This is a genomic window from Streptomyces sp. NPDC048277, assembly GCF_040652235.1.
GTDB lineage: Bacteria > Actinomycetota > Actinomycetes > Streptomycetales > Streptomycetaceae > Streptomyces.
On the sequence record NZ_JBEZLQ010000017.1, the window covers coordinates 1 to 112,287 of the forward strand.

The window sequence follows — 112,287 nt, forward strand, 5'->3', positions numbered from 1 at the left end:
GCGCGACCGACCGGCTGCACACCTACGTCAACCGCGTGGACGAGGGGCACGCGGTGCTGGACGCCGTGCGCGCCGCCCGCGCGGTCGACGGGGCCTCCGTCACCGCCGCCTCCCGGGTGGGACTGTTCGGCTACAGCCAGGGCGGCGGAGCGACCGCCGCCGCGGCCGAACTCCAGGCGTCCTACGCCCCCGACGTCACCCTCTCCGGCACCTACGCGGGCGCGCCGCCCGCCGACCTGACCTCCGTCACCAAGGCCATCGACGGCAGCGAACTGGCCGGCGCGCTGGGCTGGTCGCTCAACGGCTTCCTCCAGTCCGACCCTTCGCTGAAACCCATCGCGGAGGCACATCTCAACGCCGCCGGAAAGGCCGCCCTCGCCGACCTGTCGACCATGTGCGTCGGGGACGCGCTCCTCGGCTACGGCTACTCCAAGAGCACCAAGTGGACGACCGACGGCCGGTCCATCAGCGACATCATCGCCGGCACGCCCGCGCTCCAGGCCTTCCTGGACAGCCAGCGCATCGGCACCCTCAAGCCGTCCGGACCGGTCCGCCTGGCAACAGGCGTCAGCGACAACCTCGTTCCGCACGCCCAGGCACGGCAGCTCGCCGTCGACTGGTGCGGCAAGGGAGGCGACGTCACCTACAAGCCCGTCATCCTGCCCAATGTCGGAAGCGCGCTCCTGAACCACTTCGCGCCGCTGCTCACCGACCAGGGCGACGCCATCGGCTGGCTGACCGACCGGCTCGCGGGCAAGGCGGCCACCTCCAACTGCTGGAGCATGCCCCTCCAGCCCTGACCGGGCCACGGGAAGGGGGGCTGCCGGAAGCGGTACCTCCGGCAGCCCCCTTCAGGCGCGGGAGGGCATCTGCGCAGAAGCGACACACAGACTGCACACTGCCTGGCCAAAGGCTCGCTACCGTTCTGGCCGTTCGATCCCACGTGCGAACGAGACCAGGCCACGGCTCATGAGGCCGCTGGCGCAGTCGAGTCAGGAAGACCGCGGATGGACTACTGCTCCTCGTGCCGTCGGCACCTCAACGGCGCCCTGGTGTGCCCCGGATGCGGCGCCTACGCCCCGGACATCGCGCCCCGCGCCGCCGCGCCTTCCGCGCCTTCCGGTACGGCGGCCGCCTGGCAGTCCCCGGTCGGCCACGCCTGGCACGACACCGAAGCGTCCGACGCGTACGCCGAAGAGGTCACCGAGGATCCGTACGACGGCCGCCCGGACGCCGCCCAGCCCGGGCCGCCCGGCCGGGCGGCCCGGCGGCGTCAGCGGGCCCGCTGGAAGAAGAACCAGCGCCGGGCCGTGGTGGCCACCGCGGTCGCCCTGGTCGGCGGCGGTCTGACCGTCGCCTCGCTGGACCGGCACTCCACGGACCGGACGCAGGCGGCCACGGCCCCGGACAACACGACCATGGGGGTCGCGGACGAGGAGGCCACCGTGCCCACCCCGTCGGCGTCGGCTCCGACCGGCCGACACCGGGCCCCGGACTCCACACCCTCAGCCGGCTCGGTCGCGGCGAACGCCCCGCGGGAGCAGACCGCCGGCACCCCCCGGGCCACACCGACGGCCCAGCGGATCACGGTCACCGCGCCACGGCCCACGGCGACGTCCGCCGCCCAGCCGCAGTCCGCCGGCACCACCGCGCAGTCGCAGCCGACGGCGAGCCCCACACCCACCGCCTCCGCCTCCACACCCGCATCGACGGCGACGGCGACGGCGAGCCCCGCACCGACCGCGACCTCGCCGTCGCAACTGTGCCTGCTCGTCATCTGCCTCGGCTGACCGCCCGGGCCGGTACCGGCCGGGAGGCTCTGCCGAGGCCGGTACCGGAGGGGCGGGGCTCTGCCGGGTTCAGGTGATCCCGAGCTCCGCAGAGTTTCTCGGGCAGGACCGTCGACTCCGTGGGGTCGTTCACATGGCATCTCTGTCGATGGTCCCGCGGATCTCCGCTGCCCGTGGGGAGCCGAGCGCCGTGTAGAGCTCCAGGGCCCTGCGCAGATGGCCGGCGGCCCGGTCCGGTTCCTCGCCCGCCCGCAGTACGGCGGCCGCTCCGACGTGGGCGCGGGCCTGCTCCTCCTGTTCCCCGATCTCGCGGGCCACCTCGAGCGCCTCCGCGTGCGCGTCGAGTGCCTCGGCGGCCCGGCCGAGCCCGTGCAGGGCCTCACCGAGGCCGTTGAGGGCGCCGGCCTCGCCGTACCGCTCGCCGGTCCGGCGGAACAGTTCCAGTGCCTCGCGCTGGTGTCCGGCCGCCTCCTCGTGCCGCCCGAGACCGCTGAGGGCGTTGCCCAGGTTGGACAGGGCATGCCCGGTTCCGGCGGCGTGCGCCAGCCGCCGGAACAGCGCCAGGGCTCGCTCGAAGTGGCCTGCCGCCGCCGCGTGGTCGCCCAGCCGTGCCACCAGGATGCCGAGGTTGCCGAGGGCGCTGGCCTCGCCGAAGGGGTGGTGTACGGCCCGGTACAACTCCAGGGCCCGCTCGTAGCGTTCGATCGACGCCTCGAACTCCTCCAGCAACTCCAGCACGATGCCCAGGTTGTTGAGGACGTCCGCCTCGCCGAGCGCGTCGCCGACCGAGCGGAAGAGGGCGACCGCCCGCTCGTGCTGTTCGGCGGCCTCCCGGTAGTTGCCGCGCAGTTCGAGCAGGACCCCCACGTTCGTCAGGTGCCGGGCCTCGCCCGCCGGGTAGCCGATACGGCCGCACAGCGCGAGGGCGGTGTCATGGAACCGCCGTGCGCTGTCGTAGTCCCCGAGCCGCCGGTGGACGGCACCGAGGCAGGCGAGAACGTCGGCCTCGCCACGGGCGTCCCCCACCGACCGCGCCGCGCGCAGCGCGTAGGTGTGGACGGTCAGGGCGTCCGTGTAGTGCCCCGAGCGCTCGTAGTGGCGGTGCAGCGTGGTGGCGATGCGCACGGTGTGCCCGGACGGGCCGGGCTCGTCGGTGCGCGAGCACAGCGCCACCAGCGTGGGCTGCGCGGCGGCGAGCCAGCTGCGGGCCTCCTCGGTGGTGCGCAACGGCGGCAGCCCGGCGCCGGGCCGCTCGACGGCGGGACGCAGATGGCGTTCGGCCGGGTAGAGGACGTCCATGGCCGCCGCCGACGCGGCCAGGCAGTGGTCGAGAAGCCGGGTGAGGGCGGCCGCGCGTCCGGCCGCCGGGTCGTGCCGGGCGGCCAGCTCCGCCGCGTACACCCGCAGCAGGTCGTGCATGCCGTACCGGCCGGCCCCGGTGCGGTTGAGCAGGTGCGCGCCGGCCAGTACGTCGAGCGCCCGCCGTACGGCGTCCACGGACTCGCCGGCCAGTGCGGCGGAGAAGTGGACGTCCGTGTCGGGTCCGGGGTGCAGGCCCAGGAGCCGGAAGAGCCGGGCCGGCAGCTCGGCCAGCCGGGCGTAGGACCAGGAGAAGACCGCGCGTACCGCGGCCCGGGGATCGTCGCCGGAGTCCAGCAGGTCCAACCGCCGCTGATGGTCGTGGAGTTCGGCCACCAGGCGGGCGAGCGGCTCGTCCGGCCGGGACAGCACCAGCTCCGCCGCGACGCGCAGGGCCAGCGGCAGCCGCGCGCACTGCTCCGCCAGATCGGCGGCGGCGGAGCGCTCCGCGTCGAGCCGCTCACCGACCAACGCCCGCAGCAGGTCCAGGGAGTCGGCGTGGGAGAGCGCGTCGAGCACCACGCGGTGCGCCCCGTGCACCGAGACCAGACCGCCCAGCGAGTCCCGGCTGGTGATCAGCACCCGGCAGTCCGGGCTGCCCGGCAGCAGCTGCCTGACCTGCACGGCGGACGCGGCGTTGTCCAGGACCACCAGCAGCCGCCGTCCGTCGAGAGCCGTCCGGTAGCGCGCCGCCCGGTCCTCCAGCCGCAGCGGGATCTCCTGCCGGGGAACCCCGAGAGCGGTGAGGAAGCCGGTCAGCGCCTGGCCCGCGGACACCGGCTTCTGCGGGTCGTAGCCCCTGAGGTCGACGTACAGCTGGCCGTCGGGGAAGGCGTCCCGCGAGCGGTGCGCCCAGTGCACCGCGAGTGCGGTCTTGCCGACGCCGGCGGTGCCGGAGACGGCGGACACGACCGCCGCGGTGGCCCCCTCCGTGCCGTGCGCGGGGAGCAGGGCCCGGGTCAGGTCGGCGAGTTGTTCGCCACGGCCGGTGAAGGGCCGTATGTCCATGGGGAGTTGTGCCGGGACGGGGGCGGCGGCAGGCAGCCGCGGCGCCGGTCGCTGCCGTAAGGCGGCTCCGCTCGACAACTCCTCGTACGCCGCTCGCAGTTCGGGACCCGGTGGTACGTCCAGCTCGTCGGCCAGGTGCTGTCGGATCCCGGTGTAGACGTGCAGCGCGTCGGCGGTCGAGCCGAGGGCCGCGTGCGAGCGCATCAGGAGTGCGGCGAGCTGCTCGGACAGGGGGTGGTCGGCCAGCAGGGACCGCAGCAGCTCGGGCACCTTCTCCGGGCCGCCCTGCCGCAGACAGGCCCGTGCCCAGACGAGGGCGGCCTCGATCCGCTCCTGGCTCCATGCGGTGCGCATCCGTTCGGCCCAGGCTCCGGGCAGGCCCGGCAGCGGAGCGCCCCGCCACAGCCGTAGCGCCTCTTCGAGGAGGGCGGTGCGCTCCGCGTCGGAGCACAGCGGCTCACGTCCGCGCGCGACGAGGGAGCGGAATCGTGCCAGGTCGACGGTGCCGTCGTCGGCCTCCAGCACATACCCGCCGGAGACCTTGCCCAGTCGGATCGACGCCTGCGCCGCTCCCCCGCCGCGCTCCTCGGCCGCGGCGTCGTCGAGGAGCCGGCGCAAGCGGCTGATGTGGGAGTAGACGACGGAGCGTGCGCCGTCCGGCGGTTCGCCGTCCCAGAGACGGTCGACCAGCGTCTCCACGGCGACGGGCCGGCCGGTGTCGGCCGCCAGCGCGGCGAGGACCGCCCGTCTGCGCGGCTGTCCCAGGTCCAACCCGGCTCCTGCGACACGCAGTTCCAGTGGACCGAGCAGAAGCAGCTTCAACAGCCCTCCGTCACAAGGTTTTCGCAAGACCGATCCTAGATCCTCACATCGATGGTCGTCAGGCGCACGGCGGGACCAACTTCCGTGTCCGTCGACGTCGTTGGAGAGGAGGCAGCCGGTGAAGGCGCACGCCTGGGCGGCACCGTCGACGACCCCGGTCCGCGAGCCCGGCCGCTGCCTCGCCGCGGGTGTGCGACGGGCGGGGCGCACGGGGGTCGCGCCGCCCGCGCACAGGCCTCCACGGGGGTGACCGGCCCCCGTGGAGGCGCACACCCGCGCATCCCACGGCCCGCTCGACGGTCCGGGAGCCGCGGTCAGAAGGCTCCCGTCCGAGAGAGCGGCACGCTCTCGGCCGTGACCGGGTCAGCCGGCCGAACGGCCGCCGAGTGACTGCAGTGCCGCGGTCACCGTCGCGCGCAGCGAACCGGCGTCGGCACCCGCGCGGGAGCGCAGGTTGACGCCGTAGGCGAGCAGGGCGAGCAGGTCGGCCGCCGTGGCCGGATCGGTGCCGGACGCCAGCCGGCCTTCGGCTCCGGCGACGACGAGCACCGCGTGCAGGGCCTCCCGCAGTTCCTCGTGGTGCTGGTCGAGGAAGGCGCGTACGTCGGGGTCGCCGTTCTCCGCGCCGGCCTGCGCGTTGGAGACCATGCAACCCCAGCGCGCGTACTCGCCGGAGCAGCGGACCCCGATCAGCGCGTCGAAGAACTCCGCGACGGCGGGCAGTCCCCGGCCGTCCTCGGCGAGCCCGCGGAACGCCGGCCGGGACCACTGCTCCCGGTAGCGGTGCAGCGCGGCGAGGTAGAGCTCCTGCTTGCCGCCGAAGGTGGCATACAGGCTGGAGCGGTTGAGACCGGTCGCGGTCACGATGTCCTGGATCCCGGTCGTGGCCACGCCCTGCCGCCAGAACAGCCGTACCACCGTGTCCAGGGCCGTGTCCGGATCGAAGTGCTTGATGTCCGGCATGCGTCACCCCATCAACTTGAAACAACAGTTCCAAGATACCTGGCGCCCGGCGGGGCCGGTCGCTATCTTGAAACGTTCGTTCCAAGTAGTTTGTCTCGCGGATGGGGAGAACGCCGATGACCGACCTCACCACCGAACTGCGCGCGCTCGGCGAAGCCCGGGACCGGCACATCCCTGCCGAGATGCGCCAGGTCATGGACCGGGCGGCCAGGGAGCTCGCCGACTCCGGGCAGGCCGGGCGCGCCCGCGGCGTCGGCGACCGGGCCCCGCGCTTCACCCTGCCCTCGGCGACCGGCGCCGCGCTGGCCCTGGACGACCTGCTCGCCGAGGGTCCCGTCGTCCTCACCTTCTACCGGGGCGCCTGGTGCCCGTACTGCAACCTCGCGCTGCGCGCCCTCCAGCAGCGGCACGTCGACATCACCGCACGCGGCGCCCGACTGGTCGCCGTCTCCCCGCAGATCCCCGACGAGTCCCTCACCCTCGCCGAGAAGCACGGCCTCGCCTTCGACGTCCTCAGCGACCTCGGCTCCGACACCGCCCAGCAGTACGGCCTCGCCTTCGACCTCCCCGACGACCTCGCGGCCGTCTACGACAAGCTCGGCTTCGACCTCCAGCGCGTCAACGACGGCCACCCGCGCACGCTTCCGCTGCCGGCCACCTATGTCATCGACCGCGACGGCGTGATCCGCTGGGCCTTCGTCGACACCGACTACACGGCCCGCGCCGAGCCCGCCGACGTCATCGCGGCCCTGGACGCCCTCGGCGGAATCCGCTAGCGCGCCCCGGCCGGCGGACCACGCCCCGAGAGGCTTCTTCCGGATACCCACGAACGCATCGGCCACCCGAGTGGACGCCGGGTGAGCGGCCGCGCCGACCGGTTATCTCTCACGAGCGAAGTCCGGAAACGCCCCGACCGCACCTCCTCCATAACCTTTCAAATCATCTTGACAGGTTAGATCCAGCATGCTCGACTGAACACATAACCACATAAGCTCAATGAAGGGGTTAGAGTCATGGCCTCCGCAGTCCACCACCGCACCACCACCGTCAACGGCCTGGACGTCTTCTACCGGGAGGCCGGTGACGCCAAGGCGCCCGTCGTGGTCCTCCTGCACGGCTTCCCGACCAGCTCGCACATGTTCCGCAATCTGATCCCCGCGCTCGCCGACCGCTATCGCGTGATCGCCCCCGACCACATCGGGTTCGGCCAGTCCGCCATGCCGGGCCTGGACGCGTTCCCGTACACCTTCGACGCCCTCACCGACGTCACCGCGGGCCTGCTCGACCAGTTGGGCGTCGACCGGTTCGCGATGTACGTACAGGACTACGGCGCCCCCATCGGCTGGCGCCTCGCCCTCCGCGCCCCGGACCGCATCACGGCGATCGTCACCCAGAACGGCAACGCCTACGAGGAGGGCTTCGTCAAGCCCTTCTGGGACGGCGTCTTCGCCTACACCGAGGCACCGGGGCCGGCCACCGAAGCCCCCATGCGCGGCGCCCTGACCCTCGAGGTCACCCGCTGGCAGTACCTCAACGGGGTCGCCGACCCCAGCCTGGTCAGCCCCGACAACTGGGTCCACGACCAAGCGCTGCTGGACCGCCCCGGCAACGACGAGATCCAGCTCAAGCTGTTCCGCGACTACCCCACCAACGTGGACCTCTACCCGCAGGTCCACCAGTACTTCCGCGACTCCCGGGTCCCGCTGCTCGCGGTCTGGGGAGCCAACGACGAGATCTTCGGCCCCGACGGCGCCCGGGCGTTCGCCCAGGACCTGCCCGACGCCGAGATCCACCTCGTCGAATCCGGGCACTTCGCCCTGGAGAGCCACCTGGACACCATCACCGGCCACATCCGCGACTTCCTCGCCCGCGTCCTCGCCTGACACACACCCGCCGCCGAGTTGAAGGGGGGCCGTCGCCGGGGTGCTGCGGGTCCGGCCACGTGACCTTCACGGCCGCAAGGTCGATACTGCGGTGAACGACAACTGCGACCCCACCGCCACCTCACCCGCCCGAACCCGGCGAACCGGCTCTGACCTGCAAAGACACAGGTCAATAGCTACTCTGCTAGTGTCAGTAGGAGGCACCCATGAAGATGCTCATCAACGTCCCGGAGACCGTGGTGTCGGATGCGCTGCGGGGCATCGCGGCCGCGCATCCCGATCTGACCGTGGACGTGGAGAACCGGGTGATCGTACGGCGGGACGCCCCCGTCGCAGGACAGGTCGCACTGGTCTCGGGTGGGGGTTCGGGGCACGAGCCGTTGCACGGCGGGTTCGTCGGTCACGGGATGCTGTCCGCCGCGTGTCCCGGTGAGGTGTTCACATCTCCCGTGCCCGACCAGATGGCCCGGGCCGCCGCGGCCGTGGACAGCGGTGCCGGGGTGCTGTTCATCGTGAAGAACTACACGGGTGACGTGCTCAACTTCGACATGGCCGCCGAACTCGCCGAGGACGAGGGCATCCAGGTCGGGAAGGTGCTCGTCAACGACGACGTCGCCGTCACCGACAGCCTCTACACCGCCGGCCGCCGCGGTACCGGCGCCACCCTGTTCGTGGAGAAGATCGCGGGCGCGGCGGCCGCCGAGGGGCAGCCGCTGGAGCGGGTGGAGGCCATCGGCCGCCAGGTGAACGAGAACTCCCGCAGCTTCGGCGTCGCGCTGAGCGCCTGTACGACCCCGGCCAAGGGCACCCCGACCTTCGATCTGCCGCCGGGCGAGCTGGAGTTGGGCATCGGCATCCACGGCGAGCCGGGCCGGGAACGGCGCGCCATGATGACCTCGGGCGAGATCGCCGACTTCGCGGTCAACGCCGTCCTGGAGGACATGCCGCCGCGCAACCCGGTGCTCGTCCTGGTCAACGGCATGGGCGCGACCCCGCTGCTCGAACTGTACGGCTTCAACGCCGAGGTCCAGCGCGTGCTCGCCGAGCGCGGTGTCACGGTGGCCCGCACCCTGGTCGGCAACTACGTCACCTCCCTGGACATGGCCGGCGCCTCGGTCACCCTCTGCCAGGTCGACGAGGAGCTGCTGCGACTGTGGGACGCGCCGGTGAGGACACCGGCCCTGCGCTGGGGGATGTGAGCGACACACACAGCACCGACCCGCGTCCGTACCGCAACGCAAGGAGATCCAGTGCTCGACGCCGACTTCTTCCGCCGCTGGATGGCGGCGACCGCCGCCTCCGTCGACCGCGAGGCGGAGCGGCTCACCGCCCTCGACTCCCCCATCGGGGACGCCGACCACGGCAGCAACCTCCAGCGCGGGTTCAAGGCGGTGGTGGCCGCGCTGGAGAAGGACGCGCCGGACACTCCGGGTGCCGTGCTGACGCTCGCCGGGCGCCGGCTGATCTCCACGGTCGGCGGCGCCTCCGGACCCTTGTACGGCTCGCTGCTGCGCAGCACCGGCAAGGCCCTCGGCGAGGAGGCGGCCGAGGTCAGTGAGGCGCAGTTCGCCGAGGCGCTGCGGGCGGGGGTGGACAAGGTGATGGCGCTCGGCGGGGCCGCGCCCGGGGACAAGACGATGATCGACGCCCTGGTGCCGGCCGTCGACGCGCTCGGCGAGGGTTTCGGCGCGGCGCGGGCCGCCGCCGAGCAGGGCGCCGAGGCGACGATCCCGCTGCAGGCCCGCAAGGGCCGGGCGAGCTATCTCGGGGAGCGCAGCATCGGTCACCAGGACCCCGGCGCCACCTCGTCGGCGCTGCTCATCGCGGGACTCGAGGAGGCGGCCGGTGAGTGACGACAAGCTGGTCGGGATCGTGCTGGTGTCGCACAGCGCGGAGGTCGCCGCGGCCGTCGCGGAGCTGGCCAAGGGGCTGGCGGGCGGCGCCACGGCGGTGCCGATCGCCCCGGCGGGCGGCACCGAGGGCGGCGGGCTGGGCACCAGCGCCGAGCTGATCGCCGCCGCGGCCGCGGCCGTGGACCGCGGCGCCGGGGTCGCCGTCCTCACCGACCTGGGCAGCGCGGTGCTCACCGTGAAGGCGCTGCTCGCCGAGGGCGACGAACTCCCGGACGGCACGCGCCTGGTGGACGCCCCGTTCGTCGAGGGCGCGGTGGCCGCGGTCGTCACGGCGGCCACCGGGGCCGACCTCGGCGCGGTGGAGGCGGCGGCCGCCGAGGCGTACACCTACCGCAAGGTCTGAGCACCCGTCAGGACAGCCCGCCCGCCACGATCGCGAGGGCCGAGCGCATGGTCGCCGCGAGCTCGGACTGCGCCGTGGCGGGGTCCGTGGTCGCGTCGGCGACACGCCAGGCGTAGTGCTCGGCGGCCGCGCGCAGCGCCGCGTTGACCATGGCCGCCTGGATGGCGGGCAGCAGATCGCCGGGCGGGAGCCCGGCGCGTTCGGCGAGGGCGCGGGCGAACGCCGGTTCGGCCTCGTCGTAGGACTGGAGCCATTCCGCGCGCAGGCCCGGTTCGTCGCGGGTCAGCCGGACCAGGGCGCCCATGGTGACGCGGTCCGGACTGTGCGCCAGGCGGCTGTCCGTCGGTACGGCGTCCCCGACCGCCTCCTCCAGGGCCTGGCCGGGGCGCCAGGCGCGCAGGCTGTCGGCGATGGCCTCGATGCCGGCCGCGAACAGCGGTCGTACACAGGCCTCCTTGCTCGGGAAGTAGCGCCACACCGTGCGCGCCGAGACGCCGACCGCCTGCCCGATCTGCTCCCCCGTGGTCGCGGCCACCCCCTGGGCGACGAACAGGTCCACTGCGGCCCGGGCGATCTCCAGTCTGATCTCGGCCTTGCGCTCCTCGGTCAGGGGCGGCCGTCCGGTGCGTCCCCCTGCGGTCATCTGTCCCTCCGGTGCCGGTGACTGCTGCACCGGGATTCTCGCCGAAGTCGCGGAAAATTCCCCCATCGAATTTATGTCACTCAAAGACATTAAGTCGTATGGTGTGCCGAGCAACGGGCGCCGAGCGCCCACGAACCACCTGATGGGAGCACCACATGGCCAGCGGACTCGACGGGCGCAGCGTCATCGTCACCGGCGCGGGATCGGGGATCGGGCGTGCCGCCGCCCTGGCCTTCGCGAGGGAGGGCGCCCGGGTCGTGGTCGCCGACCTGAACGCCGAGGGCGCGGGCGTGACGGTCAAGGAGATCGAGGAGGCGGGCGGTACGGCCGTGGCCGTCACCGGCGACCTCAGTGAGCAGTCCGTGGTGGACCAGGTGGTCGCGACCGCCGTCGAGCGGTTCGGCGGGGTGGACGTCCTGGCGAACAACGCCGGGATCATGGACCGCATGTCGGCGCTGGGCGAGGTGAGCGACGCGGAGTGGGAGCGGGTGATACGCGTCAACCTCACCGCGCCGTTCCTGCTCACCCGGGCGGTGCTGCCGCACATGCTGGCGGCGGGCCGGGGTGCGATCGTCAACACCGCCTCCGAGGCCGGTCTGCGCGGCAGCGCGGCGGGCGCGGCCTACACGGCCTCGAAGCACGGCGTCGTCGGGCTGACGAAGTCCCTGGCGGTGATGTACCGCAACCAGGGCATCCGGGCCAACGCGATCGCCCCCGGCGGCACCAGGACCGGGATCCAGATCGACCTGGAGGACGGTGCGCACGGTCCGGCCGCACTCGGCCCCTACTTCGGCAACGTGGGCCAGGTCTCCGAGCCCGAGCAGCAGGCGTCGGCGATCGTCTTCCTGGCCTCGGACGCGGCCGCCAACATCAACGGCGCGATCCTGCCCGTGGACAACGGCTGGTCAGCCGTCTGACCGGGGGCACAGACGGCCGGCCCGCCTCCCACGCTGAACACGTCGGCCGGACCGGCCGAACGGCCGCCGGCGGCCGAGCAGGGGACGCCCAAAGGGTGATCACCCGGTCCGGCCCCGAACAAGCCATCCACTTCCGACGGACGACCTGTTTCCCCGGGCTCACGGATGGAAAGGGTCACGACCGGAACGGACCGCGGCCAGCACGACCGCAGACGGCTCGGGTCGCGGACGGCACGGATCGCCGCCGTCTTCTGGCCGCCGCACGGCTAACCCGCGAGGCGGGTCCGTGCGGTCGGCCGCCGGGCCCCCGCTCCGGAGAACCCGCGTGGTCGGCGGTCGGCCCGTCCGGCGTCTCCGGCCGCCGGGATCGGTCAGTCGGTCTCGGTGAAGAGTGCCGCGAGTCGCTCGCCCTCCGCCTCCGCCTCCGCGTGGTCCTCGATGGGCTTGATCTCCGAGTCCTTGAAGACGATGTACGTGACACCGGAGGGGACCCCGCCGGTGCGCGGGTCGGGGTTCACGCCGAGGCCCTGGGCGGTGGCGTAGGAGGCCTCGCCGATGATGTCGCGCGGTCCCGTGTCGCCGACGACGGCGTACTGCACCCGGCCCTTGTAGATCACGGCGGCGACCGCACCGCCCCGGATGCCGGACGCGCGGTGGTCCCAGCGGCCGCTGGGCGCGGGTACGACGATGTAGGGCAGCGTCTCCGCGTCGAGGTGCCGGCCGTCGGACTGCTGGTAGGCGGTGGCGGCGGAGAAGGCCGGGTCGGCGGCGCGGTTGCAGTGGGCGGTGGGCCGGCCGTCGCAGTCGATGTCGAGGTCGGCCTTCCAGAAGACCGCCTGCTCGGTGCCGCACACGGGAACGGTGGCGGCGGTACCGGCGTCGGTGCGGTAGCGCCCCTTCGACACCTGGGTACAGTCGCGCACCCGGGCCAGCAGATCGGTGGCGGTGATCCGGTTCCGGTCGCCGGGAGCCGTGAGCGGGACCGCGGGGGCGGGCAGCGTGGTCGGGGCGAGCAGGGCGGCACAGGCCGCGGCCAGCGTCAGCGACTGGACACGCACGATGGGAGACCCTCTCCGTGGGAAACGTGGAGTCACCCAATGTGGTGCTGGTGCGGCGGCCGGGCCAGGAAGAGAGGGCCCTTCAGGGCCGTACGGAGCAACAATCTGACACTCCGTGAGATTCCGCCAGGGGGCCGGGGGGCTGAGCCGGTGTCGGCCCAGGCCGCCCCGGCCGCCCGCGTCGGCGCGGGATCAGCGACGACAGCGTTCCGCGCCACAGGCGTGAACTCCCCTGCTCTCTCGGGAAGTTCGGCCGCAGGACCTTCAGCATACGTAACTCTCCCCCGGCGTCTCCCATACGGCCCTCTTGATGTCCGCATCCCGGGCGGCCATATTGGTCCGGACCATTGCCGTGCTGCCGTCCCCGGGGAGGCGGAACCGTGCGCCGAGCCGTCGTCGTGGTCTGCGCCCTGCTGTGCGTGACGTCCTGCGGACGGGGCGGTGCCGCCGACGGCGACAGCGGCCGGCTGCCCGGCGCCCCGACCGGGGTCACCGCGGCGGCAGGGAGCGCCACCAGCGTGCACGTCATGTGGAACGCGCTGCCGGCCGGTTCCGGGGTCCGTGCCTACGAGGTGTATCGCGGCACCACGAAAGTCGATGAAGTGCCTGGGTCGCAGCACATGGTGGAGGTCACCAGGCTGAGGCCGTCCACGGTGTATGTGTTCACCGTGCGGGCGCGGGGCGGCGACGGCAGCCTCGGCCCGCGCAGCCGCGCGGTGCGGGCGGGGACTCCGGCACTGGTCACGGCGGACCGCTCGGCGCCCACCCGTCCGGCGCACCCGCGCGGCCGGGCCGTGGGCAGCCGTGCGGTCCAGCTGTCCTGGGGCGCGTCAGCGGACGACCGGGCGGTGTTGTCGTACGACATCTACCAGGGCGATGCGCAGATCCACAGTGTGGGCGGGAACCAGACCGCGACCGTGGTGACGGGGCTGCGGCCGGGCACGCGCTATGTGTTCACCGTCCGGGCCCGGGACGCGTCGGACAACCTCTCGCCGGCGAGCGCGGCCGTTCGTCTGACCACGCCGGGCAGTGGCGACGGCCGGGGCACCGCGCCGACCGGGTTCACCGCACAGAGCCACGAGGAGGCGGGCGCGTACTACCTCGATCTGGCCTGGGATCCGCCGCGCGTGGACGGGGTGGTCACCGAGTACCGGATCCAGCTGGACGGCGGTACGACCACCTCGTTGGTATGGGGCGGCACCCCACCAAAAGGCCGCTCGACGTACAGCTTCTATGTGGGGCGAGACCATGGCGTCGTACACCATGTGCGGCTGCGGGCGCGGTTGCCGGACGGGACCTGGGGCGGGTGGTCGGCGGAGCGGGCCGTGACCACCGGATCGTGACCCGCGCCCCGGCACGGGCCGGACGCGTCACCTGACCGGGTGCCCTCCGCATGCGGGGCGGGCCGGGGCCGCTTTCCCTGAACCTGAGGCAGCACGGGAGTCTCCCGATCCTCGGCGGCGCAAGGGACGTTCCGCCAACCGTGCCGCCGGAGGGCAGCCCATGCGCACTACACGACTCCTCGTCCGCTCCGGCCTGACCCTGGCGGCCGCCGCCGCGCTCCCGACCTGGCTCGCCGGCCCGTCCGGCGCGCTCTCGGGCATCTCGGTGAGCACCATCGGCACCACGGTCTCGGTGGTCACCAGCGCCTGCACCCAGGCCAACGGCAGCTGGGGCAACGCCTCCCTGCTCAACAGCAGTCAGACCGCCTTCGCCCAGGGTCGGCAGGTGGCCCTGTCCGGCACCACGATCAGCCAGTCGGCCGCCTGGTCGGGTGTGTCGCCGGGCACCTACACGGTGGTCGTCGTCTGCTCCAACGGCGGTACGGCCGGCACCCAGTCGGTGATCGTCTCCCCCGTCGGCGCGGCCCCCGCCGTCCCGACGACCTCCTCCACCACCAGGTCGGCCGCGCCCGCCCGGGGCGTGGCGGGCGGTCTGGGCGGTGCCGCCCGCGACTACGGACCGCTGACGCTGGGCATCGGCGCCGCGCTGGTCGGCACGGGTATCGTCGCCGCGGGCTGGTATCTGCGCAAGCGTTCGAAGCCGTACCGCCTCTAGGGCCTCAGGACCTCTCGGGGAGTTCCTCGAACTCCTCCAGGGCGTGGGTGAGCCACTGCGTCCAGAAGGTCTCCAGGTCGATGCCGGCCCGTAGCACCAGGTGCCGCAGCCGGTCCTCGGGGGTGTCCTTGCCCGGCGGGAAGTCGCGGCGCTGGATCTCCTCGTACTCGGCCAGCTGCCGCCGGTGCAGTTCCAGGTGGCGGAGCAGGTCGGCGCGGAGTCCGTCCGTGCCGACGACCGCCGCCGCGCGCAGCCGCAGCAGGAGCACGTCCCGCTGCGGCTTGGGGTCCTGGGGGGCGGCGGTCCAGCGGGCCAGTTCGGCGCGGCCCGCGGGCAGGACCTCGTAGCTCTTCTTCTGCCCGCGGGCCGGCTGTTCGGCCGGCAGGGTGCGGATGTGGCCCTCGGCCTCCAGTCTGCCCAGCTCGCGATAGATCTGCTGGTGCGTGGCCGACCAGAAGTACGCGATCGACTTGTCGAACCTGCGGGTCAGCTCGAGGCCCGACGACGGTCGCTCTAGCAGGGCGGTGAGGATCGCGTGCGGGAGTGACATGGGCTCATCCTAGGGACGGCCCCTACAGGGCGGCGGCCAGCTCGGTGCCCTGCTTGATGGCCCGCTTGGCGTCCAGTTCGGCGGCGACGTCGGCACCGCCGATGAGGTGCGCGCTGCAGCCGGCGGCGACCAGCTCGTCGTACAGGTCCCGGCGCGGTTCCTGCCCGGTGCACAGCACGACGGTGTCGACCTCCAGGACCGTGCTCTCGCCGTCGACGGTGACATGCAGTCCGGTGTCGTCGATCAGGTCGTAGCGCACGCCCGGGACCATGGTGACACCCCGGTGCTTCAGCTCGGTGCGGTGGATCCAGCCCGTGGTCTTGCCGAGGCCCGCGCCGACCTTGGCGGCCTTGCGCTGCAGCAGGTGGACGGTGCGCGGCGGGGCGGGGCGCTCGGGGGCGGTCAGGCCGCCGGGGCCCCGGTAGTCCATGTCGACGCCCCAGTGCCTGAAGTACGTCGTCGGGTCCTCGCTCGCCTTGTCGCCGCCGTCGGTCAGGAACTCGGCGACGTCGAAGCCGATGCCGCCGGCGCCGAGGATCGCGACGCGGTCGCCGACGGGGGCGCCGTCGCGCAGCACGTCGAGGTAGCCGAGGACCCGGGGGTGGTCGACGCCGGGAATGTCGGGGGTGCGCGGGGTGACGCCGGTGGCGACGACGACCTCGTCGTAGCCGGTCACGTCCTCGGGTTCGACGGTCGTGTTCAGGCGTACGTCCACGCCGTGGGCGTCGAGCCGGTTGCGGAAGTAGCGCAGGGTCTCGTCGAACTCCTGCTTGCCGGGGACCTTGCGGGCCACGTTCAGCTGGCCGCCGATCTCGCCCGCGGCGTCGAACAGGGTGACGTCGTGGCCGCGTTCGGCGGCGGAGACCGCGCAGGCGAGGCCGGCCGGGCCGGCGCCGACGACCGCGACGCGCTTCTTCCGCCGGGTCGGGGCGAGGACCAGCTCGGTCTCGTGGCAGGCGCGCGGGTTGACCAGGCAGGAGGTGATCTTCCCGCTGAAGGTGTGGTCGAGGCAGGCCTGGTTGCAGCCGATGCAGGTGTTGATGGCCTCGGGCGTACCGGCGGCGGCCTTGGCGACGAAGTCGGGGTCGGCGAGCATCGGGCGGGCCATGGAGACCATGTCCGCGCAGCCGTCGGCGAGCAGTTCCTCGGCGACTTCGGGGGTGTTGATGCGGTTGGTGGTCACCAGCGGGACGGACACCTCGCCCATCAGTTTCTTGGTGACCCAGGTGTAGGCGCCGCGCGGCACGGAGGTGGCGATGGTGGGGATGCGGGCCTCGTGCCAGCCGATGCCTGTGTTGATGATGGTCGCTCCGGCCGCCTCGACGGCCTTGGCGAGGGTGATCACCTCGTCGAGGGAGGAGCCGCCGGGCACCAGGTCCAGCATGGACAGCCGGTAGACGATGATGAAGTCGTCGCCGACGGCCTCGCGCACGCGCCGGACGATCTCGACGGGGAACCGCATCCGGTTCTCGTACGAGCCGCCCCAGCGGTCGGTGCGGTGGTTGGTCCCCGCGGCGATGAACTCGTTGACGAGGTAGCCCTCGGAGCCCATGATCTCGACGCCGTCGTAGCCGGCCTGCCGGGCGAGGCGGGCGGCGCGGGCGTAGTCGTCGATGGTCCGCTCGACGTCGTCGTCGGTCAGCTCGCGGGGCGGGAAGGGGCTGATCGGCGCCTGCAGCGGGCTGGGGGCGACCAGGTCCCGGTGGTAGGCGTAGCGGCCGAAGTGGAGGATCTGCATCGCGATCCGGCCGCCCTCGCGGTGGACGGCGTCGGTGACGGCGCGGTGCCGCCCGGCCTCCTCCTCGGTGGTGAGCTTGGCGCCGCCCTCGTACGGCCGTCCCTCGTCGTTGGGCGCGATGCCGCCGGTGACGATGAGGCCCACTCCCCCGCGGGCCCGGGCCGCGTAGAACTCGGCCATCCGCTCGAAGCCGCGCTCGGCCTCCTCCAGGCCCACGTGCATGGAGCCCATGAGCACGCGGTTGGGCAGCGTGGTGAAGCCCAGGTCGAGGGGTTTCAGCAGGTGCGGGTAACGGCTCATCGGGGCCTCCGTGCGCGGTGTCGTCACCGTAGTTGTAGAGGACCGCGCACGGTTTATGCAACTAGTTGCACAACAGCTCGACCTTCAACCGGTACGCTCACCGGCTCCCGAGCAGCACATGCAGCTCCCTCTCCTGGTCGCCCGAGGCGGACGACAGGTTCCGTACCGCGAACAGGGAGTCGAGGGTCGTACGGAGCCGGTCGATCGCCCAGTAGCCGCCCTGCGCGTCGGCCTCGACCGTGGCCGAGAGCCGGGGCGGCGGGGTGCACTCGTGGGCGTCGGTGACCTCGAACGTGCCGAGCCACACCATCGGGCGGGTCTCGTGGAGCTGTTGCGGCACGTCCTCGGCGGCCCGGTCGGACTCGAAGCACTGGCACAGCGCGTCGAACACGATCCGGGCGTCCTCCTTGCTGCATCCGCTGATCTCGAGGGAGACGGGTTCCTCGTGCAGTCGCTCACGGACCATCGTGATCGCTCCTCTCATGGCGATGGCGCGGTGTCACGGGTTCCCCCGCGAACCGCGCCATGCCAACAGAAAAGCACCGATTTCCGGGCGGTGCACCACCCGCGCGGCGGCTCAGCCGCGCGTGAACTTGTACGTCTTGCTGTCCGTGAGGACGCAGAACCCGGGCGACATCACGATGACGCGCAGGGTGCCGGTGCGCCGGTCGTAGTCGATGCCCTCGGCCTCGAAGGTGCCCGAGCAGGAGCTGCGCAGCGGGAGCTGGCGCAGCGCGGTGACATGACCGGTGACGTCGCTCGTGCCGGGCTGGGCGGACAGGTCGATCTGCAGGAGCGGCTTGGTGTAGCCGAAGAGGCTGCCGTCCGGGTCGTCCGAGGAGCACAGAAGCGTGGTCGCACCGGAGAAGTCGCAGCCCTGGACGTCGCGCACGGCATGGTCCAGGTTCACGACGGAGGCCAGCGGGAGGTTCGCGGAGGGCGAGGTGCTCCTGTTGGCGCCCGGCGTCGGGAAGACCAGGAAGCGGGTCATCGTGCCGTACTCGCCGGAGAGCATGTACTGGCTGTCGGGCGAGATCGCGTCCCAGGAGTTGTTGAGGGCCTCGCCGGAGGCGAGCGTGTGGACGTACTCCGACCAGGTGCCGTCGGGGGCCTGCACCCGGTACATCTTGGCGGTTCCGGAGTCCGCCTGGTACGGCTCGACGTAGTAGCCGTCGTAGGACTCGTCGGGGTCGCCGACGTGGTTCCAGCCGCGGCTGGAGACGCTGACGGGGATGGTGCCGATGCCGGTGTACCGGTTGGGGCTGTTGGCGGGGACCTCCACGGAGGTCAGGCCCTGGCTCTCGGTGAGCGCATCGGCATGGTCGGAACCGGTCTCGGTCCAGGTGTCGGCGGCGGCGGCCGGACCGGTCGACAGGGCGAAGGTCGCGGCGAGGGCGATCAGGGCGGTCAGGCCTGCGCGACAACGTTGCCGGGTGGACGCGGGCATCGAAGCCTACTCCTCGGTATCTGGGGGGTGGGACGCGCGTGCGGCGGCCAGTCTGTCGCGTACCTGACAGGCATGTACAGACCGGCAACGGGGACGGGAAGGTGAACTCACGCCCCGGCCGCCCCTGTGGTTGCTTCGCCGTACGGATGCCGTCGTGTTGAGAGAGGGTGGAAAAGTCGGCGGCGACGTCGGAGAGTCAGGTGTGAGCGCGGTAGAACAAGGGGAGTCGGCACGGGGGACGACGTGCCGTGCGAAGGTTCGAAGGCGGTGCGTGCGATGAGTCCAGCCGAGGCTTCGGTGGCCGAGGACGAGGGACCGGTGCGCGGACCCGTGCGGCCGGGCGGACTGCTCGACGTCCTGGGCATGGCCTCGGTCGTGCTGGACGCCAAGGGCCGCATCGTGCTGTGGAGCCCCCAGGCCGAGGAGCTGTTCGGCTACTCGGCCCGCGAGGCGCTGGGCCAGTACGCGGCCCGGCTGATGGTGCACGAGCGCCATGTCGAACTGGTCGGCAAGCTGTTCGCGGACGTGATGAGCACCGGCCAGAGCTGGGCCGGCGGCTTCCCGATCCGGCACAAGGACGGCACCACCCATGTGGTGGAGTTCCGCAACATGCGGCTCATGGACGACAACGGCGACGTGTTCGCGCTGGGCCTCGCCGCCGACCAGTCGACGGTGCGCCGGCTGGAGCAGGACGTGGCCCTGTCCGAGCGCATCGTGAAGCAGTCGCCGATCGGGCTGGCCGTCCTCGACACGCAGCTGCGGTTCGTGTCGGTCAACCCGGCGATGGAGCGTATGAACGGTGTCCCGGCCGCGGAGCATGTGGGGCGGACGATTCGCGAGGTGCTGCCCTCCCTGGACGCCGACGCCCTGGAGTCGGCCTACCTGCGGGTGCTGCGGACCGGCGAGCCGGTCATCGACGAGTCCGCAGTGGGCCGTACGCCGGCCGACCCGGACGAGGAGCACATCTGGTCGGTGTCGGTCTACCGGCTGGAGGACGCCCTCGACAACGTGCTGGGCGTGGCGGCCTCGGTGGTGGACATCACCGAGGCGTTCCGGGCCGGTGTCGAGGCCGAGAACGCGCGCCGCCGCCTGGCCGTGATCGCCGACGCCTCCGCCCGTATCGGCACCACCCTGGACCTGGACCGCACCGCCCGTGAGCTGGCCGACGTGGCCGTGCCGGAGCTGGCGGACGTGGCCTCCGTGGAGCTGCTGGACGCCGTGGTGGAGGGCCGGCGCAGCACGCTGGGCCCTGCCGAGCCGGCCGTGATCCGCGCCCTCGCGGTGCGCGCGGAACAGGCGGCGGACGCGGTCCGGGCCGCCGACGCGCCGGGCACGGTCGCCCGGTACGCGCCGGACCGGCTGATCACCGCGTGCGTACGTACCGGGGAGGCCGTCGTCGTCCCGCAGGTCGAGGACGAGGACATGCCGAGGATCGCGGCCTCCCCCGAGGCCGCCGTGCTGCTGGGCCGGGCCGGGGTGCACTCCTACCTGGCCGTGCCGCTGATCGCGCGCGGCGAGGTGCTGGGCGCCCTCGAACTCAAGCGCACCCGCAATCCGTCGCCCTTCGACGACGACGATCTGCTGCTGGCCCGGGAACTGGCGGCGCGGGCGGCCGTGCAGATCGACAACGCCCGCTGGTACCAGAACGCCCGCACCACCGCGCTGACCCTCCAGCGCAGTCTGCTGCCGACCCATCCCCGGGTGACCACGGGCCTGGAGGTCGCCTCCCGCTACCAGCCGGCGGGCGAGACCGTCGAGGTGGGCGGCGACTGGTTCGACGTGATCCCGCTGGAGGGCGGCAGGACGGCGCTGGTGGTGGGCGATGTGATGGGCAGCGGCATCAACGCGGCCGCGACCATGGGCCGGCTGCGCACCGCGACCACCACCCTGGCCTATCTGGGCCTGGATCCGGCGGTGCTGCTCGAACACCTGGACAAGACCACCTCGGGCCTCGACCACTCCATCGCGACCTGCGTGTACGCCGTGCACGACCCGCGTCTGCGCCAGTGCCGGATCGCCAACGCCGGCCATCTGCCCCCGGCCCGGGTCCGCCCCGGCCGGCCGCCGGAACTCCTCGACCTGCCCACCGGGGTGCCGCTGGGCGTCGGCGGAGTCCCGTTCGCCACGACCACCGTGGACTTCGAGCCGGGCGACGAGCTGGTGTTCTACACCGACGGTCTGGTCGAGACCCGCAGCCACTCCCTGGACGAGCGGCTGGACGCGCTGCTGGCCCTCCTGGACGACCCCGCCCGCCCGCTGGAGGAGGCCTGCGACCTGCTGCTGCGGGAACTGCACCACCCGGACAACCACGACGACGTGGCGCTGCTCATCGCGCGGGCGCAGGAACTGGCCTAGCGGAACGGATCGGCGGCCCGTTCGGCGCAGGTGCGTTCATCGGATTCACAGGGACTGATTACCAGGTTCTTATCGGCGGGCTCCCACAATTCACAGAGAGGCATGCACCGCGCGATGCCGTGTGCCGTTCGCCGATGGGAGCGAGCCGTGACGCACGAACCGGAGCAGGAACACCGCCGTGACGGCGACGGAACCGACCCGTCGATCCCGCCGATGCCCGACCGTCCCCCGCAGGCCGCCCCGGAGTGGGAGGTGCTGTCGGGGGTGGGACCCGACCGCGAGCCCGGCGCGCCGCTGCGCGACCGCTGGCGCCGTCAGTCGGTCCGTACCCGCGCGGTGACCGTGGCCTTCGTGGCCGGAGCACTCGCCCTCGGCGGGACGGCGGCGTTCGCCGCCGGTTCCGGCGGAAGCGGCCCCGCCGCCCCGGCCGCCTCCGGCGCGCCGTCGGCGCCCTCGGCACCGGGCGGGCGCAGCCCCGGGCACGGCTGGTTCGGCATGGGCGGCATGGGAGTGCACGGCGAGGCGACGGTCAAGGATCCGGACACCGGCAAGTACGTCGTACGGGTCTGGCAGCGGGGCACGGTCGAGAAGGTGGACGGCGACCAGGTCACGGTGAAGAGCGACGACGGTACGTCGTGGACGTGGACCGTGGGCTCGGACGTCAAGGTGCGCGGCGATGCCGGCTCGCTGAAGAAGGACGCGAAGGCGTTCCTGGTCGGCACACGCGGGAGCGACGACAAGCTGACGGCCTCCGGCGCGTTCTCGGGCGACTTCATGGGCATGGGCCGCGGCGGCGCCATGCACGACCGCGGCGGCCCGTGGCACCGCCCCGGCAACCCCTCCCCGGCCCCCAGCCCCTCGGGCAGCGGGGCGACGACCTAGTCGCGTACTCCGATCACGACGTTGGCGTACAGCTCCTCCGAGACCGCGAGCCGGGTGGTCAGTCCGGCGTGGCGGAAGGTGTCCACGGCGGCGGCGGCCTGACGCTCGCTGGTCTCGACGAGGACGCAGCCGCCCGGCGCCAGCCACCGGGGTGCCCCGGCGGCGACCCTGCGCAGTATGTCGAGCCCGTCGCCGCCGCCGTCGAGGGCGACCAGCGGCTCGTGGTCGCGGGCCTCGGCGGGCAGCAGTCCCACCTCGCCGCTGGGGACGTACGGCACGTTGGCCGCGAGGATCCCGACCCGGCCGCGCAGGTCGGCGGGCAGGGCGTCGAACAGGTCGCCGGTGTGGGCGTGGCCGCCGTAGGGAGCGATGTTGTGGCGGGCGCAGCCGACCGCGGCCGGGTCGATGTCGGCGGCGTGCAGCTCGACGTCCCCGAGGGCGGCGGCGAGGGCAGCGCCGACCGCGCCGGAGCCGCAGCACAGGTCGACGACGACGGACGCGCCGGGGGCCCGGTCCAGTGCCTGGTCGACCAGGAACTCGGTACGGCGGCGGGGCACGAACACGCCGGGTTCCACCAGCACCCGCAGGCCGTGGAACCCGGCCCAGCCGAGGACGTGTTCGAGGGGCTGTCCGGCGGCGCGCCGGTCGACCATCGTGGCCAGTTCGTCCGGGGTGCGGGCGGTGGCGAGGATCAACTCGGCCTCGTCCTCGGCGAAGACGCAGCCCGCGGCGCGCAACGCGGAGACGACGGCGGTGGTGGAGTCGGAGAGTGAAGGCATCGCCGAGAGCCTATCCGGAGGCCGGGCAGGCGGTCAGACGCCGACCGTCTCCTGGGCCTCCTCCTCGGCCTCCTCCTCGGCGTCCCGGGCCGGTTCGGCAGGTGACTCGGGTACGGCCACGGCCGCGGCCGGAACCGCCCCGCGCCGCTCGTACGCCGCCGCGATCGCGGTGACCGCGAGGCCGGCCAGCAGCCAGACCGCCAGGGTCCACACGTTCCGGTTCAGGCCGTCGCCGCCGAAGTACAGCAGACTGCGGGCGCCCTCGACGAGGCCGGCGCCGTTCCAGAAGGCGTGCAGGGCGCCGAAGAAGCCGTTCTGCAGCTCGGGGCGGAACAACCCGCCGGAGCTGGTGAAGTTGAGCATCACGAACAGCACCATCATGGTCAGCGTGGTCCACCGCTTGAGGAAGGTGTGCAGGCCCACGCCGATGAACAGGATGCCCGCGGAGTAGAGCCAGGCCATGCCCCAGACGCCGGCCAGGTCGTGGTGGGCGAGGTGGAACACCGGGCCGGCGAGCAGCGCGCCGATGCCGCCGACGACGGCGGAGACGCCGAGTGCCAGCAGGGCGCGGATCCGCATGGGAAGCGTGCCGCCGGCCGCGCCGAGGGCGGCGACGGAGGCGTAGGAGCCGATGCTGACCGCGATGAGAAGGAAGAACAGGCCCTGTCCTGTGGGGTCGTCGGCGACGGGCTCGGCCACGTCGGTGACCTTGAGCGGGACGCCCGCCTCGGCTGCGACCGGGATGAAGACCTTCTCCACGGCGGTGGCGCCCATGTCGGAGGCGGCGCTCGCGACGAGCAGTTCCGGTGTCCTGGCGCTCGGCACATACGCGCCGGTCACGGTACGGGCCCTGAGCAGGTGCACGGCCTCGGCGCGGGTCGGGACGGTACGGACGTCGAGCTTGTCACCGGCGGTGTCCTTGACGGTCTGCGCGAACACCTTCGCCTTCGGTCCGGCGCCGACCACGGCCACGGGCAGGTGGTTGGGCTCCGGGTGGACGAACGCTCCCATGTACGCGAGCCCCATGCCCAGGCACATCAGCAGCGGGGTGATCAGGTGCGTGAGCACATGGCGCAGTGCCGGTGACCTCATCGCGTACGACCTCCAGATCTTCCGATTCTCCCGAAATCATTCGAGCGAACTAGTTGGCTTATACAACTCACATTCAAGTTGTACTGTACAACTAGACCGTCGGAGGAGGTATTCCCGTGAGCGCGTTGCCGGTGCAGGTACCGCCGTTGAAGGTGTTCCCGTGACAGCCGCGGAGACGGCCGTCGAGACCATCCAGCGCGAGATGACGATCTTCGCGCGCCGGGCCCGGGCGTCGGCCGGGCGCATGCACCCCGAGCTGTCGTTGGTGTCGTACACGCTGCTCGGGCATCTGGAGGAGAGCGGTGGCTGCCGGGCGACCGACCTGGCCGCGCACTACGCGCTGGACAAGTCGACGGTCAGCCGGCAGGTGGCGGCGCTGGAGCGGGCGGGGCTGATCGAGCGGCGCCTGGACCCGGAGGACCACCGGGTCCAGGTGCTGCATCTGACGGAGGCCGGGCAGGAGATCCTCGCCCAGGTCACGCACAGCCGCCGGGCCGCCTTCCGGGAGCGGCTGGCGGACTGGCCGGAGGAGGACCTGGTCAGGTTCGCCGGGTACCTGGAGCGCTACAACGCCGGGACGTCGGCGGGCACCGGCGAGGACTGACCGAGCGGCTGCGGCACCCGGGCCGCGAGGAAGGCGGTACGGCGGCGCAGCCGGAATCCGAGGGACTCGTACAGCCGGATCGCGGTGGTGTTCTCGGCGCCGGTGTGCAGGAACGGGATCTCACCGCGTTCCCGGATGCCGTGCGCGACCGCGCGGATCAGCCGGGTCGCGAGGCCCTCGCCGCGGTACGCCGGGTCGGTGCAGACCGCGCTGATCTCGGTCCAGCCGGGCGGGTGCAGCCGCTCCCCCGCCATCGCGATCAGCCTGCCGTCGCGCCGGATGCCCAGATAGGTGCCGAGTTCGACGGTGCGGGGCAGGAACGGTCCGGGCCGGGTGCGTTCGACCAGGTCGAGCATCTCGGGCACGTCGGCGTGGCCGAGCCGGACCGCCTCCGGCTCCGGGACCGCCTCCATGCCCTCGTCCACCAGCTGCACGCCCGCGATGTTCATCGTCAGCTCCCAGCCGAACGGGAGCTCGCCGCGGAAGCCGGGCAGGCCGACCTCCGTGCCGGGCCCGGACAGCGCGGCGAGATCCGCCCAGTCGCCGGCGTCGGGCTCGCCGGGCAGGGCCAGCCACGGGGAGACGTCGACCGGGTAGCGCAGGATGCGGCCACGCCGTTCGGCGAAGTGGGCGTGGGGTCCGGTGAGCGAGGCGAGGGCGGGGTTGTCCAGGATGTGCGGGGCGTGCCCGGCACCCTCGGCGGGGCCCGGAAGGCTCATATCGCGACCTCGATCACGATCTTGCCGCGGGTGTGCCCGCCCTCGACCGCGCGCAGCGCCCGGTCGGCCTGGTCGAGCGGGAAGGTCCCCGAGACATGCGGGTCGAGTTCACCGCCCACGACGAGCTCGGCCACCTCGTCCAGGACCGCGGCGGTACGGGCCCGCGCGACCCGGGCGCCGCCCAGCGCGGCGACGGTCTCGGGCGAGGCGCCCGCGGTGATCAGCCCGGTGCGGTCGGCGAGCAGGGTGGCCGCCTCCGCAAGGGCCTCTCCGCCGACCAGGTCGTAGACCCCGTCCACGCCCTGGGGTACGGCCGCCCGTACCCGCTCGGCCAGGTCGGGACCGGAGGCCACGTGCACGGCGCCGAGCGACTCGACGAAGTCCTTCTTGGCCTCGCTCGCCACGCCCACGACCCGCAGCCCCCAGGCGCGGGCGATCTGCACGGCCGCCGCGCCGACCCCGCCGCCTGCGCCCACGACCAGCAGGGTCGCGCCCTCGGGCAGGTCGAGCTGGCGCACACCGTCGTAGCCGGTGGCCGCGGCGACCGGCAGGGTGGCGGCGTCGGTGAAGGAGAGCGCGGCGGGCTTGTGCGCGGTCACGGCCGCCGGCAGCAGGGCGTACTCGGCGAACGCGCCGCCGGGCGTGTTGCCGAAGACCTCGTCGCCGACGGCGAACCCGGTCACGCCCTCGCCGATCTCCTCGACGACACCGGCGGCCTCGCTGCCGAGGACGACCGGGAAGCGCGCCTCGCCCTCACCCGGGCGTCGGAAGCCGTTGCGCAGCTTCCAGTCCACCGGGTTCACCCCCGCCGCGCGCACCGCGATCAGCAGCTCACCGGGGCCGGGACTCGGCCGGTCCACGTCGGCGAAGGCCTCGGTGTCGGGCCCGCCGTGCCTGGTGTAGACGTACGCCTTGGGCATCGTGTTTCCTCGCTCTCTGGTGCTGTCACCGGTGTCCCGGCAGCGGCACTCAGCGCCAAGGACGAGCGCGCGGCCGCTATTCCCGGGCCCGCGGATCGTTCATACGGCTGCAATGATCGGGGCCCTGACCTGGTCCGGAGCACTCGGTGGGACGTCGTACGGTTGAACCATGAACGTCACCCGGGGCTTCACCGGCCGCCCCCGCACACCCAACGCCGGGCTGCCCCCGGGCCAGTACGACGCGGGCGACGACTGGCCGGTGCTCTCCGCCGAGGTGACCCCGGAGCTGGCGCCGGCCGACTGGTCGTTCCGGATCGACGGACTGGTGGCCGAGCCCCGCACCTGGGACTGGGACACGGCGCGGGCGCTGCCCGCGACGGCGTACGAGGGCGACATCCACTGTGTGACCAGCTGGTCGAAGTTCGGGGTGCGGTTCGGGGGCGTCTCACTGGACGCGTTCTTCGATGTGGTCCGCCCCCATGGGTCCGCCACACATGCCGTCGCCTACTCGCACACGGGTTACACCACGAACCTGCCGCTCGCGGACCTCACCGGCGGGCGGGCCTGGATCGCCTTCGAGTACGAGGGCGAGCCGCTGCCCGCCGAGCACGGCGGACCGGCCCGGCTGCTGGTGCCCCACCTGTACTTCTGGAAGAGCGCCAAGTGGATCGCGGGCATCACCCTCCTCGACCACGACGAGCCGGGTTTCTGGGAGCAGAACGGCTATCACGCGCGGGGCAACCCGTGGGAGGAGCAGAGGTACTCCGGTGACTGATTCGGCGACGGAGCCTTTCACTCCCCGCACCCGTTTCGCGGTGCCCGGGCGTATCGCGGTCAGCAACCGGGCGGCGGCGGTGTGGCAGTCGGCCACCCTCACCGCGATACGGCGCGAGACCCCGCACGCGGCGACCTTCCGGTTCGCGGTGCCGGCCTGGGCGGGGCATCTGCCGGGACAGCACCTGATGCTGCGGCTGACCGCCGGGGACGGCTATGTGGCCCAGCGCCACTACTCCCTCGCCTCGGCGCCGGACGACTCCGGGCACATCGAGCTGACGCTGGACCATGTGGAGGGCGGCGAGGTGTCCGGCTGGTTCCACACGGTGGCCAGGCCCGGTGACACCGTCGAGGTGCGCGGCCCGCTGAGCGGCTTCTTCGCCTGGCCGGGCGACCGGCCCGCGCTGCTGGTCGGCGCCGGTTCCGGGGTCGTACCGCTGATGTCGATGGTCCGGCACCACCGGGCCCGGGCGCTGGACGTGCCGCTGCGCCTGGTGGTGTCGGCACGCTCCCCCGAGGAGCTGATCTACGCGCGGGAGCTGGGCGCGGAGACCACGGCCGTGTTCACCCGGACCGCGCCGGAGGGTGTGCCGGTGGGACGTATGGCCGCCGCACATGTGGCCCCGCTCCTGGCCGAGCAGCCAGCCGGTGGGTGGGAGGCCTATGTGTGCGGCTCCAACGGGTTCGCGGAGCATGCCTCGCGGCTGCTGGTGGCGGCGGGCCAGCCGGTGGACCGGATCCGCATCGAGCGGTTCGGCTGAGCGACCGTCCCGGGGGGAACGTCCCGGGGAGTGACCTGCCCGGGGTGACCTGCCCGGGGGCGTGCGGTGCGGGTACCCCGGGGCGCCGGGGCCTGGTGTGCGGCGCGCGCCGGAACGTGTGCTTCGGCCGATGTGCCGTCCGCGGCCCCGGCAGGTGAGCCAGGTGCTCCGTACGGGGTACCACACCGATGTGGACGCTCGCGTGCAGGCGGGGCACGCTGGGAGCTGCGGACCGGCTGTCCGGCCCTTCGGCTCCCGTTGCGGCGAGGAGGTCGACATGCGTACCCGGATGCGTGGCTGGCGCTGGCGGCAGAACCCGCTGCGGCGCAGTTCGGACGTGGTCGAGGCGTGGACCGCACTGGTCGTCGCGGTCCTGCTGTGCGTGGGTGCGCCCCTGGTCGGGGCGATGGCGGGCCTGTGGGCCCACGACCAGGCGCGGGCGGTCGCGACGGTCGAGCGGGCCGAGCGGCACAGGATCCGGGCCGTGGTCGTCGGCGACACGCCGCAGCAGCTGCCGTCGGTGCAGGGCGGCGACCGGGAGCAGGCCTACCAGGCGGACGTCCGGTGGACCGAACCCGGCAAGGGGACGCGGACGGCCCTGGCCCGGGTGCCGGCGGGGACCCGGACCGGTGACGTGGTGGACGTGTGGTTCGACCGTCAGGGGCACGGTGTCGCCCCGCCGCCGAACGAGGTCGCCGTCTGGCAGCACGCGGTCACCGTGGGCCTGTGCGGGGCGAGCGGCGCGGCGGCCGTGGTCCTGCTCGGCCACGGCGTCGTGCGCCGGGTCGCGCTGCGCCACCGGCTCGCCGAGTGGGAGCAGGAGTGGGCACGCACCGGCCCGGACTGGACCCGAGGGCGCGCCTGACACCCCCTAGGTGTGCGCCGATGCCCGTGCGGGGTCGGTGAGGGTTCCGGCTCCGCCGTGCCGGTCGAAGACGGAGCCGGCCGCCCGCCGCCCGCCGCCCGCCGCCCGCCGCCCCGGCCGAGGTGACCCGACCACCCGCCGTGGCCACCCAGCCGTCCGGGATCTCCCGCCCGTCGTCCACGACGAGCGACCCGGCGTCCTTGACCAGCAGATCAACAGCAGCCGGCATGGGGTCACCGTAGAGGCCGGAGGCCGCACAGGCCTGGCGAGTCGTCGGACCACCCACGTACGGTGTGATCATCCGCACCTACCCTTCGCAAAGGCGGTCGTTGATGGCCCTGTTCGACCTTCCTCTCGACGAACTCCGTGAACACCGCAGTGCGTCGGTGGCGCCCGAGGACTTCGACGCCTTCTGGTCCAAGACGCTCCAGGAGGCCCGCGAGCACGATCTGGACGCCCGTTTCGAGCCGGTCGACACCGGGCTGTCCACGGTCGAGGTGTACGACGTGACGTTCGCCGGGTTCGGCGGCCACCCGGTCAAGGGCTGGCTGCGGCTGCCGGCCGGCGCCACCGGACCGCTGCCGCTGGTCGTGGAGTTCATCGGGTACGGCGGCGGGCGCGGGCTGCCGCACGAGAACCTGCTGTGGGCGTCGACCGGACGGGCGCACTTCGTGATGGACACCCGCGGCCAGGGCAGCGCCTGGGGCGGCGGGGGCGGCACCGCCGACCCGGTGGGCGGCGCGCCGGCGTATCCCGGGTTCATGACGCGGGGCATCGACACGCCCGAGAACTACTACTACCGCCGGGTGTACACGGACGCGGTCCGCGCGGTCGAGGCGGCGCGCTCGCACCCGCTGACGGACTCGGCGCGGACCGTGGCGCTCGGCGCCAGCCAGGGCGGCGGCATCACCATCGCGGTCGGCGGTCTGGTCCCTGACCTGGTCGCGGTCGCCCCGGACGTGCCGTTCCTGTGCGACTTCCCGCGTGCCACCGTCCTGACGGACCGCCACCCGTACCGTGAGATCGGCCTGTTCCTCAAGACGCACCGCGGCCGCTCGGCGGACGTCCAGCGCACCCTGTCCTACTTCGACGGCGTGCACTTCGCGGCGCGCGGCAGCGCCCCGGCGCTGTTCTCCGCGGCCCTGGAGGACCAGACCTGCCCGCCGTCCACGGTCTACGCGGCCTTCAACTCCTGGGCGCACGAGGACAAGGCGATCGAGGTGTACGACTTCAACGACCACGAGGGCGGCGGCCCGTACCACGAGGCGGCGAAGGTGCGCTGGCTGCGCGCGTACGCCTGAGGGGCCGGCGGACATGGACACGCGTGAGGCCGCCGAGCGGTTCGTCCGGGTCTGGGAGCGGGGCTGGGCCGCGCACGACGTGGACGCGCTGCTCGCCCTGTACGCCGAGGACTGTGTGCACCGTTCGATGCCGTTCCGCGCACCGCACCGGGGGCGGGACGAGCTGGCCGCGTATCTGCGCCGGTCGTTCGACGGGGAGCGGGTGACGGACGTGCGGTTCTCGGCCCCGCTGGTCGGCCCCGACGGGGTCGCGGTGGCCGAGTTCCGGGTGTTCTCGGAGGAGGAGGGTGCGGCGGCCACGCTGGCCGGGTGCGTGTTCGTGCGCTTCGACACGCGGGGCCTGGCGGTGGAGACCCGGGACTACTGGCACACCGTCGAGGGGCATCGGGAGCCGTCCGGGAACCTCTTCTTCCGCTGACCTTCCCTCCAGTCCGACCAGTCGGTACGTTCGGGGTGCCCGGGCCGCAGCGTCGCGGTCCGGGTTTCCGGCGTACGACGGAGGGCGCATGTCCGAGCACGAACCCCAGGTCCACGGCCACTGCGAACCGCGTTTCGCGGCGGTGCGGGAAGCCTTCGAGGAGAACTTCCGCGACCGGGAGGAGCTGGGTGCCGCCGTGGCGGTGACGGTCGGCGGCGAGACGGTGGTGGATCTGTGGGGCGGCTGGGCCGACCCGGCGCACAGCCGGCCGTGGGAGCGGGACACCGTGGTCAACGTCTGGTCGACCACCAAGGGTGCGGTGGCGCTGTGCGCGCACATCCTGGCCGACCGGGGGCTGCTCGACCTGGACGCGCCGGTCGCCGACTACTGGCCGGAGTTCGCCGCGGCCGGCAAGGAGCGGGTCCTGGTCCGTCATCTGCTCTCACACCGCGCCGGGCTGTCCGGTCTGCGTGAGCCGCACTCGCTCCAGGACCTGTACGACTGGGAGTCGACGACCGCGCGGCTGGCGGCGACGGAGCCCTGGTGGGAGCCGGGGACCCGGTCCGGGTACCACGCGCTGACCTTCGGCTTCCTGGTCGGCGAGGTCGTGCGGCGGGTGTCGGGGCTGATGCCGGGGGCGTTCCTGGAGCGGGAGGTGACCGGGCCGCTGGGGATCGACTTCACCGTGGGACTGCCGGAGAAGGAGTCCGGGCGGGCGGCGGAGCTGGAGCACCCCCGGGTCGTGTCGGACAGCGAACAGGCCGCGATCTTCAGCCAGTTGGCGCCCGCTGCGGTCGCCGCCCTGGCCAATCCGGGGGTGGGCGCGAGCGCGGCGAACACACCCGAGTGGCGGGCGGCCGAGATCCCGGCGGCCAACGGGCACGGTACGGCCCGCGCGGTCGCGGCGCTGTACGGCGTGTTCGCGGGCCGGGGCGAGTACGGCGGCCTGCGCCTGCTGTCGCCGGAGGCGGCCGAGCGGGTGCGCGAGGGGCAGGGCAGCTGCCGTGACCTGGTGCTCGGGGCGGGTTTCGAGCATGAGACCGAGGTTGCGCTGGGGCTGTGGCTGAGCGGGGCGAACGGCTCGTACGGGCCGAACCCACGGGCCTTCGGGCATGACGGATTCGGCGGTTCCTGCGGGCTGGCCGACCCGGAGGCGGGGGTGTCGCTGGGCTATGTGATGAACCGGATGGGGCCGCGGATCGCCGATGACCCCCGCAAGACGGCCCTGGTCGAGGCCCTCTACGCCGGTCTGTGAGGCCCGCCCGGTGCGGTGGACGCCCAGCAGCACACGCTGGTCCACGAGTTCACGGTCCCGGCCGCGGGCTGATCTTCCTGGCCGCGACCAGCCGGGCACGGGGGCTGCCGTCGCCGCGGTCGCCGAACTCGGGCAGCGGGTACAGGTCCGTCGCGAACCCGGCCCGTTCCAGTTCCCGCAGTACTTCGCCGAGCCGGAAGGCGCGGTAGTACATGACGAACGGCGGGCGCCACAGGGCGTTGCGCACCCGCATCACGGCGTCGAAGCCGAGCAGCATCCAGAATCCGGGGCTGGTGGGGCGCGGCGGGGCGAGGACCGGGAAGGCGAAGGTGCCGCCCGGCCGCAGGACCGAGTGGACCTGGTCGAAGAGGCCGGGCAGCTCGCGGGGCAGGAAGTGCCCGAACGCCCCGAAGCTGACGACCAGGTCGAAGGCGGGCCCGAACGGCAGGCTCCGGGCGTCGGCCTGCACCCAGTGGACGTCCGGCCCTTCGGGCGGGGGCAGCCGCCGGGCGACGTCGAGCATGCCGGCGCTGAAGTCGACGCCGGTGACGCCGTTCCGGCACACCTGGGCCAGCACGTCCAGACCGGCGCCGGTGCCGCAGCACAGGTCGAGGCCGTCCTCGAACGGGCCGAGCGGGGTGAGCGCCTTCGCGGCCGCCTCCAGGACCGAGTCCGGTGTCCGGAAGGGGGTGTGGTCGAACTTCGGGGCCAGCAGGTCGTAGCCGTGCTCGACCGAGGACAGGGCCTGGACGGCGAGTTCACGGAGGCTGGGGCCTTCGGGGCTGAACATCCGGCCAGCCTACGGGAGCGGCCGGCGCCGGACACGGCGGAGGCGCGGCCCGTGGAAGGGACCGCGCCTCCGGCCGGGTGTCACGCCACGGCGCCGGATGTCACGCCACGGTGAGCGTGAGGGCGCCCGTGTAGCTGGAGCCGGCGGTGAGGGCCGTCTCGGTGCCGTCCACGGTCAGCTTCACGGTCCTGCCGCGGGGCGCCTTGACCGACGCGTCGGCGGCGAGGGTGAGGCTGGTCAGGTACGACGTGCCGGTGACCGTCCAGGTCGAGCCGCTGTTCAGCTGGACGACCACGCCGTTGTTGACGGCGGCCTGCACGGTGTTGGTGACGATGCCGAGCTCGTAGAAGGTGGACGAGTCGATCGAGGACACCCGGTGCTTGGCCTTGGTCGCCGAGATGACGCCCTCGACGCTGGAGCCCTCGAAGGTGAGGACCATGTTCTTGCCGTTGCGCACGCCGTTGTAGAAGTCGCCCTTCAGCTTGATGGCGCTGAAGGTGGCGGCACCGTCGGTGGAGTGGACGGCGGTGACGTCGAAGGACGAGTTCTTCGTGGGGTCGGTGGTGGGCTCGGTGTAGACGCCGACGTTCATCATCTTGCCGTTGACCATGACCGGGCCCGGGTCGTCCAGCTCGATCATCTGCAGGATGATCCCGTCGCGCGGGTTGAGCCGGGCGCCCTTCGAGCCGTCGACCTTGATGGTGGTCTGCTGGCCCTTGTTGAGGAAGGTGGCCCGCTCGGAGTTGATGACCGTGCCGCCGTCGAGGGTGAGCTGGCCGGCGCCGAAGAACATGTAGCCGAAGTGGCCGGAGTTGACCACCGTGCTGCGCTCCGGGATGCTCCGCAGCTCGGCGTTGGACAGGCCGAGCGACAGCTCGGTGTTGAGCGCGGCGACGGCGTCGCGGGTGCTGTCGCCGTAGTGCACGACGGCGGCCGGGCCGGCGATGATCGTCGCGTAGGAACCGACGTCGAAGCGGGAGCCGAGCACGCGGACGGTGGCGTCGCCGATGGCGTAGGTGCCGTAGCCGTAGTCACCGGTGTTGCCGACGTGGCTGTTGATCGCGGTGAGCTTCAGGCCGCTGCCGCCCTCGACCGACAGGGCGCCCCAGGTCTCGGAGAACACGGTCGAGTTGAGGTAGGTGGCGATGCTGTTCTTGCCGATGAGGTTGGTGGCGCGGACGTTGCCGTCCAGGCCCAGCATCCACGGTACGGACTCCATGTACGGGGTCTCGACGGTGGCCTGGTAGTCGGAGGGCAGGACGCCGTTGCGAGCGCGCAGGAAGGAGTCCTTGACGAGGACGTTGGCGCCGTTGTTGGCGATGACGGTGGTGCGGACCACGCCCTTGTTGCTGACCCGGGCGCCGTCCACGACCAGGTTGGCCGAGGAGCCGTCGCCGACGATGGCGGCGCCGTAACCGGCGAAGTCCGAACGGCCGTTGCCGGTCAGCTTGATGGTGGGGTTCTGCAGGGTGTAGCTGCCGCTCTCGACGTAGACGCCGTTGAAGCACTCGCCGGTGGAGGTGATCGACACGTTGCGGGCGGCGGCGTCGGTGACCTTGCCGCCGCGGACGGCGGACAGCACGGACTTCGCGGAGTCGACGCCGTCGGAGCCGACGTACAGCGCCTGCCGGAACGGGAAGGTCAGCGTCTGGTAGGTGACGTCGTTGGACTCGGCGACCGTGAGGACGACGTCGCCCCGGTAGGTGCCGGCCTGGATGAGGGTCGCGGTGCCGCCGGTGGCGGTGAGCAGCTGGCCGGTCTCCACGCCGTCGACGGTCAGGCTGATGTCGTAGCCGTCGGGGGCGACGATCTTGCCGCCGGTGCCGATGGTGAGCTGGCCGACCTGGGTGGTGGCGGCCAGTTCGTACGTCTCCCCCGCGGCGACGGAGATCGTCTTGCCCGACGCCTTCGGCGCGGCGGTGGCGGTGCCGGAGGCGGCGACCGGAACGAGTACGGCCGCTGCTGTGGCGGAACCGGCGATCAGGAACGAACGTCGGGATGTCAGCGTCATTGCAGGCCTTTCCACGGGTGGAGTGCGCCGTCGCGCAGAGTTACTGGCCGCCGGCCCGAGCCAAGGCGGCGAAGGCACCTGAGGTGCTGAGGTGGGAGTGAAGCAGCCTTGGGAAATCGGGGACAGACTTCGCACACACGCATCCCGGAACCCGATGGCTTCGATCGTGACGCCTGGTTCATGGCGATCACACAGAGTCGCCACAGTCGTGGACCGCGGGCAGGCACGACGGCGAGGCGGACGGCCCGCATGCCGTCCACCTCGCCGTGTTCCCCTATGCGGTTGTGCTCGTCGTGGCCCCCGGGGTGCTCACGCCGGTGCGATCATCCCCGCCGACAGGTCGATGTCCGCCCCGCACAGTCCGGGCATCGCGACCATCGCCACCAGGGCCTGCGCGACCTCGTCCTCCTCCACCAGCCGTCCGAGTGCGGCCCGGGAGGCGAAGTCCCGTTCCGCCTCCTCGACGGTGCAGCCGGTGAGTTCGGCGGTGAGCCGGAAGTTGCGGTCCATCCGCGGACCGCGCACCGGGCCCGGGGAGAGGGAGTTGACGCTGACCCCGTGGGGGCCCACCTCGCCCGCCAGCGTCCGCGTGAGGCCGATCAGCGCCATCTTGGAGGCGGTGTACGGCGTGCGGTTGAGCAGCGGGCGCTTGCCGCTGACCGAGGCGACGTTGACGATGTCGCCCCGTCCGGCGGCGAGCATGGGCGGCAGGAACGCCCGGCACATGAGGTAGACGCCGCGGACGTTGGCGGCGAACACGTCGTCCCACTCGCCGGGTTCGATGTCGACGAGCGGCCGGACCGGCCCCGCGACACCGGCGTTGTTGACGAGCAGCGACACGTCCTCGTCGGCGAGTCCGTCGGCCAGGGCGCGCACGGAGCCGGGCTCCGAGACGTCGCACACGGCCGTGCGGGCCGCGCCGCCCTCCTTCGTCACGCGAGCCGCCGCTTCGGTCAGTGCCTGCTCGTTCCGCCCGACGAGGATCACCCGGGCCCCGGCGTCGGCGAGCGCCAGCGCGAAGGCCCGGCCCAGCGGGCCGCCCCCGCCGGTGACCAGCGCCGTACGGCCGTCCAGGCTCACGCCTCGTTCCAGGGCAGCTCGTCTCCGGCGGCCTTCGCGGCCCGTACGTCACCGGAGCGGGCGTGGCCCTCGAACAGTTCGACCCGCGAGGCACGCCCGCACAGCCGGCCGAGCAGGGCCTGCGACCCGGTGTCGGTGACCTCCTGGTAGGTGACGGTCTTGAGGTACTTCCCCACCCACAGGCCTCCGGTGTAGCGGGCGGCACCACGTGTGGGCAGCACATGGTTGGTGCCGATGACCTTGTCGCCGAAGGACACACAGGTGCCCTCGCCGAGGAACAGGGCGCCGTACTGGGTCATCTTCTCCAGGGCGAGGCGCGGTTCGGCCGTCAGCACCTCGACGTGCTCGAAGGCGAACGCGTCGGCGAGCTCGTACAGCTCGTCGATCGAGTCGACGACGTGCACCTGGCCGTGGTTGCGCCAGGCGGGCTCCGCGTAGTCGCGGGTGGGCATGCCGGGCAGGATGCGCTCGACCTCGGCGACGGTCTTCTCGGCGACCTCGCGGGAGGTGGTGATGAGGACGGCCGGGGAGTCCGGGCCGTGCTCGGCCTGGGAGAGCAGGTCGACCGCGCAGACGAACGGGTCCGCCTGGTCGTCGGCGAGGACCAGGATCTCGGTGGGTCCGGCGAACAGGTCGATGCCGATCTCGCCGAAGAGCTGGCGCTTGGCCTCGGCGACGTACGCGTTGCCGGGTCCGGCGATCAGGTTGACCGGCTCCATGGTGTCGGTGCCCACGGCCATCGCGGCGACCGCCTGGACGCCGCCGAGCAGCCAGATCTCGTCGGCGCCGGCGAGGTGCATGGCGGCGACGGTGGCGGCGGGGATCTCGCCGTGGATGGGCGGGGTGCAGGCGACGACCCGGGGCACCCCGGCCACCTTGGCGGTGACGATGGTCATGTGGGCGGAGGCGGTGAGCGGGTAGCGGCCGCCGGGGATGTAGGCGCCGGCCGCCTGCACCGGGATGTGCTTCTGGCCGAGCTTCACACCGGGCAGCGTCTCGACCTCGAACTCGCCCATGGAGGCCAGCTGGTGGCGGGCGAAGTTACGGACCTGCTCCTGCACGAACCTGATGTCGTCGATGACCTGCTGGGGCACCGAGGCGACGATCTTCTCGACCTCCTCCGCGCTCAGCCGGAAGGAGTCGGGGCTCCACTTGTCGAACTTCTCGGAGTACGCGCGGACGGCGGCGTCACCGCGTTCGCGGATGTCCGCGATGACGCCCGCCACCGTCTGGCGCACCTGGTCGAGGGAGGCGGCCACCTCGGACTTGGGCACGGCGTGCTTCAGGATCTCTGCCACAACTGCGGCCTTTCTGGGGAGTGTTCGGCTCGGAGGATCAGACGGGGGGCGCTTCGAAGAGCACGTCGGGGTCGTTGAACTGCTCCTTGGCGACCGACTCGCTCATCGGGTCCGCGGTGCCCCACTGGTCCTGGGTGATCGGGTCGTCGACGTCGTGCCGGCCGGGGTGCCACAGGTCCTCTTCGAGGACGGCGAGTTCGGTGGTGTACTCGACGGTGTTGCCGTGCGGGTCGTGGAAGTAGGAGAAGGTGTTGTCGCCCGCCAGGTGCCGGCCCGGGCCCCAGGTGAGCCGGGTCCCGGCGCGCAGCGCACGGCCGGTACCGCGCATGTACTCCTCCACACCGCGCATCTCGAACGAGGCGTGGTGCAGCGACACATGGGGCCCGCGCGCGATGGCGAAGGAGTGGTGCAGCGGGCTGCACCGCAGGAAGTACATGAGGTCACCCATGTGCGTGGAGTACAGGGTGTCGGTGAGCCGGAAGCCCAGGTGCTGGATGTAGAAGTCCCGCAGGCCCTCCGGGTCCTGGGAGTTGACCACACAGTGCGAGAGCCGTACCGGGATGGCCTCGCGTTCCTCGATCTTGCGGTGGGTGCGGGTCTCCACGTCCGCCGAGACCTCCACGACCCGGCCGTCCGGGTCGAAGAACCGCAGGCCGTAACCGCCGCCGGGGGTGTCCAGCGCGCGGGGCTCGTGGATGATCCGCACCCCGGCCCGGCCCAGCCGTACCGCCAGTTCGTCGACCGCCGCGGGCGAGACCGCGCCGAAGGCGACGAGGTCCATGCGCTTCCGCTCGTCCTTGCGGATGCGGACGATGTACTGCTCGGGGCTGCCCTCGGCCGCGAAGAACGCGACGCCGCTGTCGTCGGCCACCTCGGTCAGGCCCCAGGTGGTGCCGTAGAAGGCGCGCTGGGTGTCGAAGTCGGGTACGGCCAGGTCGACATGGCGCAGATGGGTGATGGGCTGGAAGCTCATGCGTGGCTCCTGACGGTGTTGCGCTGATGGCCGAGGCCGGTGATCTCGGCGTCGATCACGTCACCGGGCTTGAGGAAGACCCCCCAGTGCGCGCCGTTGCCGGCCGGTGAACCGGTGAGCAGCAGGTCGCCGGGGCGCAGGGTGGTGGTCGTGGAGGCGTAGGCGATCAGCCGGGGGATGTCGAAGATCATGTCCTTGGTGGACTCGTCCTGCCGGACCACCCCGTTGTGCCGCAGCGTGATCCGCAGGTCGCCCGGGTCGCCGACGAAGGCCGCCGGGACCAGGAAGGGGCCGGTCGGCAGGAAGGTGTCGGCGTTCTTGGCGGTGAACCAGTCGGTGCCGATGGCCTTCAGGTCGGGCCGGTACAGCCGGTCACGGGTCGTCAGGTCGTTGCTGATCGTGTAGGCGGCGACGTACGGCATCGCCTCCTCGGCCGGGATGTCCCTGCCCGGCCTGCCGATGACGAGGGCGAGTTCGAGTTCCCAGTCGTGCTGTTCGCCGAGTGCGGGCAGCACCACGTCGTCGTAGGGCCCGCACAGGGCGCGGGGTGAGCCGAGGAAGATGTACGGGACGCCGTTGCGGCTCCGCTCGTCCATCATCTTCTCGGCGTCGGCGCGTGCCTCCTCCGGTGTCGCGCCGTGCACGCTCTCCTTCTCGGCGGCGACCAGATCGACCACGTGCTTGCGGTAGTTGGCGCCGCTCTGCAGGATCTGGCCCGGCTCGATCGGCGTCAGGACCCTCAGGTCCGCGAGGTCGTGCCAGGTGCCGTCGGCCGAGGCGGCCAGCTCGTGCAGCCGGGGCAGCCAGGCGTCCCAGTCCTCGAAGAGCTCACGCACCGACTCGGCCCGGTCGGAGAGGTCGCGGACCCGCGTGCCGGCGACCAGGCCGGGGAAGGCGGCTGCGCCGCCGCGGAAGGTGCCGAGCGCGAAGGGTCCGGCATGGGCGGGGGAAGGTTCGGGCACGGGCGGCTCTCCTCGTACGGGTGGGGGCTCGCCCTCGACGCTAGGCATCGCACGCGGTCGGCGGAAATGGCCGTTCACGATGCCTGCCATCGCCTGCGGTTTCCCGCCCTGCCTGCGCATATGCGGTTTCGCCGCGCGGGCGGCTCCATCGCCGTCGGGGATGGATGACGTCCCCCTTCCCGATGACTCGATCCGTTGACCCTGTACCTGCCGCCGATCAGGCTCGATGCCACCCCGAACCCGAGGAGAACACCGTGGTAGTCGAGCACGCCGAGCTGACCGTCGAGGAAGGCCGGGAAGCGGAATTCGAAGAGGTCTTCGGCAAGGCCCGCGAGGTGCTCGCCGGGGCAGACGGGTTCCGCTGGGCCGAACTGCTGCGCTGCGACGAGCGGCCCCGGACGTTTCTCCTGCTGGTCGGCTGGGAGTCGGTCGAGGCGCACACGGTCGGGTTCCGGGAGTCGGAGCGGTTCGCCCGCTGGCGTGCCCTGGTCGGCCCGTTCTTCGCTGCCCCGCCGGCCGTCGAGCACTACCACGAGCTGGGCCCCCGCTTCACCGGCTGAAGGCTGCCGAGACCCCCACCGTCTTTCTCTTTCTACTTTCGCAAGGATCGCTCATGCCCGTTCAGAAGGTGCTCATCGTCGGCGGCGGCATCACCGGCAGTGTGCTGTCCCTCGCCCTCGCCCAGCGCGGTGTCGAGGTGGAGCTGGTCGAGATCTCGCCCCAGTGGTTCGGGGTGGGCCATGGCATCACCATCCAGGGCAACGCGCTCAAGGCGCTGCGTTCGGTCGGTGTGCTGGACCGGGTGCTGGCCCGGGCGGTGCCGTTCGACCACATGCGGCTGCGCCGGGCCGACGGCGGTCTGATCACCGAGCTCGAGACCCCGCACACCGGCGGCGAGGACCTGCCGTCGACGGCGGGCGCGCTCCGCTCGGACCTGCAGGACGCCCTGTGCGACGCGGTGTACGCGCACGGCGTCACCGTCCGCCTCGGCCTGAGCGTCGACCGTCTCGACCAGTCCCCCGGCCATGTGGACGTCACCTTCACCGACGGTGCCACCGGCCGCTACGACCTGGTGGTCGGCGCCGACGGCATCAACTCGGCGATGCGTGCCCTCATCGGCATCGAGGCCAGGCCCCGCCCGGTCGGCATGTCGATCTTCCGGGTGGTGGCGCGGCGTCCCGCCGAGATGGACTGCGCCGAGGTGTACTACGGCGGGCCGCGCTACAAGGCCGGCTACAGCCCGATCTCCGACGAGCAGTGCTACGCCTACCTCCTGGACGAGAACCTGGACGCCTCCCTGATCGGCCCGCGGGCCTCGCTCGACCTGATGCGTGAGCGTGGCGCCGGCTACGGCGGCACCTGGGGGAAGATACTCGCCGCACTGCCCGACGACACGGCGGTCGACTACCGCTGGATCGAGGCGGTGCTGGTCGACGAGGACTGGCACCGGGGCCGGACGATGGTGATCGGCGACGCGGCGCACGCCTGTCCGCCGCTGATCGCGCAGGGTGCCGCGATGTGCATGGAGGACGCGGTGCTGCTGGCCGAGCTGGTCACCGCCGACGAGCCGGTGGACAAGGCACTGGAACGGTTCATGTCCCGGCGGCTGCCGCGGGTGCGCATGGTGCTGGACAACTCCCTCCGGCTCGCCGAGTGGGAGATCCACCCGGACACGCCGGGCGCCGACCCGGCCCGGATCATGTCGGAGACGCTCTCCTCGCTGACGGTGGCCGCATGAGCACGCCCGTCGTCGACTTCCACGGTCATCTCGCGGTGCCGGAGGCCGACGCCCTGGTGGCCGGCACCGAGGGCTTCGCGGCGGAGCTGGCCGCCGAGCAGCGCGCCCACTCCCCCGAGTCGCTGGCCGCCAACCGGGCCCAGCTCCAGCGCCTGGCGGGGAAGCTCACCGACGTCGGGGCCCGGCTCGCCGACCTGGACGCGATGGGCGTCGACATCCAGGTGGTCGGCCCGATGCCCATGCACCACTACTGGGCGGGCCCCGGCCTCGCGGTGCAGCTGGCCCGTACCGTCAACGAGGCCGTGGCCGCGCACTGCGCCGCCGCGCCCGAGCGGCTCCACGGCCTGGGCACGGTGCCGCTCCAGCACCCCGACCTGGCGGTCGCCCTGCTGGACCGGGCGGTCACCGAGCAGGGTCTGTACGGCATCAGCGTCTCCACCACCGTCGAGGGCCGCGAGCTGGCCGACCCGGCGCACGACGAGGTCTGGCGCAAGGCCGAGGAACTGGGCGCGGTCGTCTTCGTCCATCCCTGGGGCTGTTCGCTCGGCGAGCGGCTCGCCTCCAACTACCTGGGCAACACGGTCGGCCAGCCCACCGAGACCACGGTCGCGCTGTCCCGTCTGATCTTCACCGGGGTCCTGGACCGCTTCCCCCGGCTGAAGCTGGTGGCCGCGCACGGCGGCGGCTATCTGCCGACGTACATCGGCCGCTCCGACCACGCCTGGGCGGTACGGCCGGACGCGCGCGGCTGCGCCGAGCCGCCCAGCTCCTATCTGCGGCGGATGTGGTTCGACGCCCTCGTCTACACCCCTCGCGCGCTGCGCCATCTGGTCGAGGAGGTGGGTGCGGACCGGGTGGTGCTGGGCACCGACCACCCCTTCGACATGGGCGTGACCGATCCGGTGGCCCGCCTGGACGCGGCCGGACTGGACCCGGCCGCCCGGGACGCGATCGCCGGGGGCAACGCTCTCGGACTGCTGCTGAAAGGACACGCGTGATGCCCCCGACACGTCTGGGTCCCGTCGAGGAAGAGCTCGCCAAGGCCCGCGCCGCCTACCGGAACTGGGGCCGCTGGGGCGCGGACGACGTGCTGGGCACGCTCAACTTCATCGACGACGCGATCCGCGCGCACGCGGCCAGTCTGGTCCGGCGCGGCCGCTCCTTCTCGCTGGCCCAGGAGTTCAACGAGTCCGGTCCGCAGCGCGGCTTCCGGGGCCGGATCAACCCGGTGCACTACATGAAGGACACCGGCTCCGACGCGGCCGCCGGCACCCAGGGTTTCCCGCACGGCTTCGGCGGCGCCGACGACCATGTCGTCATGCCGCTGCAGGCCTCCACGCAGTGGGACGGGCTGGGCCACATCTACGACAACAAGCAGGCGTGGAACGGCCGTCCGTGCACGATCGTCAGCGGCGACGGCGACTCGGTGACCGGCATCGAGCACATGCGGGACGCGTTCACCGGCCGTGGGGTGCTTCTCGACGTCGGCCGGGCCGTGGGGGACGCGCGGGGGGAACTCCCGGACGGCTTCGCGATCACGGAGGAGCATCTGCGCGCCACCGTCGAGGCGCAGGGTGCCACGTCGGGGGTGCGGCGGGGGGACATCGTCCTCGTCCGCACCGGTCAGCTGGGCCGGGTACGGCGGCTCGGCGAGTGGGGCGGGTACGCGGCCGGGCCCGCGCCCGGCCTGTCCTTCACCACCCTCGGCTGGCTGCACCGCACGGAGATGGCGGCCGTCGCCACCGACACCTGGGGCCTGGAGGTACGGCCCCACGAGTTCGCCGAGCCGGCCATGTCCCCGCTGCACCAGATCGCCATCCCCAACATGGGCCTGCCGCTGGGCGAGATGTGGGATCTGGAGGCCCTCGCGGAGGACTGCGCGGCCGACGGCGTCCACGAGTTCCTGCTGGTCGCCGCGCCCCTGCCGGTCACCGGCGCGGTCGGTGCCCCCGTCAACCCCATCGCCGTCAAGTGAGCTGTTAAGTGAGCCCCCACGTGAACACGAACCGTTTCTCCGGCACCCTCCACCTCCCCGGCGACGAGGACTTCGAGGAGGCCTGTCTCGGCCGGGTCTTCAACGCCCGCCGCCCGGCCGACCGCACCCCCGCCGCCGTGCTCAGGGCCGCCACCGAGCAGGACGTCGTCGAAGGCGTGCGGCTCGCCCTGGAGCGCGGCTGGCAGGTCGCCGTCCGCTCCGGCGGGCACAGCTGGGCCGCCTGGTCGGTGCGCCGGGACGCGCTGCTGATCGACCTCGGCGGCCTCCACGAGCTGTCGTACGACGAGACGACCGGGATCGTGACGGCGACGCCCGGCGTCAAGGGCGGCGACGAACTCAACCCGTATCTCGGCGGGTTCGGGCGCTTCTTCAACGGCGGGCACTGCCCCTCCGTCGGGATCGGCGGCTTCCTGCTGCAGGGCGGGCAGGGCTGGAACGCGCGCGGCTGGGGCTGGGCGGCCGAGAACATCGTGGCGATCGACGTCGTCACGGCGGACGGCGAGCTGGTCCGGGCCGACGAGACGCAGCACAGCGACCTGTTCTGGGCGGCGCGCGGTGCGGGCCCCGGCTTCTTCGGGGTGGTCACCCGCTTCCACCTGCGCACCCGCCCCCTCCCCCGGCACCTGGCGCACACCGTGCACGCCTATCCGCTCGACCTCTTCGACGAGGTCATGACCTGGCTGCACGAGACGCACCACACCGTCTCGGACCTGGTGGAGATCGTCGCGGTGACCCAGGCGCTCCCGGAACAGGACGAGCATGTCCTGCTGGTCACAGGCGTGTCCTTCACCGACACCCCCGAAGAGGCCGCCGAGGCACTCGCGCCGCTGCACGCCAACCCGTACGCCGACCGGGCCCTGTTCCGCGTCGAGGCGCAACCCACCACGCTCGCCGAACAGTTGGCGGGCCAGCGCACCGCCAACCCGGAGGGCCACCGCTACTTCGTCGACAACGCCTGGCTGACCGGCAGCGCCGAGGAGGTCGTCCCGGCGATCCGCAAGGCGTTCACCGAGCACCCCACCCGGCAGACCTTCACCATCTGGTTCTCGATGGCCCCGCTGCGCCGGCTCCCCGACATGGCCTTCTCGATGCAGTCGGAGATCTACAGCGCCACCTATGTCGTGCACGACGACGCCACACGGGACGCCGAGCTGCGCGCCTGGCTGGACGAGGCGATGGCGGCCATGCAGCCGGTGACCGCGGGCCAGTACCTGGGCGACTCCGACTTCACCGTACGGCAGTTGAGGTTCATGGGTGACGAGCAGTGGCGGCGGCTGAACGAGATCCGGGCCGTCCGCGATCCCAAGGGCGTCTTCGCCGGCCATCTGAGCGCCGGGACCGTCACCAACACCAACCACTGGGAGCAGTGAGGCATGCGTTTCGCGACATACGAGCACGAGGGCGAGGAGCGCGCCGGTGCGGTGCGGGACGGGGTGATCCACCCGCTGCCCGAAGGCGTGACCCTCCTGTCCCTCGTCGAGGACGGGGTGCTGTACGCGGCCGGCATCGAAGCCCTCAACTCACCGGGTGAGTTGACGGTGGATCAGGTACGGCTGCTGCCGCCGCTGAAGCCGCCGTCCATCCGGGACTTCGTCGGGTTCGAGGCGCACATCGAGGGCGTCTCGAAGTCGCTGGACGGCCTTGAGCATGTGCCCGAGGAGTGGTACCGGGCGCCGAACTTCTACTTCACCAACCCCCACGCCGCCTACGGCGCCCATGACGACGTGCCGGTCCCGGCGGGCTGCTCGGTGCTCGACTTCGAGCTGGAGGTCGGCGCGGTCATCGGCCGCAGCGGCCGTGACCTCACCCCCGAGCAGGCGAAGGACCACATCATCGGCTACCTGGTCTTCAACGACTGGTCGGCCCGCGATCTCCAGAAGCCGGAGAAGAACCTCGGGCTGGGCTTCTCCAAGGGGAAGGACTTCGCCAACACGCTCGGCCCGTATCTGGTCACCGCCGACGAGGTGGAGGACCGGCGGGATCCGGACGGCTTCCTGGACCTGGAGATGACGGTCACCCTGAACGGTGAGCTGATCGGCCGGGACACCCTCGCCAACGTCTCCTGGACCTTCGAGGAGATGATCGCCTACGCCAGCCGGGACGCCTGGGTGCGGCCCGGTGACATCCTCGGTTCGGGCACCTGCGGCTGGGGCGCGCTGGCGGAGCACTGGGGCCGTGTCGGGGAGCGCACGCCGCCTCCGCTGCGGCCCGGGGACGAGGTGACGCTGACCGTCGAGGGGATCGGCACGGTGTCCAACAAGATCGTGCCCGGGCGGGCGGACGCCTATCTTCCGCGGGCCCGCAAGAGGGGCCGCACGCCCCGGCCCTAACACGGGAGCCTGTGGGGGGCCTGTGGTGCGCGCACGCCCCCCACCTGCGTGTATCCCCAGACCGGATGCCTGGCATCACATCTTCCTGAGAGATGGGCGGACCCCCTTCCTCGACGGCCGTCCGCTGGTTAACCTCACGTTTCACCGAAGCTTCAAGGACGTGGCCGGCCGGAAGGGGACATCCGTGGGTCTCGGAGCGATCGATCTCAATCTTCTGGTGGCACTGGAAGCACTCCTGGAGGAGAAGAACGTCACTCACGCGGGCGTCCGGCTGTCCACCAGCCAGTCGGCGATGAGCGGCTCGCTGGCCCGGCTGCGCCGGCACTTCAACGACGAGCTGCTGATCCGGGTCGGCCGGGAGTACGAGCTGACGCCCCTGGCGGAGCGGCTGCTGCCGGTCGTCCAGGGCTCGCTGCAGAAGGCCGAGGAGGCGCTGTCGCTGACCCGGCACTTCGATCCGGGGCGCAGCCGCCAGCGGTTCTCGGTGGTGATGTCGGACTACGTGATGACGGTGTTCGTGGAGCCGCTGCTGCGGGTCATCGCCGCCGAGGCGCCGGGCATCCGGATCGACTTCCATCCGATCGTCGACGGGCAGCTGGAGACCGAGACGCATCTGCGCTGCCACGACCTGATGATCGTGCCGCTCGGCTACCAGCTCCCCGGGGTCAGCGAGGCCGTGATGCACGACCGGTTCGTATGCATCGTCGACCCGGACAACCCGCGTCTGGTGGACGGCCGCCTCACCCTGCGGGACCTGGCGGAGATGCCGCACGCGGCCTGCGCCATCGGCAAGAGCCACACCCCCGCCGAACGTCAGCTGGAGACCCTCGGGATCACCCCGAAGGTGCAGGTCAGCACGCCGGGCTTCAGTGTGCTGCCGTTCCTGGTGAGCGGCACGGACCTGGTGGCCATGGTCCCGGAGCGGCTGGGCCGGCGCTTCGAGAGTTTCGCGCGCTGTGCGGTCGTACCGGCGCCGTTCCCGGACGTGCCGTTGGTGGAGGCCATGTACTGGCACCACAACCGGCACGGCGACCCGGCGCACCGCTGGCTGCGGGACACCGTGCGCAGGGTCGGGACGGCGCTGGGCGAGGACACGCCGCTGGAGATCGCCGGGGCGGATGCCACCCATTCCCAGAGCGCGTTTCCGGAGCTGTCGGCGGCTTCCTAGCGTGGACGGGAGACATCCCGCACGCCCACCTGGGAGGAAACCGTGGAAGCCGTGAGCCGCACGCGTCTGGCGGGCCGTACCGTCGTCGTCACCGGAGCCGCACAGGGCCAGGGAGCCGCGGAGGCGGCCGCGGCCGCCCGGGAGGGCGCCACGGTGATCGCGACCGACGTGCTGGACGAGGCCGGCGAGAAGCTCGCCACGGCCCTGCGCGCCGACGGCCTCGACGTCCGGTACGTCCACCTGGACGTGACCTCGGCCGAGGACTGGGCGTCGCTGGCGGACTCCCTCGACGTCGTGCACGGCCTGGTGAACAACGCGGGCATCCCGATGCGGGCCCGGCTCGGCCAGGTCGAGCTCGCCGACTGGAACCGGGCCTTCGCCGTGAACACCACCGGCGCCCTCCTCGGCATCCAGGCGCTGGCCCCGCTGATGCCGGCCGGTTCCTCGATCGTGAACGTCGGCTCGGTCGCCGGGCTCACCGCGCACCACGCGGTCGCGTACACGACCAGCAAGTGGGCGCTGCGGGGGCTGTCCAAGGTGGCGGCCCTGGAGCTGGCCCCGCGCGGCATCCGGACGAACATCATCCACCCCGGGTACATCGAGACCCCGCTGATGGCCACCGCCAACCCGGTGTTCGTCGCCGCCCACCTCGCCATGACGCCCCAGGGCCGCCCGGGCACGGTCGACGAGGTGGCCCCGCTCGTCGTCTACCTCCTCTCCGACGAGGCCTCGTACGTCAACGGCGCGGAGATCACCGTCGACGGCGGCTACTCCTCGCACGGCCCGGTGAAGGCCATCACCAACGCCCTCGACCAGGACTGAGCGTCAGCCCTTGAGCTGCTCCAGCGTGGCCTTGGTGTCCGCCTTCAGCCAGCCCGTCACGTTGTCGAGGGTCGGCGGGTTGGTGTCGCTCTCGTACGTGGAGAGGTACGCGCTGTAGCTCATCGTGTACGTCATCCAGCCGTCCCGGACCGCGAGCGTGGCGTACCGCGAGCCGCTGGTCGTGGAGCCGTTGCTGGTGTCCTCGGTGACCAGGTAGGCCTCGTCGCCGATCCCGCTCACGGGGCTCACGTCGTAATCGGTGTGGCTGTCGCCGTAGTTCTTCCAGGTGGCCGTGAACTCCGGCCCCGGGTCGGTCTTCCTGTGCAGGTCGACCTGCATGGTGAGATAGGCGTCCGCGTAGCTGGACCCGGTCTTCTTGAGGCTGAGACTGCAGTAACTCTCGTCCAGGGCCGGGTCCTTGAGCGCGTTCTTGGTCGGGGCCGAGTCGTCCTCGGGGTACTCGTCCTTGAACGAGGAGTAGTCCGCGCCGGAGCAGAGGTTCGCGGGCGCCTGGTAGCCGCGCAGGTCCGCGCCGCTGCCGAACCCGCCGGTGAGGAAGATACCGGCCGCCCAGGCGGCGGAGGCGACCACCGCTCCCACGGCGGCCCACAGCACGGCCCGTCCGGCCGCACCGGCACCGGCGGGCCGCGGGGCGGCCACCGGCGGGTAGCCGTAAGCGGGTTGCGGGGCATAGGGGTTGGCCTGCTGCGGCTGGCCGGGCTGGTTGACGAGGGTGGGCTGCGCGTAGGGGTTCGGCGGGGCCGGCGACTGCGGGTTCGGATACGGGTAAGCGGTCGGCTGCGGCGGCACCGCAGGCGGCTGCTGCCCGGGTGCCGGTGACTGCGGGGCGGGCGGCACGGCCTGCTGCGGCTGCGGGGGCGGCGCGGCCTGCGGGGGCGGCGCAGCCTGCGGGGGCGGGGAGGCGGCGGCGTCCTGCGGGGTGGGCTCGGGTTGCTGCGGAGTGGAAGGGGGCTGCTGCGGTGGCGTGGACATGTCGTGAAGATAAGGCATAACAAGGCATCAAGTCCCGTCCCGCCAGGGACCGTTATCGATTGCGGATATTCGTGGCGAGCATGGCACTTGTCCGGACCCGTCGTGACTCGTCGCCACACCGGGCACATCGGTGGAGCCCGTGCCGGGTGTCCTCGTTCCTCGTGGGGCGGCACGGCAGAAGGCCGGGGCACAGGCCCCGGCCTTCTCAGTGCGCGTGGGATCAGGCGGACGCCACCGGCACCGGCGCCCCCACCGCCACGCGGGCGGTGTTCCTGCGGACCAGCAGCAGGGTGACCACCGCGCCAAGGAGCGAGGCGCAGCCGCAGATCACCACGCCCAGGGACATGCCGTGCGCGAGGGCGTCCTGCGCGGCGGCCCTGGCGCTGTCGCTGCCCGCGTTGACCACCGCGAGCGGACCGGCCGCCGCCTCCATGCCGGCGTCGGCGCCGCTCAGCTTGCCGACCAGCGCGGAGGACGCCGCGCTCATCGCGACCGTGCTGATCACGGCCGGGCCGAGGCCCTGGCCGAACTCGCGGACCAGGCTGGTCGCGCCGCTCGCCATACCGGTCATCTCGATCGGCACCGCGTTCACGGCGGCGGACGTCAGCGAGGAGACCACGCAGATGAAGCCGACGCCGAGCAGCAGCACCGGGCCGATGAAGGCCGCGAGGGAGGTGGTGGTGATCGGCAGCGCGGCGATCCAGAACTGGCCGGCCGCCATCGGCAGCAGGCCGCCCATCAGCAGCCAGCGCGGCTCGACCCGGGTAAGCATCCTGCTGAGGACCGGGGCGAGGAGCAGCGGGATCAGCTGGAGAATCACGAACGGCATTCCGGCGCGCAGCGCGCTGAGGTGCATCACCGCACCCAGCCGGATGGAGACGACGTAGGCCGTTCCGATGAAGCCGAACATGCCGGTCAGCGCGACCACGGCGGCCGCCGCGAACGACGGGATCCTCAGCAGGTCCAGGTTGAACATGGGGGACTCGGCGCGCTTCTCGGCGACCACGAAACCGACCAGGGCCACGGCGGCCAGGACCAGCGCGAAGACGATCGACGGGCTGCTCCAGCCGCGGTCGCCGCCCTCGATGATGCCCCACAGCAGGGCGGTGAGGCCGACGGCGACGGTGATCTGGCCGGGCCAGTCCAGGGCGCGGCCCTCGGGTGCCCTGGAGTCGGTGACCAGCGCCCAGCCGGCGATGCCGACCGCGATGCCGAGGACGACCGGCGGCACGAACGCCCAGCGGAAGTCGGCGACCGTGGCCAGGACGCCGGAGGACAGCGGGCCCACGGCGGAGGCGAGGGAAATGCTCAGCGCCCAGGTCGAGACCGCCTTGGCGCGGTCCTTCTGGTCGGGTGTCGCGGCGGCGATCACGGCGAGGGAGCTCGGGAACAGGGCGGCGGCGCCGACGCCGGCGAGGGCCTGGCCGGCCCAGAGCATGGTGATGTTCTGCGAGGTGGCGTTGAGGAGTTCACCGAGCGCCAGCACGAATCCGCCGAGGACCAGCAGCCGCTTGCGGCCGAACAGGTCGCCCACCACACCGAAATTGAGTTCCAGAATGGCGGTGGGGAGAATGAACGCGGAGGTGACCCAGGCGACCTGCGATCCGGAGGCCCCGAATGCGGTCTGGATTTCCCCGTTGATGGGCGAGGGAACGGTAATGCACAGCTGTGCGGCGGCAACTGCCAGACAACAGGCTATGAGCGTGCCCACGTCCAGCTTTTTCACTGCGTTGGTCATTCCGTACTCCGTATCACGGGTTGACAGTGGTGCCGCGTTCGGTCGGTTCGCCGCGTTCTATGAGTTCGATGAGATTTCCCTCGGGGTCCTTGACCCAGGCCATCCGCACGCCCGGTTCGGGGGACGGGCCGGGGGCGAGTACCTCGCTCGCTCCGTGGTCCATCAACACGGAGTACACGGGGTCGAGTTCGGGGGTGGTGACCGCGAAGTGCCCGTACCCCTCGGTGAGGACGGCGGTCATCGGGTCCGGTGCCCGGAGGCCGGGCGCGGACCCGGGCCTGGCGAGCAGCTCGATGCGCCAGCCGTGCGGGTGTTCCAGGACGACACCGGTCAGCCCGGGGCCGTCGAGATGGAACTCGAAGACGGTCGTCAGTCCGAAGACCGTCCGGTACCAGGTGAGTTGGGCGGGCAGGTCGCGTACGTTGACGCCCACGTGGTCGAGTCGTGCGTGCATCCGCGCTCAGCCCGCCATCGCGCTGTCGCCGCCGTCGACCATGAGGTTGGCGCCGTTGACGAAGGCCGCCTCGTCGGAGCAGAGGAAGGCCGCGGCACGCGCGATGTCCTCCGGCTGTCCGACCCTGCCGACCGGGATCCGGGCCTCCAGCTGGGCCTTGGGGCCGTTCGGGTCGTCGAGGAAGGGGGCGGTGGCGGAGGTGCGGGTCATGCCGGGGGCGATGGTGTTGACCCGGATGTGGTGCGGGGCGCCGGCCGCGCACAGGTGCTTGCTCATGGCGAGGACCCCGCCCTTGGCCGCGCCGTGCGGCACCATCGGCATGAACGGCGCGCCGCGCACGGCGGCGACGGAGGCCACGTTCAGGACGGCCCCGCCGCCGCGCGCGATCAGGTGCGGCCAGGCGGCCTGGGTGCAGAAGTAGGGGATGTCCAGCTCGTTCTTGATCGTGAAGTACCAGTCCTCGGCCGGCATCGTCTCGAACGGTCCGTTCCGGAGGGCGGAGGCGTTGTTGTAGAGGATGTCGATGCCGCCGAATTCCGCGATCCCGGCCTCGATCCACTCCCGTGCCCCGGCCTGGGTGGACAGGTCGACCGGTGCCAGCGAACGCATGACACCGCCGGCCTTCTCGACGAGTTCCACGGTTTCGGCGGCGTTCTTCTCGTCGATGTCACAGCCGAATACGGTGGCGCCCTCGGCGGCGAATACCTGTGCCGCGGCCCGGCCGATTCCTGCCCCCGTCCCACTGATGAAAGCGATTTTTCCGGCCAATCGACCCATGATTGCCAAGCCCCTTGTCCCATGCCGCCGAAGTGCGGTGCTGGCAGCGTAGGTAGCGACTTTACCCAGTACAAGAATTGCGCAGGTGAAGGGTCATCGGGGGTTCGTATGGCTGGTATGCGCCTCAGGCGCCGAGCCGCACCGGGAGGGCGCGGACGCTGTTGCCGACGAAGCCGGCGGGCCGGGAGAGGGCGTCCTCGGGCACGGCGAGGTCCAGGGCGGGGAACCGGTCGAAGAGCCGCTCCAGGGCCACCGTGGCCTCCAGCCGGGCCAGCGGGGCGCCCAGGCAGTAGTGGGCGCCGTGGCCGAGGGAGAGGTGGCGTACGGCGTCGGGGCGGGCGGGCCGGGTGACGTCGAACCGGTCGGCGTCGGGGCCGTGCGCGGCCGGATCACGGCCGGCGGCGGAGTAGCCGGCCAGGACCGGGGTGCCCGCGGGGATCACCGTGCCGTCGACGGTCAGGTCCCGCACGGGATACCGGAACGGGAAGTAGCTGACCGGCGCGTCCCAGCGCAAGGTCTCCTCGACCACGTCCGCCCAGCCCGCCTCACCTTCGAGGACGAGTGCGAGCTGGTCGCGGTGGCCGCACAGCGCGCGGACCGCGTTGGTAATCAGGTTGAGGGTGGTCTCGTGCCCGGCGATGATCATCAGCACCAGGGTGCCGATCAGCTCCTCCTGCCCGAGCCGGTCGCCGCCCTCGTCACGGGCGGCGATCAGGGCGCTGGTGAGATCGTCGCCGGGCCGCTCGGCCCGGGCCGCGGCGACGGCGGCGAGTACGGCGACCAGTTCCCGGTTGGCGGCGACGGCCTCGGCCGGCTCGATGCCGGTGGCCACGACCTGGCTGGACAGATGGTGCAGCCGGTGCCGGAACTCGGTGTCCACGCCCAGGAGTTCGCAGATCACCTCCATGGGCAGCGGCAGCGCGAAGTGTCGACGCAGATCGGCGACCCCGTCGCCCGCCGCCGCGGCCCGCTCCAGTCCGTCGAGCAGTGTGGCGGTCAACTCCTCTATCCAGGGTCGCAGTTCTGCCACCCGGCGGGGGGTGAAGGCCCGGCTGACCAGCCCGCGCAGCCGGCGGTGGTCGTCCCCGTCGGCGGTGGTCATGCCCCGCACGGTGGCGAAGGTCAGCAGCGGCCACCCCGCGGGGATGCGCCCCTCCCGCAGTTCGGTGAAGTGCCCCGCGTTCTTGGCGACTTCGGGATGCTGGAGGAACTCCCTGAGTGCCTCGTGCCCGAGGACGGCCATGCCCTCGACGTCCCCCGGCAGCACGACCGGGGCCACGGCACCGCGCGCCAGCAGCGCGGCGTTGCCGGCGTGCGGGCAGCCGCCGGCGGGGTTCAGGCGGTGGGGCACGGGCGGGGTCTCCACCGGGGGCTCCTGACGACCGAACGACGCGGACACGGCCGATCGTAGGCGCCCGCGGGCCCGGCGGACCGAGGGTCCGGAATACTCGCGGACCAAGGGTCCGGAATATCCGTGACCGGCGTCATGTTGACCGACACGGAACCCCGGGTATAGTGCGATCAGCACCTGTGGCAGCCCCTCTCGGGCGCCGAGTGCCGGTTCCCCTTCTTCCAGCCGCACCGCCCGTCGCTTGCCGACCGGCCCGCAGGCTTCTCAGCACCACCTCGTGACCTGGGCTTTCTCCGCCCGTCGAGCGTCGGCTCCCGAGGTGTCGTTCCCGCCGCACGGAGGCATGCGTGTACGCCCTCCCGCTCGCGGCCCACTCCCCCCTTCCCTCATGTCTTCCGTCCTCGAAAGGACCACCCCTCATGACCACCACACTCGAACCTCCCGTACAGCACCAGGCCCGGCCCGACGCCCGGCCCGTCACCGGTGTCCTCGACATCGACGCGGGCGGGAAGGGACAGCTGCGGGCCCCGAGCTGCCTGTCCTCCCCCGCCGACCCCCAGGTCTCCGCCGCGCTGATCCGCCGTCACGGCCTGCGCAAGGGCGACCTCGTCGAGGGCGTCCGGGGCAGCCAGCGCGCACTGACCGAGGTCACGCGCGTCAACGGCCGTACACCGGAAGAGCTCCGCGGCCGCCGTCACTTCCGGGACCTGACTCCGCTGTTCCCGTACGAGCGGATCCGCCTCGAACACCCCGCCTCCGGGCTCGCCGGGCGGGTCGCCGACCTGTTCGCGCCGGTCGGCAAGGGGCAGCGCGGGCTGATCGTGGCCCCGCCGAAGACCGGCAAGACCGTGCTGCTCCAGCAGCTCGCGGCCGCCGTCGCCGGCAACCACCCGGAGTGCCGTCTGATGGTGCTCCTGCTCGACGAGCGCCCCGAGGAAGTCACCGACATGCGGCGCTCGGTCCAGGGCGAGGTGTACGCCTCGACCTTCGACCGGCCCGCCAAGGAGCACATCGCCCTCGCCGATCTCGTCGTCGAGCGGGCCAAGCGGCTCGTCGAGGACGGCCAGGACGTCGTCATCCTCCTGGACTCCCTGACCCGGCTGTGCCGGGCCCACAACAACGCGGCCGCCTCCAACGGCCGTACCCTCAGCGGCGGTGTCGACGCCGGCGCGCTGCTCGGCCCCAAGCGGTTCTTCGGCGCCGCCCGCAAGGCCGAGGAGGGCGGCTCGCTCACCATCCTGGCCACCGTCCTGGTGGACACCGGCTCCCGGGCCGACGGCTACTTCTTCGAGGAGCTGAAGAGCACCGGCAACATGGAGCTGCGCCTGGACCGCGAACTGGCCTCCCGGCGGGTCTTCCCCGCCCTGGACATCGCCCCCTCCGGCACCCGCCGCGAGGAACTCCTGCTCACCCCGGCCGAGTTGACCGCCGTACGCGGGCTGCGCCGGGCCCTGCAGAGCCGGGAGGGCACCCCGAGCGGTCTGGAGACGCTCCTGGAGCGGCTGCGCGAGACCCCGGACAACGCCGCCTTCCTGCGCCGCGTCCAGCCGACGCTGCCGACGGGCTGACGCCGCGTCCGAGCCGGCGCCTCAGGCGGACGGGCCCCGTGCCCGGGCCCGTGCGGCATCCGGGTTGCTCGCGTCGCCCGACCGGCCCGGGCAGCGCGCCGTACACCGCCTCCGTTCCTACGTTGATCGTATGACGTTCGGATTCCCTGACCGCTTCTCCCGTGGAGCGGTGGTGTCGACCTGCTCCCTCTGTCTGGCGGGCCTGCTGGCGCTGACGCCCGGTACGGCCGCCGCCGGTACCGGGGCGCTGGATCCGGCTCCGCCCCCGCGGACGGTGGTGCCCGGGCCGTCGCTGCTCTACCACTCCGGCACCCAGGTGCGTCCGCACCCCGGGGCGCCCGGGGTCCCGGACGTCTCCGCGCTCTCCTGGCTGGTCGCCGACGCGGACAGCGGCCAGGTGCTGGCGGCGAGCCAGGCGCACCTCAGACTGCCGCCGGCCAGCACGCTCAAGACCCTGTTCGCGCTCACCGTGCTGCCCGCCCTCCCGGCCGGTCTGGAACACCGGGTGAAACCCGCGGAACTGGCGGACGTCGCCGAGGGCAGCAGCCTGGTCGGGATCGAGGAGGGACACACCTACCAGGTGTCCGACCTGTGGCGCGGGGTCTTCCTCAGCTCCGGCAACGACGCCGTGCACGTCCTGGCCGCGCTCAACGGCGGCTGGGACCACACCGCCGCCGGCATGCAGGCCAAGGCCCGCTCCCTGGGCGCCCTCGACACCCACGTGGAGTCCCCCGACGGCTACGACACACCCGGGCAGGTCTCCTCGGCGTTCGACCTGGCGGTGTTCGGCCGGGCCGGGCTGCACAACCACGACTTCGCCCAGTACTGCTCCACCACCCGGGCCAGCTTCCCCGCCGGCGACGGCTGGTCGTTCGGCATCGAGAACACCAACCGGCTGCTGACCGGCGCGGACGGTGTGGCCCGGTACCCCGGCCTGATCGGGATCAAGAACGGCTACACCACCAACGCCGGCAACACCCTCGTCGCCGCCGCCCGGCGGGGCGGGCGCACCCTCCTCGTGACGGTGATGAACCCCCAGGACGGCGGCGTGTACGACGAGGCCCGTCAGCTGCTGGACTGGGGCTTCGACGCGGCCGGACGGGTCGATCCGGTGGGCTCGCTGGACGCGCTGCGGCCCGCCCCGCGGCCGGGACCGAGCACCGTACCGATCGCGGCGGCCACCACGCCGGAGGACGACTCCGGGTGGTCCGACACCGCCATCGCCGCGGCCTTCGCGGGTCTCGGCGTGGGCGCCGTGACCCTGGCGATGAGGCTCAAGGGCGACCGCTCGGACCGCTCCGGCCGGTCCGACCGGTCCCCGCGGGACTGAGCGATCGGCAGACCGAACAGCAGGCCCAGTGTGATCCAGGTGTAGATGTTGCTGCCGAGGAACCCGTCGACGCCCGAGGCGTCGTCGAACCACAGCCACACCACACTCGTGCACATGACCGCGTACAGGGCGCCCGCGATCCGCGGGCGCCCCGCACGGGCCAGGATCACGAACGACGGCAGCAGCCACACCAGGTGGTGCACCCAGGTGATCGGGCTGACCAGACAGGCGGCGAGACCGGTGAGCGCGAACGCGGCCGTCCAGTCGCCGGCCGCCACGGCCCTGTGGGTCCGCCATGCCCACACGGCGAGCGTCAGCAGTACGGCCGTCGCCCACAGCGGCTTGTCCGGGTGCCCGAGCCGGGCCAGTACGCCCTGCAGGGACTGGTTCGATACATAGTCGAGCCGGCCGACCCGGCTGGTGTCCCAGAGCGCCTGCGTCCAGTAGAAGCGGGACGCCCGCGGGTCGGCCCAGGCGGCGAGCCCGGTGGCGGCGAGCGCCACGGCCGTGGCCGTCGCGGCCGCCCGCCATCTGCGGGCCAGCAGCAGCATGCCGATGAACAGCGCGGGCGTGAGCTTGACCGCGGCGGCCAGACCGATCCCGGCCCCCGCCCAGCGCCCGCGCCCGCTGCGCAGCAGGCAGCAGTCGCCGAGGACCAGGGCGAGGAGTATCACGTTCACCTGGCCGAAGCTGAAGGTGTCCCGCAACGGTTCGAACAGCGCCAGCGCGCACAGGGTGAGCGCCCAGCGGTACCAGCCCCAGCGCCGCCATCCCGGCCCGGCCAGGATCCGCAGCACGAACGCCAGTGCGGCCAGGTTGAGCAGGAGCGAGGCGGCGATGGCCAGATGGAGCCCCACCACCGCCATGGGCAGCATGCCGAGGGCGGCGAACGGAGGATAGGTGAAGCCGTACGTCGTCCCGGGCACCCGGTAGTCGTAGATCCGCCCGCCGTGGTGCACCCAGGTGTGCACGGTGCCGTAGTACACGCGCAGGTCGAACCAGTCGCGCAGCAGCGGCACGGTGGCCGTGAACACGGTCACGGCGGCGACGAGGACCAGGACGAGCAGCGCCCTCCCCCGGTCGGTCCGCGGTCCTGTCAGGCTTGTCATGCCGTACGTCCCAAGGCCGGGGCCTGCGCGGCCTGGTGTGCCTGCCACAGCACGACCACGCCGAGCACCCCGCCGGAGACGGCGAGGACCAGCTGGCCGATGTCGGCGGGGCCGCCGCTGGGCAGGACGGCGAGCGCGAGCACTCCGGTGACGGCGGCCACCCGGTGCCGTACCGAGGTGCTGGGCGCGGCGGCCGCTATCAGGAACAGGCCCCAGATGGCGTACCAGGGCCGGATCGCCGGCCCGAAGGCGGCCACCGCGGCCAGGCTCAGGCCGAGGGCGTAGACCGGGCGGGGCCGCAGCCGGAGCCATATCAGCAGCACGGTCACGGCGGTGAGGGCGAGCCCTAGCAGATGCCAGGCCGGGACGGCCAGCGGTGCCAGGTCGCTGCCGAGGTGTTCGAGGAGCGCGCCGGTGGCCCGGCCGAGGAGGCTGCTGAGCGCCCAGTTGTGCGCGGAGACCGGAGTGTCGAGCGCTCTTATCCACCCGTACCCGGTGCCGGCGATCGCGGTGGCGACCACCGTCGTGGCACCGGACGCGGCCGCCGTGATCAGGGTGGCGCGCACCGGACTGCGTCCTCTGCGTGCCTGTACGACGACGATCGCGAGCAGCCCGAGCGCGGCGGGCGCCTTGACCAGCGCCGCGAGCGTGACGAGCACGGCGCCGAGGATCGGCCAGCGGCCGAGCGCGGCGACCAGGCCGAGGCCGAGCAGACCGAGCATGATCGCGTCGTTGTGGGCGCCCGCGACCAGGTGCAGCAGCACGAGGGGGTTGAGGGCGCCCAGCCACAGGGCGGCGGCCGGGTCGGCGCCGCTGTGCCGGGCGAGCCGGGGCAGCGCGGCAGCCATCAGGCCGACGCCGAACAGGGCGACCAGCCGCATCCCGAGGAGGCCGGCCGGGAGTTCGCCGCGGGTCAGCCCGGACAGGAGCGAGGCCACGGCCATGAACGCGGGGCCGTACGGGGCCGCGGTGTTCTGCCACACCGGGGCGACCTCGTCGGCCAGCGGGCCGCCGAGCTGGGCGGGTCCCGAGGTGTAGACGTCCATGTGCGCGTCGACCATCGCGCCCTGCGCGAGGTAGCTGTATACATCCCGGCTGAACAGCGGCGGCGCGAGCAGCAGCGGGGCCGCCCAGACGGCGAGGACCAGCAGCAGCTGTCGCGGGGTGGGCGGCTCGGCGCTGCGCACGAGGCGGCCGAGCAGCAGCCACGCCGCTATGAGGAGCACCACGCCGAAGTAGACGCCGACCAGGCCGAACGCCGCCTGAACGGAGCTCGGCGCGAGCAGATCCTCCACGGGCAGGGCGCCGGCTGTCTCACCTCCCAGGGCGAGGAAGGCGGTGCCGGCCAGGCCGAGAACCTGGCAGCGGCGTAGATCGACGGGGAAAGCCATGGCCAACACTGGGTCAGCGTGTCAATGGTGGGTGGCCGGAAAGCGACGGGGCGATTTCTTGGGAGCGGCCTACTTGTTACCTGTGTGTGGTGCGTTGTTGGGTGCGGGGTCCGGTGGGGGCTGGCCGCGCAGTTCCCCGCGCCCCTTGCGGGGCGCTGCAGAGAGAACCCCTAGAACACCGACAAGCCCGTGAGTGTCGTGAATCTGTCCAGCGCCGCCACTCCCGCCACCGAGTTGCCCCGTTCGTCCAGGCCCGGGCTCCATACGCAGATCGCGCAACGACCCGGTACCACGGCGATGATGCCGCCCCCGACCCCGCTCTTGCCCGGCAGCCCCACCCGGTACGCGAAGTCGCCCGCCGCGTCGTAGGTCCCGCAGGTCAGCATCACGGCGTTCACCTGTTTGGCCTGGCTTCTGGTCAGCAGGCGGGTGCCGTCGGCGCGGATGCCGTGGCGGGCCAGGAACGTCGTCGCCAGGGCGAGGTCGGCGCAGGAGGCGGCCACCGAGCACTGGCGGAAGTACTGGTCGAGGAGGACCGGGATCTCGTTGTCGATGTTGCCGTAGGAGGCCATGAAGTGGGCCAGGGCGGCGTTGCGGTCGCCGTGCTGGGACTCCGACGCGGCCACCTCGCCGTCGAAGTCCAGGGAGGTGTTGCCGCTCTCGGCCCGCAGGAAGGACAGCAGCTCTCCGGCCGCGTCCCCGGTACGGGTCTGGAGGCGGTCGGTGACGACGAGGGCGCCCGCGTTGACGAAGGGGTTGCGCGGGATGCCCTGCTCGTACTCCAGCTGGACCAGGGAGTTGAAGGGGTTTCCGGAAGGCTCGCGGCCGACGTGCTCCCAGAGTTCGTCGCCCTCGCGGGCGAGGTCCAGGGCGAGGGTGAAGACCTTGGTGATGGACTGCGTGGAGAACGGCTGCCGCCACTCCCCCACCCCGTAGACCGTGCCGTCGAGCTCGGCGACCGCCATGCCGAAGCTGCGCGGATCGCAGGCGGCGAGGGCCGGGATGTAGTCGGCGGGGCGGCCGCGGCCCGGCGTGCGGCCTATCTCCTCGGCGATGCGCTCCAGGACCGGCAGGAAGGCGGGGGACGACGTCATTGTCATGATCACCATTGTGCCTCCGGGCCGGTCCTGGTGCGTAGTCGCGGCAGGTCAGACGAGGGGCGAGCCGCTCCCGGCGACGGCCTCGGGACGCAGCAGGGCGGCGAGCCGCTCGGCGGGCAACAGGCCCTTCTCCAGGACGAGTTCGGCCACACCGCGGCCGGTGACGAGGGCCTCCTTGGCGATGTCGGTGGCCGCCGTGTACCCGATGTGCGGGTTGAGGGCGGTGACCAGGCCGATGGAGTTCTCGACGGTGGCGCGCAGGGCGTCGATGTTGGCCGTGATGCCGTCGACGCACCGCTCGGCGAGGGTGAGGCAGGCGTTGCGCAGATGCGTGATGCTCTCCGACAGGGAGTGCAGGATGATCGGCTCGAACGCGTTGAGCTGGAGCTGCCCGGCCTCGGCGGCCATGGTGATGGCCACGTCGTTGCCGATGACCTCGAAGGCGACCTGGTTGACGACCTCGGGGATCACCGGGTTGACCTTGCCGGGCATGATCGACGATCCGGCCTGCACGGGCGGCAGGTTGATCTCGCCGAGTCCGGCACGCGGTCCGGAGGACAGCAGCCGAAGGTCGTTGCAGCTCTTGCTCAGCTTGACCGCGATCCGCTTGAGCACGCCGGACATCTGCACGAACGCGCCGCAGTCCTGGGTCGCCTCGACCAGGTTGGCGGCGGTGACCAGGGGGAGCCCGGTGATCTCGGCGAGGTGCCGGCGGGCCGACTCGGCGTACCCGGCGGGCGCGTTGAGGCCGGTACCGATCGCGGTGGCGCCCAGGTTGATCTCGTGGATCAGCTCGACGGCCTCGGCGAGCCGGCTGCGGTCCTCGTCGAGCATCACGGCGAAGGTGGAGAACTCCTGCCCGAGCGTCATGGGAACCGCGTCCTGCAACTGCGTACGGCCCATCTTCAGCACGTCACGGAACTCGACGGCCTTGCGCCCGAACGAGTCCTGCAGGACCGCCATCGCCTTGAGCAGCCCACGCACCGCGAACACCGTCGCGATCTTGACGGCGGTCGGGTAGACGTCGTTGGTCGACTGACCGAGGTTGACGTCCTCGTTGGGGTGCAGGTACCGGTACTCGCCCTTCGCGTGCCCCATCAACTCCAGGGCCCGGTTGGCGACGACCTCGTTGGCGTTCATGTTCGTGGACGTCCCGGCACCGCCCTGGATGACGTCGACGACGAACTGGTCGTGCAGCTTGCCGTCCCGGATCTCCCGGCAGGCGGCGACGATCGCGGCGGCCTTCTCGGGCGCCAGCAGCCCCAGTTCCTCGTTGGCGAGGGCCGCGGCCTCCTTGACTGCGGCGAGGGCCTCGATCAGATGCGGGTAGGCGGAGATCGTCATACCGGTGATGGGGAAGTTCTCCGTCGCACGCAGGGTGTGCACACCCCAGTACGCGTCGACGGGCACGTCACGGTCGCCGAGCAGATCGTGTTCGCTACGGGTGACGACAGTCATGAAGGAACGATTCCTCTTTCAAAGGAGGTGAGGGTGAGCGCGCCCCAAAGGGGCGCGGGGAACTGCGCGACCAGCCCAAACCGGCCCGCAGCCGCCGAACGACAAGTCCGCGCAGACGACTAGGCGCAGGCCGAAACAGCAACCGGCTCCAGCGAACGGACGGGCCGCACACACCCGACCGCCCGCCCACCGCCGAGCAACGCCTCACCGGCGAACTCGGTGAGCAGTTCCGGAGAGACCCCCGCCCGCGCCAACGCCGCCGCGGCCACCGGAACCCGCGCCCGGTTCGCCCCGTCCGCGATCTTCACGGCGACGGCCCGGCCGTCCGGCAGCGCCGCGACCTGGACGCCCTCGAAGCCGTCCTTGGCAAGCAGCCCCGGCACGGCCCGCATCAGCGCGGCCACGTCCCGGCCCGCGCCGGACGCCATCTCCGCGTGCTCCCGCATCGCATCGGCGACCCGCGCCTCCGGCGTACCCGGTGCGGCGGCGACGATCCGCGACACCGCGCGGGCGAGCCCGTGCAGGGAGACGGAGAACAACGGGGCGCCGCAGCCGTCCACCGTCGTACGGGCGATCCGCTGCCCGGTCAGATCCTCGACGATCTCGGCGATCGCCTGCTGCAGCGGATGCTCCGGCGCCAAGTAGTCCTCCAGCGACCAGCCGTTCAGCTGCGCGGTCCACAGCATCGCCGCGTGCTTGCCGGAGCAGTTCTGCGCGAGCCGCGACGGCTGCCGGCCCTCGCGGATCCAGTGGTCGCGGACCGCGGGGTCGTACGGCATGTCGGGGACGTTGCGCAGGTCGTCCTCGGTGAGGCCGGCGAGGTCGAGGATGCGCCGGGCCCCGGCGAGGTGCCGCTCCTCGCCGGAGTGGCTGGCGGCGGCCAGGGAGAGCAGGTCGCCGTCGAGGGGCAGCCCGGCCCGCAGCATGGCCACGGCCTGGACGGGCTTGAGGGCCGAGCGCGGGTAGAACGCGGCCTCGATGTCGCCGAGCTGGAACTGGACCTCTCCGTCGGCGCCGAGGACGACGACGGAGCCGTAGTGGATGCCCTCGACGACCCCGCCGCGGATGAGGTGGGCGACGGGGGCGTGCAGGGGTTCACGGACGATGGGTGCGTCCGCGGGGGAACTGCTGTACATCACTGCCTGGTCTCGGGTGAGTTGGGAGGGACCGGTACGCGGTTCACGCGTCGGTTCCGGCGGACGGGCGCGCGATGCGGCCGCGGATGGCGTACCAGCCGGCGACCAGCGCGGCGACGATCAGCGGCAGGCACAGCACGGTGGTGCGTCCGGCGCCGCCGTCGGCGTACATGAGGACCAGGACGGAGGCGAGGAACGCCAGCGTCACGATCTCGGTCCAGGGGGAGCCCGGCAGTCGGTAGCCGGGGCGGGTGAGTTCGCCGTTCTGGGTCTTCCGCCAGAACAACAGGTGACAGAGCATGATCATGCCCCAGGTGGCGAGGATGCCGATCGCCGCGAAGTTGAGGACGATCTCGAACGCGTCGGCGGGGACGACGAAGTTGAGGCCCACGCCGAGGACACAGATACCGCTGGTGAGCAGGATTCCGCCGTACGGCACCTGGGTGCGGCTCATCTTCGCGGTGAACTTCGGGGCGGAGCCGTTGACGGCCATGGAGCGCAGGATGCGGCCGGTGGAGTAGAGGCCGGAGTTGAGCGAGGACATGGCCGCGGTGAGGACGACGAGGTTCATCACGCCGCCGGCCGCCGGGACGCCGATGTGGGAGAGCACGGTGACGAAGGGGCTCTGTCCGGCCGTGTACTTGTTCCAGGGCAGGAGCATCGAGAGCAGGACGACCGAGCCGACGTAGAACAGGCCGACGCGCCACATGATCGAGTTGATCGCCTTGGGCATGATCTTCTCGGGGTTCTCGGTCTCGCCCGCCGCGACACCGACCAGTTCGACCGACGCGTAGGCGAAGACGACACCCTGGATGATCAGCAGCATGGGCAGCAGGCCGTTGGGGAAGATGCCGCCGTTGTCGGTGATGAGGGACGGGCCGGGGGTGGCGCCGTCGACCGGGTGCTGGGTGACCAGCAGGAAGATGCCGATGACCATGAAGATGACCAGGGCGCTGACCTTGACGATGGCGAACCAGAACTCCAGTTCGCCGAAGATCTTCACCGAGATGAGGTTCACGGTGAGGACCACGGCCAGGGCTATCAGGGCGATCACCCACTGCGGGATGTCGGAGAACATTCCCCAGTAGTGGGTGTAGGTGGCGACCGCGGTGATGTCGGCGATGCCGGTGGTCGCCCAGTTGAGGAAGTACATCCAGCCGGCCGTGTAGGCGCCCTTCTCGCCCAGGAACTCACGGGCGTACGACACGAAGGCGCCGGAGGACGGGCGGTACAGGACGAGTTCGCCGAGGGCGCGTACGACGAGGAACGCGAAGATCCCGCAGACCGCGTACGCGACGAAGAGGGAGGGGCCGGCGTCGGCGAGGCGGCCGCCGGCGCCGAGGAAGAGGCCGGTGCCGATGGCGCCGCCGATGGCGATCATGTTGACGTGCCGGTGCTTCAGCGACTTGCTGTAGCCGTGGTCCCCGGCGTCGACGTGACGGGACGAGGGGCGCGTCTCGTCTTTGAGGTGCTGTTCGCTCACGCCTCGGTTCCGCCTTCCTGGTGCTGGTCCGTGCGCGCGGGGCGCACGATGTGGGTGAGGGTCGTCTCGACGCGGTCGAGGTGGTGGCTCATGGCCTCCACGGCGTCGGGTTCGGAACCGTCGATCAGCGCTTCGACGATGGCCCGGTGCTCCCGGTTGGACTGCTCGCGGCGGCCGCCCAGCTCGTTGAGGAAGGCCGACTGACGCGCCAGTGCGTCCCGGATCTCCTCGATGACCCGGCGGAAGACCGGGTTCTGGGCGGCCTCGGCCACGGCCAGGTGGAAGAGGGTGTCCATCGCGACCCACGCGGTGGTGTCCGTCTCCCGCTCCATGCGGTCCAGCAGATGCGCCAGGTGGTCCAGGTTCTCCGGGGTGCGGCGCAGCGCCGCGTACCCGGCGACCGGGATCTCGATGTGCCGGCGCACCTCGAGGAGGTCGCTCGCCGCGTAGTCGCCGAAGGTGGGGTCCTCGACGGCGTTGGCGACCACGAAGGTGCCCTTGCCGGTCTTGGAGACGGTCAGGCCCATCGTCTGCAGGGCCCGCAGGGCCTCGCGCAGGACGGGCCTGCTGATCTCCAGGGTGCGGCAGAGCTCCGCCTCGGAGGGGAGCTTGTCGCCGATGGCGTACTCGCCGCGCTCGATGGCACCGCGCAGGTGCGCCAGTACCGCTTCCATGGCGCTCACGCGCCGCGGAGGCTGTCCGGCTGTCGGGCTGTCTGACAGGTTCACGGGTGAGATGTTCCGGGTTGCGGGACGAGGCTGTCAAGGTTTCCGGAAAGGAAACATTCACGGGGTGCGGCGCCTGAATGCAGGCATCGCACCCCGTGGTGGAGCGGTCACTCGTGGAACGGCGACCGGTCAGGCGTTGATCGTGCCCGTCGCGAGCAGGCCGAAGACGGCGAGGCCGATCACGATCCGGTAGATCACGAACGCGTTGAAGGAGTGCTTCGCCACGAACTTCAGCAGCCAGGCGATGGAGGCGTAGGCGACCACGAAGGAGACGATGGTGCCGACGGCCAGCGGAGCGGCGCCGACGCCCGCGCCCAGGGCGTCCTTGAGCTCGTAGATACCGGCGCCGGTCAGGGCCGGGATGCCGAGGAAGAAGGAGAGGCGGGTGGCGGCGACGCGGTCCAGGTCGAGGATGAGCGCGGTGGACATGGTCGCGCCGGAGCGGGAGAAGCCGGGAAAGAGCAGGGCGAGGATCTGGGAGCAGCCGACCAGCATCGCGTCCTTGAAGGAGGTGTCGTCCTCACCGCGCTTGTGGCGGCCCATCTGGTCCGCGCACCACATCACACCGGAGCCGACGATCAGCGAGCCGCCGACCACCCAGAGGGAGCCGAGCGCGCCGTCGATCAGCGGTTTCGCGGCGAGGCCCACCAGGACGATCGGAATCGTCGAGTAGATGACCCACCAGGCGAACTTGTAGTCGTGGTGGTAGCGCTCCTCCCTGTTGGCCAGGCCGCGGCCCCAGGCGGTGACGATCCGCTTGATGTCCTTGAAGAAGTACACGAGTACGGCGGCGATCGCGCCGACCTGGATGACGGCGGAGAACCCGACGACGGACTGGTCGTCGACGGGGATGTTCATGAGCCCCTCGGTGATCTTGAGGTGGCCGGTGGAGGACACCGGAAGGAACTCGGTCACCCCCTCGACTACCCCGAGGACGGCGGCCTGACCGATGGAGATGGCGCTCATGGGATCCAGTTCTGCAGAGTTGGTCGACAATGCTGTAGACAGTCTTACTACGGCCGGGCGGGAGGCAAGTACCGCGCCCGCGCGGCTCGGGTCCTAGGCCCACACGGACCGGGCGATCGCCACCCCGGCGAAGGCTGCCCCGAGACCCGCCACGAGGCTCGCGACGACGTTGGCGGCAGCGTAGAGCCCCGCGCCGGTCTCGGTCAGCCGGAGGGTCTCGTACGAGAACGTCGAGTACGTCGTCAGCGCCCCGCACAGGCCGGTGCCGAGGAGCAGCTGGAGATGGGGTCCCGCCGCGCCCACCGAGACCGCGCCGGTCAGCAGGCCCAGGATCAGGCAGCCGGTGACGTTGACCGCGAAGGTGCCCCAGGGGAAGACGGAGTCGTGCCTGGCCTGTACGGCGCGGTCGGTGAGGTAGCGGAGTGGAGCACCGACCATGGCGCCCAGGACGACCAGCAGCCAGTTCACAACGACTTCTTACCTTCCGCGTCCGGTTTGCCGGGTTCAGGGTCCCGGCCGACGTATCGGATGACCTCGCAGTCGTCCAGGGTGACGAGTCCCTCGGTCACCAGTTCGTCGAGCTGCGGCAGGAACGCCCGGATCCGCTCCTCCGTGTCCACGACCACGACCGCCACCGGCAGGTCCTCGCTGAGGGACAGCAGCCGGGAGGTGTGGATACGGGAGGAGGCGCCGAAGCCCTCGATGCCCCGGAAGACGCTGGCGCCCGCGAGCCCGGCGCGGTGGGCGCGGTGCACGATCTCCGTGTAGAGGGGCTTGTGGTGCCAGATGTCGTCCTCGCCGATGTGGACGGTCAGGCGCAGGGCGCGGCCGGTCAGTCTCGTCATCGCTGCCTCCGGGAGAGGACTCGGCGGGTCGCGGCCGCCGCGCACCACACTGCCGCCATGGCCGCGCACAGGGTCGCGGCGAGATAGGCCAGGCCCGTGCCGGGGCGGCCGTGGGCGACCAGTTTCTGGATGTCGACGGTGTAGGTGGAGAAGGTGGTGAAGCCGCCGAGGACGCCGGTGCCGAAGAAGGGGCGGACGAGGCGGTGCGCGGGGAGTACCTCGGTGATCAGGACCAGGAACGCGCCGATCACCGCGCAGCCGATGACGTTCGTCCAGAAGGTCGCCCAGGGGAATCCCCCGGCGGCCGTGGGCAGGGCCAGGGCGAGTGCGTAGCGGGCCACGGCGCCGATCGCGCCGCCGGCGGCGACCACGGCGACGACCGGTGCCTGGCTACGCCACTCGGGCCGGCGCCGGGGGGTCGGCTGGACACGGAGGCTCTCGGCTTCCGGGGCTGTCATCGGTCGTGGATCTCCTGTTCGGCACCGCCCCGACGGGTGCAACAGGGTACCGCCGGGCGTACCCGCCGGTCACTTCGCGGTGGGGGCCGCGCAGACCGCGACGCCGGGCTCCCGGACACTGCCGAGGACCAGATGGCGGCCGGTCCGGCAGACGCTGGTGACCATGCGGAAGCCGGAGTGGTGGCGCGCGAGGTGGTGCACGACCCGGCCGTGGTCGTCCAGGGCCACGACGGCGACGGTGCCGACGGGCCGGTAGGGGGCGTGCACGGCGGCGCGCGCGGCCGCGCGGCGGACGGCGGGCGGGGTGCGGTGCAGGAGGTCGAGCGGTGGGTTGCGCGGGGCGGCGAGCGCGACCCAGATCAGGTCGCCGTCGCGCCACATGTTGTCCGGCATGCCGGGGAGCTCGGCGAAAAACTCGGCGCGGCCGGAGCGCGGTCCGGTGAGCCAGTAGCGGGTGAGGCGGTACGCGCCGGTCTCGGCGACGACCAGGAAGGTGCCGTCGCGGCTCGCGGCCAGCCCGTTGGCGAACTGGAAGCCGTCCCAGGCCACTTCGGGGGTGTCCGCGCCGGGCGCAAGGCGCAGCAGGCGGCCGGTGCCGCTGTGCTCGACGATGTCGCCGATCCAGTGGTCGAGGGGGAAACGGCGGCTGGAGACGGTGAAGTACAGGGTGCCGTCGGGCAGGGCGACCACGTTGCTCGCGAACCGCAGCGGCTCCCCCTCGACCGAGTCGGCGAGCACGCGCACGGTGCCGTCGGCGAGACCGACGCGCAGCAGGCCGCGCTCCGCGTCGCACACCAGCAGGTCGCCGTCCGGGAGGAGTTCGAGGCCCAGCGGGCGGCCGCCGGTCTCGGCGAGCACCCGGACCCTGGCGGTGTCCGGGTCGCCGAGCCCGTCCAAGCGCAGGATGCGGCCGTCCTGGACACCGGTCAGGACCCGGCCGTCCGGATCGGTCACCACGTCCTCCGGGCCCTGGCCGCCGATGGCGACGTAGTGGAGGGGGACGAGGCGCTCGGGACGGTCCATGAGCCCCATGGTGACAGGCGGAACCGGTCTCACCAGCCCTTCTCGAACATCCGGGCCACCTCGGCGATCCGGATCTCGTCGCGCCGGTAGTAGGTGCGGTGCCGGATGCGCTTGGTGCGCAGCAGGCCGAGGCGGGTCAGCAGGGCCAGATGGGTGCCGGCGACCTTGCGGGAGACGCCGAGCCTGGCGGCGACGGCCCGGACGGTGACTCCGTCCTCGACGAGGTCCGCGTGGCGCTGGGGCGGGAAGTGGGCCGCCGGGTCCTTGAGCGAGTCCAGAATGTCCAGGCGACTTACGCTCTTTGCGCTCCTCAGCATCCGACCGGCCTCCGTCCCTGCCTCCTCGTGGTTCGTTTTTCCCACTGTCCCGCAGCCGAAGCCCCCACGTCGGGGACTCGGTGAGCGTTGTCCGAGATCCCACGGCCCTACGAGATCGACCGGCGGGGTACTTGCCTCCGCAACATGCCGCGGGCAGGGAGAAGGGGCCCGGCCGTCCCCTTACGGCCGGGCCCCCGTCAGTGGTGGTTCAGCGGTGGCTGAACCACGCCATGGAGGACAGCGCCTTGTCGTCGTAGCCGAACAGGGCCTGGTTCTCCCAGCCGTTGCCGGAGGAGGCGTCGGTCGGGTCCCAGCCGTTTCCGGTGACGGCGGTCCAGGTCGCCTCCCAGTAGAAGACGCCGAGCCCGCGGCCGTTCGGGACGGCCTCGACGATGTTCGCGACGGCGTTCATCCAGGCCAGCTGGCCTGCCGCGGTGGCCGGGTAGCCGGTGACCAGTTCGCTGCTGGTGTCGATCTGGTTCTCCAGCGAGTCGTCCTGGGCCAGGGTGAACGGATAGGCCGTCTCGGCGATGAAGACCGGCTTGCCGTAGCGGGAGGCCGCGTCGTCCAGGGTGGTCTGGGCGGCGGCCAGCGAGCCGTGCCAGTAGCCGTAGTACGACAGCCCGATCACGTCGTAGTTGATGCCGTAGGTCTTGGCGTTGTCGAACCACCAGCGGACCGTGGCGTCGTCACCCGCGTTCGCGAGGTGCAGGGCGACCTGGGTGCCGGAGGAGACCGCCTTGACCGCGCTGTAGCCGGAGTTGATCAGGCCGGCGAGCTGCGACCAGTTGTCCGTGGAGCCCTCGGACCACAGCATGCCGCCGTTGATCTCGTTGCCGACCTGGACCATGTCGGCGGTGGTGCCCTGGGCCTTCAGCGCGTTGAGGACGTCGTAGGTGTGGTTGTAGACGTCGGTCTTCAGCTGGCTGTAGGAGTGGCCGGACCAGGCGGCGGGCTTGGTCTGCTTGCCCGGGTCGGCCCAGCTGTCCGAGTAGTGGAAGTCGACCAGCAGCTTCATGCCTGCCGCCTTGATGCGCTTGGCCATGGCCAGCACGTGCGCCTTGTCGTTGTAGCCGTCGGCCGGGTTGACCCAGACCTTCAGGCGCGCGTAGTTCATGCCGGCGTTCTTCAGGATGGTGACCGCGTCCCCGGTGGTGCCGGAGCTGGTCTTGTAGACGCCGCCCTTGGCCTCGCTCTTGGCCAGTGACGATATGTCAGCGCCCTTGATGGAAAGCCCTGTCGAGCCGGACGCGAAGGTCAGGTCGTCGACGTTGATCCAGTTGCCCGCGTTGGCGTCGGAGTTGATGCTGATCGTGCACTGGTTGTTGGTCACCGCGATCGAGGTGACGATCCGGACCCAGCTGCTGGTGGAGACCGGCAGGTCGGTCCGCTGCTCCGAACTGCCGCAGTTCTTCAGGGACATGTAGGCGGAGTTCTGCCCGCCGCTGGAGCGGACCCAGGCGGTGAGCGTGTAGGTGCCGTTGGTCAGCCCCGACAGGTACTGGTAGGTCTCCACCTTGTAGGCGGAGGCCGAGTAGTGGGTCAGGCGGTAACTTCCGCTGTGGCCACCGGACTCGGTGTACGAGGCGGCGTTCTGGCCGGCCGCCGAGTACGTCGACCAGCCGGTCGGCGTCGCCGTGCCGGTGCCGTCGGCCTCGAACCCGCCGTTGGTGAGCGTGCTCGCCGCCTGGGCGGTCTGCGCGGGAAGGGTGATCAGGGCGAGCCCGGCCGCGAGCGGCAGCAGCAGGGCTCTGATGGTGCGTCTGGGATGGAACATCATCGTCCGTCGTCCCTTCGACGTGACTGGGGAGGGGGTTCCTCCGGTGGGGCCGGAGGTGTGCCCCTCCGCCCGCGGCTCTCGTGGCACGCGCGGACGGAGGGGAGTCTCGGCGGAACCGGGCCCGGCGGCCCGGTCCTCGACAGGGGCGCTCAGGCGTCGAGTCGTACGACCCGCACGGCGCCCGCCGGGACCGCCAGACGGCCCGCGGCACGCTCGCCCGTCAGCAGTTCGGTGCCGTGGGCTTCCAGGGGCACCTTGGCGTCGGTGGCGGTGTGGTTGATGGCGAAGAGGAAGTTCCCGGAGTCTCCGGCGCGGCGCACCACCTCGACGTCGCGGGGCAGTTCGGCGCGGGGCGCGATCCGGGCGTCCTCCGCGGCCCAGCCGATCAGGGCGTCCAGGCCGTGCGCGTCGAGCCGGGTGGACACGTACCAGGCGGTGCCCTCCCCCAGCTGGTGCCGGGTGACCGCCGGGCGGCCGGCGGTGAGGCCGTCGGCGTAGGTCCAGACGGTCTCGGCGCCGGCCGGGACGACGAACTCGGTCCACACGTCACCGGTCAGCTCGGAGCCGTCGGGGCCGGTCAGGCGCACCCGCTGGTTCTGCAGCAGCGGCGAGAACTCCTCCACGGTGAGGCCGAGGACGTCGCGCAGGGTGCCCGGGTAGGCGCCCTCGTGGACGGCGTCGTGCTCGTCGACGATCCCGGAGAAGTACGAGACGACCAGCGTGCCGCCGTTCTCGACGTACTCCCGGAGGTTGTCCCCGGCTGCCTCGGTCATCAGGTAGAGGGCCGGTACGACGACAAGGGGATAGGCCGACAAGTCGCTTTCCGGGTGGGCGAAGTCGACCGTGAGGTGGCGGTCGTAGAGGGTCTCGTAGAAGGCGTCGGCGCGCTCGCGCGGGTCGTGGTCCTCGCTGGGGCGCCACTGGAGGTTCTGCGCCCACCAGGACTGCCAGTCCCACAGGACGGCCACGTCGGCCCGGGTGCGGGTGCCCTGGATCTGGCTCAGCGAGTCGAGGGAGGCGCCGAGTTCGACGACCTCGCGCCACACCCGGGTCTCGGTGCCGCCGTGCGGAAGCATCGCCGAGTGGAACTTCTCGGCGCCGCGCCGGGACTGGCGCCACTGGAAGAACATCGCGCCGTCGGAGCCGCGGGCCACGTGGGCCAGGGAGTTGCGGGCCATCTGGCCGGGGGCCTTGGCGGGGTTGCGGGGCTGCCAGTTGACGCCCGAGGTGGAGTGTTCGAGCAGCAGCCAGGGGGCGCCGGAGGCCACGGAGCGGGTGAGGTCGGCGGCCATCGCGAGGTTGACATGGGTGCGGCGGCCGTCGGTGATCAGGTAGTGGTCGTTGGTGACCAGGTCGACCTCGCGGCCCCAGGCCCAGTAGTCCATGGAGTCGCACTGGCTGAGGGCGGTCATGAAGTTGGTGGTCACCGGGACGCCGGGCGACAGGCGGTGCAGGATGTCCCGCTCCGCGCGGAAGTTCTCGCGGATGGTGGCGTCGGCGAACCGCTTGTAGTCGAGGGCCTGGCCCGGGTTCACCACCGTGGGGGTGACGCGCGGCGGGTTGATCTGGGCCAGGTCGGTGTAGTGCTGGCCCCAGAAGGCCGTGCCCCAGGCCTCGTTGACCCCGTCGACCGTGCCGTACGTGCCGGCGAGCCAGCGGCGGAAGTGGGCGGCGCAGGAGTCGCAGTAGCAGGCCGAGACCGGGACGCCGTACTCGTTGTGGACGTGCCACATCGCGAGCGCCGGGTGGTCGCCGTAGCGCTCGGCGAGCCTGGTGGTGATGTCCGCGGCGGCCGCGCGGTAGTCGGCGTCGGAGTGGCAGATGGCGCCGCGCGAGCCGAACTCGTAGCGCACGCCCTCCGCGGTCACCGGCAGGGCCTCGGGGTGCGCCCGGTAGAACCAGGCGGGCGGCGCCACGGTGGGCGTGCCGAGGTCGACGCGGATGCCGTTCTCGTGCAGCAGGCCGAGGATCCGGTCCAGCCAGCCGAAGTCGTACTCGCCCGGCGCCGGCTCCAGCAGGGCCCAGGAGAAGATCCCGACGCTCACCATCGTGACCCCGGCCTCGCGCATCAGCCGGACGTCCTCGTGCCAGACGGATTCCGGCCACTGCTCGGGGTTGTAGTCCCCACCGAAGGCGAGCCTGGTCAGGCCCTTGGGGGTGGTCTCCGGCATGGATCTCTCCCGTTTAGTCGATCATTTGGGAACGTGCACAGACATGATTGGCGGCGCGAGCCCAACATAACCGCACAGCAACAACCATTGACAAGTGTCCGGGATGTTTCTCTACTGTGAACGCTCACAGAGCAGAGCACGGACGGACACGGACTCGCGACGGGCGAGAATCCGGGTCTGCACTGTCCGGAAAACTCACACATCTGCATGGCAGGTTCCCGCGACGGGCGGGGACCCAGGTCAGGGGAGAGATCCATGCCCAACACGAAGCGCAGTCGCCTCGTGGCATCCATCATCGCCACCGCCCTCGGCGCCACCGCCCTCGCCGCCTGCGGCTCCTCCGGCGACAGCAAGGCCGACTCCGGTCCGGTCAACCTGACGTTCTGGAGCTGGGCGCCCGGCATGGACAAGGTCGTCGACCTGTGGAACAAGGGTCCGGGCAAGAAGGACCAGATCACCGTCACGTTCAAGAAGCAGGCGTCCGGCGACACGCTGGTCACCAAGATCCTCACCGCGCACAAGGCGAAGTCCGGCCCCGACCTGGTCCAGGCCGAGTACCAGGCGCTGCCGACGCTGGTCAGCAACGGCGCCGTCGCCGACATATCGAAGGAGGTCGGCGACGCCAGGAGCAAGTTCGCCGACGGCGTCTGGCAGCAGGTCACGCTGGGCACGAACGCGGTGTACGCGGTGCCGCAGGACATCGGGCCGATGATGTTCTACTACCGCGCGGACCTCTTCAAGAAGTACGGCCTCAAGGTGCCGACCACATGGGACGAGTTCGCCCAGGACGCCCGCCAGCTGAAGAAGAAGGCACCGGCTCTCAGCCTCACCACCTTCTCCGCCAACGACGCCGGCCTCTTCGCCGGCCTCGCCCAGCAGGCCGGCGCCAAGTGGTGGACCACCTCCGGCACCAAGTGGAAGGTCGGCATCAACGACGCGGCCACGCAGAAGGTCGCCAAGTTCTGGGGCGGCCTGGTCAAGGAGGGCGCCATCGACAACCAGCCGATGTACACCCCGGCCTGGAACAAGGCGATCGACACCGGACAGCAGATCGCCTGGGTCTCCGCGGTGTGGGCGCCGGGCACGCTCACCACTGCCGCGCCGGACACCAAGGGCAAGTGGGCGATGGCCCCGCTCCCCCAGTGGTCCGCCGGCGACGACGTCACCGGCAGCTGGGGCGGCTCCTCCACGGCCGTCACCACCGACTCCAAGCACCAGGCGGCCGCCGCCAAGTTCGCGGCCTGGCTGAACACGAACGGTGACGCGGTCGACACGATGGCCAAGGAGGGCGGGATCTACCCCGCCTCCACCTCCGCCCAGGTCAGCGGTGCCTTCTCCACCCCGCCGGCCTACTTCTCCAACCAGGCGGACTTCTACACCAAGGCCGCCGAGATCGCGAAGACCACGGCAGCCTCCGCCTGGGGCCCGAACGTGAACGTCGCCTACACGACCTTCAACGACGCGTTCGGCACCGCGGCCAAGAACAAGTCGGACTTCGTGACCGCCCTGAACACCATGCAGGACGCCACGACCGCCGACATGAAGAAGCAGGGCTTCGAGGTCTCTCAGTGACCAGCCCCGCACGCCGGAGGTCGTACGGGGTCAAGGGGGCCCCGTACGCCTTCCTCCTCCCCGCGACCGCCCTCTTCGCACTGTTCTTCGTGCTGCCCATCGGGTACGCGGTCTGGCTCAGCTTCCGCAAGGTGCATGTCTCGGGCCTCGGCCTGGGCTCGGGCGCCCGCACGGAGATCTGGGCCGGCCTGGAGAACTACAAGGACGCCCTCACCGACAACGAGTTCTACAACGGTGCGCTGCGTGTCCTCGGCTACGGCTGCATCGTCGTCCCGGTGATGCTCGGTCTCGCCCTCCTGTTCGCGCTGATGCTCGACTCCGAGCGGGTCCGCCTCGCCCCGTTCACCCGGCTCGCGATCTTCCTGCCGTACGCCATCCCCGGCGTGGTGGCCGCGCTGCTGTGGGGCTTCCTGTACCTGCCGTCGGTCAGCCCCTTCTTCTACGTGCTCGACAAGCTGCACCTGCCGCAGCCGAACCTGCTGGACGGCGGGCCGCTGTACCTGGCCCTGTCGAACATCGCGGTGTGGGGCGGCACCGGTTTCAACATGATCGTCATCTACACCTCGCTCAGGTCCATCCCGGCCGAGGTGTACGAGGCGGCGAAGCTGGACGGCGCCACCCCGCTGCAGGTCGCCCTGCGGATCAAGATCCCGATGGTGGCGCCCTCCCTGGTGCTGACGTTCTTCTTCTCGATCATCGCGACGCTCCAGGTCTTCAACGAGCCGATGACCCTCAAACCCCTCACCAACTCGGTCAGCACGACCTGGAGTCCGCTGATGAAGGTGTACGTCGACGCCTTCGGCAACGGGGACATCTACTCGGCGGCGGCCGAGGCGACACTGATCGCCATCGCCACGCTGGTGCTGTCCTTTGGGTTCCTGCGGGCCGCGAACCGCCGCAACAAGCAGGAGGCAGCACCGTGAGTTCTCTTGCCGTCCGCAAGGCCGCCCCGGCGGCCGGTACGACGCCGGGTACCGCCCAGGGGCCGCCGCTGCGCCGCCGTGTCGCCCTGGTCCCGACGATCACGCTGCTGCTCGGCGCGATCTACACCCTGCTGCCGGTCGCCTGGGTGGTGATCGCCTCCACCAAGTCCGGCAGCGAGTTGTTCTCCACCTTCACCTTCCTGCCCGGCACCGGCTTCGCCGGCAACCTCAAGGACCTCAACGCCTACCGCGACGGCATCTACTGGAAGTGGATGGGCAACTCCGCCCTGTACGCCGGTCTGGGCGCCGTGCTGTCGACGGGCGTCTCGGCCTTCAGCGGGTACGCCCTGGCGACCTACCGTTTCAAGGGCCGCGAGGCGATCTTCAACGTACTGCTCGCGGGTGTGCTGATGCCCCCTATCATCCTCGCCGTCCCGCAGTACCTGCTGCTCGCCAAGGCGGGCCTCGCGGACTCCTACCTGTCCGTGCTGCTGCCGCAGATCCTCTCCCCGTACGGCGTCTACCTCTCGCGTGTCTACGCGGCCGCGGCCGTGCCGTCCGACGTGGTGGAGGCCGGGCGGATGGACGGCGCGAGCGAGTGGCGGATCTTCACGCGGATCGCGATGCCGATGATGATCCCCGGCATGGTGACGGTGTTCCTGTTCCAGTTCGTGGCGGTGTGGAACAACTTCCTGCTGCCGTACATCATGCTGAGCGACGACGAGAAGTTCCCGCTCACGCTCGGCCTGTACACACTGCTGTCCCAGGGCTCCAACCAGCCGGCGCTCTACACCCTGGTGATCACCGGCGCCTTCCTCGCGGTGATCCCGCTGATCGCGCTCTTCCTGGTCATTCAGCGCTTCTGGAGCCTGGACCTGCTGTCCGGGGCCGTAAAGTCATGACCATGAGCAGCAATGCGGGGGGCCGGCGCAAACCGCCGACGATCCACGACGTGGCGCGCGAGGCAGGCGTCTCACGAGGCACTGTCTCGCGTGTGCTCAACGGCGGGCACTACGTCAGCCCCGCCGCCCAGGAAGCGGTCAACGACGCCATCCGCCGGACCGGGTACGTCGTGAACCGGCACGCCCGCTCGCTGATCACCGGGCGCTCGGACTCCATCGGCTTCCTGCTGACCGAGCCCCAGGAGCGGTTCTTCGAGGACCCCAACTTCAATGTCCTGCTCAGCGGTTGCACCCAGGCGCTGGCCGGGCACGACATCCCGCTGCTGCTGATGCTGGCGGGCACCAAGGACGAGCGGCGGCGCATCACGCGGTACATCACCGCCGGGCACGTCGACGGGGTGCTGCTGGTCTCCAGCCACTCCGGTGACCGGGTCGCCGAGGAACTGCGCGAGGCGGGTGTGCCCCTCGTCCAGTGCGGCAAGCCCATGGGGCCCGGCTCCAAGGTGAGCTACGTGGCGGCGGACGACCGGGACGGCGCCCGGGACATGGTCCGGCATCTGCTGGACGTGGGGCGCCGCCGGATCGGCATGATCACCGGCCCGCTGGACACCCCGGGCGGTGTCGACCGCCTCGCCGGCTACAAGGAGGTCCTCACGGAGGCGGGGGTCGAGGTCGACGACCGGCTCGTCGTCTCCGGCGACTACAGCCGGGCCAGTGGCGAGGCGGGCGCCGAGCGACTGCTGGCGCGGGCCCCTGACATGGACGCCCTGTTCGTGGCCTCCGACCTGATGGCGCAGGGCGCCCTGACAGCGCTGCACCGGGCGGGCCGCCGGGTGCCGGATGACATCGCTGTCGGCGGTTTCGACGACTCGGTCGCGGCGACGGAGGCCACCCCCGCGCTCACGACGATCCGCCAGCCCTATGACCGCATCAGCGCCGAGATGGTGCGGCTGCTGCTCGCGCAGATCGGCGGTGAGGACCCGGCGGCGGTGATCCTGCCGACGGAGTTGGTGCGGCGCGAGTCTGCTTGAACCGGGCGCGGTCCGGGGTGCCGGGGGCTGCCGCCGGGCGACTGCGGGTGTGTGGGGGCTGGTCGCGCAGTTCCCCGCGCCCCTTTGGGGCGCGTTATCGCACCCCGGGTCTCACCAGGCCGGTCTCATAAGCGACGACGACCGCCTGGGCGCGGTCGCGCAGGCCCAGCTTGGCGAAGATGCGGGCCACGTGGGACTTGACCGTGGCCTCGCTGAGCGTGAGTGCGGCGGCCAGCTCCGTGTTGGACAGGCCGCGGCCCATCAGGGTCAGCACCTCCCGTTCGCGGGGTGTGAGCGCGGTCAGGTCGGCGGGCACGGTCTCGGCCGTCCGCTCGGCCGTGGCCGCGTACCGCTCCACCAGGCGCCGGGTGATCTGCGGCGCGAGCAGGGCGTCCCCGGTGCCGACGAGCCGTACGGCCGCCGCCAGGTGCTCCGGGGTGACGTCCTTGAGCAGGAACCCGCTGGCCCCGATGGCGAGCGCCTCGTACACATACCGGTCCAGGTCGAACGTGGTCAGCATCAGCACCCGGCAGCCGGGGGACTCGGCCAGGATCCGGCGGGTGGCCGCCAGGCCGTCCATGGCCGGCATCCGGATGTCCATCAGCACGACGTCCGGCTTCAGCCCCCTGGCCGCGGCGACCGCCTCGGCGCCGTCGGCGGCCTCGCCCACCACGTCGAGGCCCCGGGCGGTGAGGATCAGCCGGAAGCCGGTGCGGATGAGCGTCTGGTCGTCGGCGATCAGCACACGGGGCGCGTCCGTGGTCATGGGCGGTCCAGGGGGATGCGGGCACGGACGCGGTAGCCGCCGCCGAGTCTTCGCCGGGCGTCCAGGTCACCGCCGTGGACGGCGACCCGCTCGCGCAGGCCGAGCAGACCGCGCCCGGTGCCGCCGAACCGGCGCCCCGGGGCGGCCGGGGCGGTGCCGGTGAGCACGCTGGGGCCGGTGTTGAGCACCTCGACGCGCAGGGCGTGGTCGGCGTAGCGCACGGTCACCTCCGCCCTGCCGCCGTCGCCGTGCCGGAGCGCATTGGTCAGGGCCTCCTGGACGATGCGGTAGGCGGTCACGTCGATCCCCTGCGGCAGCGGGCGCGGTTCGCCGGAGATGCGGACCTCGACGGGCAGGCCCGCGAACGATATCCGGTCGACCAGGCGGCCGAGCCGGTCGAGGCCGGGCTGCGGGGTGAGGTCCGGGCCGGGGGCGCCGACGGACTCGGTGCCGTCCGTTCCGTCCTGTGCGGGGGCGAGCAGCCCCAGCAGGTGCCTGAGGTCGGTCATCGCGCCCCGCCCGGCGTCCTCGACGGCCCGCAGCGCGGTCGCGGCCTCGTCGGGCATCGTGCCGAGCACCTCGCGGGCGGCGCTCGCCTGGACCACCATGAGGCTGACGTTGTGACTGACGATGTCGTGCAACTCGCGGGCGATCCGGTCGCGTTCGGCCGTGACCGCGGCCGCGGCGGCGCTCTCCCGCTCCCGCTCCAGGAGCCAGCCCCGCTCCCCCACGGCCGCCCGCCAGCGGCGCCGGGTGCGCACCAGCGCCACCATGAGCACCACGACGGCCGCGCACGCCACCGCGAGCGCCGTCGCCACCACGTCGTCTCCCCCCATGGCCACACTGTCGCAGACGGCACCGACATCCGCATCGACCTGTGGATTCAGCGGTCTGCATCCCTGGGATGAGACCGGTCCCCGGGTGCCATCCGCGGACGGATGCCCGGGGCCCGGCCGTGGCTCTAGCGTCCTGTCCATGGTCACTGAGGTGGGAACGGGAGACCCCGCCGTACGGCTCGACGGGGTGCGCAAGGAGTACGGCGAGACGGTCGGCCTCGACGGGGTGTCGCTGGAGATCGGGGCCGGGGAGGCGGTCGCGGTGATGGGGCCCTCGGGGTGCGGGAAGTCCACCCTGCTCAACATGATCGCCGGTCTGGACCGGCCGTCGGCCGGAACGGTCGTCGTCCACGGGGAGAACGTCGGGGAGTTGGGCGAGAAGGGGCTCGCGCTGTACCGGCGGCGGCGGATCGGCATGATCTTCCAGTTCTTCAACCTCATCGACGATCTGTCGGCCCTCGACAACGTGGCACTGGCCGCCCAGTTGACGGGCACCCCGGCACGATCGGCCCGGCGGCGGGCGCTGGAGCTGTTCGAGGAGCTGGGCATCGCCGGCCGACGCAACGCCCATCCGGCGGTGCTCAGCGGCGGCGAGCGCCAACGGGTCGCCGTGGCAAGGGCGTTGATGAACCGTCCGGCGCTGCTGCTGGCGGACGAGCCGACCGGCGCCCTGGACAGCCGGGCCGGGGAGCAGGTGATGGACCTGCTGATCGACCTGAACCAGATCGGGCAGACCCTGGTCATCGTCACGCACGACGAGCAGCTGGCGCAGCGCTGTGCGAGCCGGCTGGTGCGGCTGGCCGACGGCCGGGTGACCGGCGAGCACACTCTGGAGCCGTCGGCATGAGGGCGGTGTGGACGGCCGCGCGGGCGGCGGTGCGCAGGCGCAGGCTGCAGACGCTGGTGATCTGGCTGGTCACCCTGGTGTCGACGGGGTCGATCGTGGTCGCGCTGGGGCTGGTGGACGCGGCGTCGGCGCCGTTCGACCGGGTCTTCGGGCGGCAGCACGGGCCGCACGTGGTCGCCGAGTTCGCTTCGGGCAGGTTGACGGACGCCCAACTGGTCGACGCGGCACGGAAGTCCGAGGTGGAGGCGGTGGCGGGTCCGTTCCCGCAGGCGACGGTGAACGTGCCGCGCGACGCGGCGGACCTGGGGCTCGGCGGCGAGATCACGGTCGTGGGCCGTCCCGGGCCGGGCGGCGCGGTGGACCGGGTGGACCTGTGGGCGGGCCGGTGGCCGGCCCGGCCTGGCGAGATGGTCCTCGACCGGGAGTCCGGCTGGACCGGCAACGACATCGGCAAGAAGATCCGTCTGCCGTCCGGGCCGACCCTCACCGTCGTCGGATTCGCCTTCGACCTGAGTGACACGGCGGACGTGTGGGTGTCCCCGGACCAGATCGCGGCCCTGCACCCGAACACCACGCAGATGCTGTACCGGTTCCGGGACGCGTCCTCGCAGGGCGCGCTGCGGGCGGGGCTGACCCGGGTGACCGAGGGACTGCCCAAGGGCTCGCTGAGCGGATCGCAGAGCTATCTGACCGTCAAGGACCGGATCGGCAGCGGTGCGCGCGCGTACGCCCCGTACCTCATGGCCTTCGGCGTCCTCGGCATCCTGGTGGCGGTGCTGATCGTCGCCAACGTGGTGGGGGGCGCGGTGGTGTCGGGTTTCCGGCACATCGGCGTCCTCAAGGCCCTCGGGTTCACTCCTGGGCAGGTGCTGGGCGTCTATCTCGTGATGGTCTCCGTACCGGCCGTGCTGGGCTGTGCGCTGGGCACGCTCGCCGGCAACCTGCTGGCCAAGCCGTTCTTCCGGTTCGTGTTCACGGGGCCCGACTCCGGAGTGCTGCACGACAGCATCGGTATCGCGCCCTGGGTGAACGGGCTGGCCCTGCTCGGCATGCCGCTGGTCTGCGGGCTCGCCACGCTCGGCCCGTCCGTGCGCGCCCAGCGGCTGTCCGCGGCGCGAGCGATCGGCGCGGGCAGCGCACCACGTACGGGGCGGGCGCTCGCCGTCCAACGGCGGCTCGCGGGGCTGCGGTTCCCGCGGTCGGTGAGCCTGGGGGCGGGGCTGCCGTTCGCCCGGCCCGCGCGCAGCGCGCTCACGCTGGCCGCGGTGGTGCTGGGGGTGACGACGGTGACGTTCGCGACGGGGCTGGCGACGACCATGACCCTCTTCGGCAACGGAGGCAAGGACGCCTACGACGTCACGGTGTACGCGGGCGACACCGTGCGCGGCAAGGAGGTGCTGCCCGTCCACGGGGACCGGGAACTCCAGTCGCTGCTGGGCTCGGTGCCCGGTGCGGCCCGGGTGACGGCCCGGGGGGACGAGACCGCCGTGCTCGTGGGTACCACGCAGAAGGTCTTCCTGGAGGGCAGGCGCGGGCCCGACCCGCACCTGGAGGACGTGCTCGTCCGGGGCCGCTGGATGCGCCACCGGGGAGAGGTCGTGGTCGGCTCGGCCTTCCTGCGCCGCAACGGCGTGCACGTCGGTGACCACCTCCGGCTGCGCAGGAGCGGCCGCGAGGAGGAGGTCACCGTGGTCGGTGAGCTGATGCAGTCGAACGACCGGGTGGTCGCCGGCACCTGGCCGACGTTCACCGCGCTGGTCCCGGGCGGAAAGGCGATCGCCTATCACGTCAAACTGCGCGAGGGCGCCGACCCGACGGCGTACGCGCGTGCCGCCCGGGCCGTCGACAAGGGGCTCAGTACCCAGCTGTCCGGCCCGAGCGGCGGCGCGGAGACCGTCATCGGCTCGGCGACCGCCCTCACCCTGATGCTGGCCCTGGTCGCCTCCCTCGGCGTGTTCAACACGGTCGTGCTCAACACCCACGACCGGCGCCGCGACCTCGGCATGCTCAAGTCGATCGGCATGACCCCGGGCCAGGTGACGGTGATGACGGTGACGTCGATGGCCGTGCTCGGTGCGATCGGGTCGGTGCTGGGCGTCCCGCTGGGCATCGCCGCCTACGAGGTGGTGGTCCCACGCATGGCCGCGGGAATCGACATCACCCTGCCGGCGTACATGACGGACGTCTGGCACGCGCCGAGGCTGGCCGGACCGGCGCTGGCGGGGCTCGGGATCGCCGTCGTGGGCGCGTTGGTCCCCGCCCGTCGTGCGGCCCGCCTCACCGTCGCGGAGGTGCTGCACAACGAGTGACGGGCCCGGGGCCCGCAACCGGTCAGGATCGGAGAAGCCGCCGCGCGCTCCCCCCGCCTAGCGTGAGACCACCGGCGGGAAACCCGTCGGATCACGCATCCCAGAAGGAGAACGTCCCATGACCGCAGGCCTGCAGACGATCATCTACCCCGTCAAGGACCCGGCGCGGGCCAAGGCCCTGTTCAGCGCACTGCTGGGCGTCGAGCCGTACGCCGACGAGCCGTACTACATCGGTTTCAAGGCCGCCGGGCAGGACGTCGGTCTTGACCCGAACGGGCATGCCCAGGGCCTGACCGGGCCGACGCCGTTCTGGCACGTGACCGATCTGCGGGAGCGGCTCGCGGCCCTGCTGGAGGCGGGCGCCGAGCTGGTCCAGGACGCGCGGGACGTCGGCAACGGCCGGCTGGTCGCCTCGGTGAAGGACGCCGACGGCAACATGGTGGGCCTGCTCCAGGACCCGGTCTCCTGACCCCCGCAGAGCCGCCGTAGAACCGCCGCAGGACGGCCGTGGAACCGTCGTGGAACCGCCTCGGATCCGTCGTACGACTGCTTGCACCCGCACTAGTTGCACACTCAACAATTGGCTGGATCGGTGCTACGGTGCGGGTATGGCAGTCAAGACGGCCGAGGCCCGGCTCGAGGAACAGTGGCGGGACATCCTGTCGGTGCACGCGCGCACGATGTGCGAGATCGACCGGGCGCTGCATCCGTACGGGCTGGGCGCGAGCGACTTCGAGGTGCTCGACCTGCTGGCCGCCGAGTCCCCCGCCGAGGGCGACCACTGCCGGGTGCAGAACCTGGTGGGGCGGGTCCATCTGAGCCAGAGCGCGCTGTCCCGGCTGATCGGGCGGCTGGAGAAGGACGGCCTGGTGGAGCGGTCGGTCTGCGTCGAGGACCGGCGGGGCGTGTGGGTGGCGCTCACCCCCAAGGGCCGTTCCCTGCACACCGAGGTACGGCCGCTGCAGCGGGCCGTGCTGGGGCGGATGCTCGAGGGTCCGGTCGGCTGAAGGCCTGCTAGAGCAGGAACTCGATGCCGTCCGGGAGGACCTCGACCCCTTCCTCGGCCACCTGGGCGCGGGCCCGGGAGGCCGGGTCCACGAGGGGGTTCGTGTTGTTGAGGTGGGTGTAGATCCGGCGGGTGCGGGGATGCTGGGCCAGGGCGGCCAGGCTGCCCTGCGGGCCGGAGACCGGGAGATGGCCCATCGCCGCCTGCCCGGGACCGGAGCGGACCGTGGTGCCCATCTCGTCGGCGGTGAAGAAGGTGCCGTCCAGCAGGACGCAGTCGGCCTCCGCGCACAGGTCGTCGAGTGCGTCGCTCCAGGCGCCGACGCAGGGGGCATAGAGCAGGACTCCCCCGGTGGCCAGGTCCTCCACGCGGTAGGCCGTGACCCAGCGGCCGTCGGCCTCGGCGAGCGGGGCCGGGACGTACTTCGGGGCCTTGGCGCTCACCGGGTGGGCGGTGACGACCAGGCCGCCGGCCAGCACGAAGCCACCGTCGGCCATGCTGTCGGCCCACTGCCAGGCGGCGTAGCGGTCGAGGGCGCCGCGGGCCGGGGTCAGTACCGCCTGGACGGGCGGGGCCGCGTACACCTTGAGATCCGGTGCCCCGCGCAGCACGGTCAGGCCGGTGACATGGTCGGCCTCGGCGTCGGTGAGCAGCACTCCGCGCAGCGGGGTGTCCCGGGGGCCCGGTCCGGGCCACAGCACGGCGGTGGCGGTGAGCTGGGCGCGGATGTCCGGGGAGGCGTTGAGCAGCCACCAGTCCCGGCCGTTGCCGGTCAGGGCGACGCACTCCTGGGTACGGGAGGGCAGCTTGCCGTCCCGGGCGGCCGCGCACAGGGCGCAGGCGCAGTTCCACTGCGGGAATCCGCCACCGGCGGCGGTGCCCAGCAGGACGACCCTCACGACGATCCGCCCCTCTCGCGTGCCTCTCCCCGCCCCTCGGTGGGATCTTCCCTCAGGATGCGCCGCGCTACCCGTGCTCGGGGGGAACTTCCGGCCGACCTTCGGGGGGCTGCCGGTCCGCCGGGCGCAGCGGTGGGATCGGTTCCGACGGGAAGTCGCGGGGACCGGTCCACACGGCGGGTACGGCGTCGCAGCGGCGGCACAGCTCGTAGGCGACGGCCTCGTAGTTGACCCGCCAGCCGTGGAAGTGCGGCCAGGCCTCCTCGGTGCCGCGTTCGGCATGGAAGCCGGTCTTCTCCAGCATGGCCGCGGCGGCCGCGAACTCGGCGTAGGTCAGCTCGATCGGGGCGTCGGGGGGCGGATCGGAGTCGAAGGAGGCGCGCACGGAGCGCGCGATGTCGCGCAGGGCGGTGAATCCGGCGCGCAGCACCAGGCGGGCCTCCGGCGGGGCGGCCCGCGGCGCGAGCGCGAGCTGCATGGCGGCCGCGTCCATGACGGCGATCAGCCCGACCAGCCAGCTGCGGTACGGGCGGGGGGAGCGGAACGCCAGCAGGACCGGATAGGTGGCGTGGCTCTCCCCCATGTCCGCGGCCAGCCGCTCCCAGGACCGGTACAGCTCGGGCAGCGCGGTCTCGGTGTCGACCAGCCACTGCCGGGCGAGGATCTCCGGGCCCCAGGCGGGCTCGCCGGCCCGGGACTGGAGGAGGGTGACCTCCAGTTCGCGGCGGTTGTAGGCGGCGTACAGGGTGGGCAGGTAGGCGATCTGCAGGGCGATCACGACGGGGCCGGTGGCGGCGGCCACGAAGTCGAGTGCGGACAGCCGCAGCCGGGCGCCGCTGGCGAACCCGAGGGTGAACAGGCTGGAGCCGGCCTCCCGGAACGCCGTGCTCCAGGACAGCGGGGAGAACGCGTACAGCAGCAGCCCGAAGCCGAGGAACGCCCCGCCGAGCCAGGCGGCGAGCATGCCGACCAGCATCAGCGGGGCGAGCCAGGTCTGGGCACGGTCGATGGACCGGTAGCCGCCCCGGTGTGCGAAGAGGCAGAGCAGCCGGCGCAGGCCCCACCACAGCCGGTACACCAGCAGGGAGTACAGCCCCCTGGGGACCACGAGCGTCCGCAGGATGCTGCGCAGGACCAGGATCAGTACCAGGCCGCCGGCCACCCCGGAGATCCATTCCATGGCGCCATTCTGACCCGCACGGAGACCTCGCGGTGACCGGAACCCTTCGGTCAGCCCGTCGGCCGGGCCAGCAGGGTGCGCACGCCCTCCGAGGTGAGCGTCAGCGCGTGCGCCGAGCTGCCGTCGATGGCGAGCGAGAGGTTCTCCTCGGGCCACTGCGAGGCGAGTGCGCCGAGCGGCACCATGCGGTAGCGGGAGACCGTCGGCAGCAGGCCGGTCAGCTCCCCCTCCGAGGTGAACACCGGGACTACCGGATCGCCGTCGGGCCGTTCCAGGACGGGCAGGGCGATCATCGAGGGGTCGGCCGTCTCCGCGGCGTCGTCCGGCACCGGCACCAGCACCTCGCTGTGCGCGAGCGTGTCCAGCGCGGCGCGGTCCTCGGCGTTCACGGCGAGCGTGTCGAGCGCCCGCTGGGCCGGCGTCGGGAAGTCGTCGTGTGCGGGTGTCTCCATGGCAGGTCCCCAGGTATCGGTGACGGTACAGGCCAGAACCGGCGGGACGCCGGACGGCCACGGCACGCGTACCCGGTCGACGCCGGGGCATGCGCCCGCAACGGCCGCTTTCGAGAGCCCCCGGCCTCCGCCGAACCGGGAGGCGACGGGCTGCAGAGGCGGAGAGCCCTGTCCCCGGCAGACCCGATGGGCACGGGCTCCGGGAAACCCGAAGACCACGTCCTGGCAGCCCCCGACAGCGCAGGCTCCGGTGGGCCCGAAGGCCACTTCCCGGCAGCCTCGAAACGCGCAGACTCGCGGAGACCCTAGGCCCCTCCCCGGCAGCCTCGAACAGCGCAGACTCGCGGAGACCCGAGGCCCCTCCCCGGCAGACCGAAGACCGCAGGCTCCGGGACTCCGGGAAGCCGAGGCCCCTCCCCCGCAGACCCAAACGGCGCGGCAGCAAGGGGCCGGGAGAACAGTCCCCCCGGCACCCCCACGGGACCGGGCCTCGCCGGACCGGGGGCCTGTCGGTGACCGGTCCGGGAGGGCCGAGCCTCAGGGGATCAGCGGAATGTCGTCCGAGGGGAGGCCCAGGCGGTCGCGGCCGACTCGGTGGGCCAGGGGTTCGGCCATGCTCGGGCCCACGTGGGTCCAGTACGTCGCCGCGTCGCGGAAGTAGCGCTGCATCCGTTCGCCGTCGCGGGCGTGCCGGGAGCCCGCGGTGCGGAAGAGGATGCGCTGGAGGACGTCCCAGGCCAGACGGCCGGCGTTGAGGAAGGTGAGGGCGAGGCGGTTGTCCTCGGCGGTGGTGAAGGGCGCGTCGCCGACGGCGTTGCGGTGGCAGGTCTCCATCCAGTCCTCGGCGGTGCGCCTCAGGGCGGCCTCCGCGGTGCCGATCACGCCGAGGGCCTCGCCGAGGTGGCGCTGGTAGTCGTCGAGTCCGGCGCGGGTGCGGCCGGGATCCAGGGCCAGCGGGCGGGTCGGCAGGATACGGGCGTACTCGTCGGCGGCCGCGTACGCGATGCCGATCATGATGGCGGCCAGTTCGGAGTGGTAGAAGCTCGGCGCACGCCCGGCGTACATCGGGTTGCCGTGCAGGGTGGAGCCGGCCGAGCCGCCCTCCACGGGGAGGTCGAGCAGGCCGGCCCGGAGGGTGAGGTGCTCCGGGATACGGGCCTGGTCGAGGCGGATGCTGTTCGAGCCGCTGCCGCGCAGGCCGAGCACGCCGTGCCAGTCGTCGAGGACCGTCCAGACCCGGCGCGGGGCGACGAACAGCACCGGCGGGCCGGGCGGGTCGCCGGGCCGCTCCGGGGCGCTCAGGGTCTGGCCGACGTAGTGCGTGGAGTAGGGGGCGCCCGAGGAGTACGGCCAGGTGCCGTCGAGGACGACGTGTCCGGTGCCGTCGGGGCGGGCGATGCCGACCGGCGCGACCGTGGAGGCGGCCCGGAAGTCGCCGTCCGGGCCGAAGATATCGTCCTGCGCCCGTTCCCCGAAGACGCTCGCGACCTGGAGGACGTGGGCGGCGGTGAGGGACAGCGCCCAGCCGGTGGAGGGGCAGCCGCGGGCGATCTCCGTGACCACGCGCAGGAAGACCGGCAGGCCGAACTCGTGGCCGCCGTAGCGGCGCGGCTGGAGGATCCGGTAGAAGCCGGCCCGCAGGAAGTCCTCGTGGGTGGTCTTCGGGTAGTGCGTCAACTGTTCGGTCTCCGCCTGGCGTTCGCGCAGGGCGGGCCGCAGCGCCACGGCCCGTTCGATGATGTCGCGTGCGCTGAGACCGGGTTCGGGAGCTGCGATCACGGTGCCTCCTGATCTCCGGGGCCGTGTTTGCCGGGTTTGCCGGCGCGATAGGGCGATTGAACACGGCGCGCACGGCGGGCGTCCCGACCGGAAACCGCCAACCGGGTGGCGACGGCGGAACTGGGGGTGGTGCGGGGGCAGTTCCCCGTGGCACGTGCCTCGCGCTCCGTCCCGTGGCATCACTCGCCGCGCATGGACAGGGGTAGGGGTAGCCGCGGAAGGTGACGGTCCGCATTTGCCCCGTCACCCGTGCGACACGAGAGAAGGAAAGCGATGTCGGTCGAGACCGGTACGGCGCCCGCAGCGGGCGCCGAGGAACGGGAGCAGCAGAGCCTCGGTACCGCCGCGGCACGGAATCTCACGACGACGACCAAGTCCGAACCCCAGATGCAGGAGATCAGCTCCCGGTGGCTGACCCGCACCCTGCCCTGGGTGAACGTGCCCGGCGCCACGTACCGGGTCAACCGACGGCTGTCGTATCTGGTCGGCGACGGCCGGGTGACCTTCGTACGGACCGGCGCACAGGTCACCGTGGTCCCCGCCGAGCTGGGCGAACTGCCGTTGCTGCGGGGCTTCGAGGACGGCACGGCGCTGCAGGCGCTGGCGGCCCGGTTCGAGCAGCGGGACTACGCGCCGGGGCAGGTGATCGTGACGGCGGGGCGCCCGGCCGACCATGTGTATCTGATCGCGCACGGCAAGGTGGAGCAGATCGGCGAGGGCCCGTACGGCGACGAGGCGGTCGTCGGGCTGCTCGCGGACGGCGACACGTTCGGCGGCCAGGTGCTCGCCGGGCTCGACGGCGCCTGGGACTTCACCGCGCGTGCGGCGACGGCCACCACCGTGCTGGCGCTGCCGCACTCGGCGTACCAGGAGGTGGCGGCGCAACACGCCGAGCTGCGGGCACACGTCGAACTGGCCGGGCTGGACGGGCACCGCGGGACGAACGACTTCGGCGAGGCCGAGATCGAACTCAGCGCGGGCCATGTCGGCGAGCCGGACATCCCGCACACCTTCGTGGACTACGAGCTCGATCCGCGCGAGTACGAACTGAGCGTCGCCCAGACCGTGTTGCGCGTCCACTCCCGGGTGGCCGATCTCTACAACCGGCCGATGAACCAGACCGAGCAGCAACTCCGCCTCACCGTCGAGGCGTTGCGGGAGCGGCAGGAGCACGAGCTGGTCAACAACCGGGACTTCGGGCTGCTCCACAACGCCGACTACGACCAGCGGATCTCCACCCACGCGGGCCCGCCGACCCCGGACGACCTGGACGAGCTGCTGAGCATGCGGCGCGACACCACGCACCTGTTCGCCCACCCGCGGGCGATCGCCGCGTTCGGCCGCGAATGCAACAAGCGCGGCCTCTACTTCGGCGGCATCGACGTGGGCGGCCACCATCTGCCGGCCTGGCGCGGTGTCCCCCTGCTCCCCTGCGGCAAGATCCCGGTCAGCGAGGCCCGCACCTCCTCGATCATCGCGATGCGGGCCGGCGAGGAGAACCAGGGCGTGATCGGCCTGTTCCAGACGGGCCTGCCGGACGAGGTGGAGCCGGGTCTGAACGTCCGTTTCATGGGCATCAACGAACAGGCGGTCATCTCCTACCTGGTCAGCACCTACTACTCGGCCGCCGTCCTGGTCCCCGACGCCCTCGGCATCCTGGAGAACGTGGAGGTGTCCCGCCGGGACTGAGCCGGCTCACCCGGGGTGAGCAGCCGACTCGGCTCGGGCCGCCCCCACACACCGCCCGAGCCGTCCGGCGACACCCGGCACACCTGGGCGCCGGGCACCCGGCCGACCGTCTCCGTGGACTCCCCGTCGTCCAGCGCCGTGGAGAAGCCGCCGCCCTGGAGGATCAGCCGGCGGGGCATGTGCCGGTCTCCGCGAGGAGTTCGGCGACCGTCGTGACCCGGATCAGGGGGCGGTAGAGGTCGAGCAGGTGCAGGGCCTTCGCGTGGGAGTCGTCGTCCGCGCCCGCGCAGGCGTCCGCGACGACCACGACCTCGATCCCGGCGTCGGCCGCCGGCAGTGCGGTGGACAGGACGCAGCAGTCGGTGCTGACGCCGGTCAGGACCAGACGGCCGTGCGGGGCGGTGCGGGCGGCGAGTTCGGGGGTCCATTTGCCGAACGTCGCGGCGTCCAGGACGACTTCGGCCCGGTCGGCGAACTCGTCGGCCAGGCGCCAGAGTTCGGCGTCCGGGGGCTGGCGGGCGAACGGCCACCGGTCGTAGTAGGCCTGCCAGGCTCCGGTGGGGTGCCCGGGGGCGACGAAGCGGGTGAAGACCGTGCGGCCCGCGAAGGCCGGGAGCAGCCGTCGTACGCCTGCCGCCGCCTCGCGGTAGCGCGGGACCGCCCAGGGACTGGCGGGGTCGGCGAAGACGTGCTGCAGGTCGATGACGGCCAGGAGGCCGGGCGGTGTGGTCATGTGGAGACCCGGCGGTGTGGTCATGCGGTCGTCGCCGGGACGCTCGGGGTCGCGGTCTCCTGGGCGCGGACCCGGCCGCGGGCCAGGAGCAGGGTGCCGAGGAAGCCGAGCGCCAGGGCCGCCAGCACGCCCAGGTTGGCGTAGGCCCAGGCGCCGGACCTGCCGCCGAGGCCGAGCGGGCCGAGCAGATAGCCCTGCCAGGTGAGCCAGTTCGCCGCGGTGTTGGTGACCAGGCCCCAGCCGAGGGCCGTGGCGGCCAGGGTGAGGAGCAGCGGCAGGAGCGGTACGTCGCCGTAGCGGCCGTCGGGGCGGTAGAGGTCGGCCTCGTCGTAGTCGCGGCGGCGCAGTGCCAGGTCGGCGAGCATGATCCCGCACCAGGCGGCGATCGGCACGCCGAGTGTGGTGAGGAAGCCCATGAACTGGCCGAGGAAGTCGTCGGCGAAGAAGACGATGTAGACCGAGCCCGCGATCATCAGGACGCCGTCGGCCAGGGCGGCGAGGTGGCGCGGGACGCGCAGGCCCGCGGAGAGCAGGGCGAGGCCCGAGGAGTAGATGTCCAGGACCGCGCCGCCGACCAGGCCGAGGACGGCGACCAGGGCGAAGGGGACCAGGAACCAGGTGGGGAGGATGGTCGTCAGCGCTCCGATGGGGTCGGCGGCGATGGCCTTGTCCAGGGTGTCGGAGGAGCCCGCGAGCAGGAGCCCGAAGACCAGCAGGAGCAGCGGGGCGACCGAGCCGCCGAAGGTGGTCCAGCCGATCACACCCCGGCCGGCGGAGGTGCGGGGCAGATAACGGGAGTAGTCGGCGGCCGCGTTGACCCAGCCGAGGCCGAAGCCGGTCATCATGAACACCAGCGCGCCGATGAACTCCTGGGCCGAGCCGGAGGGGATCGCGTTCACCGTGGCCCAGTGGATGTGGTCGGCGACGAGAACGACGTAGACGACGGTGAGAACGCCGGTCACCACGGTGATGACGGTCTGCAGCCGCATGATCAGGTCGAAGCCCGCCACCCCGCCGGCCACGGTCAGGGCGCAGACCACGATCAGGGCGACCACCTCGGTCCCGGTGCCGCCGCCCCAGCCGAGCCGGGTGAAGACGGTCGCGGTGGCCATGGTGGCGAGGGCGATCAGGACGGTCTCCCAGCCGACCGTGAGTACCCAGGAGACGACCGACGGCAGCCGGTTGCCGCGAACGCCGTACGCCGCGCGGCTGAGCACCATCGTGGGTGCCGAGCCGCGTTTTCCGGCGACCGCGATGAAGCCGCAGAGCAGGAACGAGGCGAGGATGCCGAGGACTCCGGCGGCCAGCGCCTGCCGGAAGGAGATGCCGAAACCGAGCGCGAAGGCACCGTAACTCAGGCCCAGGACGGAGACGTTGGCGCCGAACCACGGCCAGAACAGGGTGCGCGGGGTGCCTTTGCGCTCGGTGTCGCCGATGACGTCGAGCCCGTGCGTCTCGACCTGGAGCTGTCTGCCCGGTTCCCGTGTGTCCACCGTCGTCGACCCATCCGTCCAGGTGTGTTGGCTGGAGGCTAGGTCGGCGGATGCCGGGGGTCAAGGCGAATTGATCAGGCGGGAGCCGGGGCGGCTGCCCGATCGGCCCAACCCGATTTGACAGCTCCGGCAGCCCCCTCCAATCTATGGATCATGAAATCCATTTTCAAAAGGAGGGGCGACTGACGATGCGTGTGGCTTTCGTCGGCAAGGGCGGCAGCGGCAAGACGACGCTGTCGGCCCTCTTCACCCGCCATCTGGCGCGGTCCGGTGCGCCGGTCGTCGCGATCGACGGCGACATCAACCAGCACCTGGCCCACGCCCTCGGTCTCGACGAGGACGAACTGTTCACGGCGCCGCCGCTGAGCGCGCGGACCGGTGAGATCAAGGACTACCTGCGCGGCACGAACCCCCGGATCACCTCCCGGGCGGCCATGGTCAAGACGACCCCGCCGGGGCGCGGCTCGCGGCTGCTGCGTCTGCTCGGGGACGACGAGGTGCACTCCCACCACGTCCAGGAGGTCGGCGGGGTGCCGCTGATGGTCACCGGGGCGTTCGCCGAGAGCGACCTCGGGGTGGCCTGCTACCACTCCAAGCTCGGCGCGGTGGAGCTGTATCTGAACCATCTGGTGGACGGCCCCGGCGAGTACGTCGTCGTCGACATGACGGCGGGCGCGGACGCCTTCGCCTCCGGCCTGTTCACCCGCTTCGACATGACGTTCCTGGTGGTCGAGCCGACCCGCAAGAGCCTGTCCGTGTACCGCCAGTACCGGGACCACGCGGCCGAGTTCGGGATCCCGGTCGCGGTGGTCGGCAACAAGGTCACCGGCGCGGACGACCTCGCCTTCCTGCGCGAGCGGGTGGGCGACGACCTGCTGGCCCACTGCGAGCTGTCGTCGCACGTCCGCGCCCAGGAACAGGGCCGGTGCGGCGGCGAGCTGGAGGCGCACAACTCCCGGGCCCTGGACCTGCTGCGGGACGCCGTGGACGCGCGGGGCAAGGACTGGGAGACCTTCCAGCGGCACGCGGTGGAGTTCCATCTGCGCAACGCCACCGCCTGGGCCGACGCGGCCACGGGCCAGGACCTGGCGACACAGGTCGACCCGGACTTCCGGCACGGCCCGGCGGCCCTGCCCGCCTTCGCCTGAGACCTCGATCCCTCCGAGAGCTCATTTTCCCTTCGTACAGCACCCCTTGAACAGAACAGGACACCATCACATGTCGCTCGACGTCTCCCCGCAGCTGCTCGCCGAAGCCGAGAACGGCGCGGTGCGGGAGGAGGACTTCGTGGAAACCGTCCGTACGTCGCTGCCGTACGCGTACGACCTCGTCGCCCGGCTGACCGGCGAACTGCGGGACGGTTCCGCCGAGTTCGCCGACAACCAGACCCCGCCGCCGTCGGAGAAGGAGCGCGGTCAGCTGCTGCGGGCGCTGTCCTCCGACGCGATCCGGGGCAGCCTGGAGCGGCACTTCGGGGTCGCCCTCGCCTTCCAGAACTGCCACCGGGTCGCGGTGTTCCCGCCGGAGGCCCGGGGCGGGGAGACGCACACCCGCTTCACCTCGACGCGCTCGCAGATCCTCAACCAGTCGCCGGAGTTCCGCGACTGCTGATGCCCTGCCGGGTGTCGCACGCCCGAAGCGCGTCCCGTCGCGCCGGCTCGCCCTCCCGGACCATGCGCCGCGGCGCCATCGGCGCGGGCTCCGGGAGGGCGGTCGACCGGACGGGGATCAGCCCGCGATGATCTCGGCGAACCGGTCCGCGCCCACGTTGCCGCCGGACAGGACGACCCCGATCCGGCGCGGCAGCGGCGTCACCCGGTGGGCGAGCAGCGCCGCCAGGCCGCTGGCGCCACTCGGCTCCACGACGGTCTTCAGGCGCTCGAAGGCGAACCGCATCGCGTCCCGGATCTGGTCGTCGCTCACCAGTGAGATGTCGTCCACCAGACGCTGGTTGACGGAGAAGGTGAGCTCGCCGGGGATGTCGGCCGCCTGGCCGTCGGCGATGGTCCTCGGCACCGGGATGGAGACCCGCCGGCCCGCCTCCAGGGAACGCCTGGTGTCGTCCCCGGCCTCCGGCTCGACCCCGACGACCCGGATCCCGGGCAGCAGCCCCTTCGCGGCGGTGGCGCTGCCCGCGATCAGCCCGCCACCGCCGACCGGCACCACCAGGGCGTCCAACTCGCCCACTTCCTCGATGAGTTCGAGAGCGGCCGTGCCCTGCCCCGCCATGACGTGCGGGTGCTCGTACGGCGGCACCAGCGCAAGTCCGCGGTCCGCCGCGAGCGCCCTGCCGATCGCCTCCCGGTCACCGGTGTAGCGGTCGTACGTCACGATCTCCGCGCCGTAGCCGGCCGTCGCCTCCAGCTTGGCGCGCGGGGTGTCCTCCGGCATCAGGATCACGGCGGTGGTGCCGAGTTCGCGGGCGGCGAGGGCGACGGCCTGGGCGTGGTTGCCGGAGGAGTAGGCGGCGACGCCCTTCGCCAACTGCTCGGCGGACAGCCGGGATACGGCGTTGTAGGCGCCGCGGAACTTGAAGGCGCCGATGCGCTGGAGGTTCTCGCACTTCAAGAAGACCTCGGCGCCCACCAGTTCGTCCAGGGTGCGCGAGCGCAGCACGGGGGTGCGGTGGGCGACCCCCTTGATCCGCGCGGCCGCGTCGTGCACGTCCTGGAGGGTCACGGGCGGGGTGTCGGTCATGTTCGTCCTCCGTTCCGGGCGCCGTGGGCGCATCAACCGTCTGGACTTATTGTCTACCACCTGGACTCAATGTCCAGATGCGTTCATCCGACCTCGACCACCCTCGCCCACGCGGGCGGTGCGTCCGGCACGTAGTCGGGATCCTCCTCGTCCCACGACGTGCCCGAGTACTGCCGGGGGAACAGGCCCACCACCGTCCGGCAGGGCGGCTGTGCCTCGGGCCAGGGTGTCTGGCCGTCGGTCAGGACCACCACGACGTCCGGTGCCGGGCGCGTCCGCAGCGCCCGGGCGAAGCCCGCGCGCAGATCCGTGCCGCCGCCGCCCATCAGCGCGATGCCCTCCGCTCGGCACAGCGGCTGCACGGTCCGGGCGGCCGCGTCGCAGGACAGCACGCCGACCAGGTCCCGGCGGCCGCCGACGGCACGGGCGATCGCGGCCACCTCCAGCAGGGCACTGCCCAGTTCGGCGTCGCTGACCGAGCCGGAGGTGTCGATGACGACGCTGACCCGCGGCGGGCGGCGGCGCAGGCTCGGGAGGACCACCCCGGGCAGACCGGCCGAGCGGCGGGACGGGCGGCCGTAGCTGTAGTCGTCGCCGGCGCCCGCGGCCGAGGTCGCCGAGCGGACCGCCGCACCCAGCAACTCCCGCCACGGCTGCGGCGGATGGAAGGCCTCCTCGGCCCAGCGCCGCCAGCCCTCCGGGGAACTGCCCGGGCGGCCGGTGATGGCCTGCGCCACCCGGAACCGGACGCCGTCCCGCTCCTGCTCGCCGAGGCCGTGCGCGCCGTCCGGCCCGAGGTCCCACTCCCGGTCCCGGCCGTCGGCGCCGCTGCCGCAGTCCAGCCAGGTGAGGTCCTGCGTCAGCGGCCCGAGCCGGAACTGGCGCAGGTAGTCCTCCATCAACTGCCCCTCGGGCAGCCGCAGCATGACCGGCCGGACGGCGCCCCTGGGCCGGACCAGCCCGTCGCCGTACACGTCGTCGTTGATCTCCAGGTCCGCCGCGATGTTCATCCGCAGCCGCTCCCCGGCCCCGGTCAGCCCGCGTTCCCTGGCGACCCGGTCGCTGCGCGCATGGTGGTCACGCAGCAGGTGGGACACCTCGTGCACCCACACCCCGGCCAGGTCCTCCTCCGGCATCCGGTCCACGAACGCGGGCGAGACGTAGCACCGCCAGTGCTTGTCGACGGCCATGGTCGGCACCTGCCGGGACTCCACGACGTGCAGGGCGAACAGGGCCGTCGCGAGGTAGGGGCGGGCCCGGGCGGCCTGCAGCCGGGCGGCGTAGAGCTTGTCGAGGTCCAGTGCCCCGGCCGGTTCCGTGGTCATCGGCCCGCCTTCGCCGGGGCGCGCCCGGCGGCCCGCTCCGCGGCCCGGTCGGCGCGCCGGGACACGGACACGGCTCCGGCCAGGCGTTCGATCGCCGCCGGGACGTCCCAGTCGTCCCGGCGGAGCGAGGCCAGAGTGGTGGCGGGGACCACCACCAGGTCGGGGGCACCGGTGTCCAGGGCGCGGACCAGCAGCGCCCAGGCCGCGTCCCAGCGGGCCCGGTCCGGCCGTTCGCGGACCGCCGCGACCACGCCGTCGAGCACGGCCTGGCGCAGATCGCCGCGCTCGGGCAGCTCGGCCGCGTCCGGGTCGGCGAGCAGGGTCTCGGGGGCCGGGAGCTCCATCAGGTCCACGCTCGCCAGCAGTTCGAGCCCCGGGCCGTCCCCGACCGTGCCCCTGACCAGCAGGGAGAGCACGTCCCGGGAGGAACCGGCGGCGTGCGCGAAGGCGACCAGGCGCAGGGTCATCTCCCAGCTGCGGGGCGACGGCCAGGCCCCGCCCCGGCGCATCTCGCCGCTGGGCAGCCGGTGGACGAGCGTGGGGCGGGTGGCGAGCAGGCCGCACACCGCGCGGCGCGCGAAGTCGACGGCGGCGGGCAGCCGGTCCGGGTCGAGCCGGGGCAGGGTCGCCCGGGGCCAGGTGCCGCCGAGGCCGCGTACGACGACCTCGTGGTCGTGGGCCCACCGCAGGTGCACGAAGCGGTTGGCCAGCGGTGGGCTCAGCTCCCAGCCGTCGGCCGCCGACGAACGCGGGTTGGCCGCGGCCACGATCCGTACGCCGGGCGGGAGTCGAAGGGCGCCCACCCGGCGCTCCAGGACCAGCCGGAGCAGAGCCGCCTGCACGGCCGGTGGCGCGGTGGACAGTTCGTCGAGGAAGAGCAGGCCCCGGCCGGCCCTCACCAGCCGCACCGCCCAGTCCGGCGGGGCCATCGGGACGCCCTGGACGGCGGGGTCGTCGCCCACGACGGGCAGCCCGGAGAAGTCGGACGGCTCGTGGACACTGGCGATCACGGTGGTCAGCGGCAGATCGAGGGTCTCTGCCAGCTGGGTGAGGGCGGCGGTCTTGCCGATGCCGGGCTCGCCCCACAGGAGGACGGGCAGGTCGGCGGCGACGGCGAGGGTGAGCGCCTCCAGCTGGTCGTCGGGGCGGGATTCGGTGGTCGAGTCGCCGAGCAGCGTCAACAGGTCGTCCGCGACATCGAGTTGGCCGGCCATGTGGGCAGCGGTGTGAGTGGGCATGTCTGATCACCTTGGGGTGTGAGAGGGAAGGCAAGGGGGTGGAGGCAAGTGGGTGTGGGTCAGCGCCAGGTGGCGGGGCGTGGTCCTGGGCGCGGGTCGCGGCGCCGGCGTTGCCGGGTCCGGACCGGCCCCTTGCGGGATCCGGCGAGGCCCGCCCGGTAGAGGCCGTACGCGATCCGCCGTCGCGCGGCCGACTCCAGTTCGTCCTTCAACGGGCCGTCACGCAGCACGGCTTCCGGGCCCAGCAGTCCCTCCACGACGGCGAGCGCACCGGCGATGTCCCCGTGGTCGAGACGTTCGCGTACGCCGGTGAGGCAGTCCGGGCGGCGGTGCGCCTCGTCGACGACCCGCAGACAGGGCAGCGGCGGGCCGCCGAGCGCCACCAGCAGTTCCTCGCGCCGGAGTTCGTCCGGGGAGTGGTCCAGCGGGGACAGCACCCCGTCGACCATGCCGATGCGGTGCCGGGCGCCCCGGCATTCGACGAGGCGTGACTGCCGGGCCGGGTCCGGGGCCGGGTCCCGGGCGGTCGGCGCGTGACCGGGGACGAGCGCGGTGGCCACCAGCGGGTGCAGCCGGTCGGCGTCGATCAGCCCGGCGCGCAGCAGCTCCAGATCGGGCGGGGTCCAGGTCGCCGCGTCGGGCAGGACGGGCAGCGCGCCCGTGTCCTTGCCCGGCCGGCTCGTGGTCACCGTTCCGTCGGCCGCGACATGCAGTGCGAGCCGCTGCCGGCCGTCCAGGCGCACGACGACGGTTCCGCTGTCCCGTCCTTCGGCACGCAGCACGATCCGGGCCTCGTCCGCCCATCGGTCAGTGGCACACGACGACTGCGCGTCACCGGGGTACCGGTCGATGCCCGAGCGGGGCCGCGGCAGGTCGGCGACGCCCGCCTCCCACACCGGCCGGTCGATGCCCGAGCAGGGCCGCGGCAGGTCGGCGACGCCTGCCTCCCGCACCAGCCGGTCGGCGCCCGAGCGGGGCCGCAGTTCGTCGGCGACGCGCGCGTCCCACAGATGGCGGTGCAGGTCGAAGCGGAACCGACGGCTGGGACGCGGATGCGGATGCCCCCGGGCGGCAGGCTCGTCCAGGGTGCCGTCCCAGAGCGCGAGGCTGATCCGCTGCCCGGCGTCCGCCCAGGCCGGCGGTGTCCGGGCGACGAGGCACAGGGAGCCGTCGCCGAGGTCGTGGCGGGCGAGCGCGACGGTCAGCCCGGGCCGCAGCAGCCCGTCGGGGGCGACCCTCGGCAGGTGCCAGCGCAGCAGGTCGGGAGCGAGCCCACGCAGGTCGGCGCGGATCCGTTCCCCCACCTCCCGGCCCCAAGTACGGGTCAGGGCACGCAGGTTGAGGTCGACGTCGAGACCGGCGGCGGCACACGCCCCCGCCCAGTCCCCGGAGTTCCGGCGGGCGGTCGCGGTCTCGATCATGGTGGGCGGCACGGCGAACTCGCGCACGCGCTGCCAGAGGAGGAGTCGGGAGTCCCCGGTCACGGGGTGAGTGGCCATCAGCACTCACCTTGCGTGGTCGGGACCCCCCATCCGTGAACGGAGTGAGTGGTCATCGCGGGGAGCTTACGACTCCCCCGCCCCGGTCGGCCAGGCATTTACGGCCCCGGCCGCGACTCCGGCAACGGCCCCGGCCACGCCCCCGGCCCGCACGTGACGCGGATCACCTTGATCAAGTGCAGCGTTCTGCGGGTCCCAGGGCCTTCTCCCAGGTGTAGGCAGCCGGGGAGAGCGGGGACCGTGAGGATGGAGCAGGCTCGGGCCGGTGAGTACGACGAGTTCGTGGCGGCCCGTTGGTCGGGGTTGTTCCATCTGGCACGTCTGCTCACCGGTGGCGATCGGCATCGGGCCGAGGATCTGTTGCAGGAGTCCTTGGTCAGGTTGTGGTTCGTCTGGCCGAAGATCGCCGACGAGGCGCCGGAGGCGTACGTCCGCAAGGTCCTCGCCCGCGCGGCGGCCCGCTCGGCACGGCGGCGCTGGTGGGGCGAGCGCCCCGTGGAGGAGCTGCCCGAGGTCGCGGCGGCCGGCGACATGTCGGCAGTCGTCGCCGAACGGTCCCGGCTGGAGGGCGCGCTCGCGCTGCTGACCCCGCGCCAGCGGGCCGCGGTCGTCCTGCGCTACTACCAGGACCTGCCCGACCGGCAGGTGGCCGAGGTACTGGGATGCCCGGTGGGCACCGCCCGGTCGCACGCGGCGCGCGGTGTGGCCCGGCTGCGTGAGCTGTTGGCCGACGTCATCGAGCCGGTGGGGTGAGGGAGAAGCCATGGATCACTTCGAGCGGCAGTTGACGCAGTTGATGCACGACGACCGGGAGACGACGGCGTTCGAGCCCAGGCACCGGGACCGGCTGCGGGCCGGTGTGCAGGTGCGGCGGCGGGTCAGGGCGGCACAACAGGCGGCGGGCGGTGTCCTCGCGGTCGCGGGGCTCGGCCTCGGTCTCCTCCTGTGGCCCCATTCCGGCACCCGTGACGAGCCCAGCGCGCCGCACCCGTGGCCCGCGACCAGCCCCGGCCCGAGCACGAGTACGACAGCGGGGCCGAGCCCCTCCTCCACCGTCCCGCCCTCCGCCGCCGCGACCTCGGCCCCGCCGTCCGCCGGCACCTCCGGGCCGCCCGCCACCGAGACCGCCACGAGCGGCCGTTCGGATTCCTCCTCGGCGCCCCCGTCCTCGACGGCCACCCCGGGCGCGGGCACGACCGGGGGCACGTCGAACGGCTCGTCCGGAAGTACGGCCGGGAGCACGTCCGAGGGGACGACCGCCACCACGTCCCCGCCGTCGGCGCCCTCGACCGAGACGGCCGACCCGTCGGGCCACGCGTCGGCGTCGACCGGCTCGGCCGGATAGCGAACGGTTCCTTCTTCACCCACCCACCGCCGGGTGTGCCCTCGGCACGCCCCGAGGACGAGTACGAATGCGACCAAACGCCATGAAACACGCGCAGTCCACGCTACCGAACCCGGCTCCCCCGACTCCGCCGCGGCACGACGGTCCGGTCCTGGACCTGGCCGTGCCGGTGTTCAACGAGGAGACCGACCTGGAGCCGAGCGTGCGGCGGCTCCACGCCCACCTGCGGGAGACGTTCCCGTACCCGTTCCGGATCACCGTCGCCGACAACGCCAGCACCGACGCCACTCCCCTCATCGCGGCGCGGCTGGCCGGTGAACTGCCCGAGGTGGAGTGGATACGGCTGGCCGAGAAGGGGCGCGGCCGGGCGCTGCGGGCCGCCTGGTCGGGATCGTCGGCGCCCGTGGTCGCCTATCTCGACGTGGACCTGTCGACCGGGCTCTCGGCGCTGCTGCCGCTCGTCGCCCCGCTGCTCTCGGGCCACTCCGACCTCGCCATCGGCACCCGGCTGGCGCCCAGCTCCCGCGTGGTGCGCGGCCCCAAGCGGGAGTTCGTCTCCCGCTGCTACAACGTCCTGCTGCGCTGCACCCTCTCGGTCGGGTTCTCGGACGCGCAGTGCGGTTTCAAGGCCGTACGACGGGAGGTCGCCGGGCAACTGCTGCCGCTGGTGCGGGACTCCGCGTGGTTCTTCGACACGGAGTTGCTGGTGGTCGCGGAGCGGGCCGGGCTGCGGATCCACGAAGTGCCGGTCGACTGGGTGGACGATCCGGACAGCCGGGTGGCGCTCCTGTCCACGGCCCTCGCCGACCTGCGCGGTATCGCGCGGGTCGGATGGGCGCTGGCCCGGGGCGCGCTGCCGCAGCGGCACCGGGGGTTCGCGGTTCCGGCGGCCGTAACGGCTCTCGCGCATCTCCTCCTGTACACGGCGGTGCGCCCGGCCGCCGACGCGGAAGTGGCCAACGGCCTTGCCCTGCTGATCTGTTGGGTCGTGGGACAGACGGTCTTCGGCGTGCTCCCGCTGCCCGCCCTGGCCGTCCGGCTGGCCCTCACCGCCGGTTCGCTCGCCGCCCTGCGGCACACGGTGTCCGGCGCCGGTCACCGCGCCGAACTCGCCGTACTGGCCGCCGCCCACCTGTCCCTCCTGCTGGCGCGGTCGGCGTTCGGGCGGAACCGGACGGAGTCCGCCGCCTCATGACCACGCCCTTGACGACCACGGCCCAGGAGATCACGCCCCCGGCCGCCCCGCCCGTGGTCTCCGGCCCCGAACTGCCGGAGACGCCCGGCTTCCGGCAGCGCGTTCGCCGCTACGGCCCGGCCCTCGCGATGTACGGCGTCCTGAAGCTCATCGGCTTCGGCTCGTTCATGTATCTGCTGGACTCGGCCGGGGACTTCCGCAAGAAGCATCCGCGTTTCGGGGGCGGCGCGCGCACCTGGGACGTGCTGGGCACCTGGGACGGCTGGTGGTACCAGCAGATCGCCCTGCACGGCTACCACCCCGAACTGGTCCCGGTTCCCGGTGCCACCGGGCTGATCACCCTGCAGGGCAATTCGGCCGCGTTCTTCCCGCTGTACCCGGCGCTGATGCGGGTCGCGATGGAGGTCACGGGTCTCGGCCCGTTCGGTGCCGGGCTGCTGGTGTCGGTCGTGGCCTCGTTCGCGGCGGCGCTGGGGATCTTCGCCGTCGCCGCGTGGTTCGGGGGCCGGCGGGCGGGGCTGGCGGCGGCCGGGCTGTGGGCCGTGTGGCCGGGCTCCGGCGTGGAGTGGGCGGTGTACTCCGACTCGCTGTACGTGGCGCTCGCCGCCTGGGTCCTGTACGCCGTGCTGACCCGCCGCTGGCTGACCGCGGGGGTGCTGGCGTTCGCGGCGGGACTCAACCGCCCCACCGCAGCCGCGCTGACAGCCGCGCTGGCCCTTGCCGCGCTGCTCGCGCTGCGCCGCCGCGAGGACGGCGTCGCACGTCCGCTGACCGCCCTGCTCGTCGCCCCGCTGGGCCTGCTCGGCTATCTGGGCTGGGTGGGCCACCGCATGGGCGACTACGGCGGCTACTTCAAGCTCCAGTCGGGCGCCTGGGGGCACGAGTTCGACTACGGCAAGCAGACCCTGGACGTCCTGACGTCCGTCCCCGTGGGCCACTTCTCCTATCTCTTCGCGCTCCCCTTCGCGGACGTCATCGGGGTCGGCGTCGTGCTGCTGGACCTCGCGCTGCTGCCGCTGCTGTTCCGGCTGCGGCCGCCGGCGGTGCTGGTCGTCCACACGGTGCTCACCCTCGCCCTGGTGCTGGGCAGCCAGCAGTACTTCGCGAACGTCTCGCGCTATCTGCTGCCCGCCTTCCCGCTGTTCCTCCCCCTGGCGGTTGCCCTGCGCCGCGTCAGCCTGCCCTACCAGTGCCTCCTGCTGGGCATCGCGGCGCTGGCCTCCGGCTCGTACGCGGGCTACGCCCTGTTCGAACTCGGGGTGCCGTAGGGCCTGTCGGCTCAGCTCTTCTTGACCGCCACTCCGCCGTAGAAGCCGATCTCCTCGGACCCCTGGGGCGGGGTGGTGTCCGGGCGCCAGAACGGGACCTGGGCCACGCCGGGTTCGATCAGCTCGAATCCCTCGAAGAACCGCTCGATCCGGTCGCGGGGGCGCAGGTTCATCGTCGCGGTCGCGTTGTTGTAGACGGCCTGGGCGTCGCTGCGGTCGTCGGCGAAGTCGTCCGTGGCGTGCGAGAGCACCAGGAAGCTGCCGGCCGGGAGCGCGTCGCGCAGGGTGGCCACGATCCGCTCCGGCTCCTCCGCGTCGCGGATGAAGTGGAGGATGGCGACGAGGAACAGGGCCACCGGCTGCCCGAAGTCGATGATCCGGCGGACCTCGGGGTGGTCCACGACGGACTGCGGGTCGCGCAGGTCGGCGAGGACGATGCTGGTGGTGCCGGCCCGGCTGAGCAGCGCGTCGCCGTGGGCCTTCACGATCGGATCGTTGTCGACATAGGCGACGCGGACGTCCGCGGCCAGCTCCTGGGCTATCTCGTGCACGTTCGGCGAGGTGGGCAGACCGGTGCCGACGTCGAGGATCTGGCGGACGCCGCTGTCGATGACGTGCCGCACCGCCCGCTGCAGAAAGCCGCGGTTGGCCCGTACGGAGATCCATACCTCGGGCGCGGCGGCGGCGAGCTGGTCACCGGCCTTGCGGTCCACCTCGTAGTTGTCCTTGCCGCCCAGCAAGTAGTCGTAGATCCGGGCCGGATGCGGCTTGCTGGTGTCGATCTCCACGGACCCGATGCCGTCCTGCGTCACGTGCGCTCCTCTCAACGACCGCCCCGGCCCCCCTTGGCACACCGACGGCTGGCGACAGCTTTACATATCAACTTCGGTACTTGCGCACCGAGTTCCCCGTCCAGAAGATCGCGGGGCCCGCGCCCGCGTCACCGTCCGGTGGGCGGAGTCGCTCGAGGGGGCGTACGTGACTACCATCGGGCCCAGGTGTCCGGGCAGGTGGCCCGGTTTGGTTGGGGGTTTCACATGGTTACCGGTCGTGTGGTGCGGTTCGACAGCTCGCGCGGGTACGGGTTCATCGCTCCGGACGGTGGTGGAGAGGACGTCTTCCTGCATGTGAACGACATGCAGATGCCGGAGTCGTACGTCCGCCCCGGTGTGGCGGTGGAGTTCGAGATCGAGAGCGGCGAGCGCGGACCGAAGGCGTCCGGTGTCCGGCTCTCCCGGGGCGCCGACGTCCGGACGCTCGGCCCCGACGACGACTCGCTGTGCGACCTGCTCAGCGCGGACGAGTTCACCCGCGAGGTCACCGAGACGCTGCTGGCGTCGGCGCCCACGCTCACCGCCGAGGAGATCGTGCGGGTCCGGGGCGCACTGGCCCAGTTCGCCAAGAACCACGGGTGGATCGAGGGCTGACCCGGCGTCGGCGGCCGGCCTCGGCCCCGGTTGTCAGGACAGGGCCGGGCCGGTCACGTACCGCCCCTTGTCGTCGTACGGCCAGACGTTGGGCAGACAGCCGTGCATGCCCTTGATCTGCTGCATCATCACGGGGGCCGGCTGTCCCGCGCCGGGGCAGCCGACGTGGCCGTGGCCGAGGAAGTGGCCGACCTCGTGGTTGATGATCAGGGCCCGGTAGTCCTTGACCCGGTGGGCGTAGACGGGGGTCGCGAGCAGCCAGCGCCGGAGGTTCACCATGACGTGCTGGGCCACGTTGCAGTTGACCTCGCCCCCGGTGTCCAGGCCGTACTCCCCGCAGATCTTGTCCACCGTCCCGGGGGTGGCCACCTGGACCACGAAGTCGGTCGGACCGCTCGACACCCGTTCGAACGCCGAGTGGCCGTCGGCGGTCCAGCCGCGCGGGTCGGCCAGGATCCGTTCGACCTGCCGGGCGACGTCGGTGGCCGACAGGTCGATGCCGGTCTCGACGTCGACCCGGTAGCGCAGGACCGTTCCCGACCCGACCCTGGCGCTGCTGCCGGCCGCGGTGACGAACGTGCCCGGTCCCGTGGCCGGGATCTCGGGCGTGCGCGAGGTGCGGGGGCTCGGGGAGGCGGAGGTGGTGGCCGGACCGGGCGACGGGGACCGGGAACCGGCCGACGGGGACCGGGGGCCGGGCGACGGCGTGGTGGAGCCGAGGCGGCTGGACCGAGCCCGCTCCGTGGGCCCGCTCGGTGCTGCGCCGGCGTGGCCGGTGTCCGCGCCGGACGAACCTCCGCCCACAGCCACGAACCCGGCGGCGCCCAGGAAGGCCAGCGCGGCCAGGCCCACCCAGAGCGGTCCCCTGCGCGTCCGCCCGCGGGCGACGGCGTGCGAGGGGCCGTTTCGGCGACGGCCACGAGAGGAACGTGCTGTGCGCGTGGTCATGACCGTCAGGTTGTGATCGGAATGTGATCGGACCTGGCGCAGATAATAACGAAGCGATAACGGACGTCACGTCGAAGGTTTATATGATCATCCCGTAACAAACGCACAGCTGTGCGGATGCCATACGGATACTGAGCGCATGCCACGCGTTCTGCTGATCGAAGACGACCGTGCCGTGCGGGAGGGAGTGGCCCTCGCCCTGCGCCGCCAGGGTCACGAGCTCGCCGCCGTCGCGACCGGGGAGGACGGGCTGGAACGGGTGCGGTCCTTCCGGCCGGACGTCGTGGTGCTGGACCTCATGCTGCCCGGACTGCCCGGACTTGATGTGTGCCGGCGGATCCGCGCCCTCGACCAGACCCTGCCGATCGTCATGGCGACCGCGCGCGGCGACGACGAGGACATCGTCGTGGGACTGGAGGCGGGCGCCGACGACTACGTGGTCAAGCCCGTGCAGGCCCGGGTGCTGGAGGCGCGCATCCGCGCGGTGCTGCGCCGAGCGGGCGGTGCGCCCGCCGAGGGCGGGATACCGAGGATCGACACCTACGGGGAGCTGTCCGTCGACCGGGCCGGGCTCTCGGTCACCCGCGACGGTGTGCCGGTCCTGCTCGCGCCCTCCGAACTCCGGCTGCTGCTCACCCTGTCCGCGTCCCCCGGTCAGGTGTTCAGCCGGCAGCAGCTCCTCGAAGCGGTCTGGGAGCACAGCTACCACGGGGACGCGCGGCTGGTGGACGCCTGCGTCCGGCGGCTGCGCGTCAAGATGGGCGAGCCACCGCGCGAACCCCGCTACATCCAGACGGTGCGCGGCTTCGGCTACCGGTTCGCGGCCCGGTGAGGCGTCCCAGGCTCCCCCAACTGCGCGGCCTGCGCGTCCGGTTGGTGCTCGCCTTCACCCTCGTCGCCGCCGTCACCGCGGCCACCACCGGCGCCCTGACCTTCCGTGAGGCCCGCACGGGCGTGCTCCAGCAGAGCCAGGACGCCGTGATCCAGCAGCTGCGCACCCAGGTCGGCCGCCTCGCCCCGGATCTCTTCTTCCCGCCGGCCGAGGGTGAACTGCAGCGGTTCGCGGCGGACGTGGCCCGCGCCGAGCCCACCGGCAACTGGCGGGTCATGGCCACGTACGGCCGGCTGAGCGCCACCTCCGTCCAGGACGACTCCTTCAAGGAGCTGACCCCCGCCCTGCGCGAGTCCGTCGGGTCCAGCATCGCCACCGTGTTCCAGCGGGTGGCCGTCGGCGACGGCACCGCGCTCGTCGTCGGCATGTCGGTCACCTTCGCCGATCCCCCCGCCAAGGGCGTGTACCCCTCCGGGGTCCATGTCTTCCTGACGGTTCCGCAGACCACGGAACGTGCCTACGTCGACGCCCTGGTCACCGCCGCCGAACGGGCCGCCGTGCCCGCGCTGACGCTCGCCGTGCTGCTGGCGCTGCTGGCCGCCCGCGGAGTGCTCCGCCCGGTCCGGGCACTGCGCCGCGCCACCCGCAGCATCGCGGAGGGACGCCTCGACACCCGGCTCTCCGTCGACGGATCCGACGAACTCGCCGATCTGTCCCACACGTTCAACGAGACGGCCGCCGCGCTGGAGAAGTCGGTGACCGAGCTGCGCGGCATGGAGGCCCGGGCCCGCCGGTTCGCCGCGGACGTGTCGCACGAACTGCGCACCCCGCTCGCCGCCATGTCCGCCGTCACCGACGTCCTCGACGAGGACGCCGCCCGGCTGGCCCCGGACACCGCCACCGCGGTCCGCCTGATCAGCGAGGAGACCGTGAAACTGGCCCGGCTGGTGGACGACCTCATGGAGATCTCCCGTTTCGACGCGGGCGCCGCCGTGCTCCACCTGGACGAGATCGACCTCGCCGAGTCGCTGCGGCGCACCCTCGACGCCCGCGCCTGGAACGGCCTGGTGGACTGCGACCTGCCGCCGCCCGGCACCCTGCGCGGCCGGGTCGACCCGCGCCGCCTGGACGTCGTCGTCGCCAACCTGGTCGGCAACGCGCTGCGGCACGGCGCCCGGCCCGTGGCACTGTGCCTCTACGACGGCGGGGAGGTCGGCGGTACCCGGCTCGCGGTGATCGAGGTGCTGGACAGCGGGCCCGGCATCCCGGACGACGTCCTGCCGTACGTCTTCGAGCGGTTCTACAAGTCGGACGCCGCCCGTGCCCGCACCGAGGGCAGCGGCCTGGGTCTCGCGATCACCGCGGAGAACGTCCGGGTGCACGGCGGCACCGTCCGCGCCGCGAACCGGCCCGAGGGGGGCGCCGTGTTCACGGTGCGGCTCCCCCTGCCCGCCGACGAGGGAACCCAGGGGGACCGATGGTGACAGTGCGGCGCAGGGCCCGCTCCGCGTTGCCGGTCCTCGCGGCGCTGTGCGCGCTGACGTCCTGCGGTATCCCCACGACCGGTGTGGTGCAGGCGGGCGGTCCCGCCAGTGGGGTCGTGCCTATGACGCGGGTGTACTTCCTGCGGGGCGACACCCTGATCGGCGTCCGGCGCGAGACCGCCGTGCCGGGCGACATCGAGTCGGCGCTGCGGGAACTCGTGCTGGGCCCGACCGAGGTGGAGCGCGGCACGGGGCTGACCACGCGGCTGCCGCTGCTCACGGGGCTGCCGACGCCGGTGCCCGCGGTGCCGGCCACGGACGGCGGCCCCGTCGCCGCGCCCGAGGCGACCGACGCCACGGACCTGCTGACGGTGACGGCCCGGGACCACCGGATCTCCGTCGAACTGTCCGCGTCCGCAGGTGAGTTGACCGATCCCGGCCTCGCGGTGGCGCAGATCGTCTGCACGGCCGACGCGGCACAGCGGGTGGCCGCCCCCGGCTACGCACCCGACCCGGTGACGGTCACGGCCCCTAACGGCCGGCCCATCCGGGGTGCCTCCGCGCGCTGCCCCGAGTCCTGACCGGTCCGGGCGCTCATCGGCCGCGTCGCCCCGGGCCCCGCTACCCGCCCCGTCCGGGCCTCCGGACCCACCTCGTGGAAGGCAACGGCATCGCACGAGCGGTGGGACCGGCCTGAACCACGGTCCGGACGGCCTCGCCGCCCTCGCGCACCTCGCCGACGGCGCCGTCCGATCAGGACGCGAACGGCACCAGTCCCGACGGTGCCTCGCTCCGCCCGGCGGGGTGCCGCCAGACCCCCTCCGCGGCCAGCCGGGGCAGGACCCCCTCCCCGAACCAGTAGGCCTCCTCCAGGTGCGGATACCCGGAAAGCACGAACTCCTCGATGCCCAGCGCCGCGTACTCCCTGATCCGCGCGGCGACCTCGTCGTGCGAGCCGACCAGCGCGGTCCCGGCGCCACCCCGCACCAGCCCGATGCCCGCCCAGAGGTTGGGATGGATCTCCAGCGCGTCCCGTCGGCCCCCGTGCAGCGCCAGCATCCGGCGCTGCCCCTCGGACTCGCTGCGCGCGAGCCCCGTCTGCACGGATTCCACGGTCGCCGGATCGAACCCGTCAAGGAGCCGTTCCGCCTCCGCCCAGGCCTGCTCGGAGGTGTCCCGGGTGATGACGTGCAGCCGGATCCCGAACCGCAGGGTCCGCCCCTCCTTCGCCGCCAGCCCCCGGATCCAGGCGATCTTCTCCGCGACCTGGGCCGGCGGCTCCCCCCAGGTCAGGTACACGTCGACATGGCGGGCCGCGATCTCCCCCGCGACCGGCGAGGACCCCCCGAAGTACACCTCGGGCACCGGATCCGGCACCCGGGCCAGCCTGGCGTCCTCGACCCTGAGGTGCTCCCCCTTCAGATCGACGGTCCCGCCCTCCCACAACCCCCGTACGACTTCCAGGAATTCACCGGTACGGCGATACCGCGCGTCCTTGTCGAGGAAGTCCCCGTAGGCCCGCTGCTCGTGACTCTCGCCCCCGGTCACCACATTGAGCAGCAGCCGTCCGCCGGACTGCCGCTGGAACGTGGACGCCATCTGCGCGGCGAGCGTGGGCGAGACGAAGCCCGGCCGGAAGGCGACCAGGAACTTCAGCCGCTCGGTGTGCCGGCTGACCATGGCCGTGGTCAGCCAGGCGTCCTCGCACCAGGCGCCGGTGGGGGTCAGTGCCCCCACGAACCCGAGGTCCTCCGCGGCCTTGGCGATCTGGCTCAGATAGGCGACCGTCGGCGGCCGGTCCCGTCCGGAGGCCGTGGCCGGGGTGCCGTGGCCGCCGCCGACGACATGGCGGCTGTCACCGTTGGTGGGCAGGAACCAGTGGAAGGTGAGGGACACGAGGGGGTTCTCCGTTCGTGGGCGTCCGTCAGAGCAGGCCGTGGCGGGGCGGCAGGGTGCCGTTCAGCACGTAGCGGCCGATGTGCTGGATCTTCCAGCGGGTCGGATCGTGCAGGGTGTGGGTGCGGGCGTCGCGCCAATGCCGGTGCAGGTTGAGCGAGTTGAGGGCCGACCGGGTGCCGGACACCTCGAACAGCGCTCCGGCGACCTCCACGGCGGCGTCGGCGGCCGTCACCTTCGCGGCGGCCACGGCGATGGAGGCCTCGGCGGCCGACTCGTCGGTGAGCCCGGCGCGAGCCGCGTCGACCGCGCGGGCGGCCTCCCGCAGCAGCGCCTCGGACGCCCGCACACTCAGGGCGAGTTCACCGAACCGCTGGATCAGCAATGGGTCCTCGGCGGCGGTCTCCACCCCGCTCTCGAACCACGGCCGGCTCTTGGTGCGTACGAACTCCGCCGCCTGGGCCAGCGCTCCCCCGGCGATCCCCACGTCGATGGCGGCATGCAGCAACTGGGCGACCGCGCCGTGGAGTTGCGGCCCCTGGAAGGTGAGGTGGTGCGGCAGCACCCGGTCGGCGGGGACGGCGACGCCGTCCAGCCGGACCGTCCCGCCCGCGGTCGTACGCTGCCCCATGCCGTCCCAGTCGTCGACGACGGTGAGGCCGGGGGCGTCCCGCGGGACGTACGCCACGTGCAGGGTGTCGTCCTCGGCGCGGGCCAGGACGGGGATCCAGTCGGCGAAGAGGGCGCCGGTGGAGTAGTGCTTGACTCCGGTCAGCAGATAGGAGCCGTCACTCAAGAGCTCCAGCCGGGTCCGGATGTCCTGGACGTGCTTCGTGCCGGCCTCGGACTGGGCGTTGCCGAGGCGAGCGCCCGCGAGCAGTTCCGCGAAGAAGAACTTGCGTTGTTCCTCGGTTCCCTGACGACGGATCACATTGACGTACACGAAGTGGCTCTGCGGGATCTGGGCGAGGCTGGCGTCGGCCGAGCCGAGCAGCCGGAAGATCTCCGCCAGGGTCGGCGCGCCGGCATCGGCGCCGCCGTACTCGGCGGGCACGGTCACGGCGAGCAGCCCCGAGGCCGACAGCCGGTCCAACTCGGCGCGGGGCAGGCGGCGTTCGGCGTCCCGCTCGGCGGCCCCGGCGCGGAACGCGTCGGCCAGGGCCCCCGCCACGGCGAGGGCCTCGGCTTCGTCGGCGATGACGTGGGCGGTCATCGGTTCAGCTCGCCGCGGCGAGGACCGGCGTACGCCCGTGGAGCGCGGCGGAGAACTGGTCGACGACCGGGGCGAGGGCCGAGGCGGCGGCCGGGGCGAGGGCGAGGGTGCCGTCCTCGCGGACGGTGATGTCCTTGTCGAGGGTGAACCAGCCCTGGACTATGTGGGCGGCGCCCATGGAGTTCAGGACCGGGCGGAGCGCGTAGTCGAGGGCGAGGACGTGCGCGACGGAGCCGCCGGTGGCCAGGGGCAGCACGGTCTTGCCGGTGAGGGCGTACTGCGGGAGCAGGTCGAGGAGGGCCTTGAGGACGCCGGAGTACGACGCCTTGTACACCGGGGTGCCGACCACGACCCCGTCGGCGCGGGCGAACAGCTCGGTGGCCTCGACGATGGCGGGGTGCCGGAAGTCGGCACCGAGCAGGGCCTCGGCGGGGATGGTGCGGACGTCCAGCGGGACGACCTCGTGGCCCTGGGCGGTCAGCCGCTGGTCCAGGTGGCGCAGCAGACGGCCGGTGCGGGAGGAGGCGGAGGGGCTGCCGGAGACGGACAGGACGGTGGCCATGGAGCTGCCTCTTTCTGGTGGGCCGGGCGCCCGTGCGGGGCGGGCGCCCGGCGGGGGGCGGTCAGGAGTACCAGGTGGGTTCGGGCAGTTCGCCTTCGAGGACCCAGCGGCCGACCTCGCGGCGCTTGTAGGCGACGGGGTCGTGCAGGGTGTGGGTGCGGACGTTGCGCCAGAAGCGGTCCAGGCCCTCGGCGGTGGCCGTGGCGCGGGCGCCGGTGACCTCGAAGATCCGGTTGCCGGTCTCCAGGGCGACGTCGGTGGCGCGGGCCTTGATCGCGGCGACCCGGACCTCGAAGGCGCCGCGCGCCTCGGGGGTGACCGCGTCCGGGTCGTCGTGCAGCTTCTGTCCTTCGGCGGCGACGGCGTCGGCGAGGGCCTCGGCCGCCCAGAGCTTGGCGGTCAGATCGCCGTAGATGTCGATGACGTAGGGCTCGTCGACCGCGCGCTCGTGGCCGCCGTGCAGCCAGGAGCGGGACTTGGTGCGGGTGTAGGTGGCGGCGGTCTCCAGGGCGCCGGCCGCGATGCCCAGGTAGAAGTTGACGAACACCAGCTGGATGGTGGGGACGTTGAGGGTGTTGTAGACGCGCGGCCGGAACTCCTTGCCGACGTATCCGGCGGCCGAGGACCAGGGGGTGCGGACGCCGTCGAGGGTGACGCCGCCGCTCTCGGTGAGGCGCTGGCCGATGTTGTCCCAGTCGTCGTGGAAGGTCAGGCCCTCGCTGTCGGAGGGGACGATCGCGAAGACATGCTGGTCGGTGCCGTCCAGGACGCCTTCGAGGACGGTGACGTCGGAGACCCTGCTGCCGGTGGAGAAGGTCTTGCGGCCGGTGAAGACCAGGTCGTCCCCGTCCTCGGTGACGACCACGTCCTTGTCGCGGGGGTTGACGGCGCCGCCGAAGAACCAGCGGCCGCGGCTGGCCTCGGCCTCCACCTGCTCCCACTGCTCGCGGGTGCCGACCAGGCGGGCGGCCCGGAACCAGAGGTAGTGGTAGCCGAGCAGCTGGCCGATGGAGCCGTCGGCCTTGGCGACCTCGCGGACGACCCGGTAGGCGGTGGGCCAGTCCTGGCCTGCGCCGCCGTGCTCGGTGGGGCCGAGCAGGGTGACCAGGCCCGCGTCCTTGAGGAGTCGGACCTCGGCGTGGGGGGTGGCGCCGGCCCGGTCGCGGGCGGCGGCGTCGGTGGCGAGGACGGCGGCGACCTCGGCGGCGCGGGCGATCCACTCGTCGGCGGTGGCGGGGGCGGGGCGGGTCGTCCAGTCTGCGGGCGTGACGGTGCTCATGCGGGTGGCCTCTTTCGCGGTGTGGGGGGTCAGACGAGGGCGGACTCGGGCTCCGGGTCCGGGAGTTCGGCTTCCAGTTCGCGTACGAGGGGCAGCACGCGCCGGCCGAAGTACTCGACCTCCTCGTGGTAGTGGAGGAAGCCGAGCAGGAGGAGGTCGACGCCGAGCTTCTTGTAGGCGACGATGCGCTCCGCGATCTGCTCGGGGGTGCCGATGAGACCGGTGCGGAAGCCGTCGTTGTACTGGACGAGATCCTCGAAGGCGGAGTCCTGCCACATGCCCTTGCCGTCGGCGGTGGACTGACCGGCCTGCTTCACGGCGGATCCGAAGCCTGCCACGGCCTCGCTGTCGGCCTTGGCGATGATCTCGCGGAGGGTGTCGCGGGCCTCGGCCTCGGTGTCGCGGGCGATGAGGAAGCCGTTGAGGCCGAACTTCGGTGCCGTGCGGCCGGCTTCGGCGGCGGACTTGCGGACGTCGTTGATCTGTTCGGTGACCCCGTCGAAGTCCTTGCCGTTGGAGAAGTACCAGTCGGAGACCCGGCCCGCCATCGCCCGGGCGGCGGTGGAGTTGCCGCCCTGGAAGATCTCCGGGTGCGGGCGCTCGGGGGTGTTGAGCGGCTTGGGCTTGAGGGAGAAGTCCCGCAGCCGGTAGAAGTCACCGGCGAGTTCGGTGTGGTCCTCGGTCCAGATCCGGCGCAGGGCGGTGATGAACTCCTCGGCGCGGCGGTAGCGTTCGTCGTGCTCCAGCCAGGGCTCGCCGAGCGCGGTGAACTCGCCCTTGAACCAGCCGGAGACGACGTTCACGGCGAACCGGCCGTTCGAGAGGTGGTCGGCGGTGGCGCCGAGTTTGGCGAGAACGCCGGGGTGCCACAGGCCGGGGTGGACGGCGGCGATGACCTTCAGGCGTTCGGTGGCGAGCAGCAGGGCGAGGCTGAAGCTGGTCGACTCGTGCTGGTACTCGGCGCCGTAGCTGGCCATGTAGCGGACCTGGCTGAGCGCGTACTCGAAGCCGTTGTTCTCGGCGAGGACGGCGAGTTCGCGGTTGTAGTCGTACCCCCAGTCGGTGCGTTGTTCGATCGTGCTGGTGACGAGTCCTCCACTGACGTTGGGGACCCAGTAGGCGAATTTCACGGGCGCGGCGGGCATGCGGAACTCCTGTTGCGGGTTTTCGGGCACGCCGGAATTCACCGGGTGCGCGGCGAAGCGAAGGCGCGGCGCGGTGAATTCGGGCGGGAAAAGGGAGGGAGGAAGAGAGGAAGAGAACGCGGCGGATCGGAGAGGGGGGATCAGGCCGCGGCGCAACAGGAGGCGCTGGAGACGCGCGCGAGGTCGACGTGGCGTCGCCGCGTGAGGTCCAGTCGCATCTTCATGCCGTCGATGGTCGCAGTCGGTGTCGAGAGCAGTCAAGGAAAACCCGACCGTTCTCGCATCGCGGACCATGGGATTTCACGAACGTGTGACAGGGAAACCCTTGAACACGTCCTGAATGGCCGCGCATTCTGCCGGGGTGCGGATCGAACAGCTGGAATACATAGCGGCCGTGACCCGGCTCGGCTCACTGCGCCGGGCGGCCGACGAACTGCGCCTGTCGCAGCCCGCGTTGAGCGAGACCGTGCGGAACCTGGAGCGGGAGCTGGGCGTCGACCTGCTGGAGCGCAAGCGGACCGGGGCGACGATGAGCGCGGCCGGGCAGGAGCTGATGCCTCGGATCGTCGATGTACTGGAGGCGGTGGACCGGCTGCGGGTGGCCGCCGGTGAGCAGCACCGCATCAGCCGGATGGTGCGCGTCGGCACGGTCAACGCGGCGACCGTGCCGCTGCTCATCCCGGTGCTGCGGGACTTCCGGGCCGCTCATCCGGTCACCCAGGTCGAGGTGGTGGGCGCGCAGCAGACGGAGATCCAGCGGGGGCTCGCCGAGGGCGGTTTCGACCTGGGCCTGGTGAACCAGCTCGACGGCGACGACGTGCCCGCCGGCTTCGAGGCCACCGAACTGCTGCGCGGGCGGCCGGTGGTGTGCGTACGGGCGGACAGTCCGCTCGCCGGCCGGGCCGAGGTGCCGGCCGACGACCTGCTCACCGTGCCGCTGATCGCCATGCGCACCGGCTATGTGATGCACCGTTATGTGCACCGGCTGCTGGCGGGCCGTGCGCCCGCCTTCTCGTACTCGACCGACGGGGCCGAGATGGGCAAGCTGATGGTCGCGGAGGGGCTCGGGGCGACAGTGCTGCCGGACTTCAGTGTGGTCGGGGACCCGCTGGAGCGCGACGGGACCATCGTGTGCCGGCCGCTGGCCGGGGACACCACCCGGGTGCTGCTGATGCTCCAGCGCCGCCGGGCCGAGTCGGTGCCGCAGGCGGCGCGGGACCTGCACGAGACGTTCGTACGCCGGGCACGGGACCTGGGCGGGACGGTCCGGCGGCGGCCCTGAGCACGACGGCTGACGCCCACGGGCGGTGCGGATCGTCCCGGTCGTGTGGCGCGGTCATGGTTCGTCCCCTTCGCCCATGGCGTTTCGGTACGGTTGGAGCCGTATTCCGCCCGGGCAAGGAGACCTCATGCTCTCGGATTCGATCGTCTTCGGCGCCGGTGGCTTCATCGGCCGCTCCCTCGTGGCGGAACTGCTGCGCCGGGGCCACCGGGTGGCGGCCGCGGTGCGCGGTTCCGGTGCGGAGCTGACGGCGTGGCTCGACGGACAGGGCATGGACCGTGCCGCGCTGACGGTGGTCCGGGCCGACCTCACCGCCCCCGGGCTCGGTCTGTCCCAGGACGGGCTGTCCGGGGTCCGCGACGTCTACAACACCG

Annotated in this window: 108 protein-coding genes and 1 pseudogene (1 of these 109 only partly in view); 49 read left to right on the forward strand and 60 right to left on the reverse strand. The window is 72.2% G+C overall.

The genetic code is table 11. The features are described 5' to 3' along the window. Together AB0D85_RS31810 and AB0D85_RS31815 are read left to right on the forward strand one after the other, a co-directional pair. Positions 1–800, forward strand: an 800-nt coding sequence (locus tag AB0D85_RS31810) for a lipase family protein (protein WP_362327887.1), incomplete at its 5' end; no start/stop codon positions are given. Between the two features lie 207 nt (positions 801–1,007). Beyond that, a complete protein-coding gene (locus AB0D85_RS31815) occupies positions 1,008–1,790 on the forward strand; it encodes a hypothetical protein (RefSeq protein WP_362327889.1) in 783 nt (260 codons plus the stop codon). A gap of 129 nt (positions 1,791–1,919) precedes the next feature. Here the strand turns inward: AB0D85_RS31815 and AB0D85_RS31820 are convergent, their stop codons facing one another. Both AB0D85_RS31820 and AB0D85_RS31825 read right to left on the reverse strand, forming a co-directional pair. Continuing rightward, positions 1,920–4,979, reverse strand: coding sequence for a tetratricopeptide repeat protein (locus tag AB0D85_RS31820; protein ID WP_362327891.1), 3,060 nt, complete (start codon positions 4,977–4,979; stop codon positions 1,920–1,922). A gap of 363 nt (positions 4,980–5,342) precedes the next feature. Next, the gene (locus AB0D85_RS31825) at positions 5,343–5,942 is read right to left on the reverse strand and encodes a TetR/AcrR family transcriptional regulator (protein ID WP_362327893.1); all 600 of its coding nucleotides are present in this window, start codon (positions 5,940–5,942) and stop codon (positions 5,343–5,345) included. A 116-nt stretch (positions 5,943–6,058) separates the two neighbouring features. On the opposite strand from AB0D85_RS31825, the gene AB0D85_RS31830 reads away from it, so the two are divergent. From AB0D85_RS31830 to AB0D85_RS31850, 5 genes are all read left to right on the forward strand, one after another. After that, complete coding sequence (locus AB0D85_RS31830) at positions 6,059–6,718, forward strand: peroxiredoxin-like family protein (protein ID WP_362327895.1); 660 nt, start codon at positions 6,059–6,061, stop codon at positions 6,716–6,718. Positions 6,719–6,955: 237 nt separating this feature from the next. Beyond that, positions 6,956–7,825 carry an alpha/beta hydrolase gene (locus AB0D85_RS31835; RefSeq protein ID WP_362327897.1) on the forward strand — a complete coding sequence of 290 codons (870 nt, stop codon included), beginning with the start codon at positions 6,956–6,958 and terminating at the stop codon, positions 7,823–7,825. A gap of 206 nt (positions 7,826–8,031) precedes the next feature. Then, a complete protein-coding gene (dhaK, locus tag AB0D85_RS31840) occupies positions 8,032–9,024 on the forward strand; it encodes a dihydroxyacetone kinase subunit DhaK (protein ID WP_362327899.1) in 993 nt (330 codons plus the stop codon). A 51-nt stretch (positions 9,025–9,075) separates the two neighbouring features. Next, positions 9,076–9,678: a dihydroxyacetone kinase subunit DhaL gene (dhaL, locus tag AB0D85_RS31845; RefSeq protein WP_362327902.1), complete on the forward strand. Its 603-nt coding sequence runs from the start codon at positions 9,076–9,078 to the stop codon at positions 9,676–9,678. Continuing rightward, the gene (locus AB0D85_RS31850; protein WP_362327904.1) at positions 9,671–10,081 is read left to right on the forward strand and encodes a PTS fructose transporter subunit IIA; all 411 of its coding nucleotides are present in this window, start codon (positions 9,671–9,673) and stop codon (positions 10,079–10,081) included. The genes dhaL and AB0D85_RS31850 overlap by 8 nt, the downstream gene beginning before the upstream one ends. A gap of 7 nt (positions 10,082–10,088) precedes the next feature. Here AB0D85_RS31850 and AB0D85_RS31855 read toward each other — a convergent pair whose 3' ends face one another. Further along, complete coding sequence (locus AB0D85_RS31855; protein WP_362327906.1) at positions 10,089–10,724, reverse strand: TetR family transcriptional regulator; 636 nt, start codon at positions 10,722–10,724, stop codon at positions 10,089–10,091. A 155-nt stretch (positions 10,725–10,879) separates the two neighbouring features. Here AB0D85_RS31855 and AB0D85_RS31860 point away from each other — a divergent pair, with 155 nt between their 5' ends. After that, positions 10,880–11,641 (forward strand): SDR family NAD(P)-dependent oxidoreductase, encoded by a 762-nt coding sequence (locus AB0D85_RS31860; RefSeq protein ID WP_362327908.1) that lies wholly within the window; start codon positions 10,880–10,882, stop codon positions 11,639–11,641. Between the two features lie 371 nt (positions 11,642–12,012). Here AB0D85_RS31860 and AB0D85_RS31865 read toward each other — a convergent pair whose 3' ends face one another. Continuing rightward, on the reverse strand, positions 12,013–12,699 hold the full coding sequence (locus tag AB0D85_RS31865) for a glycoside hydrolase family 75 protein (protein ID WP_362327910.1): 687 nt from the start codon (positions 12,697–12,699) through the stop codon (positions 12,013–12,015). A gap of 380 nt (positions 12,700–13,079) precedes the next feature. Between AB0D85_RS31865 and AB0D85_RS31870 the strand changes: the two genes are divergently transcribed. Together AB0D85_RS31870 and AB0D85_RS31875 are read left to right on the forward strand one after the other, a co-directional pair. Then, complete coding sequence (locus AB0D85_RS31870) at positions 13,080–14,042, forward strand: fibronectin type III domain-containing protein (protein WP_362327912.1); 963 nt, start codon at positions 13,080–13,082, stop codon at positions 14,040–14,042. 160 nt (positions 14,043–14,202) lie between these two features. Continuing rightward, the gene (locus AB0D85_RS31875) at positions 14,203–14,757 is read left to right on the forward strand and encodes a hypothetical protein (protein WP_362327914.1); all 555 of its coding nucleotides are present in this window, start codon (positions 14,203–14,205) and stop codon (positions 14,755–14,757) included. A gap of 4 nt (positions 14,758–14,761) precedes the next feature. On the opposite strand, the gene AB0D85_RS31880 is transcribed toward AB0D85_RS31875, so the two are convergent. From AB0D85_RS31880 to AB0D85_RS31895, 4 genes are all read right to left on the reverse strand, one after another. Next, on the reverse strand, positions 14,762–15,307 hold the full coding sequence (locus AB0D85_RS31880; protein ID WP_362327916.1) for a PadR family transcriptional regulator: 546 nt from the start codon (positions 15,305–15,307) through the stop codon (positions 14,762–14,764). Positions 15,308–15,329: 22 nt separating this feature from the next. Then, positions 15,330–17,345, reverse strand: a complete 2,016-nt coding sequence (locus tag AB0D85_RS31885; protein ID WP_362327918.1) for an NADPH-dependent 2,4-dienoyl-CoA reductase — start codon at positions 17,343–17,345, stop codon at positions 15,330–15,332. A gap of 97 nt (positions 17,346–17,442) precedes the next feature. Beyond that, entirely contained in the window at positions 17,443–17,811 is a 369-nt protein-coding gene (locus AB0D85_RS31890) for a hypothetical protein (protein ID WP_362327920.1), read from the reverse strand. Between the two features lie 111 nt (positions 17,812–17,922). Then, positions 17,923–18,792, reverse strand: coding sequence for a hypothetical protein (locus tag AB0D85_RS31895; protein ID WP_362327922.1), 870 nt, complete (start codon positions 18,790–18,792; stop codon positions 17,923–17,925). Between the two features lie 276 nt (positions 18,793–19,068). Here AB0D85_RS31895 and AB0D85_RS31900 point away from each other — a divergent pair, with 276 nt between their 5' ends. Together AB0D85_RS31900 and AB0D85_RS31905 are read left to right on the forward strand one after the other, a co-directional pair. Beyond that, a complete protein-coding gene (locus tag AB0D85_RS31900) occupies positions 19,069–21,147 on the forward strand; it encodes a SpoIIE family protein phosphatase (protein ID WP_362327924.1) in 2,079 nt (692 codons plus the stop codon). 147 nt (positions 21,148–21,294) lie between these two features. Beyond that, the gene (locus AB0D85_RS31905) at positions 21,295–22,029 is read left to right on the forward strand and encodes a hypothetical protein (RefSeq protein WP_362327926.1); all 735 of its coding nucleotides are present in this window, start codon (positions 21,295–21,297) and stop codon (positions 22,027–22,029) included. On the opposite strand, the gene AB0D85_RS31910 is transcribed toward AB0D85_RS31905, so the two are convergent. Together AB0D85_RS31910 and AB0D85_RS31915 are read right to left on the reverse strand one after the other, a co-directional pair. Further along, positions 22,026–22,808 carry a putative protein N(5)-glutamine methyltransferase gene (locus AB0D85_RS31910; protein ID WP_362327928.1) on the reverse strand — a complete coding sequence of 261 codons (783 nt, stop codon included), beginning with the start codon at positions 22,806–22,808 and terminating at the stop codon, positions 22,026–22,028. The two genes, AB0D85_RS31905 and AB0D85_RS31910, sit on opposite strands and share 4 nt — an antisense overlap. A 33-nt stretch (positions 22,809–22,841) precedes the next feature. Continuing rightward, positions 22,842–23,900, reverse strand: coding sequence for a hypothetical protein (locus AB0D85_RS31915; RefSeq protein ID WP_362327930.1), 1,059 nt, complete (start codon positions 23,898–23,900; stop codon positions 22,842–22,844). Between the two features lie 160 nt (positions 23,901–24,060). Between AB0D85_RS31915 and AB0D85_RS31920 the strand changes: the two genes are divergently transcribed. Then, a complete protein-coding gene (locus AB0D85_RS31920) occupies positions 24,061–24,504 on the forward strand; it encodes a MarR family winged helix-turn-helix transcriptional regulator (protein WP_362327932.1) in 444 nt (147 codons plus the stop codon). On the opposite strand, the gene AB0D85_RS31925 is transcribed toward AB0D85_RS31920, so the two are convergent. Both AB0D85_RS31925 and AB0D85_RS31930 read right to left on the reverse strand, forming a co-directional pair. After that, positions 24,465–25,223, reverse strand: a complete 759-nt coding sequence (locus AB0D85_RS31925) for a GNAT family N-acetyltransferase (RefSeq protein ID WP_362327934.1) — start codon at positions 25,221–25,223, stop codon at positions 24,465–24,467. The genes AB0D85_RS31920 and AB0D85_RS31925 overlap by 40 nt on opposite strands. Continuing rightward, positions 25,220–26,143 carry an NADP-dependent oxidoreductase gene (locus AB0D85_RS31930; protein ID WP_362327936.1) on the reverse strand — a complete coding sequence of 308 codons (924 nt, stop codon included), beginning with the start codon at positions 26,141–26,143 and terminating at the stop codon, positions 25,220–25,222. Before AB0D85_RS31930 ends, AB0D85_RS31925 begins: the two co-directional genes overlap by 4 nt. A gap of 169 nt (positions 26,144–26,312) precedes the next feature. On the opposite strand from AB0D85_RS31930, the gene AB0D85_RS31935 reads away from it, so the two are divergent. The 6 genes from AB0D85_RS31935 to AB0D85_RS31960 all read left to right on the forward strand — a co-directional run bounded on the left by AB0D85_RS31935 (position 26,313) and on the right by AB0D85_RS31960 (position 31,517). Then, entirely contained in the window at positions 26,313–26,918 is a 606-nt protein-coding gene (locus AB0D85_RS31935; RefSeq protein ID WP_362327938.1) for a sulfite oxidase-like oxidoreductase, read from the forward strand. Then, positions 26,911–27,678 (forward strand): ferredoxin reductase, encoded by a 768-nt coding sequence (locus AB0D85_RS31940; protein WP_362327940.1) that lies wholly within the window; start codon positions 26,911–26,913, stop codon positions 27,676–27,678. Before AB0D85_RS31935 ends, AB0D85_RS31940 begins: the two co-directional genes overlap by 8 nt. Before the next feature lie 277 nt (positions 27,679–27,955). Next, positions 27,956–28,543, forward strand: a complete 588-nt coding sequence (locus AB0D85_RS31945; RefSeq protein WP_362327942.1) for a hypothetical protein — start codon at positions 27,956–27,958, stop codon at positions 28,541–28,543. Between the two features lie 332 nt (positions 28,544–28,875). Next, a complete protein-coding gene (locus tag AB0D85_RS31950) occupies positions 28,876–29,844 on the forward strand; it encodes an acetylxylan esterase (RefSeq protein WP_362327943.1) in 969 nt (322 codons plus the stop codon). Positions 29,845–29,857: 13 nt separating this feature from the next. Next, entirely contained in the window at positions 29,858–30,262 is a 405-nt protein-coding gene (locus AB0D85_RS31955; RefSeq protein ID WP_362327945.1) for a nuclear transport factor 2 family protein, read from the forward strand. An 88-nt stretch (positions 30,263–30,350) separates the two neighbouring features. After that, positions 30,351–31,517 carry a serine hydrolase domain-containing protein gene (locus AB0D85_RS31960; protein WP_362327947.1) on the forward strand — a complete coding sequence of 389 codons (1,167 nt, stop codon included), beginning with the start codon at positions 30,351–30,353 and terminating at the stop codon, positions 31,515–31,517. A 49-nt stretch (positions 31,518–31,566) separates the two neighbouring features. Here AB0D85_RS31960 and AB0D85_RS31965 read toward each other — a convergent pair whose 3' ends face one another. From AB0D85_RS31965 to AB0D85_RS31990, 6 genes are all read right to left on the reverse strand, one after another. Next, positions 31,567–32,307, reverse strand: coding sequence for a class I SAM-dependent methyltransferase (locus AB0D85_RS31965; protein WP_362327949.1), 741 nt, complete (start codon positions 32,305–32,307; stop codon positions 31,567–31,569). Positions 32,308–32,407: 100 nt separating this feature from the next. Continuing rightward, positions 32,408–34,318 (reverse strand): hypothetical protein, encoded by a 1,911-nt coding sequence (locus AB0D85_RS31970; protein WP_362327951.1) that lies wholly within the window; start codon positions 34,316–34,318, stop codon positions 32,408–32,410. Between the two features lie 309 nt (positions 34,319–34,627). Further along, positions 34,628–35,398, reverse strand: a complete 771-nt coding sequence (locus tag AB0D85_RS31975) for an SDR family NAD(P)-dependent oxidoreductase (protein WP_362327953.1) — start codon at positions 35,396–35,398, stop codon at positions 34,628–34,630. After that, a complete protein-coding gene (gene hisD / locus AB0D85_RS31980; RefSeq protein ID WP_362327955.1) occupies positions 35,395–36,696 on the reverse strand; it encodes a histidinol dehydrogenase in 1,302 nt (433 codons plus the stop codon). Before hisD ends, AB0D85_RS31975 begins: the two co-directional genes overlap by 4 nt. Before the next feature lie 37 nt (positions 36,697–36,733). Beyond that, the gene (locus AB0D85_RS31985) at positions 36,734–37,669 is read right to left on the reverse strand and encodes a VOC family protein (RefSeq protein ID WP_362327957.1); all 936 of its coding nucleotides are present in this window, start codon (positions 37,667–37,669) and stop codon (positions 36,734–36,736) included. Beyond that, positions 37,666–38,631: a fumarylacetoacetate hydrolase family protein gene (locus AB0D85_RS31990; protein WP_362327959.1), complete on the reverse strand. Its 966-nt coding sequence runs from the start codon at positions 38,629–38,631 to the stop codon at positions 37,666–37,668. Before AB0D85_RS31990 ends, AB0D85_RS31985 begins: the two co-directional genes overlap by 4 nt. Positions 38,632–38,885: 254 nt before the next feature. Here AB0D85_RS31990 and AB0D85_RS31995 point away from each other — a divergent pair, with 254 nt between their 5' ends. The 8 genes from AB0D85_RS31995 to AB0D85_RS32030 all read left to right on the forward strand — a co-directional run bounded on the left by AB0D85_RS31995 (position 38,886) and on the right by AB0D85_RS32030 (position 46,685). Then, positions 38,886–39,191 carry an antibiotic biosynthesis monooxygenase gene (locus tag AB0D85_RS31995; RefSeq protein WP_362327961.1) on the forward strand — a complete coding sequence of 102 codons (306 nt, stop codon included), beginning with the start codon at positions 38,886–38,888 and terminating at the stop codon, positions 39,189–39,191. A gap of 53 nt (positions 39,192–39,244) precedes the next feature. Further along, positions 39,245–40,369: an FAD-dependent monooxygenase gene (locus AB0D85_RS32000; protein WP_362327963.1), complete on the forward strand. Its 1,125-nt coding sequence runs from the start codon at positions 39,245–39,247 to the stop codon at positions 40,367–40,369. Beyond that, entirely contained in the window at positions 40,366–41,367 is a 1,002-nt protein-coding gene (locus tag AB0D85_RS32005; RefSeq protein ID WP_362327965.1) for an amidohydrolase family protein, read from the forward strand. Before AB0D85_RS32000 ends, AB0D85_RS32005 begins: the two co-directional genes overlap by 4 nt. Beyond that, complete coding sequence (locus AB0D85_RS32010) at positions 41,367–42,344, forward strand: cyclase family protein (RefSeq protein WP_362327967.1); 978 nt, start codon at positions 41,367–41,369, stop codon at positions 42,342–42,344. The genes AB0D85_RS32005 and AB0D85_RS32010 overlap by 1 nt, the downstream gene beginning before the upstream one ends. Positions 42,345–42,364: 20 nt before the next feature. Beyond that, positions 42,365–43,735 carry an FAD-binding oxidoreductase gene (locus AB0D85_RS32015; RefSeq protein ID WP_362327969.1) on the forward strand — a complete coding sequence of 457 codons (1,371 nt, stop codon included), beginning with the start codon at positions 42,365–42,367 and terminating at the stop codon, positions 43,733–43,735. Positions 43,736–43,738: 3 nt separating this feature from the next. Beyond that, a complete protein-coding gene (locus AB0D85_RS32020; RefSeq protein ID WP_362327971.1) occupies positions 43,739–44,695 on the forward strand; it encodes a fumarylacetoacetate hydrolase family protein in 957 nt (318 codons plus the stop codon). A 184-nt stretch (positions 44,696–44,879) separates the two neighbouring features. Then, entirely contained in the window at positions 44,880–45,863 is a 984-nt protein-coding gene (locus tag AB0D85_RS32025; protein ID WP_362327973.1) for a LysR family transcriptional regulator, read from the forward strand. Between the two features lie 51 nt (positions 45,864–45,914). Then, positions 45,915–46,685 (forward strand): SDR family oxidoreductase, encoded by a 771-nt coding sequence (locus AB0D85_RS32030; protein WP_362327975.1) that lies wholly within the window; start codon positions 45,915–45,917, stop codon positions 46,683–46,685. Positions 46,686–46,688: 3 nt separating this feature from the next. On the opposite strand, the gene AB0D85_RS32035 is transcribed toward AB0D85_RS32030, so the two are convergent. From AB0D85_RS32035 to AB0D85_RS32055, 5 genes are all read right to left on the reverse strand, one after another. Then, complete coding sequence (locus AB0D85_RS32035) at positions 46,689–47,678, reverse strand: hypothetical protein (protein ID WP_362327977.1); 990 nt, start codon at positions 47,676–47,678, stop codon at positions 46,689–46,691. 220 nt (positions 47,679–47,898) lie between these two features. Continuing rightward, positions 47,899–49,416, reverse strand: a complete 1,518-nt coding sequence (locus tag AB0D85_RS32040) for an MFS transporter (RefSeq protein WP_362327979.1) — start codon at positions 49,414–49,416, stop codon at positions 47,899–47,901. A 13-nt stretch (positions 49,417–49,429) separates the two neighbouring features. Continuing rightward, positions 49,430–49,870, reverse strand: coding sequence for a VOC family protein (locus tag AB0D85_RS32045; protein ID WP_362327981.1), 441 nt, complete (start codon positions 49,868–49,870; stop codon positions 49,430–49,432). Between the two features lie 6 nt (positions 49,871–49,876). Beyond that, positions 49,877–50,647, reverse strand: coding sequence for an SDR family NAD(P)-dependent oxidoreductase (locus tag AB0D85_RS32050; protein ID WP_362327983.1), 771 nt, complete (start codon positions 50,645–50,647; stop codon positions 49,877–49,879). Between the two features lie 124 nt (positions 50,648–50,771). Beyond that, complete coding sequence (locus AB0D85_RS32055; protein ID WP_362327985.1) at positions 50,772–52,013, reverse strand: cytochrome P450; 1,242 nt, start codon at positions 52,011–52,013, stop codon at positions 50,772–50,774. Positions 52,014–52,417: 404 nt separating this feature from the next. Between AB0D85_RS32055 and rho the strand changes: the two genes are divergently transcribed. Both rho and AB0D85_RS32065 read left to right on the forward strand, forming a co-directional pair. Further along, the gene (gene rho, locus AB0D85_RS32060) at positions 52,418–53,566 is read left to right on the forward strand and encodes a transcription termination factor Rho (RefSeq protein WP_362327987.1); all 1,149 of its coding nucleotides are present in this window, start codon (positions 52,418–52,420) and stop codon (positions 53,564–53,566) included. 130 nt (positions 53,567–53,696) lie between these two features. Beyond that, positions 53,697–54,590: pseudogene (locus AB0D85_RS32065) on the forward strand (serine hydrolase); the annotation flags it as partial. A 41-nt stretch (positions 54,591–54,631) separates the two neighbouring features. On the opposite strand, the gene AB0D85_RS32070 reads toward AB0D85_RS32065, so the two are convergent. The 15 genes from AB0D85_RS32070 to AB0D85_RS32140 all read right to left on the reverse strand — a co-directional run bounded on the left by AB0D85_RS32070 (position 54,632) and on the right by AB0D85_RS32140 (position 70,861). Continuing rightward, positions 54,632–55,996: a glycosyltransferase 87 family protein gene (locus AB0D85_RS32070; protein WP_362328336.1), complete on the reverse strand. Its 1,365-nt coding sequence runs from the start codon at positions 55,994–55,996 to the stop codon at positions 54,632–54,634. Between the two features lie 5 nt (positions 55,997–56,001). Beyond that, positions 56,002–57,396, reverse strand: a complete 1,395-nt coding sequence (gene mptB / locus AB0D85_RS32075) for a polyprenol phosphomannose-dependent alpha 1,6 mannosyltransferase MptB (protein WP_362327989.1) — start codon at positions 57,394–57,396, stop codon at positions 56,002–56,004. Positions 57,397–57,566: 170 nt separating this feature from the next. Then, entirely contained in the window at positions 57,567–58,505 is a 939-nt protein-coding gene (locus AB0D85_RS32080) for a glutaminase (RefSeq protein WP_362327991.1), read from the reverse strand. A 39-nt stretch (positions 58,506–58,544) separates the two neighbouring features. After that, positions 58,545–59,954, reverse strand: a complete 1,410-nt coding sequence (aspA, locus tag AB0D85_RS32085) for an aspartate ammonia-lyase (protein WP_362327993.1) — start codon at positions 59,952–59,954, stop codon at positions 58,545–58,547. A gap of 119 nt (positions 59,955–60,073) precedes the next feature. Next, the gene (locus tag AB0D85_RS32090; RefSeq protein ID WP_362327995.1) at positions 60,074–61,090 is read right to left on the reverse strand and encodes an asparaginase; all 1,017 of its coding nucleotides are present in this window, start codon (positions 61,088–61,090) and stop codon (positions 60,074–60,076) included. A gap of 43 nt (positions 61,091–61,133) precedes the next feature. Continuing rightward, positions 61,134–62,573: an amino acid permease gene (locus AB0D85_RS32095; RefSeq protein ID WP_362327997.1), complete on the reverse strand. Its 1,440-nt coding sequence runs from the start codon at positions 62,571–62,573 to the stop codon at positions 61,134–61,136. After that, the gene (locus AB0D85_RS32100; RefSeq protein ID WP_362328338.1) at positions 62,570–63,247 is read right to left on the reverse strand and encodes a FadR/GntR family transcriptional regulator; all 678 of its coding nucleotides are present in this window, start codon (positions 63,245–63,247) and stop codon (positions 62,570–62,572) included. Before AB0D85_RS32100 ends, AB0D85_RS32095 begins: the two co-directional genes overlap by 4 nt. 183 nt (positions 63,248–63,430) lie before the next feature. Then, positions 63,431–64,267: an undecaprenyl-diphosphate phosphatase gene (locus AB0D85_RS32105; RefSeq protein WP_362327999.1), complete on the reverse strand. Its 837-nt coding sequence runs from the start codon at positions 64,265–64,267 to the stop codon at positions 63,431–63,433. Positions 64,268–64,360: 93 nt separating this feature from the next. After that, a complete protein-coding gene (gene crcB / locus AB0D85_RS32110; RefSeq protein WP_362328001.1) occupies positions 64,361–64,735 on the reverse strand; it encodes a fluoride efflux transporter CrcB in 375 nt (124 codons plus the stop codon). After that, positions 64,732–65,112 carry a DUF190 domain-containing protein gene (locus tag AB0D85_RS32115; protein WP_362328003.1) on the reverse strand — a complete coding sequence of 127 codons (381 nt, stop codon included), beginning with the start codon at positions 65,110–65,112 and terminating at the stop codon, positions 64,732–64,734. The genes crcB (AB0D85_RS32110) and AB0D85_RS32115 overlap by 4 nt, the downstream gene beginning before the upstream one ends. Next, positions 65,109–65,570, reverse strand: coding sequence for a fluoride efflux transporter CrcB (gene crcB, locus AB0D85_RS32120; RefSeq protein WP_362328005.1), 462 nt, complete (start codon positions 65,568–65,570; stop codon positions 65,109–65,111). The genes AB0D85_RS32115 and crcB (AB0D85_RS32120) overlap by 4 nt, the downstream gene beginning before the upstream one ends. A 69-nt stretch (positions 65,571–65,639) precedes the next feature. Further along, positions 65,640–66,593, reverse strand: coding sequence for an SMP-30/gluconolactonase/LRE family protein (locus AB0D85_RS32125; RefSeq protein WP_362328007.1), 954 nt, complete (start codon positions 66,591–66,593; stop codon positions 65,640–65,642). A 29-nt stretch (positions 66,594–66,622) separates the two neighbouring features. Continuing rightward, the gene (locus tag AB0D85_RS32130) at positions 66,623–66,910 is read right to left on the reverse strand and encodes an ArsR family transcriptional regulator (protein ID WP_362328009.1); all 288 of its coding nucleotides are present in this window, start codon (positions 66,908–66,910) and stop codon (positions 66,623–66,625) included. A gap of 208 nt (positions 66,911–67,118) precedes the next feature. After that, positions 67,119–68,687, reverse strand: coding sequence for a glycosyl hydrolase 53 family protein (locus AB0D85_RS32135; protein ID WP_362328340.1), 1,569 nt, complete (start codon positions 68,685–68,687; stop codon positions 67,119–67,121). A 152-nt stretch (positions 68,688–68,839) separates the two neighbouring features. Further along, complete coding sequence (locus AB0D85_RS32140) at positions 68,840–70,861, reverse strand: beta-galactosidase (RefSeq protein WP_362328011.1); 2,022 nt, start codon at positions 70,859–70,861, stop codon at positions 68,840–68,842. 255 nt (positions 70,862–71,116) lie between these two features. Between AB0D85_RS32140 and AB0D85_RS32145 the strand changes: the two genes are divergently transcribed. The 4 genes from AB0D85_RS32145 to AB0D85_RS32160 are packed head-to-tail and all read left to right on the forward strand — an operon-like array spanning position 71,117 to position 75,289. Continuing rightward, positions 71,117–72,433 (forward strand): extracellular solute-binding protein, encoded by a 1,317-nt coding sequence (locus AB0D85_RS32145; RefSeq protein WP_362328013.1) that lies wholly within the window; start codon positions 71,117–71,119, stop codon positions 72,431–72,433. Beyond that, a complete protein-coding gene (locus AB0D85_RS32150; RefSeq protein WP_362328015.1) occupies positions 72,430–73,356 on the forward strand; it encodes a sugar ABC transporter permease in 927 nt (308 codons plus the stop codon). Before AB0D85_RS32145 ends, AB0D85_RS32150 begins: the two co-directional genes overlap by 4 nt. Continuing rightward, entirely contained in the window at positions 73,353–74,258 is a 906-nt protein-coding gene (locus tag AB0D85_RS32155) for a carbohydrate ABC transporter permease (protein WP_362328017.1), read from the forward strand. Before AB0D85_RS32150 ends, AB0D85_RS32155 begins: the two co-directional genes overlap by 4 nt. Further along, the gene (locus AB0D85_RS32160; protein WP_362328019.1) at positions 74,255–75,289 is read left to right on the forward strand and encodes a LacI family DNA-binding transcriptional regulator; all 1,035 of its coding nucleotides are present in this window, start codon (positions 74,255–74,257) and stop codon (positions 75,287–75,289) included. Before AB0D85_RS32155 ends, AB0D85_RS32160 begins: the two co-directional genes overlap by 4 nt. Positions 75,290–75,383: 94 nt before the next feature. On the opposite strand, the gene AB0D85_RS32165 is transcribed toward AB0D85_RS32160, so the two are convergent. Together AB0D85_RS32165 and AB0D85_RS32170 are read right to left on the reverse strand one after the other, a co-directional pair. After that, complete coding sequence (locus AB0D85_RS32165; protein WP_362328022.1) at positions 75,384–76,055, reverse strand: response regulator transcription factor; 672 nt, start codon at positions 76,053–76,055, stop codon at positions 75,384–75,386. Next, entirely contained in the window at positions 76,052–76,891 is an 840-nt protein-coding gene (locus AB0D85_RS32170; protein ID WP_362328024.1) for a histidine kinase, read from the reverse strand. The genes AB0D85_RS32165 and AB0D85_RS32170 overlap by 4 nt, the downstream gene beginning before the upstream one ends. A gap of 139 nt (positions 76,892–77,030) precedes the next feature. On the opposite strand from AB0D85_RS32170, the gene AB0D85_RS32175 reads away from it, so the two are divergent. The 4 genes from AB0D85_RS32175 (at position 77,031) to AB0D85_RS32190 (ending at position 81,054) form a co-directional block, all read left to right on the forward strand. Then, entirely contained in the window at positions 77,031–77,738 is a 708-nt protein-coding gene (locus tag AB0D85_RS32175; RefSeq protein ID WP_362328026.1) for an ABC transporter ATP-binding protein, read from the forward strand. Beyond that, entirely contained in the window at positions 77,735–80,047 is a 2,313-nt protein-coding gene (locus AB0D85_RS32180) for an FtsX-like permease family protein (RefSeq protein ID WP_362328028.1), read from the forward strand. Before AB0D85_RS32175 ends, AB0D85_RS32180 begins: the two co-directional genes overlap by 4 nt. Before the next feature lie 118 nt (positions 80,048–80,165). After that, the gene (locus AB0D85_RS32185) at positions 80,166–80,516 is read left to right on the forward strand and encodes a VOC family protein (protein ID WP_362328030.1); all 351 of its coding nucleotides are present in this window, start codon (positions 80,166–80,168) and stop codon (positions 80,514–80,516) included. Positions 80,517–80,655: 139 nt separating this feature from the next. Further along, positions 80,656–81,054, forward strand: a complete 399-nt coding sequence (locus tag AB0D85_RS32190; RefSeq protein ID WP_362328032.1) for a MarR family transcriptional regulator — start codon at positions 80,656–80,658, stop codon at positions 81,052–81,054. Between the two features lie 7 nt (positions 81,055–81,061). Here the strand turns inward: AB0D85_RS32190 and pqqB are convergent, their stop codons facing one another. The 4 genes from pqqB to AB0D85_RS32210 form a co-directional block, all read right to left on the reverse strand. Next, positions 81,062–81,952, reverse strand: a complete 891-nt coding sequence (pqqB, locus tag AB0D85_RS32195) for a pyrroloquinoline quinone biosynthesis protein PqqB (protein WP_362328034.1) — start codon at positions 81,950–81,952, stop codon at positions 81,062–81,064. A 67-nt stretch (positions 81,953–82,019) separates the two neighbouring features. After that, on the reverse strand, positions 82,020–83,132 hold the full coding sequence (locus AB0D85_RS32200; protein WP_362328036.1) for a hypothetical protein: 1,113 nt from the start codon (positions 83,130–83,132) through the stop codon (positions 82,020–82,022). Between the two features lie 50 nt (positions 83,133–83,182). After that, positions 83,183–83,584 (reverse strand): SseB family protein, encoded by a 402-nt coding sequence (locus tag AB0D85_RS32205; RefSeq protein ID WP_362328038.1) that lies wholly within the window; start codon positions 83,582–83,584, stop codon positions 83,183–83,185. A 537-nt stretch (positions 83,585–84,121) separates the two neighbouring features. After that, positions 84,122–85,363 carry an acyl-CoA dehydrogenase family protein gene (locus AB0D85_RS32210; protein WP_362328040.1) on the reverse strand — a complete coding sequence of 414 codons (1,242 nt, stop codon included), beginning with the start codon at positions 85,361–85,363 and terminating at the stop codon, positions 84,122–84,124. A 273-nt stretch (positions 85,364–85,636) separates the two neighbouring features. Between AB0D85_RS32210 and AB0D85_RS32215 the strand changes: the two genes are divergently transcribed. Then, a complete protein-coding gene (locus tag AB0D85_RS32215; protein ID WP_362328042.1) occupies positions 85,637–87,052 on the forward strand; it encodes a family 2B encapsulin nanocompartment shell protein in 1,416 nt (471 codons plus the stop codon). Here the strand turns inward: AB0D85_RS32215 and AB0D85_RS32220 are convergent. Genes AB0D85_RS32220 through AB0D85_RS32230 form a run of 3 tightly spaced genes read right to left on the reverse strand, consistent with a single transcriptional unit; the run spans position 86,980 to position 89,278 of the window. After that, positions 86,980–87,231 (reverse strand): hypothetical protein, encoded by a 252-nt coding sequence (locus AB0D85_RS32220; RefSeq protein WP_362328044.1) that lies wholly within the window; start codon positions 87,229–87,231, stop codon positions 86,980–86,982. The two genes, AB0D85_RS32215 and AB0D85_RS32220, sit on opposite strands and share 73 nt — an antisense overlap. Then, on the reverse strand, positions 87,216–87,785 hold the full coding sequence (locus AB0D85_RS32225; protein ID WP_362328046.1) for an isochorismatase family protein: 570 nt from the start codon (positions 87,783–87,785) through the stop codon (positions 87,216–87,218). Before AB0D85_RS32225 ends, AB0D85_RS32220 begins: the two co-directional genes overlap by 16 nt. Before the next feature lie 20 nt (positions 87,786–87,805). Beyond that, positions 87,806–89,278, reverse strand: a complete 1,473-nt coding sequence (locus AB0D85_RS32230; RefSeq protein ID WP_362328048.1) for a cytosine permease — start codon at positions 89,276–89,278, stop codon at positions 87,806–87,808. A gap of 188 nt (positions 89,279–89,466) precedes the next feature. Here AB0D85_RS32230 and AB0D85_RS32235 point away from each other — a divergent pair, with 188 nt between their 5' ends. Beyond that, the gene (locus tag AB0D85_RS32235; protein ID WP_362328050.1) at positions 89,467–90,426 is read left to right on the forward strand and encodes an adenylyl-sulfate kinase; all 960 of its coding nucleotides are present in this window, start codon (positions 89,467–89,469) and stop codon (positions 90,424–90,426) included. Positions 90,427–90,496: 70 nt separating this feature from the next. Beyond that, a complete protein-coding gene (locus AB0D85_RS32240) occupies positions 90,497–90,889 on the forward strand; it encodes an SCO5389 family protein (protein ID WP_362328052.1) in 393 nt (130 codons plus the stop codon). 117 nt (positions 90,890–91,006) lie between these two features. On the opposite strand, the gene AB0D85_RS32245 is transcribed toward AB0D85_RS32240, so the two are convergent. From AB0D85_RS32245 to AB0D85_RS32260, 4 genes are all read right to left on the reverse strand, one after another. Next, positions 91,007–91,975 (reverse strand): threo-3-hydroxy-L-aspartate ammonia-lyase, encoded by a 969-nt coding sequence (locus AB0D85_RS32245; protein WP_362328054.1) that lies wholly within the window; start codon positions 91,973–91,975, stop codon positions 91,007–91,009. Positions 91,976–92,058: 83 nt separating this feature from the next. Next, complete coding sequence (locus AB0D85_RS32250; protein ID WP_362328056.1) at positions 92,059–93,300, reverse strand: VWA-like domain-containing protein; 1,242 nt, start codon at positions 93,298–93,300, stop codon at positions 92,059–92,061. After that, a complete protein-coding gene (locus AB0D85_RS32255; RefSeq protein ID WP_362328058.1) occupies positions 93,297–94,538 on the reverse strand; it encodes a MoxR family ATPase in 1,242 nt (413 codons plus the stop codon). The genes AB0D85_RS32250 and AB0D85_RS32255 overlap by 4 nt, the downstream gene beginning before the upstream one ends. Before the next feature lie 59 nt (positions 94,539–94,597). Then, entirely contained in the window at positions 94,598–96,037 is a 1,440-nt protein-coding gene (locus AB0D85_RS32260; protein WP_362328060.1) for a hypothetical protein, read from the reverse strand. A 246-nt stretch (positions 96,038–96,283) separates the two neighbouring features. On the opposite strand from AB0D85_RS32260, the gene AB0D85_RS32265 reads away from it, so the two are divergent. After that, on the forward strand, positions 96,284–96,790 hold the full coding sequence (locus AB0D85_RS32265; protein ID WP_362328062.1) for a SigE family RNA polymerase sigma factor: 507 nt from the start codon (positions 96,284–96,286) through the stop codon (positions 96,788–96,790). Between the two features lie 15 nt (positions 96,791–96,805). Here AB0D85_RS32265 and AB0D85_RS32270 read toward each other — a convergent pair whose 3' ends face one another. After that, positions 96,806–97,405, reverse strand: a complete 600-nt coding sequence (locus tag AB0D85_RS32270) for a hypothetical protein (RefSeq protein ID WP_362328064.1) — start codon at positions 97,403–97,405, stop codon at positions 96,806–96,808. Positions 97,406–97,449: 44 nt separating this feature from the next. On the opposite strand from AB0D85_RS32270, the gene AB0D85_RS32275 reads away from it, so the two are divergent. Continuing rightward, complete coding sequence (locus AB0D85_RS32275; protein WP_362328066.1) at positions 97,450–98,577, forward strand: glycosyltransferase; 1,128 nt, start codon at positions 97,450–97,452, stop codon at positions 98,575–98,577. Between the two features lie 128 nt (positions 98,578–98,705). After that, the gene (locus AB0D85_RS32280) at positions 98,706–99,845 is read left to right on the forward strand and encodes a hypothetical protein (protein ID WP_362328342.1); all 1,140 of its coding nucleotides are present in this window, start codon (positions 98,706–98,708) and stop codon (positions 99,843–99,845) included. An 11-nt stretch (positions 99,846–99,856) separates the two neighbouring features. On the opposite strand, the gene AB0D85_RS32285 is transcribed toward AB0D85_RS32280, so the two are convergent. After that, positions 99,857–100,657 (reverse strand): SAM-dependent methyltransferase, encoded by an 801-nt coding sequence (locus AB0D85_RS32285; protein WP_362328068.1) that lies wholly within the window; start codon positions 100,655–100,657, stop codon positions 99,857–99,859. A 225-nt stretch (positions 100,658–100,882) separates the two neighbouring features. Here AB0D85_RS32285 and AB0D85_RS32290 point away from each other — a divergent pair, with 225 nt between their 5' ends. Then, positions 100,883–101,272: a cold shock domain-containing protein gene (locus AB0D85_RS32290; RefSeq protein ID WP_362328071.1), complete on the forward strand. Its 390-nt coding sequence runs from the start codon at positions 100,883–100,885 to the stop codon at positions 101,270–101,272. 33 nt (positions 101,273–101,305) lie between these two features. Here AB0D85_RS32290 and AB0D85_RS32295 read toward each other — a convergent pair whose 3' ends face one another. Next, entirely contained in the window at positions 101,306–102,220 is a 915-nt protein-coding gene (locus AB0D85_RS32295) for a DUF3152 domain-containing protein (RefSeq protein WP_362328073.1), read from the reverse strand. A 139-nt stretch (positions 102,221–102,359) separates the two neighbouring features. Between AB0D85_RS32295 and AB0D85_RS32300 the strand changes: the two genes are divergently transcribed. The 3 genes from AB0D85_RS32300 to AB0D85_RS32310 are packed head-to-tail and all read left to right on the forward strand — an operon-like array spanning position 102,360 to position 105,117. Then, on the forward strand, positions 102,360–103,052 hold the full coding sequence (locus AB0D85_RS32300; RefSeq protein WP_362328075.1) for a response regulator transcription factor: 693 nt from the start codon (positions 102,360–102,362) through the stop codon (positions 103,050–103,052). Further along, entirely contained in the window at positions 103,049–104,536 is a 1,488-nt protein-coding gene (locus AB0D85_RS32305) for a HAMP domain-containing sensor histidine kinase (protein WP_362328077.1), read from the forward strand. Before AB0D85_RS32300 ends, AB0D85_RS32305 begins: the two co-directional genes overlap by 4 nt. Beyond that, positions 104,530–105,117 carry a hypothetical protein gene (locus AB0D85_RS32310; RefSeq protein WP_362328079.1) on the forward strand — a complete coding sequence of 196 codons (588 nt, stop codon included), beginning with the start codon at positions 104,530–104,532 and terminating at the stop codon, positions 105,115–105,117. The genes AB0D85_RS32305 and AB0D85_RS32310 overlap by 7 nt, the downstream gene beginning before the upstream one ends. Before the next feature lie 172 nt (positions 105,118–105,289). On the opposite strand, the gene AB0D85_RS32315 is transcribed toward AB0D85_RS32310, so the two are convergent. From AB0D85_RS32315 to AB0D85_RS32340, 6 genes are all read right to left on the reverse strand, one after another. Continuing rightward, a complete protein-coding gene (locus AB0D85_RS32315) occupies positions 105,290–106,432 on the reverse strand; it encodes an LLM class flavin-dependent oxidoreductase (protein ID WP_362328081.1) in 1,143 nt (380 codons plus the stop codon). Between the two features lie 28 nt (positions 106,433–106,460). Next, a complete protein-coding gene (locus AB0D85_RS32320) occupies positions 106,461–107,645 on the reverse strand; it encodes an SfnB family sulfur acquisition oxidoreductase (RefSeq protein WP_362328083.1) in 1,185 nt (394 codons plus the stop codon). Positions 107,646–107,649: 4 nt separating this feature from the next. Beyond that, the gene (gene ssuE / locus AB0D85_RS32325) at positions 107,650–108,207 is read right to left on the reverse strand and encodes an NADPH-dependent FMN reductase (protein ID WP_362328085.1); all 558 of its coding nucleotides are present in this window, start codon (positions 108,205–108,207) and stop codon (positions 107,650–107,652) included. Between the two features lie 61 nt (positions 108,208–108,268). Further along, positions 108,269–109,486, reverse strand: a complete 1,218-nt coding sequence (locus AB0D85_RS32330; RefSeq protein ID WP_362328087.1) for an acyl-CoA dehydrogenase family protein — start codon at positions 109,484–109,486, stop codon at positions 108,269–108,271. A 29-nt stretch (positions 109,487–109,515) separates the two neighbouring features. Then, positions 109,516–110,631, reverse strand: coding sequence for a dimethylsulfone monooxygenase SfnG (sfnG, locus tag AB0D85_RS32335; protein ID WP_362328089.1), 1,116 nt, complete (start codon positions 110,629–110,631; stop codon positions 109,516–109,518). Between the two features lie 140 nt (positions 110,632–110,771). Next, positions 110,772–110,855, reverse strand: coding sequence for a putative leader peptide (locus AB0D85_RS32340; RefSeq protein ID WP_350760414.1), 84 nt, complete (start codon positions 110,853–110,855; stop codon positions 110,772–110,774). Positions 110,856–110,992: 137 nt separating this feature from the next. Here AB0D85_RS32340 and AB0D85_RS32345 point away from each other — a divergent pair, with 137 nt between their 5' ends. Together AB0D85_RS32345 and AB0D85_RS32350 are read left to right on the forward strand one after the other, a co-directional pair. After that, entirely contained in the window at positions 110,993–111,913 is a 921-nt protein-coding gene (locus AB0D85_RS32345; RefSeq protein WP_362328344.1) for a LysR family transcriptional regulator, read from the forward strand. 127 nt (positions 111,914–112,040) lie between these two features. Continuing rightward, on the forward strand, positions 112,041–112,287 hold the 5' portion of the coding sequence (locus tag AB0D85_RS32350; protein ID WP_362328091.1) for an alpha/beta fold hydrolase. 1,478 nt of this gene lie beyond the right edge of the window; 247 of the gene's 1,725 nt are visible here — the first part of the coding sequence; its start codon is at positions 112,041–112,043; its stop codon lies beyond the right edge, outside the window.

Coding starts and splice junctions, on each gene's coding strand:
- AB0D85_RS31815 (WP_362327889.1), top strand. CDS start 1,008: ATGGACTACTGCTCCTCGTGCCGTCGGCACCTCAACGGCGCCCTGGTG.
- AB0D85_RS31825 (WP_362327893.1), bottom strand. CDS start 5,942: ATGCCGGACATCAAGCACTTCGATCCGGACACGGCCCTGGACACGGTG.
- AB0D85_RS31830 (WP_362327895.1), top strand. CDS start 6,059: ATGACCGACCTCACCACCGAACTGCGCGCGCTCGGCGAAGCCCGGGAC.
- AB0D85_RS31835 (WP_362327897.1), top strand. CDS start 6,956: ATGGCCTCCGCAGTCCACCACCGCACCACCACCGTCAACGGCCTGGAC.
- dhaK (WP_362327899.1), top strand. CDS start 8,032: ATGAAGATGCTCATCAACGTCCCGGAGACCGTGGTGTCGGATGCGCTG.
- AB0D85_RS31855 (WP_362327906.1), bottom strand. CDS start 10,724: ATGACCGCAGGGGGACGCACCGGACGGCCGCCCCTGACCGAGGAGCGC.
- AB0D85_RS31860 (WP_362327908.1), top strand. CDS start 10,880: ATGGCCAGCGGACTCGACGGGCGCAGCGTCATCGTCACCGGCGCGGGA.
- AB0D85_RS31875 (WP_362327914.1), top strand. CDS start 14,203: ATGCGCACTACACGACTCCTCGTCCGCTCCGGCCTGACCCTGGCGGCC.
- AB0D85_RS31880 (WP_362327916.1), bottom strand. CDS start 15,307: ATGTCACTCCCGCACGCGATCCTCACCGCCCTGCTAGAGCGACCGTCG.
- AB0D85_RS31885 (WP_362327918.1), bottom strand. CDS start 17,345: ATGAGCCGTTACCCGCACCTGCTGAAACCCCTCGACCTGGGCTTCACC.
- AB0D85_RS31890 (WP_362327920.1), bottom strand. CDS start 17,811: ATGGTCCGTGAGCGACTGCACGAGGAACCCGTCTCCCTCGAGATCAGC.
- AB0D85_RS31895 (WP_362327922.1), bottom strand. CDS start 18,792: ATGCCCGCGTCCACCCGGCAACGTTGTCGCGCAGGCCTGACCGCCCTG.
- AB0D85_RS31900 (WP_362327924.1), top strand. CDS start 19,069: ATGAGTCCAGCCGAGGCTTCGGTGGCCGAGGACGAGGGACCGGTGCGC.
- AB0D85_RS31910 (WP_362327928.1), bottom strand. CDS start 22,808: ATGCCTTCACTCTCCGACTCCACCACCGCCGTCGTCTCCGCGTTGCGC.
- AB0D85_RS31915 (WP_362327930.1), bottom strand. CDS start 23,900: ATGAGGTCACCGGCACTGCGCCATGTGCTCACGCACCTGATCACCCCG.
- AB0D85_RS31925 (WP_362327934.1), bottom strand. CDS start 25,223: ATGAGCCTTCCGGGCCCCGCCGAGGGTGCCGGGCACGCCCCGCACATC.
- AB0D85_RS31930 (WP_362327936.1), bottom strand. CDS start 26,143: ATGCCCAAGGCGTACGTCTACACCAGGCACGGCGGGCCCGACACCGAG.
- AB0D85_RS31935 (WP_362327938.1), top strand. CDS start 26,313: ATGAACGTCACCCGGGGCTTCACCGGCCGCCCCCGCACACCCAACGCC.
- AB0D85_RS31945 (WP_362327942.1), top strand. CDS start 27,956: ATGCGTACCCGGATGCGTGGCTGGCGCTGGCGGCAGAACCCGCTGCGG.
- AB0D85_RS31950 (WP_362327943.1), top strand. CDS start 28,876: ATGGCCCTGTTCGACCTTCCTCTCGACGAACTCCGTGAACACCGCAGT.
- AB0D85_RS31955 (WP_362327945.1), top strand. CDS start 29,858: ATGGACACGCGTGAGGCCGCCGAGCGGTTCGTCCGGGTCTGGGAGCGG.
- AB0D85_RS31960 (WP_362327947.1), top strand. CDS start 30,351: ATGTCCGAGCACGAACCCCAGGTCCACGGCCACTGCGAACCGCGTTTC.
- AB0D85_RS31965 (WP_362327949.1), bottom strand. CDS start 32,307: ATGTTCAGCCCCGAAGGCCCCAGCCTCCGTGAACTCGCCGTCCAGGCC.
- AB0D85_RS31970 (WP_362327951.1), bottom strand. CDS start 34,318: ATGACGCTGACATCCCGACGTTCGTTCCTGATCGCCGGTTCCGCCACA.
- AB0D85_RS31985 (WP_362327957.1), bottom strand. CDS start 37,669: ATGAGCTTCCAGCCCATCACCCATCTGCGCCATGTCGACCTGGCCGTA.
- AB0D85_RS32000 (WP_362327963.1), top strand. CDS start 39,245: ATGCCCGTTCAGAAGGTGCTCATCGTCGGCGGCGGCATCACCGGCAGT.
- AB0D85_RS32005 (WP_362327965.1), top strand. CDS start 40,366: ATGAGCACGCCCGTCGTCGACTTCCACGGTCATCTCGCGGTGCCGGAG.
- AB0D85_RS32010 (WP_362327967.1), top strand. CDS start 41,367: ATGCCCCCGACACGTCTGGGTCCCGTCGAGGAAGAGCTCGCCAAGGCC.
- AB0D85_RS32020 (WP_362327971.1), top strand. CDS start 43,739: ATGCGTTTCGCGACATACGAGCACGAGGGCGAGGAGCGCGCCGGTGCG.
- AB0D85_RS32035 (WP_362327977.1), bottom strand. CDS start 47,678: ATGTCCACGCCACCGCAGCAGCCCCCTTCCACTCCGCAGCAACCCGAG.
- AB0D85_RS32040 (WP_362327979.1), bottom strand. CDS start 49,416: ATGACCAACGCAGTGAAAAAGCTGGACGTGGGCACGCTCATAGCCTGT.
- AB0D85_RS32045 (WP_362327981.1), bottom strand. CDS start 49,870: ATGCACGCACGACTCGACCACGTGGGCGTCAACGTACGCGACCTGCCC.
- AB0D85_RS32050 (WP_362327983.1), bottom strand. CDS start 50,647: ATGGGTCGATTGGCCGGAAAAATCGCTTTCATCAGTGGGACGGGGGCA.
- rho (WP_362327987.1), top strand. CDS start 52,418: ATGACCACCACACTCGAACCTCCCGTACAGCACCAGGCCCGGCCCGAC.
- mptB (WP_362327989.1), bottom strand. CDS start 57,396: ATGGCTTTCCCCGTCGATCTACGCCGCTGCCAGGTTCTCGGCCTGGCC.
- AB0D85_RS32080 (WP_362327991.1), bottom strand. CDS start 58,505: ATGGTGATCATGACAATGACGTCGTCCCCCGCCTTCCTGCCGGTCCTG.
- aspA (WP_362327993.1), bottom strand. CDS start 59,954: ATGACTGTCGTCACCCGTAGCGAACACGATCTGCTCGGCGACCGTGAC.
- AB0D85_RS32090 (WP_362327995.1), bottom strand. CDS start 61,090: ATGTACAGCAGTTCCCCCGCGGACGCACCCATCGTCCGTGAACCCCTG.
- AB0D85_RS32100 (WP_362328338.1), bottom strand. CDS start 63,247: ATGGAAGCGGTACTGGCGCACCTGCGCGGTGCCATCGAGCGCGGCGAG.
- AB0D85_RS32105 (WP_362327999.1), bottom strand. CDS start 64,267: ATGAGCGCCATCTCCATCGGTCAGGCCGCCGTCCTCGGGGTAGTCGAG.
- AB0D85_RS32115 (WP_362328003.1), bottom strand. CDS start 65,112: ATGACGAGACTGACCGGCCGCGCCCTGCGCCTGACCGTCCACATCGGC.
- crcB (WP_362328005.1), bottom strand. CDS start 65,570: ATGACAGCCCCGGAAGCCGAGAGCCTCCGTGTCCAGCCGACCCCCCGG.
- AB0D85_RS32125 (WP_362328007.1), bottom strand. CDS start 66,593: ATGGACCGTCCCGAGCGCCTCGTCCCCCTCCACTACGTCGCCATCGGC.
- AB0D85_RS32130 (WP_362328009.1), bottom strand. CDS start 66,910: ATGCTGAGGAGCGCAAAGAGCGTAAGTCGCCTGGACATTCTGGACTCG.
- AB0D85_RS32135 (WP_362328340.1), bottom strand. CDS start 68,687: ATGTTCCATCCCAGACGCACCATCAGAGCCCTGCTGCTGCCGCTCGCG.
- AB0D85_RS32140 (WP_362328011.1), bottom strand. CDS start 70,861: ATGCCGGAGACCACCCCCAAGGGCCTGACCAGGCTCGCCTTCGGTGGG.
- AB0D85_RS32145 (WP_362328013.1), top strand. CDS start 71,117: ATGCCCAACACGAAGCGCAGTCGCCTCGTGGCATCCATCATCGCCACC.
- AB0D85_RS32160 (WP_362328019.1), top strand. CDS start 74,255: ATGACCATGAGCAGCAATGCGGGGGGCCGGCGCAAACCGCCGACGATC.
- AB0D85_RS32165 (WP_362328022.1), bottom strand. CDS start 76,055: ATGACCACGGACGCGCCCCGTGTGCTGATCGCCGACGACCAGACGCTC.
- AB0D85_RS32170 (WP_362328024.1), bottom strand. CDS start 76,891: ATGGGGGGAGACGACGTGGTGGCGACGGCGCTCGCGGTGGCGTGCGCG.
- AB0D85_RS32175 (WP_362328026.1), top strand. CDS start 77,031: ATGGTCACTGAGGTGGGAACGGGAGACCCCGCCGTACGGCTCGACGGG.
- AB0D85_RS32180 (WP_362328028.1), top strand. CDS start 77,735: ATGAGGGCGGTGTGGACGGCCGCGCGGGCGGCGGTGCGCAGGCGCAGG.
- AB0D85_RS32185 (WP_362328030.1), top strand. CDS start 80,166: ATGACCGCAGGCCTGCAGACGATCATCTACCCCGTCAAGGACCCGGCG.
- AB0D85_RS32190 (WP_362328032.1), top strand. CDS start 80,656: ATGGCAGTCAAGACGGCCGAGGCCCGGCTCGAGGAACAGTGGCGGGAC.
- AB0D85_RS32200 (WP_362328036.1), bottom strand. CDS start 83,132: ATGGAATGGATCTCCGGGGTGGCCGGCGGCCTGGTACTGATCCTGGTC.
- AB0D85_RS32205 (WP_362328038.1), bottom strand. CDS start 83,584: ATGGAGACACCCGCACACGACGACTTCCCGACGCCGGCCCAGCGGGCG.
- AB0D85_RS32215 (WP_362328042.1), top strand. CDS start 85,637: ATGTCGGTCGAGACCGGTACGGCGCCCGCAGCGGGCGCCGAGGAACGG.
- AB0D85_RS32220 (WP_362328044.1), bottom strand. CDS start 87,231: ATGCCCCGCCGGCTGATCCTCCAGGGCGGCGGCTTCTCCACGGCGCTG.
- AB0D85_RS32225 (WP_362328046.1), bottom strand. CDS start 87,785: ATGACCACACCGCCCGGCCTCCTGGCCGTCATCGACCTGCAGCACGTC.
- AB0D85_RS32235 (WP_362328050.1), top strand. CDS start 89,467: ATGCGTGTGGCTTTCGTCGGCAAGGGCGGCAGCGGCAAGACGACGCTG.
- AB0D85_RS32240 (WP_362328052.1), top strand. CDS start 90,497: ATGTCGCTCGACGTCTCCCCGCAGCTGCTCGCCGAAGCCGAGAACGGC.
- AB0D85_RS32245 (WP_362328054.1), bottom strand. CDS start 91,975: ATGACCGACACCCCGCCCGTGACCCTCCAGGACGTGCACGACGCGGCC.
- AB0D85_RS32250 (WP_362328056.1), bottom strand. CDS start 93,300: ATGACCACGGAACCGGCCGGGGCACTGGACCTCGACAAGCTCTACGCC.
- AB0D85_RS32255 (WP_362328058.1), bottom strand. CDS start 94,538: ATGCCCACTCACACCGCTGCCCACATGGCCGGCCAACTCGATGTCGCG.
- AB0D85_RS32260 (WP_362328060.1), bottom strand. CDS start 96,037: ATGGCCACTCACCCCGTGACCGGGGACTCCCGACTCCTCCTCTGGCAG.
- AB0D85_RS32265 (WP_362328062.1), top strand. CDS start 96,284: ATGGAGCAGGCTCGGGCCGGTGAGTACGACGAGTTCGTGGCGGCCCGT.
- AB0D85_RS32275 (WP_362328066.1), top strand. CDS start 97,450: ATGCGACCAAACGCCATGAAACACGCGCAGTCCACGCTACCGAACCCG.
- AB0D85_RS32280 (WP_362328342.1), top strand. CDS start 98,706: ATGTACGGCGTCCTGAAGCTCATCGGCTTCGGCTCGTTCATGTATCTG.
- AB0D85_RS32290 (WP_362328071.1), top strand. CDS start 100,883: ATGGTTACCGGTCGTGTGGTGCGGTTCGACAGCTCGCGCGGGTACGGG.
- AB0D85_RS32295 (WP_362328073.1), bottom strand. CDS start 102,220: ATGACCACGCGCACAGCACGTTCCTCTCGTGGCCGTCGCCGAAACGGC.
- AB0D85_RS32300 (WP_362328075.1), top strand. CDS start 102,360: ATGCCACGCGTTCTGCTGATCGAAGACGACCGTGCCGTGCGGGAGGGA.
- AB0D85_RS32310 (WP_362328079.1), top strand. CDS start 104,530: ATGGTGACAGTGCGGCGCAGGGCCCGCTCCGCGTTGCCGGTCCTCGCG.
- AB0D85_RS32320 (WP_362328083.1), bottom strand. CDS start 107,645: ATGACCGCCCACGTCATCGCCGACGAAGCCGAGGCCCTCGCCGTGGCG.
- ssuE (WP_362328085.1), bottom strand. CDS start 108,207: ATGGCCACCGTCCTGTCCGTCTCCGGCAGCCCCTCCGCCTCCTCCCGC.
- AB0D85_RS32330 (WP_362328087.1), bottom strand. CDS start 109,486: ATGAGCACCGTCACGCCCGCAGACTGGACGACCCGCCCCGCCCCCGCC.
- sfnG (WP_362328089.1), bottom strand. CDS start 110,631: ATGCCCGCCGCGCCCGTGAAATTCGCCTACTGGGTCCCCAACGTCAGT.
- AB0D85_RS32340 (WP_350760414.1), bottom strand. CDS start 110,855: ATGAAGATGCGACTGGACCTCACGCGGCGACGCCACGTCGACCTCGCG.